The organism is Niallia sp. 01092, from assembly GCF_052318935.1.
Lineage (GTDB): Bacteria > Bacillota > Bacilli > Bacillales > Cytobacillaceae > Niallia.
In genome coordinates this window covers 57,672-160,669 of sequence record NZ_JBQRKO010000012.1, presented here as the reverse complement: position 1 = coordinate 160,669, position 102,998 = coordinate 57,672, and the positions used below count along the sequence as shown (strand labels likewise).

The window sequence follows — 102,998 nt, the reverse complement described above, 5'->3', positions numbered from 1 at the left end:
TGGAAAGCGAGCGGTAAGCCTCGGAGAACAGAACGGAAACCCTTACTTCCTATTTAGTTGCTTATTTTCCTTTTTTTTGAATCCTAGCTTGATGACATTGGGTTAGACCCCTCAAAAGGACATTAAAAAGCAATAATGAAATGGAATAAGGAGAAGCAAATGAGTGCTCTCCTTATTATTTTCCCTTTATTCCAGTCTTCTTAAACGGATTTAACTTTACATTAAAGATAATACCCATAATCATTAAAACGCCTAATATTACTAAAGAAAGTGGAATTAGATTATTACTTAAACCTTGATTATCAGGGTTTAAGTAAACAATTAAGGAAAAACTTAAATTAATCAGGATAAGTAAAATAAAAAATATTCGTAAGTATTTCATTAAAACTCCTTTCTATTCTTCATCTATTATTTGAAAGCGGATTCCTCATCTATTTTATCTTAGTAAACTACTTCACTAATAATCGCTGCAGAGGTACTAGCAATAAAGATTCTCTGTAAAAAATGTATTTTTTAACCATATTTATTATATCATATCTAATTTTAGTTCGTGTGATGACAGTCAACAATACTAAAATGAAAACTTTTTTTCAAAAAATAAATAAGAAAAATAATTTACATTACTAAAATATAACATTAACGTTTAATTAATGTTTGTCTTCTAAAATGAGTTTGTATTCGAAATTTAGGAGGTAGTTCAAGTAGTGAATCAGATCTTGAAAATTAGAAACTCATTTTTATTGATGTCAGTAGTTTTAGTCGTTTTATTAGCTGCTTGTGGCAAGTCAGATTCATCTGTAAAAAGTTCAAAAGAAGAGAGTGAGAATAAAGGGGATGAAGCGTGGCTTGAAAAAGCAGAATTGGATAAAACAGAAACTCCAGAAGAACTTTACGAAAAGGCAAAAAAAGAAGGAAAAGTGACTGTTTATTCGCAATCGAGCCGCATTAAAGATGTAAAAGCAAGCTTTGAAGCGAAGTATCCTGGAATTAAAGTAGAAGCTTACGATATGGATACAGCCGAAATGGTAGAGAAAATAGTTCGCGAGCAAGATTCAGGGTTGTTTAATGTCGATATTGCATTTATTAAGGATGCGGGCGGAGTCGTCTCTAATGAACTTGTAAAAGATGGACGATTACATAAATATTTGCCGAATGATATTAAAGAAAAGCTTGCAGATCCGTATAAAAATGAACCAGGTTTAGGTTTTTATTTTTCAACAAGAGCGATTTTCTATAATACGGAGAAATACGATAAGTCTCCAATAAACAACTGGTGGGATTTAACAGACCCAAAATGGAAGAGCAAAGTGGTGATGGACGATCCGATGATTTCTTCCGATACGCTTGATTTATTAGTAACGATTGTACAAAACGCTGATGATATGGAAAAGGCATACGAAGAAAAATATGGGAAGCCATTAAAATTAGATGGAACAGAAAATGCAGGGTATGAATTTTTGAAACGATTGCTTGCGAATGATCCGATTTTTGTAAAGTCAAGCGACGAAGTTGTCACAGCTGTAGGAAGCGCAGGACAACAAAATCCACCAGTTGGAATTGCAGCTTCAAGTAAAGCTCGAAATATTAAAGATGAAGGCTTAAAAATGGATTTCGTCTACGATGTTAGTCCGAAGATGTCTGTTCCTGGGACTTCGTATATGTACATTCCTGAAAAAGCGAAGAATGTTAATGCAGCAAAGCTGTTAATTCGCTGGATGGCAGGCGAGGCGGATGGAAAAGCAGAAGGTTTCCGACCGTATAATGTACTTGGTTCTTGGTCAACGAGAACGGATATTGTTTTACCTGAACAGCGCCCAAGTAAAGAATTAAATCTATGGCCTTATGATGGTGAATTTTTATATAAAAATACGCCAGCAGTAAAAGACTTTATTCTAGTAAACCAGTAAAGGGAAATACATAAAGAATCAGGTGGATCTCTCAGCCACCTGATCTCTTTACGAGTTAAAAGAAAGAGAGGTTCCGATTATTGAATAAACCACCATATTCAGAAGTCCCTGTATCTTCTCCAATGAGAAGAATACGATTCTTTAATAAGAGCAAACAATTTTTTCATAATCCCATCCATGTAATTAGCATAATTTCCCTGTTGTTTTTATTTTATACCATTGTTGTTCCGCTTTGGGAAATTATTGTTGGAAGCTTTAAAACAAGTGCAAGAGATAGTGGGGCAGAGGCTGGAGCATTTACCCTTGATTATTGGCAGCGCATGTTTGGCAGTGAAATTAGCAAGTCTTTGTTTTATCAGCCAATGTTAAATTCTTTAAGCGTTGCTGTTGGAGTTTCGATTCTGTCGCTATTAATTGGCGGATCGTTGGCATGGCTTGTAACCCGCTCAGATTTTAAATATAAAAAAGCAGTCACCTTTCTTGCTTTGCTGCCGTATATGCTTCCTTCATGGGTAATGGCATTTGCTTGGATCTCGGTTTTTAAAAACGATCGTATAGGCGGAAGCCAAGGAATCATCCAGTCTTTTTTCCACATCCAGCCGCCGGATTGGATTGCCTATGGATACTTGCCTATTGTCATCACGTTAACGTTCAATTATTTTACTTTCTTCTTTTTGCTTATTTCCGTTGCTTTAAGTTCGATTAATAGCAGTTTAGAAGAAATGGCTGAAATCATTGGAGCAAGTAAGCTAATGACTTTGCGAAAAATTACGTTTCCGCTTGTTATGCCTGCCATTATCTCGGGGTTTATCCTCACATTTTCCAAGTCATTAGGTTCATTCAGTGTGCCTGCTTTCCTTGGATTGCCGACAAAGTATTATACGATCTCCACGATGCTGAATAGCAGCATGCAAAACAGGATGATATCGGAAGCTTATATTTTAAGCATTGTTTTGCTTATGTTATGTGCCTTTTTGATTTTTTTTAATCAAAAAGCAATTGGCAAAAGGAAAAGTTTTGAAACGATTGGCGGAAAAGATGCACGCAAGTCATTTTATTTGCTTGGAAAGTGGAAAAGGCCGTTGACGTGGATCGTGCTCGGCTTTATGGCTATCGTAGCGTTTGTTCCTGTCATCATTCTTGTATTGCAGTCGTTTATGATGATGGATGGTCGTTTCCTGCTCGACAACTTTACGACTCATTTCTGGATTGGGGATTCGAATCCTTCTATTGCTTCAGGAGAAGTAGGGATATTAAAAAATGATGCCATTTTGTCCTCAATTAAGAATTCACTATTGGTTGCCTTTCTTGCAGCGATTTGTGCATCGATTATTGGATTGTTGTTTGGATATGTCATTGCTAAAGGAAGAAAAAATACGACGGCAAAGCTAGTTGAGCAGTTGTCCTTTTTACCTTATTTAATTCCAGGGATCGCTTTCTCTTCTATTTATTTATCGATGTTTGCAAAACCATCGATGTTCCTGCCGGCGTTGTATGGTTCCATCTCGCTGATTATCTTAATTTCGATCGTCAATGAACTTCCGTTTGCGACACGAGTTGGAGCAAGTACGATGTATCAAATTAGCGGAGAGTTAGAGGAAGCGGGACGAATGCAAGGTGCTTCATGGCTGAAAAGATTTATGAGCATATTGCTGCCCCTTAGTCGCAGGAGTTTGTTCAGCAGCTTTTTGCTTCTGTTTATTAGTGTAATAAAGGAACTCGATTTAATTATATTACTTGTGACACCACAGACGGGAACGATTCCGACATTAATGTTTAGATATGCTCAGTCAGGCTTTCAGCAATATGCCAATGCTTTAATGTTAATCATTGTTGTTATCATATTTGTCACGTATTATATTGCAACTAAAATTGGGAAGGTTGACTTTACAAAAGGAATTGGAGGATAACATGAGCATCATTCAATTAAAAAATGTCAGTAAATTCTTTGATAATAAACAAGTTTTAAAAAATATAAACCTTACGATTGAAGAAGGAGATTTTATGACCTTCCTTGGTCCATCTGGCTGTGGGAAAACAACGACGCTTCGGGTCATTGCAGGATTGGAGAATATTGAAGAAGGCATCATTCATATCAATGGCTCTACAGCAGCGGATGCAGCGAAGCATTACTTTAAAGACCCTTCTAAGCGAGATTTAAATCTTGTGTTTCAAAGCTATGCACTGTGGCCCCATATGACTGTTTTTGACAATGTTGCTTTTGGTTTAACCGTGCAGAAAATGCCGAAAAATCAGATCAAAATAAAGGTAGAACAAGCACTGAAAAAGCTGCATATGGCAGAATATCAAGACAGATTTCCATCAGAATTATCAGGTGGACAGCAGCAGCGTGTAGCAATAGCAAGAGCAATCGTGACCGAACCGAAAATTCTGTTATTGGATGAACCTTTGTCAAATTTAGACGCAAAGCTGCGCATTGAAATGAGAACAGAATTAAAAAGGCTGCACCGTGAATTGAATACAACGATTATCTATGTGACGCATGATCAAATCGAAGCGTTAACGATGTCAACAAAAATAGCGGTTTTCTTTGAAGGAAAATTGATTCAAGTAGATAACCCATCTGATTTGTACCGTTATCCAAATCATCTTAAAGTGGCTGATTTTATTGGCAATCCGAAAAATAATTTTGTTTATGGAAGATATTTAATAGAACAAGGGCAGTCGTATGCAATATTACCGTTTGGAAAACTGAAACTCCCAGTTGTAGAAATGCCGGAAACGGAAGAAATTATCGTAGCGGTTAAACCGGAAGACATCCTAGTTTCCGCAGATCCAATAGCAGATGGGATCCAATGTCGTGTTACATCTGTGATGCCTGCGGGTTCAGAAACGCTTATTCAGCTTGAAAAAGATGGAATTACGTTGCTTGCAAAGGAAATGGGGGAGGCCGTTTATCCTTTAGATGGGATAGTTTGGGCTACAATCCCATCCGAAAAGATTAATGTCTATAATAAAAAGTCTGAACAACTGATTTCATCTAAACCTCATTCTAAAAATGAGGAAAAACAGGTTGCACAAACCGTCTTGTAACGTAAAGTGTGTGTTCAAAAAGGGAACAAATTAGAAGCAAGTCAACACAGAGATTCGTCGCTTTCATTTGGTTATTTTTTGAGAAGATAAGAAAGTTTTTTGAACTTTGACGGGTGTCTAGCTCCGACGTACAGGATGTACTAGTGCCGGCGTCGCCACAGGACGTGGCGCATTAGCCGGCCAGCGCCTAGCTCTTGTGAAAAATAACCCCATGCCTCTAAAAGTAAAAAGCACTTTTTGAGTCATGTGAACATTTTTCTTCAGAGCTGAACAAGGCGCCTACGCTTTTCTTAAAAGGAACTGTATTGCTTTCTCAACTTATTTAAATGTTCAAGCTTTGCTAAAGACGTTTGTTCGTTTTCCATACCGACACCAACAATCAAGCTTTCAATTAAGATGGTAGGAGCGACCATCGAATGATATTCCCATTTTTGACCACGGTATGTGTGCAGAACGATGTCAGCATCTTCTATTAATTCCGAAACGAGAAGATCGGTAATTAAAATCGTTTGATACCCTGCTTTTTTCGCATAGTCGAAAATAATCTTCGTTTCACTTGCAATATTGGAAAAAGCAAACACGATGACAAGATCCATGTTCGTCAAATGCATAAGTGTTTCGAAAATTTCATTGTTTTTCGTTTCCATTAAATGAATGGATAAGCCGTTGCGGCGTAAACGATATCGTAGCATTTCTCCTAATGAATTGGAATATCCAGGAGCAAAAATATGCGTATTGCTTGCATGCAAGATTGCCTGAATCGATTCAGAAAAAGCTTCTCTTGAAAGCCATTCGGATGTTTCGGTTAAGTATTGTATGCCAAGCTTCATCATATTAGTCGGCAAGTCATCGCCGTCGCTGACTTTTTTTATAAAGTTGCTCATTTTATGAAAGGGAGTAATTCCTAACTTTTCACTTAACTGCTGCTTAAAATCTTTCAAATTTTTGTAGCCGCATGTTTTCCAAAAACGGGAGACAGAAGCGATGCTGATATCTAGTTCATCTGCTATTTCCTGAACCGTTAAATACGGAATGCGGTTTATATTTTTTTCGATATAGTCAGCTATTTTTTTTTGATTGGTAGACATTTCTTCTACCTTCCAAGTAAACATTTGACGAACCAATAGAAAAACCTCACTTTTTCTTCAATATATTTATTATACGTGAACAGAGGGAGAGGTAAACGTCAATTTTATTTCAAGGATGTAAAGATTAGATTAATAGATTTTATAAAGAGGAGATAATAGATATGAAAATCGATTTTCACTTACACGTAAAGCTTAATAAGAAGGTAGACTTCTCGGAAGAATATTTTACTAGCATGATTAATGAGGCGAAGCAAGAAGGCCTGACAGCTATCACTTTAACAGAGCATTTTAATACAAAACGGTTTTTGGATATTTATGATTTTTTAAACGAGCGCTATGAGTACAAGCAAGATTATTATGATATTGATGGATTCCGTCTTTTCCCTGGTATGGAGGTGGATGTAAAGGAGGGGGGACATATTCTCATAATCGGAGATAGAGAAGATATTAGAGCCATTCGTTTACAATTAATCGGTTATGAAACAGAAGATACGTTTGTGTCGATGAAAACACTATTAAGCATATGTCAACCTTTTGATATTCTTTGCATCGGGGCTCATCCTTTACGTTCATCCAATCCGCTTCTCCGTATTCCAGAGGAAGACTTAATGCAAGTGGATTGCTTTGATTTAAATGGGAAGGACTTGAACTACGGTGGTGTGGAAGAAATGCGCGAGCAAGTGTATCAGTTTGCTAAGCGCTATGATAAACCGGTTGTAGGAGGAAGCGATACACACTACCCGATGCAAGTAGGCAGTATTGTGAACGTTTTTGATGAGGAATGTACGACGGTTAAGCAACTGAAACAAAGCATTGCTAATGGAGCGTATAAAATAGAGATTTCCCCTTGCTTACCGACGAAAGTACGAGCTGCGGATATGATTAAAAAGATGCTCGTTGCAGAGCAAGTAAAGCAGCATTCATAATGAAGGCAGTAGAGAGTGTCAAGACTTGTCAGGATACGCTGCTTGTGTCAGATCTTGATGGAACATTGTTAAATCAACGGAAAAAAATTAGCGCAGCGAATAAAGCGGCAATTTTATCTTTTATAAAAAACGGTGGCTTATTTACATTTGCAACCGGTCGAATAGAGCAGTCGGTCGCTCCGTTTGTGGAGCAATTAGGAATTAATATCCCACTGATTTTGTATAATGGGGCAAAAATTTACTGTCCAGTCACCAAAAATGTATTATATGAAAAACAATTAAAAATAGATAAGTTTGCTTTTGAAGCTATTTGCTCTCTGCACAAAGAAGAAACATCTGTATTCATTTATTATCGCTCTAACATATATACACCATTGCGAAATAGAACGGTGGAAATCTATGAAGAAAAAGATGGAGTAGAATGCAAGGACTTAGGCGGATCGTATCATCCGGACTTTGTCGAATTAGATGCAAGTGCTATTACAAAAATAGTAATCATTGGTTCTGATGAGGAAAAGGTGAAAGAGGTAGAACAATTTATTGTTGGTCTGGAAATAAAGTGTGATCTAGTTTATTCAGAAGCAAATTATCTGGAAATCTTGCCAAAAGGTGTGTCGAAAGGCGAGGCGTTGATGCATCTAAAGAAAATGTTGCAGGTGGAAGCATATAAGACAATCGCACTTGGAGATCATCTAAATGATGTAACCTTGCTTAAGAAAGCTGACATTGGGATTGCAGTTGATAATGCACATCCTGGATTGAAACATGTAGCTGATACAGTGACTGTTCATCATGAACAACATGCAGTGGCTGCTGTTATCAGTAAAGTATTAAAAGAAGTTAGACCCCTATTCTGAAATTTTATTTATAATTAACTCAAACTTCGCACCTTCAAATTCATTTGCAAATCTTGATATGACTCGGTTTAGAGCAATAAAAAGGGAGGCTTGTTTTTTATTGTTGAGGTTGCTTTCCACTACGGGTTGCTTCGCTTTCCGCGGGGTGGGAGCTGAGCCTCCTCGGCGCTGCCTTGCGGGGTCTCAGCTTTCTCACATTTCCCGCAGGAGTCTTCGCACCCTCCGTTACAAGCAACCTGTTTTAGAATAAGTTCTTTTTTTCGAATTTCATTACAAGGTATTATTGCTAAACAATAGTAGCGTTGATTTTTTTATGGTATTTCGTCTATTCGCTATTGATGCGTCTATCCTTGAAATGAACAATTCGAAAAGGTTAAAGGATGCCTTCGGGGTTGCGAAAGGCTCGTCTGTAGAACTTGCACGTGCAATGGCATCCTATTGTCTTTTTTTAGATCCTATTTATTGGATATCCTTTATGTAAAAGAAATACCTCATTTGTTTGGAGAGGCGTTCGCTCGACTCCTACGGGATTAGCGAGACAGACGAGACCCCACAGGAGCAAAGCGACGAGGAGGCTCGGCGCTCGCCCCGTGGAAAGCGAGCGGTAAGCCTCGGAGAACAGAACGGAAACCCTTACTTCCTAATTAGCTACTTATTTTCCTGTTTTTTGAAATTCAGCTTGATGACATTGGGCTCGGCACTCGTCCGCGGGAAGCGAAGTGTAATCAGGCTGCGGGTTAAATAAAAACAATCTATACGAAAAGAAAATTAATTAAATAATTATTTTGAAAAATGCAACAAAACCAAGTTGACAACGTGGAAAACTTTGTATTACAATGCTATTCAAGAAATCTTAATAGCTGATCGGAAAACCGAAGGCATATTTTCTCCATTTAGATGGCGGAAAATATGTCTTTTTTTATAAGCTATAAAGGGGAAGGGGAAAAATGGCTTTAAAACCGATTAAATTTATCGAATTAATTTGTTTTTGTTGAAATACATACAGTTTACTTTTATTGGAGAAGTAGAGAGGGGCGATAAAATGGCAATTTCAGTGGTGGTAAAAAATAAATCATTTACTCAAGGAAGTAAACAAGTAAAGGCGCTGGAAACTATTAATCTAGCAATTGAGAAGCAGGATTTCCTTACGATAATTGGTCCAAGCGGATGTGGGAAAAGCACCTTGCTAAAAATCATAGCCGGTCTTGATACAAATTATGAAGGGACAATTACGATTAATGACCGAATTGTAAAAGGAGCCGGCATTCAACAAGGATTTATTTTTCAAGAACATCGGCTATTTCCATGGCTAACGGTGGAAGAAAATATTGCAGCTGACCTGTCTTTAAAAAATAAAGAAGTGCGAAGAAAAGTGGATGAGCTGATTGAGATTGTAAGATTAAAAGGTTCAGAGAAATTGTATCCGAAAGAATTGTCTGGCGGCATGTCACAGCGGGTGGCAATTGCAAGAGCGCTATTGCGCGAGCCGGAAGTTTTATTGCTGGATGAACCATTTGGAGCACTGGATGCTTTTACTAGGAAGCACCTGCAGGATGTTCTGTTGGATATTTGGCAAAAGAAAAAAATGGCCATGATTCTAGTAACACATGATATCGAGGAATCCATATATTTAGGAAACAGATTGGCGATTATGAAGGCAAAGCCAGGAAAGGTTTACAAAGAGCTGAAAATTCCATTATCTTATCCAAGAAATCGAACTTCGCCGGATTTTCAGACATTCAGGCAAAGTGTTTTAAAAGAATTTGAACATACGGAGAACGAATCTTATATAGAGGGACTAAGCATCTAACTAATTGGGGGGAATCAACGATGAAAAAGACAACTATTATTTTTACAGTATTTCTACTTTTGCTTTTAACAGGATGCGGTGCTAAACAAAGTGCCGGCAGCAAGGAAAAGCTAAAAGTGATTAATATCGCTATCCAACAAAGCTTAACGCCGCTTTTGTTGGCGAAGGAGAAAGGTTGGTTTGAAGAAGAATTTAAAAAGGATGGCATACAAGTAAAGTGGACGGAGTTTCAAAGTGGTCCTCCGCAATTTGAGGGAGTTTCAGCTGGGAAAATTGATTTTGCAGGTGTTGGAAATTCACCAGTTATTGCTGCACAGGCAGCAGGAATTGGATTTAAAGAACTGTCAGTTTATCAAGATGGTTTAAAAGGAAATGCCATTTTAGTAAATAAAGATAGTGATATTAAGAGTATTCAAGATTTAAAAGGCAAAAAGGTAGCAGTTGCAAAAGGAAGCAGTGGATTTGATTTTCTTTATAAGGCGATCGATAAAGCAGGGTTGAAGCCAGATGATGTACAAGTAATTCAATTACAGCCAGATGAAGCGAAGCCAGCTTTTGATAGTGGTTCAGTAGATGCGTGGTCAATATGGGAACCATTTATCTCTATTGAAACCATTAATAATGGGGCAAAGGTGCTTGCGAATGGAGAAGCACTAGATAACCTATACTCTCCGGCTTTCTTGCTTGTTCGAAGTGACTTTTCCGATCAGCATCCTAAGGAAACGGTGAGATTTTTACAGGTGATACAAAAAGCAGTAACTTACCAAAAAGAACATAGAGAAGAAGTCGTCGATATTTATGCAAAAGCAAAAAAACTAGATAAAAAGATAGTAGAGAGTGTTTAAAATAATACAGAGGCAACGAATAATCCTGTGACGGATGAAATAATCCAAGCACAACAGGAAACGGCGGATTTTCAATATCGCATTGGTGCGATTCGCAAAAAAATTGATGTAAAAGAAGTAGTTGATAATTCGTTTATTGAGGAAGCACTAAAGTCTTCGAAAGAGGAAGGTGGAAAATGATGAGTGACGTAAAGGCAATCGCTGGTCAAGTGCAACCAGTAAAGGTTACAGCAAGAAAACGAGAGAAAGGGAAAAAAGGGATTGCGCAAACGATTCTAAAGGGACTGGTTCTTCCTGTTATTATCCTTGCTGTTTGGCAATTAGTTGGAACTTTGCAATTAGTTTCTCCCATTGTACTGCCCACGCCACAAGAAATCGTTCTATCGTTTAAAGACCTAATTGTTTCAGGAGAATTATGGGCTAATTTGAAAATAAGCATTTGGCGTGCTGTTGTTGGTTTCTTATTAGGGGGAGGCATAGGAATTATTTTAGGAGCAATCGTCGGGTTTTCCAGAAAATCAGAGGATTATTTAGATCCTTCTTTGCAAATGCTGCGGACTGTTCCGCATTTAGCAGTAACGCCTTTATTCATTTTATGGTTTGGATTTGGCGAGATTTCTAAGGTTTTATTAATTAGCATGGGTGCTTTCTTTCCTATATATATAAACACTTTTCAAGGAATAAGAGGGGTCGACAAAAAATTATTTGAAGTGGCAAAAGTATTGGAATTTAGTCCCTTAAAACAGATGACGAAGTTGATTTTGCCAGCGGCACTTCCAAATATCTTATTAGGAGTTCGCTTATCACTTGGCGTTGCATGGCTAGGGCTAGTCGTTGCGGAACTGATGGGCTCAACTGCTGGCATTGGCTATATGATTATGGATGCAAGGCAATTTTCACAAACAAGTGTTGTTTTTGTAGGAATTATTATTTTTGCAGTAGTAGGGAAGTTAACAGACTCCTTTGTCAGAGTATTGGAAAAAAGATTATTAAAATGGCGAGATAGTTACCAAGGGAAAAACTAATTTTTAAAAGGATGGGAGAGATGAAAATGGAAATACTTTGGTTTATACCTACTCACGGGGACGGTCATTATTTAGGTACACCTACAGGAGGAAGATCTTTTAAATATCCTTATTTAAAACAAATCGCGCAGGCAGCAGATCAATTAGGCTATACAGGGGTGTTATTGCCGACAGGACGATCCTGCCAAGATCCATGGATTACTGCTTCTGCATTAGCAGCTGAAACAAGATATCTTAAATTTTTAGTAGCGGTGCGGCCAGGATTAATGCAGCCACCAGTTGCGGCAAGAATGGCTTCTGCTTTAGATCATATTTCAGAAGGAAGATTACTGATTAATGTTGTAGCTGGTGGGGATCCTGTTGAACTAGCTGGTGATGGTGTTTTCTTATCGCATGATGAACGCTATCAACAAACAGATGAGTTTATGAAAGTATGGAAATCTCTTTTAGAAGGAGACGATGTAAATTTTGATGGAGAGCATATTAGAGTAAAAAATAGTAGCTTGTTATTTCCTGCGTATCAATCTCCACGGCCGCCAATTTATTTTGGAGGATCATCAGAAGCAGGACAGGAAGTGGCGGCTGAACATACAGATGTTTACTTGACTTGGGGGGAGCCGCTTGAACAAGTGAAAGAAAAAATTGCATCAGTAAAAGCGAAAGCGGAGAAAAAAGGCAGAACGGTCCGCTTTGGCATCCGTCTTCACGTGATTGTCAGAGAAACAGAAGCGGAAGCATGGGAAGCTGCAGAACGATTAATTAAGTATGTAGATGACGATGTGATAGCAAAAGCCCAAACAACACTTAGCCGTCAAGATTCAACAGGACAAAGAAGAATGTTTGAACTGCATAAAGGCGACCGCAGTAAATTAGAAATCAGCCCTAACTTGTGGGCTGGGGTAGGATTGACACGCGGTGGTGCGGGAACAGCATTGGTCGGCAGCCCTGAATCTGTGGCAGCGCGAATTAAAGAATACCAAGAAATAGGGATTGAGTCGTTTATCTTCTCCGGATATCCGCATTTGGAAGAAGCGTATCATTTTGCTGAATTGGTTTTTCCATTGCTAAATTTTAAAAGAAATAGGGGAAGTAATGATTCGTTGGCTTTCTTGCAGGGAGAAACAGTGGGTAATGATTATTTTCCACAACGAGAAAAAGTAAAATGAAAGAGGGGTGCTCAGAAATGGGCGCCCTTTTATGATGTAAAGAAGGGAGACTGGATAGCAGCCATTCGGGGCATCTACAGAAAGAAAGGTTGTCGTTTTGCAAAAAGAGGTGCGACGGCGGAAAAAAGCAGAGAAACGCGGAAAAACTGGAAGTATCGCGGAAAAAGAAGAATATAAACAAATGCACGAAAAAATATTTTTAAGGGACATAATAATAGGAAGGAATTGCTCGTAGTAAAAGCGAAATATAAATATTAAGAAAATAATGATAACTTTGCAAGTAGTTTGTAATAAAATTGAAAGGATGATTTTTATTGTTATTCAAGAGGCAAAACTAAACCATTTAATTAAAGCGTATTGGGACATGTATGAAACACACAAAGATTTTTCGTATGTAGTTAAACCTTCGATGCCAATTTTATATTTTGGCAACAGCAAAAAATATTTTGAATCCCCTATTCGTATCATAACAGTTGGTCTGAGTCCTTCAAAGAGGGATTTTCCTAAAACAGACCCTTTCCAAAGATTTCAATCGATGAAACAAGACCATTATTACCATTTTGATCAACAATACATTGACGCGTTAGAGCATTATTTTGAAGAAAATCCATATAAAGATTGGTACAATTCTTCCTTTGAATATTTATTGAATGGATTGGATGCTAGTTTTTATGCTGGTAAAGAAAATATGGCTCTCCATACAGATATTTGCTCACCGTTAGCAATTCATCCTACCTGGGATGATTTAGGCAAAAATGTACAAATAGAACTGCAAACAAAAGGTGTTCAACTTTGGCATCAATTAGTCGATTATCTACAGCCTGATATTATCTTCATTTCAGTTGCTGGAGAACATCTTGGCAAAATCCAATTCGAATCAGTAAGTGATTGGGAAACTATCTATACATTACAAAAGGATAGGCCGTACTTAATTAATAGTAAAAAAGTCAAGTTAAGCAACAATAAACGAACAACCATTTATTTTGGTAGAGCGGCTGAATTGCCTTTTGGACTCGTTTCAAATGAAAATAAAAAAAATATTGGAAGACAGATTAAGGCGCTAATGGGAAAGTCTAAGGATAAATCGACCATCGTACCATTTTTGCCAGAACAGAATGATGGTGAAATTTTCAATTGGAATGAAGAGGCGCAGTAAAAAGGATAAAGGAAGAGGCAGTTATCTAATTGCTGTCTCTTTCTTTTTGAAATTGTAAAGTGGGAGGTGAAAGAAATGCAAGAGGAAAGACTAGATAGAATTGAGAATGTGTTGACGCAATTAGTTAAAATGGTAGGAAACACGAATCAAAAACTACATGTGATAGAAATGAAAATTGATAATAAACTAGAGGAGATGGAAAATAAGAATGAAGAACGTCATGGCCAAATCTTAGAAAAACTAACATAATAAAGATAGATCAGGACTTTATATGGGAAAAAGCAGTGCGTAATGAGAGAGAAATTGCTATTTTTAAAAACAAGTAAAGGAAGGAAAGGATCTTTGTTTACACCACATTCTTCATAACAATTCATTTAAATTCCTCTTTATATCACAAACAAAAAAATCCCATTACTCCCCTTCCTATACAAGCACTATCGTAAAAGAAGGGGAAAATACAACCTAAAGTTATTTATCGATCAAACTAATCCCAGCTTCATGGTACCTCTCACCAGCGGCTGCGCCAATTGGGGCTATTTCATCTAATTTATTTTTGATGTCCTCTGGCAAAAGAACATCCACTGCACTAATGTTTTCCTGCAAATATTGTATTCTTTTTGTTCCTGGAATTGGTAAATGTTGTCGCCTTTTGCTAATAGCCAAGCAAGAGCTAATAGGGTAGAGGATATGTTTAGCTGTTCTGCTAACTCTTCAATCAGCCTTACTAACTGTAGTTGTACTTAAGTTATCCCCTTGAAACCTTGGCGATTTTCTTCTAAAGTCGTTTGAATCAAGTTCATCAACAGAAACGATTTTACCTGTTAGAAATCCTCTGCCTAGTGAACTATAAGGTACCCCATTGTAATGCCTAGTGTCTGGCAAGTAGGTAATATTTCTGTCTCTACATCTCTCGTCCAAATCGAAAACTCAGATTGTAATGCGGCGATCGGATGAACTTTATGCGCTCGTTTTATCGTTTGGGAAGAAACTTCTGACAGTCCAATATGACGCACTTTTCCTTCTTCGACTAATCGTTTCATTGCGACCACTGTTTCTTCAATTGGGACTCTTGGATCTAAACGATGCAAATAGTACAAATCAATGTAATCGGTCTGCAGTCTTTTCAAACTAGCTTCACAAGCGCTTCTGACATACTCAGGACTTCCGTTGATTTCTAACACAGGATAAGTATACATACACTGCGGTATTAAGAAAAAATTGGCAACTAGTTAGTTTGATCCGCCATACTATAGTAAAGCTGTTTATTTCTGCTTATTTGGAAAAAGTTTCGAAAACTGTAAACCAGAAAAAGAGGGCGATATACTCAGTGAAAATACATATATAGTAGAAGGTTCTAGTTCATTTATCATCTTATTTAAGTACCTTTAAATTTTCCTGACATTTCATGTATACTTGGAGAAAACCAATAAAGGTGGACTCTCCATGATTCGAACGCTCAAGTTTTCCAACCGCTTTGTATTTAAGATAATACTAGTTTTTTTATTTGTTATCTTATTTCCTACCTTTATTTTAAGTTTTGCTTTTAATATAGAATCTACTTCCGTTGTGAAAAAAAACGTACGGGAAAATACCATTCAAATTGCAAAACAAACAGCAGAGTCTCTTTCTTTTATTTTTAAATCGGGAAGTGATACATCGGATCTAATCTTTAGCAGTACAGACATTCAGGCCTCGGTTATGAATATAAACAGAAACGAGGTGGAAGAGCAGGGCGAGACTTTTCAATATATGAACAGCATGTTAAACCAAGTTGTTTATTCGAATTCCTTTGTTGAAAATGTTTATGTATGGAAAGAAGGGGAAAATAACTGGGCAGGAAGCGTTTTTTCCCCATATATGTATAATTCGTCCATGTACAAGCTAATACGGATGCGTGCTTCTGATCAGGAGTGGATTGAAGAAGCTAAACAGAAGGATGGCGGTCTGGTTTGGCAAGAGCTGCAGTATGACCGCTTAATTGGAGGGGGAGCTAATACTGAACTGATTCTTCCTATTGGGAGGGTGCTGAAAAATTTTAAAGATAGAAACCGCATCGGATTTATTCAAGTAAATTTGAATGGCCGTTCTATCTTAAATGTACTTGATCAGTTGCAGCTGGGAAAGACGGGGAAATTTTTCGTTGTCGATTCAGAAGGGAAAATTATGATCCACCCTGATCTTAAATTAATTAACAAAAGAGTAGAAATCCCTAATTTGCGCAAACATATTATGGACAAAGATTTTGCCGAATTTGAATATACCTTGAATAAAACTCCTTATTATGGAATCAAGCAGCCGCTGAGCAACGGATGGATGATTGTGGGTACAGTGCCTGTTCATGAAATCACGGGAGAATTGGATCGGCTTCAGATTTTTCTCTTTATTTCCTCTGGTTTTCTTGCGCTGTTTTCTATAGTAGTTGGACTGCTGATGGTTGACAGGATTACAGAGCCTATTAATCAGCTTGCCCTTGATATGCAGAAGGTCAAGAATGGTGATTTAACAGTAAGGACAAATGTGAGATCCAATGATGAAATAGGTCTCTTAAGCGAGCAGTTTAACAGTATGCTTGAAGAAATAGAACAGCTTATCTCTCAGGTGAAGGAAGAGCAGGGGGAGAAGCTTCAGGCAAAGCTGCGGGCTGCGATGCATCGTATTCATCCACATTTTCTGCTGAATACCCTGAATATGCTATGGTGGTTTATTAAATCGAATGAGAATGATAGGGCTTCATTATGCTTGAAGGCATTGATCCGCCTCTTGGATTCCCATATGGGCAAAAGCGGCATTATGATAACGTTAGAGGAGGAATTGGACTTTTTAAAAAAATATATTGCCATTTTGGAGATGCGGTACGAAAAATCTTTTGTTTTGGATATAGATGTAGATGCGAAAGCGAAGGAATTGGTTATTCCTCGAATGCTCCTTCAACCATTGGTCGAAAATGCCATTTTTCATGGTATTGTTCCTAAGGAAACGGACGGCCGCATCAGGATCCACGTACGGACAAGAAGGAGAGGATATACGGAATTTATCGTTTCGGACAATGGTCTCGGAATCTCTAAAGAAAAGATAAAGATATTATCCAATCAAGAGGAAGCTATAGCGAAAGGGGAAATGGGCATCGGTCTGCTTCATGTCTACGATACGCTGCGGTTTTATTATGCTCGCTGCTCTAAGTGGATAATTACAAGCAGTCTTGGAGAAGGAACAACTGTCCGCATCATACTTGGAAAACCATTGGCATCCGATAGCCAGGAAGGGAAGAGAAAGGCAGAATGATACTTAGACGGATAGTTATTATTATGCTGGTTGTTTTAGCCGCTGGATGCGAAAAATCCAAGATTATTACAAAGGAAAATGTCCAACCATACAATAAAAATAATGTGCAAATGATCGAGTTTTGGCATACATACAGTGATAAAGAAAGCCAAATTCTAGAACGTCAGATGATCCCTGCTTTTGAACGGAAATTTCCTGGCATTAAAGTAGTTTCTGTAAGAAAGCCTTATAACAATGGACTGAAAAATACATTGATTGCCCGTGCTTTCTCTAATCGCGGACCAGATGTCGCGCGAATGAAAGTGGCCTGGGTTCCGGATTTTTACAAAAATAAGCTGCTTATGCCTTTAAATGACTTTCCGGATTTTCAAAAAGTCCTACATACTCTTAACAACAAGACATTGTCAGCAGGCTTCCATGAGAATAAATATTATTCCCTTCCAATGGATTTTTACATACAGGCGGCTATTTTTAACCGGGAGCTTTTAGAGAAAGCCGGATATTCACAGCCTCCTCATACCATGGAGGAAATACTAGAACTTGCAGGAAAAGAGCGATACCGCATTGGACTAGGAGGGCTCAATATCTGGAGAACTCTTCCATATATATATGGTCTTGGAGGTTCACTGACTGATGCTGAATTTAGAACGGCAACCGGCTATTTAAATGGAGAAGCAACAGTACATGCCGTGGAAAAGCTATTGGTCCTTTATAAAGAAGGGCTGATTGATCGTATGGTAGGAGAAGAGGGAGGAGACAACTGGGAGGGGGTTAAAAGTGGAAATGTGCTAATAACCGGTGAAGGTCCTTGGTTTTACAATATTTGGACAGAGAAAGAATTATATAGATCGTTGAAAAGTACGATAGCCATCCCTTTCCCACATGACAATGGGCCGTCTTCCCTTCTAGATGGAGAAAATCTGGTTATTATGAAGGGCAGTGAGGAAAAAGAAGCTTCTTGGACATTTTTAAGATGGATGGCAAGCAAGGAAGCTCAGTTAATGATGTCAAGAGCAGGGATTTTTCCGACTAATTTAGAAGCAGTAGATTCAATGAATGTAAATCGGGATTCCTACACACTTTCCTACCAAGAAGCTCTAGAGTACTCTTTCCAAAGACCATCGGTGGAAAATTGGGAGGAAATAGATAAAGTCTACACGCTTTATATGAATAAAATTTTTCAAGGCGAACTCTCTCCAAAAAAGGGACTGACACAAGCAGCAGAAGAGATAGACTATCTATTATCTGCTTCTGATTGAAATAATGTTGGAGAGCTGCGCCTTTTAGCTGAACATAAATATAGAAAAAACGACACCCTCATTGTTTGTTTTGTGTACCAATTGGGGGTGTCGTTTTTTGTTAGTACTACATTCTTGTAGGAAAAAACATTTCATCTTCTGACAGGAAGATACAGCTACAACATAAATCCAGCTAACAGCTTGCTCTAAAAAGACTGTCGTTTCAGAGATTTCTGCACCCGTCCGGTCCTGCTTCAAGTTCCCTAGTTCCTACTTGTTTTTTCATCTTTTCTAGTACTTGATTTTGTTGTCTTAACGAATTTTTACTTCTTTCTTTTCATCAGATGGGATGCTTACATAGAGTATTTCTGTATTTGTATCATAGAAGAAGACATTCGTTTTGTCTTTTGTTTCTTCGAGTGTTCCAACTTCTTGATATTTATGCTTGCCAGCTTGAATTCTAGATGGCTTTTCTGTTTTATTTAATTTTAGCGTATACTGCTCTAATTTTGAATCTTTATAGTTGTTAACCTCTTGTTTTTGTTTGAATCTAATAGAGTTGGGTTTACGCTCTACAACAAAGGTTGTTTGATTATATTCCCCTCTTGTGTAATCCTCTGTATTTGCATCGTCCTCATAGAAGGTCTGTGCTGCCTCTTTGTCAAGGTGCGTATCGAGAATCAAGTTTGTTAATGGCTTTTCTCCTGTGTGCTGCTGAACGTCGCGTCTAGGAATGATGGAGTCTTGCTTTACATAGATTGGAAGAGTAGCGAGATCGGCTTTCTTGTGGATCGTTTGTCCGCCTTCAAACTCTTCGCCAGTCCAATAATCTATCCATTTTGCACCAGATGGCAAGTATACAGAACGGGATGTTTCACCTTGTTTTACTACAGGTGCAATCATCAATGAATCGCCGAACAAGTATTGGTCATCAATGTTATACGTATTCGGGTCATGCTGGAATTTGTACACAAGCGGCTGCTGTACAGGCTGTCCGTTTTGCTGGGTACGTTTAAATTGGTTATACAGGTAAGGAAGCAGTTCATAGCGCAGGGAAATGTACTTGCGGCTGATGTCTTCCACTTCTTTGCCAAATGCCCACGGTTCTTGCTCTTTATCCCAACTGTAATGGTCGCGGGAGAACGGTACAAAGGCGCCAACTTCTATCCATCGAGCAAAAAGTTCCGGTGACGGGATGTCCTGCGATGTTGGTTTTGCAAATCCGCCGATATCATTGCCGACAAACGCTGCACCGGATAATCCAAGATTCGAGTTCATCGGGATTGTCATGCGTAAATGATCCCAGTTGCTTGTATTGTCCCCTGTCCAGATTGCAGCATAGCGCTGGGTTCCTGCATATGCGGCGCGTGTGAGCACAAAAGGGCGTATATTCGGTTTGTTTATTTTAAAAGCATTATACGTCGCTTCGTTTTCTAAGTGGCCGTAAATATTATGAATTTCTAAGTTTTTCCTTTCGCTGCCGTCATCTGCTTCATAGAAGGTATCAAGCGGCATGGACCATCCTGGACCGCCAAATACAGCCGGCTCGTTCATATCGTTCCAAATTCCAGAAACACCTTTGTCAAACAGAGCTTTATGCTTTTTCGCCCACCAATCTCGAACATTGCTTTTAAGGAAATTGGGGAATACAGACTCGCCAGGCCAAACATAGCCAACATAGGGGCTGCCATTGGAATTTTTAACCCAGAAATTATTCTTGGTTCCTTCCTGATACGTATCAAAGCTTTCATCCACTTTAACACCTGGATCATTGATCGTTACATATTTAAAGCCTAGCTTATCCATATCTTCCTTCAGTTTATCGGGATTAGGATATTTTGGCCCCCAAGTAAAAACACGATAGTCATTCATATAATCGATGTCCGCGTACATGGCATCTGCAGGAATTTGCTTTTCTCGAAATGTTTTAGCAACCCTTGTCATGTCATCCTGCCAGTAGCCCCATTTACTTTGATGAAACCCGAGAGACCATTCTGGCGGCAGATTTATTTTACCTGTTAAATCAGTATATCTGTCTACAACATCTTTAATTTCCGGACCTTTAATAAAGTAATAGGTAAGTTTGCCGCCGTCGGCATAAAAGTAATAATAATCATCGCTTTCTTTTGCCATGTTGAAGTGGGATCGGTGCGTATTATCGAAAAAAATGCCGTATGCCTTCTCGTCCTTTAAACCGATAAAAAATGGTATGGTCGCATACACATATTTCGTGTCTTTCGTATACGAATATGCATCGGTGTTCCACATGCCGATATCATAGCCGCGCTTATTCAACCCGCCGGTTTGTTCGCCGAAACCATAGAAATTTTCAGCTTTGTCCGTTTTTTTGAACACATAGGGATTCCCGTTTTCATAACCAGATCCTTTTACATCGTCTTCGTTGATTACGTTTCCTTTTTTATCTAAATATTTGATTGCGAAAGGGTTTTTCTTGATGTCGACTGTTAAGCTATCAGTGGTTAGGAGAATTCGATTATCCTCCTCCTTTATTTTGAGAGCAGGGGCAGGCCATTCTTTTTTGGCAATGCCAGGAGACGCAAATTCTTCGTCTCCTTTGTTTAAAAGAGATACCTTGGCCATATCCGAGGTAAGCAGTCGTATATAAGCTTCTTGATTGCCTAAGTCAAGCTTTACGCCATTTTCCAGCTTATCGACATTTTTTACCGTCATCGGCTGCTGCAGTTTATTTTTATCTAGAGGCGTATCAGGGGCGGGCTGCTGAACTTCTGCTGAGACTGGTTTTGCTAAATAGAGCTGTGAAGCAGCACTTCCTGAAAACAGTACAGAAGCTGCCAAAAGTAATGGCGGCCATTTTTTTATTCGTTTCATCAAGTTTTCCCCTCCTATGTCATATTATCTTTTTAAAGTACATTTAAAAAATGGGTTGAAGACAAAAGTCTCCAACCTCTGATTCTACTGTTTTGGCAGAACTATCATACCGTTAGAATGTCTGCGATATTCATTTAGGTCAGGAACATCTGCATCTTTACTTTTGAATCTTCACCTTGTGCCTTTCATTGACAGGGATTTTAACATATAGTATGTTTTCTTTCGAATCAAAATAATAAGCTCTTTCCTGCTTGTTCAGTTCATCAACGCTGTCAGCTTTTTTATATTTTCTGCTGGCAGCTTTCACTTTCTTTGGTGCTGTGCTGTTATGAAGCTTCAATGTATACGATTGTATATCGGATCCGTAATTTTGAACTTTTTGATTTTGTTCGAATTCGATGTGGTTCCGTTTATTTTCAATATGGAAATCGGTTATATTGAATTCACCTCGAGTATAGTCCTCTGTCGTTGCATCGTCCTGATAGTAGCTGTAAGAAGCATCGCCCTTCAGATAGGTGTCGAGAATCAAGTTCGTCAGTTTTTTCTCGCCTGCATATTGCTGAACCTCGCGGCGCGGAATAATAGAGTTTTGCTTTATATACATTGGCAGTGTTCCAAGGTCGGCGTCTTTATGAATGGTTTGTCCACCTTCAAGCTCTTCACCAGTCCAGTAGTCCACCCATTTAGTGCCTGCTGGAAGGTACACGTCGCGGGATGTTTCTCCTTTATGGACAATTGGTGCAATCATCAGAGAATCGCCAAACATAAACTGGTCTTCATTGTTATAGGTGTTCGGGTCATTCTGAAATTGGAAAACAAGCGGCTGCTGAATTAGATTTCCTGTTTCATGAGCCTGTTTGAACGCATTTTGCAAGTAAGGCATCAGTTCATAGCGCAAGGAAATATATTTTCGGCTGATGTCTTCCACGTCTTTTCCAAATTGCCATGGTTCTTGTCTGTTTATATTTTGCTTAACAGAAGGGCTGTCACCATCATTATTGTAGTGGTCGCGAGAGAATGGCAGGAAGGCTCCAAGCTCCACCCAACGTGCAAATAATTCTGGTGTAACAATTTCACCTAACTCTTTATTTTTCGTAAAGCCGCCAATGTCGTTCCCAACAAACGGATGACCTGACAATCCTAGATTCGAATTCATTGGAATAGACATTCTCAAGTGTTCCCAAGTACTGTGGTTATCCCCAGTCCATGTTGCTGCATAGCGCTGTGTTCCTGTGTACCCAGCACGCGTTAATACAAAAGGACGGACATTTGGTTTAAGGTATTTGAATGAGTTGTATGATCCTTCCACTTCTAAATGAGCGTAAATATTGTGAATCTCTTCATGAGTATATTTAACGCCATTGTCGTCTTCATGGACAGCATCCAAAGGCAGTGTCCAATGATCTTTCGCAATGAAACTAACCGGTTCGTTTACATCGTTCCAGATGCCGTCTATGCCTGTATCAAAAAATGGCTTAAACTGCATTGACCACCAGTCACGTGTTTCTTTTTTCAGGAAATTCGGGTAGACGGAATCTGGTGGAGAAGATGGATTCCATGGCCAAAGTTTTCCGAGAAAATAACTGCCGTCTGGATTTTTTACCCAAAGATCTTTTTTTGTTCCTTCATCATAAACACTATATCCTGGCAAAGCTCTAATAGCCGGGTCGAAGATATTTACTTGATGAAAGCCCATCTCTTCCATTTGCTTGCCTAGGCCGGCAGGGTCTGGAACTTTTTTGCCCCATGTAAATGCTTTATAGTCGTCCATATATTCAATGTCAAAGAACAAGCCATCTGCTGGAATTTTCTTTTCGCGGTACTCTTTCGCTACTTCTTCCATATCATTTTGAGAATATGCCCAGCTTGATTGATGGAAGCCCAAAGACCATTCAGGAGGGAGAGAAATTTTCCCGGTCAAATCGGTATAGCGGTCCAAGACATCTTTTATTTGCGGTCCATTGAAGAAGTAATACGTTAATTTTCCGCCATCTGCGTAGAAGTAATAATAATCATCGCTTTCTTTTGCAAAATTGTAATAAGTACGATATGTATTATCAAACAAAATACCGTACGCCTTTTTGTCTTTTAAGCCGATAAAGAACGGAACGGATTGGTAAATGTATTTTGATTCATAAGGGTATGGATCCTGATGCCAGATTCCTTCTTCCTTGCCACGTTTGTTTAAGCCGTCAGTTTTCTCTCCTAAACCATAAAAGTTTTCATTTTTATTTGTTTTCTTAAACACATAAGGCTTCCCGTTTTCATATCCTACACCTTGATCTCCATCTTCATTGATGACGTTTCCGTCTTTATCCAAATACTTGATTCCAAAAGCGCTTTTTTTAATGTCTACTGTTAAGCTGTCAGTGGTAATGACGATTTTCTTGTCATCTTCTTTTATGTTGAATTTTGGGGCAGGCCAATCTGTTTTCGCAATCCCAACGGAGGTATATTCTTTGTCTCCTTTATTAAGGATGGATACCTTTGCCATGTCCGATGTAAGCAGCCGGATATATGCTTCTTGGTCGCCCAAATTAAGCTTTACTCCATTTTCTAATTTCTCTACACTTTGTACAGTCATCGGTTTTTGAAGATTGTTCTTGTCTAAAGGTCTATCAGGGGTCGGCTTAAATGCCTCTACAGGAAACTGCTCCGCAGATGCCGGTTTGGCAGATAAAAGTGTGCTAGAAGCAATGCCAGAGAATAAAACAGTGGCTGTAATTGCTAGTGATAAGCTTTTCTTCATAAAGACTTCACTCCTGTTTCAAATAAGAATATGATGCAAACCATGGTAATTCGAATGTTTATTGATCCTCATACATTCATGCGCTTATACATTTTCTCCTTTCTTTTTCATTCGCCTTAAAACTAAGGCTACTTATAACACTAAATAGTAAACTCCTTTGAAACAATGGAGAGTAAGCACCAAAAAAAGATTTTAGAGCAGCGATTAATAAAGAAAGAGTTTTCTTTTCATTCGTTTTGGATAGAAAGAAGATGGCAGAAATAGTGGGTTTTATGGAGTTTATGAGTCTTGTGAAAATATTGAATAATTGCTTGAAAAAATTTATTTTTCTATCTTTTTCATGGGATAATATGTAATTTTTTAGTGCTTTTGTATATGGGAAAACACGGTGTTTCAGCTAAACACTTTCAGTAAATATCACTATATTAAGATCAATTCAGTAATATTGGGTGTTGCAACATAACATGAAGCTATTATAGTTATCTAATGAGTGAATGAGACAATGAATCTACAAATATATAAATGGATGATAATGTTTTGGTATAACTCAAAATAATTATGTAAACTTAATAAAGATATTGCTGGATAGAGTTTAGATTTTGAATCTTACAGATTTGGGGGAAATGTCATCATGTATCGAGTTGTTATTGTAGATGACGAGCCAATCAGCAGAAATGGAATTGAAGCCTTTATCGATTGGAAGAGGGAAGGTATGTTAGTAGAATCACTATGTGCAAACGGAGAGGAAGCTTTAAAAGTATTAAAGGCCAGTTCTGCCGATATTCTTATTACAGATATTAAAATGCCCATCATGAATGGGATTGAGCTGATGAAGCAAGCTTTGGAGCATTATCCGAATCTTAAAGTAGTTATGTTAAGCAGCTATAGTGATTTTGAATACGTAAAAGAGGGCCTCAAGCTTGGGGCTGTCGATTACTTGCTGAAGTCGGCTTTAGATCCTGTTGAACTTCTTGATGTTCTTCGCCGATGCATCTCTATTCTAGAGGAAGAACGTAGAAAGGAAATTGAATTTCATTATTATCAACAAGGTGCTGCCTACAAGGAACGGAAATATATGGAGCAAGCAATCAAAAGAATAATGGTTCAAGAACAATGCTCGTCCTCGTCAATGGATTGGGAGCCAAAATGGCTGAAACAAGACTATGTTTGCATGTATATTACGCTGGACAGAGCCGAGGTGCTAATGGAAAAGCATGGCTATCTGCACGTTCAATTATTATTGGAAGAGTTTCAGGAAATGTTTTATCAAAAAATGGATGATGGAGCTGCAGTGCTGTCAGGAGAAAGAAGCTTGTTTCTTTTATTTCCAAAAAGGTTACAAAATTGGAGGAGAAAGCTTTATCGGTTAAAGCGATCCGTTGAAACGGAACTAGGTATTACGATCTCGGCAGGTTATGCGATGGAGCAGGGGAGATATGGAATTTTAAAAGGGCTAGCCAACAGCCGCATGGCTTGTCAAAGAAGATTCTTTGAAGGAGTTGGAGGAATTTACGGATGGACAGAAAATCAGGCAGTAGCCTTTTCTTCAAAGATGGAAACAGAACATGCTGATTGGCAGTCTTTTTTTGAAATTATCCGCAATGGCGATCCTGTTTCCTCCGCAGTGGAATATGCAATTAATCATTGGAAAAACTTATGCAACAACCCAGAACAGATAAAAAAAGAGGCTTGTGATCTTCTAATCCAAATTAGTGAACTGCAGGCAGATGCAAAACCATTACCTCCAGACCAGTTTGATTTGTTAGAGAACGCCGAGACATTGGATGAAATAGCATCACTTTTTAAACGTATATTGGAGGAGATGGAGACATCCTTTATCCTAAGGAGTCCTGATAATGGAAACGGAGGACAGTTAATTACAAAGGCGCTGGCATATATGGACTCCCATTATACGGAGAACTTAACCTTGCAGAATGTAGCAGATAAAGTGCATGTCAGCAAAAACTATTTTAGTATTCTTTTTAAACAGCAGACAGGCTATAATTTTATCGATTATTTGATTGAGCTGCGGATACGGGAAGCAAAACGGTTGTTGACTGAGGAGGACGGCCGAATATATGATGTCGCTGAAAGCCTAGGATTCAATGGTGTGAACTATTTTAGCAGGCTTTTTAAAAAAATGACTGGTCTAACTCCCTTGGAATATAGAAAAAAATACAAAGAAACATGTTCTACTATTACGTAAAATTCTATTACTGAATGTTGGTAACTTTTCTTTAGAAGCTTAGAAGAAGTATAAGAAAAGTGTTTAGCAGTTGATTGAATTTAATTTTATAGAGTAACCACAAACTGACTTTATTACCGTGTACATCCAATTTGTAGTGTGCCAGGCATCTTCATCGACTAGGATGGATAAGATGTCTGATACTTCCTGAAGCATATAGACAAAAATGAAAAAGGAACCTGCTCTTTAGGGAAGAGAGCTAGTTCCTTTCTCAGTTTTTCTTTTATTGCGTATACGGTGCAAAAGGATGTTTGCAGGAAGCTCACTTTATGCTTCTTTTACAAGATGGTATTTTTCCTTAAATTCATAATATTTATTTTCGACTTTTCGATGAATAGGATGAGATTTTGGAATTCCTAAATATTTGCTGATAACTTGATTAATTCCGTTTTTTCGGATTGCTTGCTTTAATTTGACGGCTTCTGGGTCTTTGGAATAATCAAATAGAAGCGCAGCAGCCATTGCCTTCGTAAGATTAGATACGTCTTTACCTTGATCATATGTTTGCAAGGCTGGGCGAACTAGCCTGTCGCCAATTGAAAGCTTGCGAATCGGGGAGCGTCCAACACGAACGATTTTATCAGTCAAATTAGGGTTCGTGAAGCGTTTAAGGATTTTCTGTATATAATTCTCATGCTTTGTCTCATCAAGGTCATACTTCTCAATTAACATATCTCCCGTTTCCTGCATGACTTTTTTTATTTCGGTTTTTAAATTAGGATCAGCCATCACTTCTTGTATTGTAGAGTATCCTTTTAGATAACCATAATATGCAGCGCAGCAATGACCGGTATTGACAGTGAATAGTTTGCGTTCAATAAACGCTTCAAGGGAATCTACCAATTGGACATCTTTTATTTCTGGTAGTCCTCCAAGCATCGCAGAACGGTCAATTACCCATTCGAAATAAGGCTCTACTGTTACTTCAAGTGGATCTTCGTGGTGCTGTGCGGGAACGATTCGATCGACAGCCGCATCCGGAAATGCTACATAGCGATCTATTTTTTCATGCAATTCTTCTTCTATATGCTCATACACCCATTTTTTTAGCTTAGAGCTGCCACCGATTGCATTTTCACAGGCAATAATATGAAGGGGCTCCGTATTGTTATTTTGTAATCGTAGTTTAATTCCTAATGCGATTTTTTCTGCGATATTTGGTAAATTTGATACACCTACTGCAGTAGTAATCAGGTCGGTATCTGCAATGCGTTTTGCTACGGATTCTTTATTTTGCGAAGAGATGGCAGTGACATTTTGAACAATCATTTCATCGTTCGTTTGATTGGCGATATAGACGGAGTATTGTTTTCTTTGCTTGAGCAAGGAGATTTTCTTTTTGTTGCGTGTAACAAAGCAGACATCATAACCTGATTGTGTTAGAAGCAATCCGATAAAACCTCTCCCAATATTACCTGCTCCAAAATGGACGGCATGAGGTTTACGTGTGCGTGTGACCTCACTTATATTTGAATCACTACTTTTATTAAGTGACCTATTCATAAGTTCTCTCTCCTTTATATGATTATTTGAAAAATTCTGATATATAAATAGATGCGTAGTCACCATGTTAAATAGAATGAACAGGCGACTAGAATCTATTTGGAATAATACGAATCTTTAGTTTGCTTTTTGAAGCAAGTTTTCAACCAAGTCATTTAATTTATGGTTTTCTAAAGAATCAATAGTGTGGTGACCGGTACCGAATGGTAATTGCTCTGTAATCGTGTTTTTAATGACAATAGTATGAATGCCGGCTGCCACTGCTGCACGTGAACCGTTTGGAGAATCTTCGATAGCGATGGCTTCGCTGGCATCAACTCCTAAACGTTCTAATGCTTGTAAATATAACTCAGGATCTGGCTTTACATTTTTAACACTGTCGGCTGTACAATAGCAGTCAAAATATTCTCTAATGCCAAGAAGATCCACAAATTTGTCAATCCATGCTTTTTCAGAACTTGTTGCTAGACCAATCTTTAATCCTGCATCCTTCGCTGCTTTTAAATAATCTAGAACACCGGGTCTAATGGATTCTTTCTCCATCATTTCAGTGTGAGCGTTTTGGATGGTTTTTCTGAATTCATCCAGATCAATCGGAATATTATGATGAGTACTTAAATAAGTGTAAGGATTAAAAGAATGGAGACTGGTACCGAGGCATTCCGAATATTTTTCTAATGTTAAATCAACACCGTGTTCTTTATAAGCATCTCTAAAAGCGATATACCATGCCGTTTCCGTATCAATGATAGTTCCATCAAAATCAAATATAATTGCCTTTATCATAACCGTATTTTATCTCCCTTCAGATTTAATATAGTTATGTCATGTAACATAACAAAAAAGAATGAAAAAAATATAAAATTATGCTTGAAATTCTTTTGTAAATGTGAATCTCTAATATAACCGTAACATTAATTAACAAACTGTTCAAGGAATTCGAGGGAAATTGGGTGAAATGGTAACGAAAACTAACATCCGTAATCACTTATCTACCAATGGTGAAATCGCTGTCAAAAAAAGTTTGAAAAAATTTTTTGAATAGGGTGTAATGTTGTGATGCTTGCACCATGTCCATCAAGTTAACGAAAAAATGGATAATTCCGCGAAACGGAGAGGTAATCGTGCGATAATTATGATAATTCCGCAAACTGGAGAGGTAATCCTGCGATAATTATCATAATTTCTTTAAGATTAGTTTGGAGCATAGAATCTACATGTTCAAATTACTTTTCAGAAGGAGGAAGGTTTCCTATGATTCATATTGTAAATGGGGATGTTGTTGGACAAAAGATTAAAAATCTTGAAGGGAATGTACTCGTTTGGCGGGAAATGTATGATATAGGACCTCTAAGCAGAGATGTGCCCAAGGAAGAATGGATAAAACGCCGGGTTAGATTTTTTGAAGAAAAAATGGGTGTACCTTACTCTTTATTTTTAGATAATTGTGTAAAACAAAATCAATTATTAGATGATATCCCTAGAACAACTGAAGTTATTTTATGGTTTGAACATGATCGCTATGACCAAACCATGCTTATTTATTTATTGCAGGAATTATCATTGAAAGGGTTTGAAAAAATTTCCATGGTGACTATTAATCAGTATCCGGGCATAGAGCCTTTTTATGGTTTAGGGCAGCTTTCCTCCTTGCAGCTGAAAGAGCTTTATGAAAGAGTCAAACAACCTATTTCATTAGAACAAATCGAGGAAGCAATAGCAGCATGGGAGGCATATACTTCCTCTAATCCAGATAAAATAAAACAGTGGATTGCTTCATCAAAGAACAAGCTGCCTTTTTTAAAGCAAGCATTACTCACTCATTTGAGCTACTTTCCAGCGGCCAATAATGGATTAAATGAGGTCGAAACATTGGTTTTAACTTATTTAAAAAATAAGAGATGCAGTTTTACCGAGTTATTTCAATATATAAGTGGACAACGTATAAATGATGGATTAAGCGATTTGCACTTTACTTGTATATTAAATGAACTAATGAAGCGTTTTCCCACCTTACTACAATGTGATGTTCCCTTGCCAACCTATAAAGATCCAATTCCTAAGTCCAATCTTTGGATTCAATGATGCCAGTGGGGAATCGGTAGTTTCAAAAATTTATGTGAATATAATCATCAAAAAGACAGGCTGCTTTAAGCAGCCTGTCTTTTTGATGATTGTGGCCTATTGCCTTATAAATTTGGCAGGTGTAAGAATTCTTCTAGCCGAACTTTTTAGATCGGCAGTATTTAAATATATGGCTTTGTTAAAGCTCATTGTTGATTTTGGCACGATGTTGATTAGAGTGGAAGGAGTGAGACTCCTGCGGGAAAGCGAGTCAGAGGGAGACCCCACAGGCGCACAGCGCCGAGGAGGCTCCCGGACTGCCCGCGGAAAGCGAACGCCTGAAGCGGAAATCAACAGGCAAGTCTAACAGAGCCAAATATATATATAAACTCCTTCTAATAACCTGCTATAAGAAATCATATATAAAGACTTTAAGACTATAATATGGTAGTTTTAATACAATTATATAAATTAAATTATCTATAAATGTGCTAGGAAATGGATAAGTAATAATAATGGTCTAAAAGTATTGGCTGATTTACTGTATTTTTATAAACATTAAGGGAGAAATAGTCATTTTTTTAGATGAATTATGGCTGGTATAGTACTATTTACCTTGATATATTAAGTGTGTCAGCCAGTTATGAAATCTGTTATAAAACTTCCGTCCTTGTCACAAAATACTATCTAAGAGGCGGTTTTTTTATGTTTAAAAATTTAATGTTAATTGGATTGATTGGATTGATTGCCATCGTACTAATTTTTAACCTTTTTCTTCCTGCTGAAAGTGCTTCTTCTAAAATAAGTCAAGGTGCTTGGCTTGGTGAATGGCCGGATTCTAATAAAAATAATATTCAAGCATTCAATGAAATGACTCAATCACATGCTAAAATCATTCATACCTTTGTAAATACCGATCATCAATTTAAAGATTATTCAAATGTAATGAACTATGTGGATTCTCAAAATGCCGTTAATCTTTTAACACTCGAGCCGAATGGTTTAAGTACAAAAGATATTAATAATGGTCAGCTCGATTCTTATTTTCAATCACTTGCAATAGACATGAAAAACTGGAAGAATGGGAAAGAAATTTGGCTTCGATTTATGCATGAAATGAACGGAAATTGGTATACTTGGTCAATAGGGGACAGCAAAGTAAATACGAACGAAAGCTACATAAAGGCATATCAACGAGTTGTAAATATCTTCAAAACGAATAATGCGCAAAATGTAAAATGGATTTACTGTGTAAATGCAGATAATGTTGGCAAGGGCTCATCCTTTTTAGGTGCTTATCCAGGTGGAAATTATGTCGATTTTGTAGCTATAGATGGCTATAATTGGGGAACTTCTCAATCTTGGTCCCAATGGAGAAGCTTTAAAGAAATTTTCAATCCTTCATATACAGAAGTGAAAAAATTAAATCATCCTATTCTTATCACAGAGTGGGCTAGTTCTGAATTAGGTGGGGATAAAGGCAGTTGGATAAAAGATGCTTTTTATCAAATGGAACAGGGCGGTTTTGATATAGAAGCAGCTATTTGGTTTAATGAAAATAAAGAAACGGATTGGCGGATTGAATCATCCGAAAATTCATTACGTGGTTATTTGAGATGAAATTTGTAAGTGAAAAAAAGTATAAAAATAGGGATTAATTTATGATTGATACATAAATTAATCCCATTTTTGTCTAGTCATCGTGTAACATTACTTTCGAGTCATCAATGAATTTTAATCCAACTGCATAACGATTTCGTTTCATTTTACGAATCCATTTTACAGATGCTGTCCGCTCGATAAAATCAATGTCTGGAAACGATAAATTAACTATTTGATCTAATACTATTGGTTGTTTTACTTCAATTTTGCAACCGTTTGAACTAATATCAAGGAGACTGATGTCTTGAGTATCTAGATATTTTTCACTAGAGACAGGAAATTCAGTGTTTAACCTGGAAGGTATTAGTTGGCCAGTGCTGTTCACTTCTTCTCGCAAATATTGTCGTTTATAAGAATGAGGCTGCTTCTTTGTCCTTCTTAAAAATCGTATAATAGTAAAAAAGATGTTTGATCCTCTTTCTTTAACGGTATGTTTAATGATAGATTCATTATATAAAAATTTAATCAGTCGAGAATACTGATCGACAGGTATATCATTAAACTTAAGACCTATTTCCACACGATTATGTTCTTGTGAAATCCATGTAACCTGACAATTTAACGGACCAATAATATCAATTTCCAGTGTGTGTATATTTTCATCTAGTTGCTTATAGCTGTTTAATGACAGTTCTACACGAGCACCGGTGTCACTTAAATCTTTTAATAATCCTTCCTTTTTTTGAGATTGGTTGAGTAAGGAAATTTTGAATTTTTCCTGCATTTCAAATCGTTCTGCATTTCTAAATCTAGGACGTTCAAAAGCCATAAAAATAGCCATAATTAAACCTATTAGATTAAATAACACCCAAAATAGATTAATACTAGTTAAGTTTATATCAAAAGAATCATATACAAAATAATCCAATAATACTTTAATCAATGCGATACAAGTTAAAACAATGAATATCGCATGCGGTAAGATTGACAAGTATGCAAAATGCCTTGATGCTGATTGCTTTCCTTTTGGTGTAACTTTAAACTCCAGACGCTTTTTAAACAGGAGCTCTGACAACGATGAAAAAGCCATATGTGGAGCCATTGTTATGTCATATATATGAGACCATGTCATAGTGCGTTTTTGATTGGAAATGTGTTTGAAAGCAAGATACGAACTTAAAAACGATGGCATCCAAAAGACAAATAAACTATATAATGATGCATCTAAACTATGAATCCCAAATAATAAAAACAGTAATGGTGCCAACATATAAATCATTTTATACACACCAAAAAACCAGTAAAGAATTCCATCAAAATATAAAATTCTTTGCATCAAAGATAATCCTGATAAGGTTAATGGATTCCATTTTCTTGCGCATTGAATATTTCCTCGGCACCAGCGATCTCTCTGTTTCAACAAGTCTAACCAGCTTTCTGGAGCCAATCCGACTGCACATACATCACCGACAAAAACAGAACGAAACTTACGTTGAATCAACATGCCTGTAGCCATATCCTCTGTTATAACGCCAGTGGCAAAGCCTCCGATATCTTCTAAAGCTTTACGGCGAAAGATGGCATTGCTGCCTACATACATAACAGAATTAAAGCGATCTTTACCAGCTTGCAATGTTCTCATAAAAAAGTCTTGTTCATTCGGAATATTTTTATTCGAGAACATATTAAACTGATAAGGATCATCATTATAAAATGCTTGTGGAGTTTGCACAAAAGCAACAGATTTTTTTTTGAAATAACCGACCGTTTTTTGTAAAAATGATGGGAATGGTACCATATCAGCATCCATCGTTACAATGAGTTCACCATTTGAATGGGCCATTGCATTGTTTAAGTTCCCCGCTTTAGCATGCTTATTATCTTCACGGGTTATGTAATGTACAGCGAAATCTTGAGCGAGTGACTGGATAGATTTCCTTTTTCCATCATCGCATATATAGATGTTTACTAATTCTTTTGGATAATCTAAATTAATGCATCCAGCTATCGTTCGCTTAAGAATAGAAAGAGGCTCATTATATGTTGCGATATAAATATCAACTGATGGAAGTCTCTTTAAGTTATGTAAAGATGCTGTCTTTTGTTTTGCTGGTTTCCAAAGAAGAATGTAAAAGATAATTAGTTGTAAAAATCCAATGATTTCAGTAATAATAAGTAAAAGGCCCATGACGATGCTTAGCGGATCTGATACAGGTATGGTAAAACAAATTCTCCATGTAATATACATCCCATTTGTAAGCAAACAGATGATAATCAATGGGTTTTTTAATACTGGAGCCATCTTGCATCCTATGAATAATATTAAAATAATACTAATAATAAGAAGCGGATAACTATTATGTAAAAAGTCAAACATTAGTATTTTTTCACCTATTTTCTTATAGAGTGTATTTTCTACAAGAGTATACATGATTACTAAAGCTATAACATTACAAAAATAGTGGAAAAAATGGGTGTTTGTCACCATCGCTAAGCAACAAATAAGTTAGCTGAAACTAATGAACAATTAAAAGGGGGCGGAGCTTCGCCGATTTTAATGGAACACTACTAGTGATAGTGCGCTGTCATTTGTTGTTTATCCATATAAAAGTTGGAGTCGCTCGCACACGCCTTTCTTTAATAGTTAGACTTTGCTTTTCTTCGTTAGATGGTAAAGACAAGGCACGAGTAGATAAAAAAGAATCTACCGTGTTTTGTTTGTAGACAGTTCTAGCAATCTATTTGTTAATTTTCCATATGGATAATAATAAATCCATATGGAGCGAGTTCAATTGTGGACGTTTCTTTTAAAGATTTGTTATCCCATAAATCAACTGGTTTTTTATCTGTAAAATCATATGGAATCGTGATGGCTACATCATTTGCTGAGTTATTCATTGCAATAATAACCGTTTCACCTGTTGTTTGTTTAGAATAAACGACATGATTGGATAGTTTATTTGTTTCGATAAATCTAAATTCCCCGTCATTTCTTAAAATGGAATGATTTGTACGGAGAGAAATTAATTTTTTTACATAGTTAAGCAGTTCTTGGTTTTGTTCATCTTTGTCCCATATCATGCATTCTCGGCAGCCTGGATCATTTTCGCCGGTCATCCCGATTTCATCTCCATAATAAATACATGGTGTCCCCATGAAGGTGAGTTGGAATAAATACAGCAATTTCAGCTTCTCTAGATTTTCCCCACATATGGTTAAAATTCTCGGTGTATCATGGCTGCCTAATAAATTAAAAGCGACTTCATTTACGTTGATTGGATAAGATGTCAATACTTTGGTGATTTGATGTGCAAATTCTTCTGCGTTCATTTTACCTTTTGCTAAAAAGTCTAAAACAGCGTTGGTAAAGGGATAGTTCATCACTGCATCAAATTGATCACCATGCAGCCATGGCATGGAGTCATGCCAAACTTCTCCAAGAATATAGACATCCTTTTTAACTGCTTTGACTGTATTTCGAAAGGACCTCCAAAATGCATGATCTACTTCATTGGCTACATCAAGGCGCCAGCCATCTATATCAAATTCTTCTATCCAGTATTTAGCAATATTTAAAAGATATTTCTGCACTTCCTCGTTTTCTGTATTTAATTTAGGCATCATATGTGTGAAAGCAAATGTGTCATAGTTTGGTTTTGGGAAGGCTTGCACTGGGAATTCTTTTAAATGGAACCAATCTTTATAGACAGAATTTTCTTGGTTTTTTAAGACGTCTTGAAATGGAGGGAAATGAAAGCCGCTATGATTAAAAACAGCATCCAGCATAACCCGAATTCCTTTTTTATGGCATGTTTGAACTAGTTTTTTCAAAGTATTTTTGTCACCAAATTGCGGGTCAATTTCCATATAATCGATCGTGTCATACTTATGATTCGTTGGAGCTTTGAAAATAGGGGTGAAATAAATTCCGGTAATACCCAACTCGGCTAAATAATCAATATTGTTGATAACGCCTTCCAAATCACCACCAAAAAAAGAATCAGGCTTTGGTTTTTCGCTGCCCCAAGGAAGTGTGTTTTTCGGATTTAAATCAGGATTTCCATTGCAAAAACGCTCGGGAAAAATTTGATACCAAACCGTATCTTTTACCCATTCAGGTGCTTTGAAGATGTCTGCTGTATTTAAAAATGGAAAACAAAAATAAAAGCTTGCATCTTGGGGGTCTTTTTCTTTAAAGCCTTTTTCCCCATATACAGCAGATTCAGAATCAGAGTGAACTTCAAACCCATACCGTAAACGGCGAAATTCAGGTTTCACCTCCGCAAACCAATAATCAAATAATTCATCTGATCCTTCTAGCTTCATTGGTTTACTAGTGTTATTCCAACTATTTTCTGTCCAATCATAAGGATCCCCATAAATTAAAAACACTTTTTTTACATCCTCTTTTTTAGAGCGCATACGGATATGCAATAATTCATCATTAAAAGCATAAGCAAAATTATCTTTAGGTCTGTGGTAAATCGCTTCTTTTAACATCAAATTCTCCTCACATCTTTTAGTTTTTAAGCAAACGTTTTCGTTAAATGAATCTAGTACTAATATAAATACAAACGAAAGGTAATTGCAATGCATAATTAGAATACAGTACGTTCTATTTTGTAAACGGGAGGTGAACATCATCAACGGGAATTTTCCGGAAATTCGGATTTGCAGATTCAATAGTTTTTTAGAGAAAAGAACAAGGAACCTGCTCGTTAAGGGAAAGAGCGGGTTCCTTGTTTATTTTGCTCTGCATTTGTGAATGATAAAAATCAAATAGAAATTCAAAGCTTGAGGTCTTACAGCCTTAAGCTTTTTTGTATTAGAAAATGGCTGTTTTCTCAAAGTTTGTTGTTTTTTACATAAAAAAAGGAGAAGAAGTATCCAGCAGCCTGAATATACGTAGACTCCTGTGGGAATGCGAGAAAGGCGAGACCCCACAGGAGCGTATGCGACGAGGAGGCTCGACGCTCGCCCATGGAAAGCGAAGTATATTCAGGCTGCGAGTTTAAAAGCAATAATCTATACGAAAACAGCCTAGAAAATAATAAAATTCTTTAAAATAGAAAAAATGATATTGACGTTGTTTATATTAACATTGATAATATAAACAACGATAATAAAAAGAGGTGAACAAATGAATATTCAATACGTTATTTTAGGTTTTTTATTTGAAGAAGAATTAAGTGGCTATGACATCAAAAGGAAAATGGAGATTTCCGTTTCTCATTTCTTTGATGCCTCATTTGGAGCTATTTATCCGGCGTTAAGAAAAATGGAAAAAGAAGAATCAGTAGTGAAGAAAATTGTTTCACAGGATGGCAAGCCGAATAAGAATGTGTTTGAAATTACGGACAAAGGCAGAAGAGAATTTGAGGAATATATGATGAGCCCTATTAATCCAACGACAATAAGATCGGACTTTATGATCAGATTGTTTTTTGGAAAATTAACATCAAAAGAAAGAATTTTACAGTGGATGAAAGAAGAGAGGGAAAAGTCTCAAGTCGAAATAGATGAATTAAATACGTTGAAACAGCAATTTAATATGAACCGATATAAAAGAATTACGTTGGAGTATGGACTTGAAACAGCAAAATTAAATATAGCTTTTTTTGAGAAAGAAATAGCTATTATTGAAAAGGAGATTAGTGGTGGAGAAGAATAAAGGCATGAGAATACTTGTTGTGATGTGTTTAGGTATTTTTGTTTGTATGCTAGATTCTACTATCATGAATATTACATTACCAGCAATTCAGGAGGATTTAGGGACTTCGCTTGAAACTAGTTCATGGATGTTAAATGTCTACACGATGACAATCGCCATCCTAGTCATCCCAATGGCCCGGTTTGCAGATTTGTTTGGCAAGAATAAGTTTTATATAATTGGATTAATTCTGTTTGGTGTAGGTTCTGCCCTTTGTGGATTGTCGGACAGCGGGTCTATGCTGATATTCTCTAGATTTATTCAAAGTCTTGGTGCATCTATTCTTATCCCGTGCAGCATGATCATTGGTGTTGCGGCAATGCCGTTGGAAAAGCGGACCTTAGCATTGACGCTTTTTGGGGCTACGCAAGTTCTGTCAACTGCGATAGGACCATCTGTTGGCGGTATTATTACGAATACATTAAGTTGGCATTGGGTTTTTTATGTCAATATTCCTATATGCATCCTTGCTGTTATCCTCACTATCCTATTTCTAACGATCAAAAATGAACAGCGGGTAAAAGCTGCTATTGATTGGTTTGGTCTTTTATTTTCCAGCGTAACTATTTTTTCTTTGAACTTAGATTAATCAAAGGAAATGATTGGGGATGGATAAGCGAAAAATCGATAGCTTGTTATATCATTTGTGTAGTATCTCTTATTTTGTTTATTGTGACTGAATTAAAAGTTCAAAATCCGATGGTGGACCTTACTCTATTTAAACATCGCTTTTTTATCGGATCCACTTTAAGCGTGTCATTAGGATTTATCTTTTTAGTAGGTGTAATGGTTCTTCTTCCCCAATTTTTAACGCAAATTCAAGGAAAGACAGAATTACAAGCTGCATTATTAATAACACCTAGTTCAGCTACGATTTTCTTCTTTTCCACATTTGCTGGATGGGTCGTTAAGAAAATTGGTTTTGCCATTCCGACAATACTTGGATTTTTTATCATGGGCTGTTCCTTCTATTTACTAAAAAGTTTAAGTATAGATAGCCCTACTAGTAAAATTATTTTAGTATGCTTTTTGTTAGGACTAGGTTTTAGTTTTATTATTTCCACTGCGACTATGGCTAGTGCTGCTTCATTTGAAGGCGAATTGTTAACTTCATCGCAAAGTGTCTTTACGATGGTGAGACAGATAGGTGTTGTGCTGGCTGTTGCCATATTCGTTTCCAGCTTAACAAACTCAATAGATGATAAAAAACATGAGGTATTGGTTCATGCCTATAAACAAGTAGAACGACTAGATGTTCCTAGTGATGTGAAAAAAGAACTGTACAAGAAAACGGAACTTCAACTAAATAAGCATTCTATTGACGATTCTTCTTCCGGTCAATCTGAAGTAAACGAAAATCTAAAACGAGAAGGGTTAATAAAGAGAAATGTTGAAACAACGTTAGCGAAACTTCCTGCACAAGAAAGAGAAGCACAGCAGGCAGTAATAACCAAAGAAGTAACGAAGCAAGTGGACATACAGCTGCAGGATGTTGCAACAAAGGTTACAAACTATACAAAGGATATTTCAGCATTTGCCAAAACATCCATAGCTTCCAGTTTCCCTGACATTTATCAAAATAGCTTTCCGTTTGTTCTAATATCTAGCATCGTTGGTTTATGTTATGTTCAGAGAAGAAGAAACAGCATTTAGAGGGTGCTGCTAGTACTACTCGAAGTTTATTGAAATACTTTTAATGAAATATCGAAAGGGAAGATGAGACGAAATAAAACTAGGTAAGTAAAAAAAGCAAGTCTCCAAACTAACGAAAGTTCTTCGTTTACTTGGGGGCTTGCTTTTATTTAGGCTGTTTTCGTATAGATTGTTGCTTTTAAACTCGCAGCCTGAATACACTTCGCTTTCCGCGGACGAGTGCCGAGCCTCCTTGTTGCTATGCTGACGACACTGAAAAAGTGTTTTATAAGATAAATTATAGGTGAAACACTTAAATATATTAGGGTAAAAATGGTATAGAGAGTTTGAAAACGACCATCATGTTGGTTAGGAGAGGCGTCCGCACGACTCCTGCGGGATTAGCGAGACAGGCGAGACCCTGCAGGAGCGTAGCGACGAAGCGGCTCGGCGCTCGCCCCGCGGAAAGCGTGTGGTAAGCCTCGGAAAACCGAACGAAAACCTCTTCGTTGCTTGGATTGTCACTACCTATATTTTATAGCATTCACTTTTTCAGTGGCCTCGCTATGCTCCTATGGGGTCTCGTCTTTCTCGCTTTTCTAAGCAGGAGTCTACGTGTATTCAGGCTGCTCAGTGCTTCAGCCATGTTTATTATTTTATTCAAAAACAACAAACTTTTAGAAAACAGCCTATAACAAAAACCTCCTTTTATTTTCTACTATATATAGACTGTAACAAATAATTTAAATTCCATTTTTTTATGACATTTGTCATTTTAAAGTGGTGACATCTGCGACTAATCAAGTGTTTTTTTTCATCTTACAATAGAATTACAAATGTCGGAGGTGTTGAACATGGAGAATGTCATACAGGTAAGCAATGTATCTAAAGTATTTTATGATCAAAAAGCGGTGGATAATATTTCTTTTTCCATTAATAAAGGAGAGGCTGTTGCCATCTTAGGTGCAAATGGTGCGGGAAAAACAACGACTATCATAATGATGATTGGATTAATGGAGGTAAGTAATGGAAAGATTTCTTTATTTCAGTCTGATCCAAAAAGGAAAGAAGTAAGACAAAGGATTGGCTGTATGCTGCAGGACGTTAGTGTAATGGATGGCTTAAAAGTAAAAGAAGTGATTCGGCTAGTTCAAAGCTATTATCCTAACCCATTAGCGATTTCCGATTTACTTGCATTAACCGGACTCGAGGAAAAGGATTGGAATAAACGAACGGAGAAGCTGTCAGGCGGGCAAAAGCGCAGATTGAATTTTGCATTAGCACTTGTAGGCAATCCAGATTTACTTTTTTTTGATGAACCAACAGTTGGCATGGATATTACCTCAAGAAAGCTCTTTTGGGAAAAGGTATTACAGTTAAAAGAATCTGGAAAAACGATTATCTTTACAACTCATTATTTGCAAGAAGCAGATGAAATAGCAGAAAGAATAATTATGCTCCACAATGGTACGGTCGCAAGTGATGGCACCCCTGCACAATTAAAAGAAAGATTTACAAAACAAACGATTTCCTTTTTGGATGAAGCGAAGCATTCTTTAGAAATGTACCGAGCATTGCCGTATATTTTGGAGGTAAAACAAGAGCGAGATCGCATAGTTCTTATAACAGATAATGCGGATGAAGTGCTTACATGTTTATTTGAAAAAAAGATAAAGATGCGTCAAATTGAAATCCGTCATGGGAAGCTAGAAGAAGCATTTTCAAATCTAGTGGAAAATAGGGAGGTTATCTAAATGAGCGCATTTATGATGCAAACAAAAGCAGAGATTTTAAGAATGTTCCGTAATCGCTATTATATTTTTTGGTCTTTATGTATGCCGATTATGTTTTATTTTCTTTTCACCAAGCTCATTAGTTCGCCGCAAAATGATCAAGCACTGTGGAAAGCACATTATTTAATGTCGATGACAACTTTTAGCGTGATGGGATCATCGATTATGACTTTAGGGATTAAGCTAGTGCAAGAACAAACACAAGGATGGACACGATTTATCAAGATCTCCCCTCTGTCTACCGGAGTGTATTTTGCTGCAAAAATGGTGGCGCAAACATTGATCCATGTATTTTCTATTGTAGTTATTTTTCTAGCTGGTGTATTAATAAATGGAGTTGAGTTGTCCCTGTTTCAATGGATGATGTGTGGAGTATGGATTATTTTTGGATCTTTTCCTTTCTTAGGAATTGGCACATTAGTCGGAACAATGAAAAAGGTGGAAACTGCATCAGGTATTAGCAATCTTATTTATATGGTATTAGCGATTATGGGGGGAATGTGGATGCCTATCGATATTTTTCCTAAATTGATGCAAGCAATTGCTAAGTGGCTTCCTTCCTATCAATTTGCTGACGGGGCTTGGGAAATCATTAGAGGAAACAATCCGAATGTAATGAATTCCCTTTTGCTAATAGGATACCTTTTCCTTTTTATGCTATTATCTATGTATATAAGAAGAAAACAAGAAGCTGTTTAAGGAGCGTCTATGGGATTTAACAAGCAGTTATTCATATTTCCAGAAAGATTTGGATTTTTCCCCTATGTATTTTTAATATATCTCGTTTTGCCAACTGTCGATATTTCAAAAGAAAAAGGAGTAAAACTAGTTATTGGATATTTGCTTCTGATTGTATTCCTTGTTTCGTATCGACAATTATATTTTTGTATGGGAATGAAAAAGTATTCTTATTGGCTCGGCATTCAGATGGGGATTATTTTATTGTTAAGTTTATTTTACAATCCGAATAATTTATTTATGGGTTTTTTCCCGGCTAATTTTATTGGATATTATGTAAGAAAAAGGAATTTTTATCTAGCTCTTATTGTATTTGCTGTGATGCAATCCATTCCTCTGCTTATTAATATAGAGAATACTTCATTAAAAAGTATAATCTCCTATATTCCTTTTTTTGTGATTATGTTGATGTCGCCATTTGGCATCCGATCGATGATTAAACGAATGGAATTAGAAAAACAATTGGATTTTGCCAATGAACAGATTAATGAGTTAGTTAAAAGAGAGGAACGAATGCGGATTGCACGAGACTTGCATGATACATTAGGCCACACTTTATCGTTAATTACATTAAAAAGCCAGCTTGTTGGGAAGTTGGCTGTTCATAAACCAGAGCAGGCACAAACAGAAGCGAAAGAAATCGAAAAAATTTCCCGTTCGGCATTAAAACAAGTACGGGAATTGGTTTCAGATATGCGGGCAATCACTATTGCGGAGGAATTAGTGGAGATACAAACGATATTAAAAGCAGCGGGCATTGCTCATCACATAGAAGCTGATTTAGAAAAAGCAGACGTGCCTCCTCTTACGCAAAATATTATTAGTCTATGTTTACGAGAAGCTGTAACAAATGTGGTAAAGCACAGCTCTGCATTAAATTGTACGATTAAAATTAACCATAAACTTGGCAAAGTGGATGTTTTTGTTATAGATGATGGGGTTGGGCTAACGGATAATAGGAAAGCAGGAAATGGATTAAAAGGAATGAAAGAACGCCTTGAACTTTTAGAGGGGAAATTACACCTTTCCTCTCAAGAAGGAACAAACCTGCACATAACGGTTCCTATTATTGTGAAAGAAAGGAAAGAGGGGATGGCTTTTTGATTAGAATCATTATTTCAGAGGATCAAAGAATGCTCAGAGGAGCCTTAGGAACCCTTTTGGATTTCGAAGAGGATATAGAGGTGATTGGGCAGGCGGAGAATGGGGAAGAAGCTCTTTCTTTAATAAAGAAGCTGAAGCCAGATGTATGCTTGCTTGATATTGAAATGCCGATGAAAAGTGGATTGGATGTTGCAGAAGAGCTACAGCGAAGCCATTCAGCGTGCAAGGTAGTCATTTTAACCACCTTTGCAAGTCCAGGGTATTTCGAAAGAGCACTGAAAGCAAACGTTCATGGCTATCTACTAAAGGACGGTCCAAGTGAAGAATTAGCAGAAGCAATTCGGAATGTTATAAAAGGAAAAAGAGAATTTGCATCCGAATTGATTTTTGGCAGCATGGGCAAAGAAAATCCTTTGTCGGAAAGAGAAAGAGAAGTATTATCACTCGTCGCTGATGGTAAAACAGCTAAAGAAATATCCGCTGCACTCTACTTATCCTCTGGAACAATCCGCAATTATATTTCAGAAGCAATCAGTAAATTAGAAGTGAAAAATCGAATAGAAGCTATTTCTAAAGCTAAAGGGAATGGGTGGATATAAAGGGTATCAGCCCTAAGGGTGTTCGGGATTTAATTTTTCGACCGAGTTCAGCACGACAAACTGATGAGTCTCCTAGCTAAAACGATTACAGATAAACCAACCTTTAAACTGATTAGAAGAAACCTTCAGTCAGGAATTATGGAAGACGGTTTAGTAAAAAACAAATCTGGAATAAACAGCGCCATTCTAATCAAAGAATATGGCGCTGAATTCTTATATTACATCTTGATTCCCAACATTTCACAACTTTAATCTTGTTCCTATATAGGTAATACTGTAGTACTTTTAATTTCTCTTAGGGATAAGCTAGTTTGAATTTTTGTAATACCAAGTTCATATAATTTTCTTCCAAACATCTCTAATTCCTTCCGATCTTTGTTAACCACTTTTATAAGAAAATCATATTCACCTGTTAAAGCATGACACTCTAATATTTCAGGCATAGATTCTAATGCCTTTTCCAAAGCCTCCAACTTCTCAGCTTGGTGCATATTCACACTGATAAAAACGAAGCATGATAAATCAAATCCTAGCTTTTCATGATCTAAAATAGCTACTTTTCTTTTAATAAAACCTTCTTTTTCTAGACGTTTTATCCTTGAATGGATAGCTGGTGGAGATAAGTTCACACGTTTTGCCAGCTCAATATTACTCAACTCTGCTTGTTTTTGTAGTAAATCTAAAAGTTGAATATCAACATTATCTAAAACTTTACTTACGATAGATTCCATTAAAATTACTCCTTTACAAATATTCTAAAAACATTAATGTTTGAATACTTAAAGTGAATTTAATTTTGCAAAAACGATAAATACTTTAAATTATTTTAAGTTTATTAGATTATACCGAATAATAAAGTTATAAATCAACTTTAATGTTAAAATAATTAATAATCAGATAGTGAGGTTAACATGTCATAGTGGCACAATCACATTAATCTTTTCACTTACACTTATTTGTTATCACGCTTAAACCAAAGTTACTTTAGAAAAATCGGACAAATTCGAAAAGTATAGCTGAAGTGAAAAAATATATTAATAATCTCAAAAAATCTCTAAAACAACCGGGTAGTTACTCATCATTTATTTTTTATTTAGGCTGTTTTCTCAAAGTTTGTTGTTTTTTACATAATACATTTAGAAATGCACTTCTTAGCAGCCTGCATACACGTACTCCTGTGGGAATGCGAGAAAGACGAGACCCCGCAGGAGCGTATGCGACGAGGAGGCTCGACGCTCGCCCACGGAAAGCGAAGGGTATGCAGGCTGCGCGTTTAAAAGCAACAATCTATACGAAAACAGCCTTTATTTAAGAAGATTAATCTTAACAATGTTTATGTTGAAGAAATGGAGGAAGTTTAATGGTTTATAAAGCTTGGATCTCTCTCTTGTTATGTAATTTTTTCTGGGCTACGAATATTTTATTCAGTCCACATTTATTAACTAAATATAGTCCGATATGGATCACTGTGGTACGTTGGATTGTTGCTGTTGCTGTTCTTATTCCGCTTGCTCAAATTTATGAAAAACCTGATTGGAAAGAAGTAATAAGGAAATCGTGGTTTAAACTATTACTTATGGGGTTACTTGGAGGTTATCTTTTTACTTACTTTACTTACTTTTCATTAAAGCATACTACACCTACCAATGTATCTCTAATTACTGTATTAATTCCTGTAAGTGTTGTTGTATTTAGTTATTTCTTTTTAAAAGAGAAGATTACTTTTATTCAAGGTATTGGAATTGCTACTTCATTATTAGGTGTAATTATCATCATTAGTTCTGGATCACATTCTAATTTTTCCCATAATAAATTAAATATCGGGGACTTAACAATGTTTATAGTCGTGTTAAGCTGGACTTTTTACACCATTATTGGGAAAAGTTTATTACGTGTTAATCCAATTACCACAACGGCTATTTCATCTTTATTTGGTCTATTTATAATGATGCCTTTTCTTTTATTTTCAAAACCAATAAGTATTCATCAAGTAAACATTGCTGATATTGGAAGTATCCTATATCTTGGTATCTTTTCAACAGTTTTTGCCTTTATTTTATGGAACCGATCAGTTCCTGTAGTGAGCACAGTTAAGGCAAGTATTAGTATGAATTTAGTGCCGGTATTTACGGTAGTAATTACCTTACTATCAGGTGAAACTATTACTTCCATGCAGATATTGGCAGGTGCAATAGTCATAGTCGGTGTATGTTTAACAAGTTTAAAGCTAAAAACAAAAAAATTATGGAGAAGTAGTTTACGAAAAACAAATATATATGAATATAGACCTAAATACAAAAATGGATAGTAAAGATATGGTGTATGCCATTAAGGGGAAATATTTCCTAGTATTGAGGGTATCTCCGTTAAATCCACATGGATTAAAGGTAAAATAAACAGATGGAAAAGCTGGAAGAGTGCAGATGATAAAATAGGGTGTCTCATAAGCCGAGATTTTCCGGTTTTGGACACCCTTTTTGTATAGGACAAAACGGCTGTGATTTCCAAGCAAACTGTTCTACAGAAGATTTATGTAGGATACCCTTATCTTTTTGTGCTATTTGCTAATGAATGTATGGATTTAAATCCAGGTAGTTTTTCTGAAAAAGTTTGAGCAATATACAAGACAGCAAAAGGAAGATTTTTATATAATGATGCTATTTAGTATTAAATAAAAATCGAAGGGGTGATCGTATTGACGAAGAAATACCCGATTGCACTATGGACATTGGTTGTAGGTGCGTTTGCAATTGGGATGACAGAGTTTGTTATTATGGGGTTGTTACCAGAGGTAGCTCATGATGTTCATTCTACTATTCCCGCTGCGGGGCAGTTAATTACTGGCTATGCATTAGGTGTAGCAGTTGGCGGTCCGATTCTTGTTCTTATCACGTATAAAATGTCGCAAAAAAACTTATTAATGCTGCTGATGCTCATCTTCTGCATCGGTAATTTAATGGCGACTGTTGTGGAGAGTTATAGTTTGTTAATGGCGTCTCGTTTAATCACGTCACTTGCTCATGGCTCTTTTTTTGGTATCGGTGCTATTATGGCAGCGAACTTAGTAGAGTATTCTCGCCGTGCAAGTGCAATGGCGCTCATGTTTACAGGCTTGACGGTTGCCAACATATTAGGTGTTCCTTTTGGGACATTTATCGGACAGCAATTAGGATGGAGAAGCAGCTTTTTAATCATTGCAATCATTGGTTTTATTACATTAATAGGCATTTTCCTGCTTGTTCCGAAAAATGATGAACAAAAGAAAATCAATATAAAACAAGAGTTACTCGTATTAAAAAGCGGCAACCTATGGCTGGCGTTGCTTATCGCCATGTTTAGTTTTGGCAGTGTATTTACGTTGGTAACGTATATTACGCCCGTTTTGACCGATGTAACCGGATATCAATCCTCTACCGTTTCCTGGCTGTTAGTTGTATTTGGTTTAGGGGTAACTGCTGGAAATATTGTAGGCGGAAAGATGGCAGATTGGAATATTAATAAATCACTTTTTATTATTTTAAGTGCCTTTGTTGGCTATTTATTCTTGTTTTACTTCCTCCAATTCTCCAACATTCTGATGGTACCAGGAATATTTATCTTTGGAGTCTTAGCTTTTGCAATGATTCCGATGCTGCAGTTTCGGATATTGGGAGTATCCGCAGACGCTCCGACGCTTGCAAGTACCTTAAATCAATCCGCACTGAATTTAGGAAATGCAGGAGGTGCCTTTGTCGGCGGCTTATCTGTTAAGTATTTGCCGTTACAAGACTTAGTGTTAGTCGCACCATTTATTACAGTCATCGGACTCGCATTGTTTTATGTGCAAGTGAAAACAACAAAGATAAGTACTGCGTTAGAGGAATAGCATGGATGGTGCCTGCGCATCACTTGAAGTTTCTCGAAAAAAATAGGGTGGTGCACTAGTCACTACCCTGATTTTATAATTATCTCCTCTGCCTAACTAGTCATTTTTCCTAATACCATTCATAATTAAGTCAACACTTGATAGCAAGGCTTGCTTTAATGTAAGGTCGTTATCAATGAGAAAAGAAGGATTATAAATCATAGAGCTTATTTTTTCCAACATATAACTAACAATAGTAAAATCAACAGTTGCTCTGATTAGTCCATCATCTTTAGCATTTTCTAAAATTTCTCGAGTTAAAGCAACTTTGAAAAGTCTGTACTTTTCAACTTTTTCCCATTCTTTCGGATAGGACCGTTCAGCCTCTTCAATAACAATTAAAGGAAGTTTAAAATCATGTGAAGAAAAGATAATGGCCTGTAATTTTTCATCTAATAGTTCTGCTTTGTCTAATTGTTTCAGCGTATGTTGTTTATCACTTTCTAATACTGCATCAAAATAAGCAGAAATAATGTCATTTTTACTATGGAAATAAACATAGATTGTTTTCTTGCTTATAGACAGCATTCGACTAATTTCGTCTAGTGTGAATCTTCTAAGCCCATACTTCTCAATAAGGTGTGATGCAGTTTCTAATATACGTTCTTTCAATTAATATTATCTCCCTTGCAATAATTTAGCTGTTTATATCAAACAATTATGAGGCAGATTGGCGTTGATGAATAGAAAAAGTTAAGACAATGCCAAAAAGCGCAATAATACTCGTTAGAATAAGTGCAAATTCAGTTTGAATGCCCCAGATTAAACCGGTCAATACCGAACCAATAAAAGAACCTAAATATTGAAAACTATTAAATATGCCATTTGCAGTACCACGACGATTCTCATCAATATCGTGATTTGCTTCATTCTGAGAAAGTGTTGCAATGCATAAATAACTTATCATAAATAGCGAACATCCAATTAGCAGCATGTAGAATGTATTATAAAAGCAACAGAATATACCTATTAAACAAATAATAGAAGAGATTCTTAGCAGGTGTAGACTATATCCCTTTTGTGCTAATGGCACAATCCATTTCATTACAATTAATGCAACAATAACAGCAGGCATAAATATTTTCCACATTCCATTTAGTCCTGTTATATGAACAAGATTCATAGGAATAACGTAGAAAACTGCTGTCATCATGTAATTATTAATAAACGATATAAAATTTAGAGAGAGAAACATTTTGCTTTTAAGCAATGATTTTATATAAGTAAAAGGTGCATCCAATAAATTGGTTTTTTTTACATTTTTTTCTTTTAAAAATAAAAAAATCATCATCCAGCTTAATGTAATAATAATGGCACAAATTAAAAACATATCATTCACTGATATAAAGACATGGATAATTGGACCAATAATAAAAGACAATGCAGCTGCAACAGCAATACTAGTGCTTAAAAAACTCATTGCTTTTATACGGTTATCACTGTTTATATCATTTGAAACCCACGAGAATACAACAGCAATAATGGCGCCGCTACCTTGAAGTGCTCTAGCTAAGATAAATAGATACATATTATGAACAACATAAGCCATTAATAATCCCAAAATAACTAAAAACAAACCTACTAGAATGACTTTTTTATTTCCAACATGATCGCTCCAGATTCCAAAAGGTATTTGGAAAATTGCTTGACCGAGCCCAAATATCCCTAGTGCTATACCAGCCAATAAAGGGGAGTAGTGTGTGAGTGTTTGACTATAAACAGAAAGAAATGGCATTACCATTGTCATAGCAACTTGTCGAATACTAACACCTAATCCAAGAATCATAATAAACATCCACTGGGTTTTTGAAAGTGATTCTTCTACACGATTGTTAGAAAGTGCAGACTTCATAAAATTCTTTCCTCTTCGTCTACCATTTTTGATTTAAATTTAGAACGTATTTCATATGGTAAATCCTCAAATAGTATATGGTCTGATTTTATAAGTTTACATGCTGTTTCTAAATCAATAATGGTTTTTACCTTTGAATGTCCAACAAACCCAGACTCTGCAGCCTTATTTTTTTCTATTTGTTCAAACGTTCCTGGTTTTAGTATGATGATATTTGCCGGTTTAATAATAGATTGTAATCCTTTGTAATAGGAGTAGCGATTTTTAGATAAAACCTCAACAAAATGGTTAATAAAATCTTTGACTGGTTCCTTTCTTATATTGAATAGTTCAATAGCCAAGCAGTGATGAGCCAACAATTGATCATCATTCCAACCAAAAAAGACAAATCTTTCTCCTGTTAATCCATATTTTTCTAAAGTTTTGTTCACGGCATAGGCGATTTCAAGTTCATTTAATTTTTCACCGGCTATATTAATCATTGTCGTAGTTCTACCTAGAACTTTAATTTGTGGAGGACACAAACTAACTAACTCAACAATATCCTCATTTGTAAATCGATAAAGTCCATTCGGTGCTGTAATGATTACTTCATAAGGTTTATAAAGCTGAGCATCTTTTAAACTATATATTTCACCATTTTCTAAATCTCTGAATTCAAAGAAATAAAGGTCTATATTTAAAGTCATTCCATTATCTTGTTTATTATTAGTAAAAGCATATGCTCCTTCTGTTCCAGCATAAAAATCAGCAACCCATACATTATCTATTAGGTAGTTTATCTTAGACTGAAATTCACTTTTCATAACACCGGTAGAAAGCATAAATCCAAAATCAGGCCATAAGTTATTTAAATTAATATCTCCATTTTCATCTAAACAAAAGCTAACTTCCTTATTATATTTAACCCAATCTTTACTATGAAATTTTATAAAATGTAAAAGGTGAAGTGAAAAACTGGTAATCCCTACAATTCCATTAATTTTATTATTAATAGCATATTTAGTAATTTGTAGTAATTTATCATCAAAATTATTTATATTATTTAGATGTTCTGGTACTACATTTTGAGAGGATAGGAATTTATTTTCTTTTGCAGCAATGCCGGAAATATAACCAACAGGAATGTTATGAATATATTTAGTAAAGGATGGTCCTACAAATGCAATAAAATTATTAGTTAGTATTCTTTTTTTAGTATTCGCAAGATAAGATATATAGTTTCTAATGGCACCTTCATTCCAATTTTTAATACTTGTTTTTGTATGTGGAATTAATTTTGGAGTTCCAGAGGAACCACTTGTTCTTGCCCAATAGATAATTGGTTCTTTTGTTAAAATGTTCATTTTATTTTGAGATTCTTCCAAGTAACTATGATAGTTTGAATAACAGTGAACTGGAACAGACTCCCTGTATTGATCAACAAACTTTAATTTATCAAAATGATATTTTTCACCAATATAAGTATCTTTATTTTTTAATAAGATGTTCTTCAAAATTCTTTCCTGAAGTTCTGTACCGTAAAAAACACGAGTATTAAAACGACTAAGTTTAAATTTAGAATAACTTTTAAATAAGTAATTTTTTAACATATTGACCCTCCTAAAAGAAACTTAGGAAACTTAATTATTATAATTAGTTTCCATCTGATGATACAATTATTGTTATAAAATGTCAATTGTTAATTGGTTAGTTGTTAAAATTGGTTAGCTATTTTTTAAACAAGGGTAAGTGCTATATTGGAGGAATTGCATGGATGGTAACTGCGCATCACTTGAAGTTTCTCGAATAAAATATAGGGTGATGCACTTAGACACCACCCCGATTTTATACTTAACTTTTTCTCTTAATTTTCCTCTTCCAACACAGGTAGTATAATGCGAACTGTAGTACCCTCATTAAGCTGGCTTTTTACATTAATGGATCCTCCATGAAGCTCGACTAATTTTTTTGTAATTGCCATTCCTAATCCCGTTCCATTATCTGAACTAGTTGTATCCGTACCACGGTAGTAGCGGTTGAACAACTTGGCAAGCGTTTCATTATCCATTCCTTTTCCATTATCTTTAATCGTAATCACGACTAGATGCTGTTCGATAAGAGTAACCGATACCGTAATCGTTGTCTGAGCTGGATTATATTTCATTGCATTAGCAATCAAATTATCAATTATCCGTTGAAACCATTTAGGATCAATGGAAGCTTCGACTGTTTGATGATAAGGATGAAAGATAAATTCTTTATCATCGCTTGTTGGATCATTGATATAGTGAATGACGATTCGTCGAATAAACTCGTTCATGTCTACTTTTTCTTTTGCGATAGGCAAAGCTTCATTTTTAAGTTGATACGTTATCGTTAAATCTTCAAGCAATTCTTTCATGTACGTTGATTTTTCTGCTATCGTACTAGAAAATGCTTTCACTTCCTCTTCTCTCCAACTATATTGTTTCGATTTGAGCATTTCTGCATATCCGCTTATGGTAGCTAGCGGTGTTTTTAAGTCATGAGATAAACCGCTTATCCATTCTTCCCGAGTCTGCGTTATTTTTAAGCTCTGTTGTTTGTTTTTTTGTAGTGTTTCCGTTAATTGGGAAAGTGTCACAATTAAATCTTTATATAACCGGTATTTTCTTTTCAGTTTGCCATTCTTTTTTAGCATGACAGGACGCTGATGTTGATCAAGGGGTTCTTGATAATTCCCATCGCCAAGGTTTTTAATCCAATTCATCATGGTAAGAAGAGGAATGCCAAATTTAGATGCATACCAGATTGTTCCCGAAATAAGCAGGATGAGCCCTAGAACAAATATAATAAATGTTGTACTTTTAACAGTTTTAAACAAATCTTCTTCAAAGTTAGAATAACTGTTAGAAGGATTTATACCTAATAGAATGGTTTGATCTGTTTGTTTATCATAGTATGAAAAAAACGTTTTATCCTCTTTATTGGACAATTTTTGTAATTGTTTAATAGAGTATTTTTTTGGTTGTTTTTCTGTCCCAGACTCATCTTTTACTTCTCCATCCGCATTAATCAATTGCACCCAGCTATTGTTTTCATTCATTTGTTGAATAGTTGAATGGGAGAGATTTAGTTGATGATGGTTCCAGTCAACTTCTGACTTGACTATTGGTAGGAGAATTGCACCGCTGTTTTCCTGCCCCAAAAAAAGAAGGAGAGGCTTCTCTGTATACTCGTGAATTTCCCAATAAGTATAGGTTACATCTGAATGCTCATCTTGCAGCATTAAAGAAGCTAGTACACTTTTACTCAAGTGATTAGGAAGTTGCATTGGAGCATTATAAGTACCGATAACATCTCTATTTAATGTTAAAACAACAAGCCAGCTATTTTGTTTCTTTGCCATTTTTTTTAATTCGCTGCTAAAAACCACTTTATTATTTTTAACATCAATTTTCCCATCGAAAAATAAACTATCCGCTTTTGATAAATCATTTTTGGCTTCTAAATTCATAGTAGAGAACCCGATGACTACCGAAAAAGTAATAAATACAATCAGGACAAGAGTAAACATAAAAATCAATTGTAAAAAAAACTGTACAATAAATCGTTTATGAACGTTCATGGTGATGATTCCCGCCATTTGCAACAAATTTATACCCAAGTCCCCGTATTGTCACGATATATTGGGGATTGCTAGGATCTTCTTCAATTTTTTCACGGAGCTTTCTAATGTGAACCATGATCGTGTTATCCTCTCCTAGAAAATCCTCTCCCCATACCTGTTCATAAAGCTGACTTTTACTAAAAAGCTGGTTAGGATGTTTACAGAAGAACAGCAGCAATTGATAAACTTGTGCTGGCAATGTAATGCTCTGACCATTAACGGAAACCTCACCTGAAACGGTATTTACCTTAATTTGGCCATAGTGGTACATTGTATTTGCAGCTTTTGGCATCTTTTCTGCATGTCTGCGCAAATGTGCTTTTACCCGTGCGACCACCTCAAGCGGGTTGAAGGGCTTCGTAATATAATCATCTGCTCCTAAAGCAAATCCTGAAAGTTTGTCTAGATCAGTGGAACGTGCTGTTAAAAAGAAGATCGTTGCATTGGTTATTTCCCTGATAAGGGGACAAATGTCGAAGCCGCTTCGATCTGGCAGCATCACATCTAAAAAGATTAAATCATATTGATTCATTTTGCATAAGGAGAGAGCACGCTCAGCTTCTGTTGCTGTGTCTATTTGTTTAAATCCTTCTTTTTGCAAAATAATCGTTAGCATTTGTAAGATAGCTTGTTCGTCATCAACAATTAATAGTTTGGCATTTTCCATAAGAAATTCTCCTAAATAATTAATATAAAAGTATCATAACATTCCTTTACTCAAAAAATAGAAATTAAGGAAAAATTAAGCTTTGCTTTCTATAGGAGTAAGGTAGAAACGTTATTCTAACTGTAGTACAAAAAAGAGGTGGGAGAATGAAAAAGTTTTTTAGGATAATCTCTACGATTGCAGCAATTATCATGCTGAGTAGACATGCAGGAATGCCGTTTGTATCTGAGTATTATTGGTGGATAGTGGCTATATTTCTGATTGGTCTAATTGGTCAAATTACATGGAGTATAGTAGATAAACAGAAGAAGCGAAGTTTAGATGAAGGAAGGAGAACGTAAGGATGTACGTTATTGGAAAAAGAGAATTTTTTAGCTTATTTAAGGGAATAAAGTCTATCATTATATTGATTATTTTATTGGCTACTTCCTATTATTCAGCAAAGTTTGCTAATTTAATTAAAAGTGGGATCGAGTTGCCAGCAAGTGAAGCAGAAGACATTCATACAGTCAGCCTCATGTTTCTTATCTTAATATTTGGCCAATTGTTTGTCATGAGTCTTTCACACGATAGCATGAACAGAGAGATTCATGAGCGAACAGTCCGATTTTTAGTAACGAGAACGTCGCGAACTTCCATTGTGATGGGAAAGTTTTTGGGGATTTGGATATTTTGGTTTGTATGTGTTTTAACTTCTTTTTTAATTATCAGCATTTTTGCGAAGAAGTTCGATGTTTTTCTTTTTTTACAAACAATGAGTTTATTAGCTTATCAAATAGCTTTTGCTATTTTGCTTTCTGTGCTTATTTCAAAGCCTGGAATTACGATGTTTCTTGGGATTGTGGTTGGACTTGTTTTCCCTATTTTAGGTTTTTGGATTACTTTAACATCGAATGTTTATGTAAGCTGGATAAAATATATTACTCCCTTTTACTATTTGGATCTAAATAATTATACTTTTCTAGTTGTACTAATATTTTCAGGAATACTTCTTATCATTGCCAATCAAATTTTTAAAAGGAGAGAGTGCTGATGAGTGTTGTAGTAGAAGTAAAACAATTAAGCAAATCTTATGGAGCTCATCCTGTTGTAAAAGGGATCGACCTTACGATAAATAAAGGAGAAATCTTTGGTTTCTTAGGACGAAATGGTGCGGGGAAATCTACTTTTATCAATATGTTGACAGGAATCATTCAACCAAGTTCCGGATCTTATATATTATTAGGTGAAAAAGGCCAAAATGATCGAGTAAAGCAGAAGATTGGTGTGATGCCCGATTATTCTACTTTTTATGCTTCTTCTACCGCTATGGAACATTTACGTTTCCTTTCTGCTCTTTCAGGTAATGCGGCATCAAAAGGAAGATGTTTGGAAGTATTAGAGGCAGTTGGTTTATCAGCACATGCAAATAAAAAAACGGGGAAATTTTCCTTTGGAATGAAAAAGAAACTGGGGATTGCACAGGCTCTTATTCATGATCCAGAATTGATATTTCTAGATGAACCTACCTCTGGAATGGATGTCGAATCTGCTATTCAAATTTATCGGCTGATTTTTGACCTTCAAAAAAGGGGAAAGACAATTTTTATGACTTCCCATAATCTTGATGAAGTAGAGAAGCTTTGTTCTAGAATCGCCATTATGAAAGAAGGAAAAATTGTTAAAATGGGAACAATGGATCAGCTTCGAGCCTTCTATCGATCTAATATTATCGCAAAGCTGAAATTTTCTCCTATACCAAAATCAGAACAGACTAATTTATTTCAATGGCTTGAAAACACAGGGACAGATTTAGAAATAAGAGATACCAATTTAACTATTACTGTAAACGACGAGAAAAAAATTGCAGAAATTATTCGAGCGTTCACACAGTGCAAAGTAGACATCTATCGAGTAGAAGTAGAGGAACCATCTTTAGAAGAAATATTTTTGGATTAGTTTTAGCGTAGTGCTGCTCGAGTTTGGTCGATAAAAGAAGGGATGAACTTTACTAGTTTAGTAGAGGTCATCCCTTTTTATTTAATATGTATTATTTCAAACTACTATATAACTCTTTTAAAGACTCTTTTGTTATTGTTACTGGGTTGTTCAACATATTAGGAGCAAAGCTGCCTTCAACAAGTTTGTCTAAATCTTCTTCTGTTTTGACGCCTGCATTTTCTAACGTCATTTTTAATCCCATTTCTTTTTTCATTTCGTCAATACGGTCTGCTAATGCTTCCGCATTTTTAAATCCAAGACGTTGACTAAAAGCATTTAAACGCTCTGATTCACTTTCCAATTGGCTGTTCAATTTCCAAAAAGAAGGAAGGGTCATCGCACATGCCTCGCCATGTGGAACGCCAAAATCTTGGGTTAGTGGATAGGAACAAGCGTGTGCAGCAGCTGTTTGTTTTATATATGTATTATTTCAAACTACTATATAATTCTTTTAAAGACTCTTTCGTTATTGTTACGGGGTTGTTCAACAATTAGCCTGCACTACTTTATGCTGAGTACGTATTTTGTTTTTGAATCACAATCCAGCGATTATAAAGGTCAATTAAAAATCCAATTCCAAACATAAATAACATCGTGCCTATACCAAGACCAGTTACATGGTGTTGAAAGAGAATAATAATAATGCTGATGGATATCGGAATTGACGTACAAAAGATTGTTCCTAATGTATAATTGTCCATTAGCTTCCCAAACGCCTTCAACAAATAGTCAGACGGCAAATAAACTGAGCTTGATTGAAAGTAAATGCATACAGCGACTGCAATAAGGTTAAACCCTATTAATAAATATAAACAAAGAATCCATATATTCTCCGGTACATACACAATGTGATGTAAGTACACAAACAAATCAATAAATATTCCAAAAACGAAGGTGAGAGCCATACTTTTGATAATTGTCACCACGGTAAATTTTATTTTCATTAAATAACTAAGTAAAAACGAACAGAAATTCAAAATAATAATGCAGACACCAATGGAAAACGGTAATATGGATACAAGGTTTTGCCCAGCAGCTGCCCAGGGGGCATTTCCTAGGTTAGCCATTATCATAAAGCTATTTCCTAAAGCATTTAACGTAATAGAACAAATAAACCATATTAAGTTCACAGGTAGACTTCTCATTATGACCTCCGATATTTCAAGGTATTTTATATCTATCATAGATTGGTATACTGCCTATCTAATTTTTCGTGACCATCTCATAAATACTCCTCCTCATTTTGAAATTTAACCACCGATATAGTTCTTTACTAATTGGATACTTTGTGTTTATTCCATTGTTGAGCCTATTATTTTTCAAAGTTTAACAAACCTATTAGCTAATTATATTTGAACATAAACAACGCTAGTATTAGACAGAGTGTATAATATTTTGGAATTTTTTTCTGCATGTTGAGTGACAGACTTCCTTCATTATTTATTTACTTTAGGGTTCGAAGGAGCTGCTTAAATTGATTGAAATGTCCTGAACGTTGTAAATCCACATTTTCCTGACGCTATACCAATTAATTAACTGAATAAAGTGATAATTTAAACAAAAGGTTTTGTGCATTTATGTAGAAGCTTTAATCGAAATTTGTCGAATATTATTATTGAACATTCTACTTGCCAAAACTAATGGTATTAGTTATATTAAAACTAATACCATTAGTTTTTATTTAGGAGGGAAAATAAATGAGATTAATAAAGCGAAATTTTTTGTATCAACTATCTTTTTTACCTCATGTATTTCCAGTTAATTGTTATCTTGTTGAGGAGGAAAAAGAGCTTACATTAATTGATGCAGCATTGCCTTTTAGCTATAAGAAAATATTAAAGACAGCAGAGAATCTAAAAAAGCCGATTACGAAAATTGTTTTAACACATGCACATGATGACCACGTTGGTTCTTTGGATGCTTTAAAGGAGCACCTTCCTAATGCAAAGGTGTATATCTCGGAAAGAGATGCCCGTATTTTGAATGGAGATTATTCTATTGATAAGGAGGAAGAACCGTATCCATTAAAAGGAGGGCTGCCGAAAAATGTTAAAACGAAACCTGATGTTTTACTAAAAGACGGCGATCGAATTGGTTCGCTGACTTGCATTAAAATGCCAGGCCATACTCCTGGCAGCATGGCTTTTTTGGACAGCAGGGACAATAGTTTAATTGCTGGAGATGCTTTTCAAACAAAAGGAGGCTTTGCCATCTCTGGACAAAGAAAACTATTATTTCCTTTCCCTGCAATGGCAACCTGGAATAAGGAAGAAGCAGTAAATAGCGCCAAAAAAATTATGCCATTAAACATTACGCTATTAGCAGTGGGGCATGGAGAGTTGCTAGAAAATCCACAGCATCAACTGGAAAAAATAATCAATAGTTAGGAGAAGGTTTTATGTCACCGAGAGCAGGAATCGTACTAGACGATATTATAAAAGTAGCTGTAGAAATAGCAGATGTTGAGGGATTACAGGAAGTAACGATGGCGAATTTAGCAAAACGGCTCAAAATAAAGTCACCATCTCTTTATAATCATATCAACGGATTGCCGGAATTGCTTAAGCGTTTAACACTTCTTGGGGCAGAAATGATTTATTCGGACTTAAAGCAAGCTGCAAATGGATTAGAAAAGGAAGAAGCAATTCATTCTTTAAGTAAGGCATATATTGCTTTTTCAAGAAGGCATCCTGGATTATATGAATTAACGATACAGGCTCCTGGCCCAGAGCAAGTAGAAATTGTAGAGGTATCTGATAAAATAATTGCCCTTCTAGTCGATGTTTTACGTCCTTATGAATTAGATGAAGAGGCATCGATTCATGCCATTCGTGGATTTAGGAGCATTCTGCATGGATTTGCATCCATCGAACTTAAACAAGGGTTTGGCATGCCACTGGATATTGATAAAAGCTTTAAACTTTTAATTGATACTTTTTTGGCAGGAATTGAAAAAATGAAAGAATAAAATTTGTGGCGCCTGTTGCCACTCAAAAATTTTTAAAATAATAGGAGGAATAATTAAATGAATTTTATTATTTTTACGCTGCTTTTTACAATCGTTTGTGGGGCTTTAGATAGCAAAGTTAGAAGAAAGGGGATGAATTAAGTTATGTTTGCTGGACATTTTGGACTCGCTGCAGCTGTTAAAGCAAAAAATCCTGATATACCGCTATGGACGCTAATGGCAAGTACGCAGCTGCTTGATATTGCTTTTGTACCTTTATTGTTGACAGGGGCAGAAAAGATAGAAACGGTAGGAGATGGAGGTTACGGAGCAGGTATTTTTACTATTGATTATTCCCATTCTCTTGTTAGTGCCATCATCCTTGCCATTATTGCGGGATTTATTGCTTTAAAGTTTTTAGGAAAAAAACAAGCATTTATTATCGGATCCGTTGTTTTCAGCCATTGGATACTAGATTTATTCGTACATCGTCCAGATTTAAGCATCCTTCCAGGCAATATCGGAAATATTCCACAAGTAGGATTTGGACTATGGCAATGGCCGGTTTTAACGATGTTATTGGAGTTGGCATTAGTGGTGATTGGTGGAATGATGTATTCTCGCTCTTTGTTAAAGGGAAAGAATAAACAAAATAAAAAATTGGTTATCTTCACAAGTAGTTTAGTGAGTGTATTATTGGTTTTATCCTTAGTCTTAGATTTTATGGATTAAGGAAAATTAAATAGTTGCAGATTTATTTAGGGGGGTAGATCAATTGGCTGCGCTTCTTTTTTTGGGGGAGTGATTACGGAAAAAACAAAAAACAGTGTTTTTGCACAGTCATTTATTTATTTTAGTTGTTTTGATTTTTAATTAGTAAATGGAAGATGAACTGTTCTATTTTCCATGAACCTGTTATGATGTAAATTACTGATGCAAACCGCAGACAAACGATGTTGTTTTCGGAATATTATTTGTCTACATTTTAATTTGAATACACAATGGTCATATTATTTATAGTACGAACAGATACTGGAGGGATTTAACTTGAACGAATCTAATGAAAAAGAAAAAAAGAAAATAAGTCTTCAAGAAGCAATGAAGCAACAGCTGGCAAATAAAAAACAAAATGCACAAAATGGCAAAGCGAATGTGAATGGCAATCAAAAAATGCAAAAGTTGAATAGCCAACAAACAAAAAAGCCAAATAATCAACGAAAACGAATGGGTGTGTAATGAACGGTCAAAATAGAAAAGATATTAAACCAGGCATAACAGTTGAAATTGTGCTGAAAGCGGATCAAAAAACTGGAAAACGAACAACAGGAGTAGTGAAGGATATCTTGACAAATTCTCCTTTCCACCCCCATGGGATAAAAGTTAGACTAACAGATGGAAAAGTTGGGAGAGTGCAGTTGGTTTGTGAGGGATAGAATGGGTAGTGGACTGGCATCGCTCAAATTTTGTCGGAAAAATAAACTACATTTAAGAGAAGGGATGAACTTTACTAAATTACATAGAATTCATCCCTTTTGTTGTAATAAATGATGGGAATTCTGTGCTGTTCCCCATTCCAAAGAAGGAGAGCATCTTTTTTTCAACCTGACACTTTCCTCCATAATCTAAAATTCAGCCAATTCACGCATTGCTTTTTCAATCTTCTCTGGGTTAATCATAAAGAATTGTTCCGTTGTTGGAGCAAAAGGCATTGCAGGGACATCAGGACCTGCTAATCGTTGAATTGGTGCATCAAGATCAAATAAACAATGTTCGGCAATCACAGCTGCTACCTCACTCATAATACTTCCTTCCTTGTTCGCTTCTGTTACAAGAAGTACCTTTCCTGTCCGATTTGCAGCCTTAATAACCGCTTTTTTATCAAGTGGATACACTGTACGGAGGTCTAAAATATGGGCAGAAATCCCCTCTTTCTCCAAGCGCTCCGCAACCTGCTGAGCATAATGAACACAAAGACCATACGTAATAACTGTGATATCATCTCCCTCTTTTTTCACTTCAGCTTTACCGATTGGTAAAGTGTAGTCGGTTTCAGGAACCTCACCTTTTAGGAGACGATAAGCACGCTTGTGCTCAAAAAATAAAACAGGATCATTATCACGGATAGCTGCCTTCAACAATCCTTTCGCATCATATGGTGTAGAAGGGATAACAATTTTTAATCCAGGTACGTTCGCAAACATCGCTTCCACCGATTGAGAATGATACAATCCACCACGCATACCTCCACCAAACGGCGCACGAATTGTAAGTGGACACTGCCAATCATTGTTCGAACGATAGCGAATTTTGGCAGCCTCGGAAATAATCTGATTCACTGCCGGCATAATAAAATCTGCAAATTGCATCTCAGCTACCGGACGCATTCCATAAATCGCAGCACCGATTCCAACACCAGCTATTGCAGATTCAGCAAGCGGTGTATCAATTACACGTTGCTCACCAAATTGCTCATATAATCCATTCGTCGCTCGATACACACCACCTCTAATTCCTACATCTTCACCTAAAATAAATACTTTTTCATCTCGCTCCATTTCTTCTTTAAGTGCTTGAGTTACCGCTTCTATATAAGATATAACTGCCATAGTATTTCATCCCTCTCTACTCTTCGTAAACATATTTTAGTGCACTTTCTGGATCTGCAAATGGAACATTTGCTGCGTACTCTGTTGCCTCGTTTATTTTTACCGTAATACGTTCTTCCATATCCTTTATTTTCTCATCCGTTAACAGACCGACTTCTTGTAAATAATTAGCAAATGAATGAATTGGGTCAAGCTTTTTCGCATTTTCCACTTCTTCACGAGATCGATAAGCAAGGTCATCATCATTACTAGAATGTGGTGTTAATCTATAACAAATCGTTTCAACTAAGGTAGGGCCTTCACCACGACGGCCACGGTCAGAAGCTTCTTTTACTGCTGCATACACAGCAAGCGGATCATTACCATCTACGGTTACTCCGGTCATTCCGTAAGCAATCGCTCGATCTGATACATTTTCACACACCAGTTGCTTATGTATTGGTACAGAGATCGCATATTTATTGTTTTCACACATAAATATGCAAGGTAATTTATGGACTGCTGCAAAGTTTAAGCCTTCATGAAAATCTCCTTGGTTTGAGGAACCTTCACCAAATGTTGTAAAAGTCACAAAATCTCTTCCTTCTAGTCTTCCCCCAAGAGCAATTCCAACTGCATGAGGAATTTGAGTCGTAACTGGAGAAGAACCTGTTACTATCCGATTTTTTTTCTGTCCAAAGTGATTAGGCATTTGACGTCCACCCGAACTTGGATCCTCTTCCTTTCCAAAACTAGCGAGCATTATATCGCGTGCAGTCATACCAAACGCCAAAACGACTCCCAAATCTCGATAATATGGTAAAATATAATCAATTTCTCGATTAAGAGCAAAAGCAGCACCAACTTGAGCTGCTTCTTGTCCTTGACATGAAACGACAAATGGAATTTTCCCTATACGAAATAACTGCCACAATCGCTCATCAATTTTTCTAGCAATTAGCATTACTTCAAACATATTTAACACAGCTCCATCTGATAAACCAAGAGTAAGGTGCCTTTTTTTCGTCATAAGTATTCCTCCTTTAATACCGAACGTTGGTATGTAAAATGATAAAAATAAACTACCTTTTAGGCAGGATATTTTTAGAAAATGATAAATCTAAGAAAATATTGCACTACGAAAATCATTAAGTACCAACATAATTTCGTCATCGATAACTGGTAAACCTATACTGTCAAGAAGTGTTTTGAAAAAATGGATCTTTTGTGTAAAGTGATCATTGGTAACAGAAAATACAGCGGGATTTAACCAAACATTTACTAAAAGCATAACAACCTCGGACAATTCTTTTGAATTGTCAACAGTGATAGAACCATCTGAAATTCCTTCTTCAATGATTGTCTGCAATAAAGGTGCATAAAAGGATACACATCGATCAATATGTCTTGATAAAAATTTTGGATTTTTCATTAAGGTTGGGGATGAACGAAGAAGTTGCTGCTGTTCTTCACTAGTTATCGATTCTACAAAAACTTTTTTCATTTTTTGTAATCCATTTAATAAATGCTCATTTTTTAATTTATTAAATAAATTATGTTCTTCGTACATCCTCATTATAACAGCGTCAATAATATCTTCTTTTGAACTAAAATGATGATAAATAGCACCTTTACTTAGGTAACCCAAATGATCAACAATATCTTGAATCGTTGTTTTTTCATACCCTTTTTCTAAAAAAAGTTTAAGTGAAATATCCAAAATACGACTTACAGTTTGTTCGGGATATTTATTTCTAGCCATTATAAGCCTCCCTTTTTTTAAATACATACGGTTGGTATGTATTAATCGTATCATTCTCTTTTCTTACTTGTCAATTTAATTTACTTATTTTTCCTCAATAATCCATATTCACCATTAAGTCATTTAACTCGATAAATTGTTTTTCTATAGGTGTTAACTGATGATTTATACGCGTAATGAAGTATAAGTCTATATATCGATAAGCAGAAGGAACGTCTAAATAACGATCGATATGATTGCGATTTACTAATCTTTTAGAAGCTAAAGAAATGCCCATCCCCATGGAAGCAAATTGTATAATCGTTTCTAGATCTCCAACTTCAATGATCTCACCATGATCAATATTTAATTTCGCAAAAATTTGACGCAGTATGGAGAGATATAAACAATTATCTGATAGTACAAGTAGATTTTTTCCACTTATATAATCTTCCAATCTTGTATTTTCACTTATTCCATCTCCTACTAATACGAGTTCTTCAACCCCTGTTTTTGTATATTTAATTTGTGGATTGTCCAGTGCTCCAATCGTATAAGCAATATCAATATTACCAAGAAGAATTTGTTCTTCTATCTCATCTGTTGATCCTGTTTTTAAAGTGACGGATAAATCAGGGTATGACTTTTTAAGTTTATTAAGAGCATTCAAAAATTGTGTTCCACCGATAGATACCATCGTGCCAATACGAAGTTTTTCATCCTGTTTTTTCATCTTATTTTCTGTTTCTTCCCAAAGAAACAATATTCTTTTTAATTGTTGATATAATTTTTCTCCTTCTCTTGTTAACTCTACTCCTTTTGTATGTCTAATAAATAATTCTTGATTATAATAAGCTTCTATCTTTTTAATTTTTGCGGTCATATTGGATTGAAGATGGTTAAGTTTCATCGCAGCAGCTGATATACTTTTACATTCTGCAACTGTAACAAAAGCCTTCATGTTTTCTATATCCATTTTCTTCTATCTCCCATCAAAAAAAGTGATGTCAGTATCATTTAATAACATTATTCATGATATTTATTCTTCATTATACTTGGTTTAAGTCGATAGGAGGGAACAAGATGGAACATAAAATCATCAATGTAGGAATTATTGGAGGTTCATTAAATAATCAGTGGGCTAGTCATACACATATTCCCGTACTTAAAGAACATCCATGTTATCGGATTATGGCGATAGGAACATCAAATATAACATCTGCGACAGAAAGTGCAGCAACACTTAGCGCTCCTTTAGCATGTACAGACCATCAGGTATTAGCAAAATCCAAAGAGGTTGATTTGGTTGTCGTTAGTGTAAAAGTACCTTTTCATTATGAAGCCTCAATCGCAGCCATCGAGCAAAAGAAGCATTTTTATTGTGAATGGCCACTTGCTATAAATACAAGACAAGCAAAAGAATTGGCAGCTTTAGCAGATCAAGCGAATATTCATCATGCTATTGGATTGCAGGCGCGGCAATCTCCTGAAGTGATTTATTTAAAACAAGCGATCAAACAGGGGGGAATTGGCAAGGTATTATCTTGTACGATGCAAGTAGCTACCCAAGGAAAAGGGGGGATAACGGATCAAAAAAGCGCCTATCTTTTAAAAAAAGAAAATGGAGCAAGTCTGCTTACCATTAATGGCGGACATTCACTTGACGTTCTCTGCTATATATTAAGTGACTTTAAAGAAGTAACTGCAACAATGAATAACAATTATCCAGAAGCAATCATAAAGGAAACAGGTAAAAAGATCACTAAAGATACAGCAGATCAAATATTAATAAATGGCACACTTGTTGACGGTACGTCTACATCCGTTCATATTCAAGCTGGTGTTTATCCTGCATTTAGTTTAGAAATTCGAGGAGAAAAAGGGGTTTTTCGTTTAGTACAAAATCATTCTTACGGACATGTGCAATTTGGTAATCTTAAAATTGAAAAAATCATGCACCCGAACTATTCTTCTTTAAGTACAGGAACGAATGATATTTATATTGAAGAAGTAAAGCAATCTTCAGAAGAAGATAAAACCCCAAAAGGATATATTGAAAAAGCGTATAATCAATTTGCCCAAGACATCTTAGAGAATAAACGTCAAATTCCAAATTTTCATGACGCTGTGAAATTGCATCAATTGTTAGATGCTATTCAAGAATCAGCAGAGACAGGTAAAAAAGTAGTTCTAAAAGAGTAGTAACTTTATTAAAATGGAAAATGGTCAAAAGGCTCCCTCATCTAAGTTATTTTGAGGTGGAGTCTTTTTATTCTAAAGCTTACCTTGAAAATTACTAACTAAAAGCAGCTATTATACTGTGTTCACTAATGGAAAAAATAAAAATCACTTGCAAATAGTAATGATTACGTTTTAAAATATAAAAGTGTGATTTAAATCGTAATTATTTCGATTTAATATAAAAAGTTTCAAGCTTAGTAATTGCCAAGTAAATATAACAATCTTAGAAAAGTATCAGAACATATAAAAGAAGGAGGATTATAATGAATAAAAAAATACCAGTAACTGTATTAAGTGGCTATTTAGGTTCGGGAAAAACAACCTTATTAAATCACATTCTAGGTAATAAGGAAGGAAAAAAAGTAGCTGTCATTGTCAACGATATGAGTGAAGTAAATGTTGATGCCGCTCTTATTAAACAAGGTGGATTTTCAAGAACGGAAGAGAAGTTGGTGGAAATGCAAAATGGCTGCATTTGCTGTACATTGCGGGATGATTTGATGAAAGAAGTGGAAAAGCTTGTTGCATTAGGCAATATTGATTACATCCTCATTGAATCCTCAGGGATAAGTGAGCCGATTCCAGTTGCGCAAACTTTTACATATATAGATGAAACGCTGAATATTGATTTATCCAGCATTTGCAGATTAGATACGATGGTAACTGTTGTTGATGCCAACCGTTTTTGGAAGGATTTTGCGTCAGGAGAAACGCTTCTTGACAGAAAGCAGGCTGCAGATGAAACAGATACTAGAGAAATAGTAGATCTGTTAATCGATCAAATCGAATTTGCCAATGTTATTTTACTAAATAAAGTCGATTTAGTTGGAGAAGAAGCTACAAAAGAATTAAAGGGATTGATACAAAAATTAAATCCAGATGCACAAATAATCGAAACAGATCATGCTCGTGTGTCTTTAGACCAAGTGATGGATACGAACCTTTTTGATTTTGAAAAAGCGAGTGAAGGAGCGGGATGGATAAAGGAATTAAATGAAGAACATACACCTGAAACAGAGGAGTATGGCATTTCTTCTTTTGTTTACCGCAATAATCGCCCATTTCATCCAGAACGGTTAATGAAGTGGTTAGAGAATTGGCCGGAGGATATTGTAAGAGCGAAAGGATTCTTTTGGCTTGCTTCTCGAAATGATATGGTTGGCTTATTATCGCAAGCTGGTCCCTCGATTATGATACAAGCTGCTGGAAATTGGATTGCAGCTTATCCGCAGCTAGAAATTGATCAAATTTTAGCAGAAGAGCCAGAACTAGCTGCAAAATGGGATCCAACATACGGTGATAGAATGACAGAATTAGTTTTGATCGGGATTGGAATGAATCAGGAAGAATTAATACAATCCTTAGATGCATGTATTTTAAAAGAAGAAGAAATGGAGTCTGATTGGACATTGTTGAACGATCCGATTCCACCTTTTACAGTGGCACAGTAAAAAATTAGGAGCGATAAAAATGAGAGTATCGATAACACTAGCATGTACAGAAACAGGAGATCGTAATTATATCACTACAAAAAATAAACGAACAAATCCAGATAGAATTGAATTAAAAAAATATTGTCCCCGTTTAAAACGTCACACCCTTCATCGTGAAACAAAATAAGCAGAAGTTTAAATTGAAATGAAGGGGAAATGTTGCAATGAAATTTTTTCGATTAAGAACAGTTTTAATTGCTTTAGTGGCAGTTGTTTTTATGGCCGGGTGTGGGAAAACTAGTGAAACTACAAATGGAAAAACAGCGGATTCTGAAAAAATAAAAGTTATAACCACTTTTTATCCGATGTATGAATTTACAAAAAATGTTGCAGGAGACCAAGCGGATGTTGAATTATTAATTCCATCAAGCACTGAACCACATGAATGGGAGCCTTCTCCAAAAGATGTGGCCAATATTCAAAATGCAGATCTATTTATTTACAATAGTGAATATATGGAAACATGGGTTCCTCAGGTGAAAGATAGCTTAAGCGGCAAGAAAGTGAATTTTGTAGAAGCAAGTAAAGGAATTACATTGGCAGAAGGGATAGAAGAGGAAGAAGAACATCATGAGGATGGAACGGAAGAAGAGGAGCATCATGAAGGAGAGCATGAACATCATCACGAAATGGATCCCCATGTTTGGCTCAGCCCTGCTTTAGCACAAAAAGAGGTGCAAACGATTACTGATGCATTAATAAGTGCTGATCCAGACAATAAAACTTCCTATGAAAAAAATAGTAAGGCGTACATTGCAAAGTTAACTCAATTAGATAATGATTACCGCACAGAATTAAAAGGTGTTAAGAAGAAAGAATTAATCACTCAGCATGCTGCATTTGGATATTTAGCAAAAGAGTATGGTTTAACTCAAGTACCAATAGCTGGATTATCACCGGAGCAAGAGCCAAATGCACAAAAACTTGCAGAGCTAAAAGATTTTGCGAAGGAGCATGATGTTAAGGTTATTTACTTTGAAGAAATTGCTTCGCCAAAATTAGCGAAAACCCTTGCCGATGAAATTGGTGCAAAAACAGAAGTTCTTAGTACACTAGAAGGTTTAAGCGAAAAAGATCAAGCGAAAGGGCTTGATTATATACAAGTAATGGAAGCTAATTTAGAGAAATTAGTTCAGTCCCAATCAGAATAAGAAAGAGCCAAATAATATTAACAAAGCAATGCACAAAAGATTTCACTTACGAAATCTCTTGTGCATTTTTTGTTTTAAGATAAGAAAGCATAATATTTTTGAAGTTAGATGGGTGTCTAGTTACAGCGCCTAGCCCCTGTGAAAAATAACCCCATGCCTCTAAAAGTAAAAAGCACTTTTTGAGTCATGTGAACATTTTTCTTCGGGGCTGAGCAAGGCGCTTGCATTTTTCTTATAATAAGCCTTTAGCTGCCAAGAGTGTAGTTTAATGTAAAATGAGCAGCTATTAATTACTGACACTTTGACTAATGTAAGTAAACGAAATATACATTATAATAAATCAGATAATTATTTTATGTTATCACGAGGCTCATATTTTCGTGAATAGCAAAACGGAACTAGCAAAAAAAATCATTGAAGCTGCTCCAAGCAATATGACAAAGGTATTGTATGTGAAAAAATCGCAAACTACTTTGATGAAAATGTTCTTATGACAGGATTAACTTACAACGGACATACTGTCTCTACACAAATTGGGAATGCAACTCTTGATGTATATAAAGAAGAGAAAATCATTGAAAATGCTGAAGAGATTGGACAAATCCTTGCAAAACGACTTGATCAACTTTGCAAGTATGATTCAGTAGGTGAAGTACGTCATATTGGACTCTTTGCTGCAGTGGAACTTGTAAAAGACAAGACGACTGGAGAACTGGTTATTTCTTACGGAATGGATTATGGCAAAGCTAAAGTCGGACTAATGAAGAATTTTGTTGGCTTGTTAGGAGAACACGGATTCTATACGTATTCACATGAATCCAGCGTCATTATTGCTCCTCCATTGATTATTTCGGAACAAGAAATAAATGAAGCAATGGATATTTTTGAGAAAGAGTACTTATTTACAGACAAAGCGTTAATTTCGAATTAAGATAAGATAAATTACAGCCTCATTTCTACATATCTAGAAAAATATATTTTTTTCAAAGAAGAGATGGGGCTGAATGAATAAAATATAGAAAGAGAGGGAGTAAAAGAATGGAAAATTTCTTTTATAAGCAGCCTGTACCTATTGACTTTGGAGTTGGGAAAATAAAAAAAATATCAGAGATTCTAAAACAAATGAATGTTGAAAGAGGAATACTAATTAGTGCTCCTTCTATGGTGCGAAGCGGAATTGCACAAGAGATTATGGATAGTTCAGAAGGGAAAATTGTTGCTGTTTTTTCTGATATCCAACCAAATCCAACCGTTAAAAATACGGATGACTGTGCAGAGGCCATTCGTGAAAAACAATGTGATTTTGCCATTGCACTTGGGGGCGGAAGCGTTATGGACTGTGCAAAGGTGGCATGCTTTGTAGCAAAAACGCCATATGGAACCGCAGATTACTTTTCAAAGAAACGACCAGTTGACGAGCCTGGCATTCCATTTATCGCAATTCCAACAACCTCAGGAACGGCAAGCGAAGTTACAACTGTTTCTGTATTGACAGATACAGAAAATGATGTAAAAGCACCGATTGCCAGCGATTACTTCTATCCAGTATATGCACTTATAGATCCTGAATTAACGGTTACTTGTCCTCCTTCTGTTACTGCAATAAGTGGAATTGATGTTTTGGCACATTCATTAGAAGCATACTATGGTAAAAAGCATTAGCCCTTTACAGATATGGCAGCAGAAAGAGCTGCATCCCTTGTCTTTCAGTACTTATTAAAAGCCTATCATGAACCAGAAAATATGGAGGCTAGAGCAAAAATGAGTGAGGCATCTGTTACAGCTGGCATGGCTTTTAATTTAACACAAACAGCCGCTGCACATGATTGTTCTTATCCACTAACTCAAGATTTTGGAGTACCACATGGTGAGGCATGTGCTATGACATTGCCTTCCTTCTGGAGAATTAACAGCAATGGACCAGAAGCTGAACGACTTAACGCTTTCAGCCAACGACTTGGTTTTAAAAATGCGGAAGAATTGGCAGATAAAATAGATGAAATGAAAAAAGAAATGGGCTTAAAAATGACATTGGAAGACGCTGGGGTCCTTACAGAAGAACAATTAAACAGTCTTGTGGAAAACAGCTTTGCACCTAATATGCAAAACAACCCTGTCACGATGACAAAGGAATCTTTAAAAGAAGTGTATTTGCAGTTAAGAAGTGTAAGTACAATATAAATAGCAGTCCTATTTATTAAAATAAATAAGAGACGGGGCTGTCCAATTAGTCGATTTTTCGGCTATTGGCTGCCACTTTTTATGTTCAAGAATACTGATATATCAACATTCTTGATTTTCAATTTTCAATGGATTTTCCCCTTTGGGACAGCCCCGTCTCTTTTATTAATGTAGGTAAACATTACTTAGTAATAATTTTATATAATTTTTGTCGGTATTTGAAAAAACTTATAAATAAACAAGTTCAAATTATTTCTTTTTTGCATTCTGCAAATAAACACGTCACTACACGAAAAAACAAAATCAGTCTTTGTCAAAAGAAAGCCTTGCATAAGCATCATGTAGATGAATCGATTCTTCGTTTCGGCATTCGATGTCAAAAGATTTTACCCAATCTAATTCATATAAGTCGGCAGCAATAAGACGAATGAAGTCTTCAACAAAACGAGGGTTTTCATAGGCTTGCTCTGTTACCTTCTTTTCATCAGGTCTTTTAAGGACAGGGTGAAGCATAGAACTTGCATTTGATTCTGCCACGTTAAGCAATTCTTTTTTTATATCCGATGGCCATGGAGTAGAAGGATGTAATTCTACCTTAATTTTTACGATGCCTCTTTGGTTATGGGCACTATATTCGCTAATTTCCTTTGAGCAAGGACATAAAGTAGTGACAGCAGCTTCAAGTCCAATAAATGATTTCCAGCCTTTTTCTTGATCATAGCTAGTTTCCAAAGAAACGGAAGAATGCATAAATCCCTTTTTACTTGTCACAGGAGCTTTTCTTTCATAATACCAAGGAAAGGAAACGGAAAGAGAAGATTTATGTTGGCTCATTCTTTCCGCGATTTCCTTCGTAAATGCTTGAAGGAAATCCATGTCAAGGATCCAGCCGTGTTCATAGTATTCTTGCAATAATTCTGTAAGTCTGCTCATGTTAATTCCCTTGCGATCACGAACAAGATTAGTAGTAATAGTAAAGGTTCCTATTGTTGTTTGCAGATTAGGTTCCATAGAAGAAGTAATGTTGATAGGATGAGAAACATTAGATATCCCAACATGATCAATTTCGAAAAAATAGTCTTTTGGCGTGTTCTGCAGATCTGTCATATTTTCTTTTTCTTCTGGTTTTGTTCTATTTTTTATTGGATCCACCGAACCGAAATGGCGGTGGCGTTCCAACTTATTAGGTAACTGAATAGTCGTTTTCATCATTATTGCTCCTTTGTAAATCGTAATCATTACAGTTTATTATAAGGGCGATAGGATAAAAATCAATGTTTAAGTAACTTAAATGTTGCAAATAATTATATATTTAATTATAATTAAAAATTGATAATATTAATTAATGGGTTCTGTTAAAGTAGTTAATATTTTTTGATGAATAAATCGTAATAATTACGATTTAAGAAAGGTATTAGTAATTTTAACAGAATTGTTATAGTCTGAAAAAATCTAAGGAGGAAAAAACATGAGAGTTACCATTACATTAGCATGTACAGAAACAGGAGATAGAAATTACATTACAACGAAAAATAAAAGAAACAACCCAGATCGTATTGAACTGATGAAGTATTGCCCGCGTTTGAAAAAACGTACTTTGCACCGTGAGACGAAATAAGATTAGGGAAAGGTTTCTTTTAGTATGAATTATAAATCGTAATCATTTCGCTTTGGTTAAATAACAGAATTTATAAGTTCAAGTTAGATGAGTGTCTAGCTCCGACGTACAGGATGTACTAGTGCCGGCGTCGCCACAGAACGTGGCGCATTTAGCCGGCCAGCACCTAGCCCCTGGAAAGATAACCTCTTGTCTCTAAAAGTAAAAAGCACTTTTTGAGCCAAGAGAACATTTTTCTTCGGGACTGGTCAAGGCGCTTCCGCTTTTCTTAATATTAAAGGAGGTAAAGGATAGTGGCAAAAAAATCAAAAGTAGTAAAAGAAAAGAAACGTCAAGAAATGGTAGAGAAATATGCGGCACTTCGAATGGAGCTTAAAGAAAAAGGGGACTACGAAGCACTTAGAAAACTACCAAGAGATTCGTCGCCGACGCGCCTAAAGAACAGATGTGAAGTGACGGGTAGACCAAGAGGATTTTTAAGAAAGTTCAAAATGTCTCGGATTGCCTTTAGAGAATATGCTCATAAGGGGCAAATTCCAGGAGTAAAAAAGTCGAGCTGGTAAAACGTATTCTAGGGTCAGCTGCTAAATGAAGGAATTTGGCGGCTGAAGTTTATGTCAGAAAATCTGGAGGTTTGGAGCATGAATTCAATAAATCCAATTTTAATTGAATTTTTACTTCGAAGTGCTGTTAAGAACTTGCCGGCTAAAAAGAGAGAAATTTATCAATATATTGAAAGTAGAGAAAATGAATTAGAGGAAGTCGCGTTAAATGAGACGCATTTTATTCAGCTCATGAATGAAAAATCGCCTTTTAAAGAAGCAGCAGTCCATTTTTCAGTTGATATTTTAGCCATTATAGATGCGATGAATGAGGCACAAGCTGAAATTGATCGAGTGATAAAGGAAAGGTGCAATCGAATGAAATGGATTGATTGTACGGAATTGCAGAGAAGTAAGCATAAATTAAAGGATAATAAATTGTCATTTATATTTGTTTCGTAGCCAGATTATCAATCGGTATGGATAGTTTGGATGTAGTATTTTTATGCTTTTAGATTCTTTTAATAGAAAAGGGTGGATCAAATGAAAAAGATTCCAGTGACAGTTTTAAGCGGTTATTTAGGAGCTGGTAAAACAACTTTAATGAATTATATTTTACATAATCGTGAAGGTCTTAAGGTTGCCGTTATTGTGAATGATATGAGCGAAGTAAATATTGACAGCGAATTAGTTCAAAAGCAAGGCGGTTTTTCTCGAACAGAAGAAAAGCTGGTCGAAATGTCGAATGGCTGCATTTGCTGTACTTTACGGGAAGATTTGCTGGTAGAAGTGGAAAGGCTGGCAAAACTGGGGGATATTGATTACATCTTAATTGAATCATCCGGCATTAGTGAGCCAGTTCCTGTAGCTCAAACATTCTCTTATATTGATGAAGAACTGGGGATTGACTTAACAAAATTTTGCAAATTGGATACGATGGTGACAGTAGTCGATGCGAACCGTTTTTGGCATGATTTTGAGTCAGGCGATTCTTTGCTGGATCGCAAGGAAGCAGTTGGAGAAGACGATATTCGCAATATTGCTGATTTATTAATTGATCAAATTGAATTTTGCGATGTGTTAGTTTTAAATAAATGCGATTTAGTCGCAGCGGAGGATCTAACAAAGCTGGAAAAAGTGATAAGAACCTTGCAGCCTTCAGCAAAGATCATTCGTACAGTTAATAGTGTTGTTGATCCTAAAGAAATATTAAATACAAACTTATTTGATTTTGATAAAGCAAGTGAATCAGCAGGCTGGCTGAAAGAGCTGAATATTGGACCGGCTGACCATACGCCAGAAACGGAGGAATACGGCATCTCTTCGTTTGTTTATTATAATAAAAGACCTTTTCATTCAGAGCGCTTCAATAATTGGTGCAACTCTATGCCTTTGCAAATTGTTCGAGCGAAAGGGATTGTCTGGTGTGCAAGCCGCAACAATTTAGCATTGCTGTTATCTCAGGCGGGGCCTTCTGTTAACATTGAGCCGATTTCTTATTGGGTTGCTTCACTTCCAGAAGCTCAACAAAAAGAACTAATCCGAAATAATCCTCAACTTCAAGAAACTTGGGATGAAGAATACGGGGACCGCCATACAAAACTTGTGTTTATTGGAATCGACTTGGATGTGGATTTTATTAAAAAGGAATTAGATGATTGTTTGCTTACAGCTGATGAGTTTAATGAGGAATGGAGCAAATTAAAAGATCCTTTTGATTGGCAGATATCTGCCCAATAAGAAGTGAAATGTATTTTTGAGAGGGAGCATCGGAAGTATACAAATCGAAATAATTCCTAATATTGAAGTGGATAGATGTTGCTTTGCAATAAAGCTTGATAAAAAATATCGTTTGAACACACATTTTTACGGTAGTTAAAAAGAATCCATTTTGAAAAAAACTTGATCAAAATGGATTCTTACCTAGAAGTTTTAAGTTTCTATTCTAAAAAAGTTTGCTCATTTCCTACCTGTATAACTCCATAATAGTGCCCGTTTGCTGAATATATAATATCTTGGAGACCTAGCTCATTGAGAATAGAGTATATTATGTTATAATTGTTATAACAGTTATAACAAAGGGGCGTGAAATTTGTGGAGCAAATTGAAAGAAAAGTTACAAAGATAGGAAATAGTATTGGAATCACACTACCTCCTGAGTTATTAAAGCAAGTAGGGTTAGCTCAAGGAGATGACGTACAAGTCGAAGTACAAGATGGAAAGATCATTTTACAAAAGAAAGAAAAACTACATCTTCCAGACGGAGTAGATGCTGAATTTATGGAGCTTCTTAACGATGTAATAAAAGAGCATGACAAAGCATTTAAAGGGTTAGTTGATAGATGATGGACAAAATCGTTTATTTAACGACCAATCAAGTAATCGCGATCAATACGGTGCAAATTCGTCTATTCTCACCAAAAGAACAAATAGGTGTAAAAGATCCAGGCCTACTTGACTCTGCGATTAACCGACCAAAGCAATCAGTATTTGGTCGGGATGCTTATCCATCTATATATGAAAAAGCAGCAGCATTATTTGAATCAATCGCTAAAAATCATGCTTTCCACAATGCGAACAAAAGAACATCTCTTGCCGCACTCATTGTGTTTTTGAAAATAAATCATTACAGATGGACAATGGGAATAGATGAGGAACAAGACTTTACAGTCGATGTTGTAAATCATAAATATACATTTGAAAAAATTGTCTCAACGATTAAAGAACATACAGAAAAGCTATAAGATCAAAAAAGAACCATTTCTTCTTATAAAAATTAGCTCAGTTGCTCAGAATTATTATGAGCAATTAAGCCATTATTCATTTATTGCGCCCGTTTCTTGAATAATCTAAAGTGGTTTAACAATCTTTTTTATAAAATATAAGGGTTGTATTTTCGTTCAATTTCTTATTAACACCTGTTCTGATGTAGCCCATTTTTTCATACAGATAAAAATTACGTTCTTCTTCTAAAATTGTAGCTAATTCCCAACTAGTAGATATGTTTAAAGAATTCACGGAATTTCTTATTTGCTGCATCTTCTTGTAGATGATAGAGTGTAGTTTTTATTCCTTCTTTTAGTGTGCGACAGTTCTCCAGCGAAGTTTATCGCGAATTCGACATAAAAAAGCCTGTGGACAAAGTCTATAAAATAGATTTTGTCTACAGGCAGGTGCTTCCGCTTTTCTAATTATGTTCCTGTTCTAATTTATCACTAGTTTTTTCAATTTCCGTTTTCACTTTTTCTGATAATTCTTTGCCTAAAATTGCTTCATACCGTGTTAGTAAATTTTTAGATGCTTGACGAACGATTGGTTCTAATTCTTTTCCTTTTTCGGTTGGAAATATTTCTACTGTTTTCCCTTTCCCTTTTCTTTCCACTAATTGTTTTCCTTCTAATTTGTCAATAAAACGAGTAGTAGTAGAAGCAGTAATAGATAACTTTTCCGCTAATTCCTTTTGAGAAATACCTGGATTTCCGTTAACGAGTCGAATAATATATCCATACATTGGGGTTAATCCGGTCGAAGCAAATTCTTCTTCCGCCATTTTTGTGATAGCTCGGCTTAATCGGTTAGCAGTAAAAAATAGGCAATTGTGAAGAAAGTGTTCATCCATTATACATGCGCCTCCATGGGAGTTTTTATGAAAAGGGGCCGGAGCTTCGCCAACTTTATTGGAAAAAAACGAGTGATGGTGCTCTGTAGTTGGTTTTTATCCTTATTAAGATTGGAGTGGCTTCGCTCACGCCGCCTTTATTAGGTTAGAATCTGCCCTCATTTCCTGTTAGATGGTAAATACGAGGGGCGATTTTCCATAAAAGTTTTGTTTGTACAACAAAAAATGTAAAGTAATTTCTTCGTTTTGTCAATTAATACAAGAAAAGAGTTACACATTCAATGATTGCTGTTCTCGTACTTTTGAAATTTTTAAAGCCATTAATGCTGCTATTAAACAAACGAGTCCAGCAGCAACAAATGGTACGGTATAACTGCCAAGTACTTCTCTTAATAATCCAGCGCTGTATGCAGCAGTTGAAGCACCAATTTGATGGGCGACAACAATCCAGCCAAAGATCATGCCTGCTTTTTCTTTACCGAACTCTTGTGATGCAAGTTTAACGGTTGGAGGAACAGTCGCAATCCAATCAAGACCGTAAAAGACGGAGAAAATAATCAGCATCATGTGATTGCTATTAAGAGCAAATGGTAAAAACAGCAGAGAGATTCCACGTAATCCGTAATACCAGAATAACAGTTTGCGACTATCGTACCTGTCTGACAGCCAACCGGAAAATGTTGTTCCAATCAAGTCGAAAATGCCCATAAAAGCAAGCAGCCCTGCAGCGGTTACTTGTGCTATCCCGTGATCATGGCCTGCAGCAATAAGATGGGTGCCAATCAAGCCGTTTGTCGAGAAGCCACAGAAAAAGAATGTAGCTGATAAAATCCAAAAAGTAGTGTTTTTAACTGCAAAACGCAAGGCGTTTATTGGTGCAAGAAAAGAGTTTCCTTTTAATACAGTTGGTTTTGCCAGTTCATTAGCTCCATAAGCTGGGACACCTATATCATACGGATGGTTGCGCATCCAGATGGCAACAAGCAAAAGGACTAATAAAATAACTGCTACTGCTGTAAAAACAGAATACTTCCATCCGGCAACCTCAATAATTTTTGCAAGCAATGGCAGAAATAATAATTGTCCGGTAGCAGCACTTGCTGTCAATAATCCTATGACAAAGCCTTGCCGTTTAACAAACCAGTTATTGCTAATCGTTACGCCAAGTACATTTGCCATCATTCCTGTCGCAAGACCTGAAACAAATCCCCATAATAGTTGAAATTGCCATAAAGATGTCATCAACGGTGTAAGAGAAAGACTGATTGCTAAAATGGCTAAAGAAATCACGATCACTCTTCTTATCCCAAATCGTTGCAATAATGATGCTGAAAATGGTCCTACCAACCCGTATAAAAAGATTCCAAATGATATAACGCTGGAAATTCCGCCGCGGCTCCATCCGAACTCTTCTTCAAAAGGAAGAATAAGAATACTTGGCATCGAACGAATACCTGCCGATATTAATAAGGTAATAAACGTAATAGCCACAACAACCCATCCGTAATAAAACTTCGTTGATTTTATGCTTGTATCCATTTGGTTGGCACTCCAATTTCTTAGATAAATTTTGGTTGTGTATAAAAAATATAAGAAGTAAATATTTCTATTTTGTATGTACAACTAAATATATTTTAAGATGCAAAGAATGTCAAGATTTAAATAGTGATTGTGTGACTCGAAATTTGTTGGATTTTTTATTGGAACTTTCGACTTTCGTAAAATATTTGTTTTCAATCTAGCTTACTTCCTTTATAATCCATAATGTCTAAAAAAATAATTTTCTCGTATAATAACAGGAATAGTGCCTGTAAGTTTCTAACGGATAACCGTAAATTATCTGGCTACGAGTAAGCGAGCATATGGCATTTACTAACTTAGTTTTAGATCAAGAAGAACAGTTGCTTACTTTTGTAGGAAAGGATTGTTCTCTTTTTTATGGCTGTTTTCTCAAAGTTTGTTGTTTTTTACGTAAAAAAATGGGAGAGGAAATACTCAGCAGACTGAATACACGTGACTCCTGTGGGAATGCGAGAAAGACGAGACCCCAAAGGAGCGTATGCGACGAGGAGGCTCGACGCTCGCCCACGGAAAGCGAAGTGTATTCAGGCTGCGCGTTTAAAAGCAACAATCTATACGAAAACAGCCTTTTTTATTTATGGAAAAGGGGACAGAGCTGCGAAGGGAAACAGATTATTTTTTATTATTTTTAAAGGAGTGGGTGAAAACACGATGGAATTATTGAAGCAAAAAATTGAAAAAGAAGGCATTGTGCTGAGTGATAATGTACTAAAGGTGGATTCTTTTATCAATCATCAAATGGATCCACATTTAATGAAAGAAATCGGAATAGAATTTGCAAAAAGATTCAAAGAAGAGTCTATTACAAAGATTTTAACGATTGAATCATCTGGAATTGCTCCTGCAATTATGGCAGGTCTTGAATTAAATGTTCCAGTTATTTTTGCAAGAAAAAGAAAGTCATTAACTTTAACAAGCGATTTGCTTACTTCTACTGTTTACAGCTTTACAAAGCAAGAGTCCAATAAAATTACGGTATCAAAGCAATATATTACAGAAGGAGATTCTGTTCTTATTATTGATGACTTCCTGGCTAATGGACAGGCAGCAATCGGATTGGCAGACATTATCGAGCAAGCAAAAGCAAAAGTCAGCGGCATTGGTATTTTGATTGAAAAGTCGTTCCAGCCGGGTGCAGAGGAACTAATGGCAAAAGGCTATCGATTGGAATCATTAGCGCGAATTGCTTCCTTGCAAGATGGAAAAGTACAGTTTGCAGAAGAACGTACAGCAGAGAATTTATCTACTGGAGGCAATTAACATGAACAGTAATTCGCTAAAAATATGGTCTATGAACCAACTTAAGACGACTCTTATTCAGTTTTTTGAATAAGAATCGTCTTTTTTTTTACAGTATAAGAAAATACAAACGAAACGGATCCGGGGATAACTTAACGGTTGGATTCGTATCCAGCATAGAGCGCCTAGCCCTGTACTTTTGTTCTAATAGAAAATGGTTAGATACGAACATCTTCTAAAATATATATTTGAATATTCGGAATATATCGTTTTTTTTGGTTAACTTAACTAACGTTTTTTCATTTTTTTAGTAATAGTCAACAATGAATGTTACTATATTTTACGTTATCATGTTAACAGAGATAACATCTAGAATATTCATTGCTGAAAAAATTTGGAAAAGGGGAGAATGGTAATGAAAAACGAAGGTGTATTAAAAGCAAAGAAACCATTTTACAAAGGTATGTTGTTTCAAATTATGGTAGCGATTGTAGCTGGGGTTTTAATTGGCTATTTATGGCCTGCTTTTGGGACTGCCGTAAAACCGATTGGAGATGGCTTTATTAAGCTGATCAAAATGATCATCGCACCGCTTATTTTTGGTGTTGTTGTTGTTGGGATTGCAAATGTAGGCAATATAAAAACGGTTGGGAAAATTGGCGGGAAAACGATTTTATACTTTGAGATTGTTACTACTTTTGCTTTAATTATTGGAATGGTAGTCGCGAACTTAATGAATCCTGGTGCAGGATTAAACATTGATCCTTCCACATTAAGCACAAGTGATGTAGAAGCAAAAACAGGTGGTTCACAATTGCCGAGCGAAGGTGATTTTTTCCTTAATATGATCCCTGATAGTGCAGTTGGCGCGTTTGCGAATAATTCCATGCTTCAAGTTTTGTTAATCTCTTGTTTATTTGGAATTGCAGTAGTACATATTGGTGGCCGAACTTCTGAATTGCTCATTGATGTGTTGGAAAATGTCAATAATGTTCTTTTCAAAATAATGGGCTATATTATGCAGCTGACGGTTCTTGCTACTTTCAGTGCGATGGCTTTTGCAGTAAGTCAGTATGGATTGAACACGTTAGCATCTTTTGGAAAACTTTTTGTAGCAATGACGGTAGCATGTTTAGCATTTGTTGTCGTATTGGCCATTATTTTCCGAGTATTCATAGGTTTAAGTTTGTGGAAATTAATTAAATATATTAGTGAAGAGATTATGCTTTCTTTTGCAACTGGTTCCACAGAAGCTGTTATGCCGCAGTTGATGAAAAAATTTGAACAAGCAGGCTGCAACAAAGCGGTTGTTGGACTAGTGGTTCCAACTGGATATTCTTTTAACCTTGACGGTGCGTCGATTTATTTATCAATCGCTCTTGTGTTTTTAGCGCAGGCAACTGGAGTTGACTTAACTTACGGAGATCAGTTATTAATACTTGGTGTGTTGTTGTTAACTTCTAAAGGAATGGCTGGTATCCCAGGATCTGCTTTTGTTGCGTTATCTGCAACAGCTGCAGCAACAGGCAGCATTCCAATTGCTGCGGTGGCATTAATGTTAGCACCAGACCGTTTTATGGGGAATTATCGTACAACAGTAAATATAATTGGATATGCGGTAGCAGCATTTTTTATCGCAAAATGGGAAAAACTGCTTGATAAAGAACGTGCACAAGGCGTATTGGATGGAACAATCAAAATCGAACTTGATGAAAATTCAAGCAATTATCAACCATCTGCAAAAGCACAATAAATGGACTATTGAAAAAATCCTAATTAACGGGCGGCAAGCGTTAATTAGGATTTTTTTGTATAGAAACTAACATAAGATCTCTCTCCAAACCCCTAATGATTCAGTAAAATCTTATTTATTAAGGCAGTTTTCTCAAAGTTTGTTGAATACATTTGATACATTTGGAAAAGCGTTTCTTAGCAGGCTGTCGTTTAAAAGTAATAATCTATACGAAAACAGCCTTTATTAAAAAACTTTTCAAAATGTATCGTTAGAATCTTTTGTAAATTTTTAGGTTTTTACAAAATAAATGATTGTTCAAATAAAAAGAGCGTGTTAAAATATAAAAATCAGAAAATTTAGACTTTTTATAAGGAGGCGAAAAGTTTCAACATTAAGCTGCAAATGAAAGTCTCATCATTTATTACTTTGGTCAAAATCTGCCATTAAACAAGGGGGATATAAGATGAATACTAATTTAGTTGACGAAACGAATGTTTTGAAAGTAAAGGATCCATCTTTATACAATGAAGACCTTGCACCCGTTCCAAAGGAGAAAAGAAATTGGACTTGGCTGAATTACACAACAGTATGGATGGGAATGGTTCATAATATTGTAGCTTATGAGACAGCAGGAAGTTTGCTTGGCCTAGGAATGAATGTTTGGCAAGCATTAGGAACGGTGATTTTTGCCAATATTATTTTGATTATTGCGATGTGGTTGAATAGTTCATCGGGAGCAAAATTTGGTGTGCCTTTCCCTGTATTAGTTCGTGCCTCTTTTGGTTATAATGGCGCACAATTCCCTATCATTATCCGAGGATTTGTTGCAATTTTTTGGTTTGCCGTACAAGCGTATGCAGGAAGCAAGGCGGTTGGAGCTGTCTTAGGTGTTTTAATACCTGGGTGGAACAGTTTATCGGATATTCATATTATTGGAATGGGTTTAAATGACGCTATCGCAGTAGCATTATTTTGGATATTGCATGCAGTTATCATCTCTCATGGGATGGAACGTGTGAAATTCTTTGAACTATGGGCAGGTCCTCTTGTAATTATACTGGGGTTGGGACTTGTCATTTGGGCAATTGTCGTTTCAAAGGGGGTTGGGCCTTTATTTTCTGAACCTTCTACACTATCAGGAGGAGAATTTTGGAATGTATTTTGGATTTCCGTTACAGGACTTGTTGGAACCTGGGCCACCTTAATTTTGAATATTCCTGATTTTACCCGTTTTTCTCGTAGTCAAAAGGATCAGGTTATTGGTCAAGGCATAGGGTTGCCAGGAACAGCTATTATTTTTTCGATTATGAGTATTATTACTACCTCAGGCACGATTATTGCTTTTGGCAGACCTATTTGGAATCCGGTCGAACTTCTGCAAGCATTTGGAAATCCAATTGTCCTTATTTTAGGCGCATTTGCATTGCTGATTGCGACATTGTCGGTGAATGTTGCAGCAAACGTTGTATCTCCAGCATATGATTTAGTCAATTTATTTCCTAAGAAACTAACTTTTGTTAGAGCTGGCATTATCTCTATCGTATTAGCCGTGTTTTTTATGCCATGGCTTTGGTTCAACAATGCAGGTACGATCTTTAACGTTCTTGGTGCAATTGGAGGGGCGCTTGGTCCGGTAGCAGGGATTATGATTGCAGATTATTATATTGTGAAACGCAAGAAGTACGATTTGGCAAGCTTTTATAAAAAGGATGGAGATTATGCTTATAAAAAAGGCTATAATCCAAAAGCGTTCATCGCATTAGTGATTGGATTAATCGCATCCTTTATAGGGTTGATGGTTCCAGCGCTTAAAGATCTCTACACCTATTCGTGGTTTTTAGGAATTGGCTTCGGCTTCATTTCTTATATTGTTTTGATGCAGCCGTCGAGCAAGGAAAAAAGAGTAGACATTGAAAATGCTTCCTCTCCTACTAATTAAGGTTTTGTTGAAAGGGAATAATCTTAGACGGAGTGTTTCATGTTCATGAATAAATCATATGTTTGAGAGATTAAAAGTTATTCAGTAGCATTCCTTAACTTATAGGTTGATATGAAAGGGTTTTACGACTCTTTCATATCAACCTTTTTTATCGTCAGGAAATTATAAACGAAATGGGATTGTGGATAACTCGGTGGTTGTGTCCGCATCTAGCTCCAGCGCCTAGCTCTTGTGAAAAATAACCCCATGCCTCTAAAAGTAAAAAGCACTTTTTGAGTCATGTGAACATTTTTCTTCAGAGCTGTTCAAGGCGCTTGCGCTTTTGTTCAAAGATAAGAAAGTATAAAATTTCGAACCTAGTTTAGTGTCTAGCTCCAGCGCCCTATCGACTTCAACGCTTCCCTCACCTCGTCTACGATAAGTTAACATCGAATCGCTCACGCTCTTCGTGTTTCCTTTATCTCACTCGATTCAGTCCAGCTTTTTCCGTCGATGAGCAAGGGCGCTTGCGCTTTTCTTAGTATGGTGTTTGTCAAAAACTTAGATATTTTACTTTATGTTCACTTCTCCCAATCGAGTAAAATCGGTCATCAATTGAATGCTATTACAAAAAAAGAAATATTAGAAAATTTAGCGTATTGCTTTATTTATTTTCTAATCTATTGTATTATGTAAACTACACGGCAAATAAAACTGAATTATCCGAATTTTCCCACTGGAACTGACCCTTCAAATTATCCACTTAAACTATGTTTGCAAAGTAAATTATTCTCAATCTCTCGACAAAAATTTAAAGGAGGTATGTGTTATCACCAATATAATAACACTAAACGATTCAATTGCTTTTGGAGGAAACTACCCTTTTGTATTAATAGCGGGCCCATGTGTCATTGAAGATGAGGCATTAATTATGGAAACGGCTGGGCAATTAAAAGAAATTACTTCTAGGCTAGGAATTCCTTTCATTTTTAAAGCTTCTTATGACAAAGCAAATCGATCCTCTATCCATTCATTTAGAGGACCAGGACTTGACGAAGGGTTGGAAATATTGGCAAAGGTAAAAGAAAAATTTGAAGTGTCAGTTACGTCAGATATTCATGAACCGAATCAGGCTGCAAAAGCAGCAGAAGTACTGGATATTCTGCAAATTCCAGCATTTTTATGCAGACAAACGGATTTATTAGTTGCAGCAGCAGCAACAGGGAAAATTGTGAATGTAAAAAAGGGACAGTTTTTAGCACCGTGGGATATGAAAAATGTCGTGACGAAGCTGAAGGAATCGGGAAATGAGCAAATTTTATTAACAGAGCGTGGTTCCACTTTTGGGTACAATAATTTAGTTGTGGACATGAGATCGCTTATCTCAATGAATGAGTTAGGTACACCGATTGTCTTTGATGCGACACATAGTGTGCAAATACCTGGAGGAAATGGCACAACAACAGGCGGGAAGCGTGAATTCGTTCCATATTTGTCTCGTGCAGCTGCTGCTGTTGGTATTTCAGCGATATTTATGGAAGTGCATCCAAATCCAGATGAAGCGTTGTCAGATGGACCGAATATGGTAAAGCTAGAGAAGCTAGAAGAAGTATTAAAGCCAATTCAAGAGATTGACCGGTTAATAAAAAATCTGTAACAATAGGAGTGAATCGAATGCAAGATGCCAATTTGACTAGACTCGATTATACAGATACATTTGCCACGGTTTTAGAAAAAGAAGCGCAAGCCATTTTAGATTTACGTCATGTTCTTGATTCTTCCATAGAAGAAGCGATTGAGTTAATATTATCGTGTAAAGGAAAAGTAGTAGTTACTGGTATTGGAAAATCAGGTATTATTGCAAGGAAAATTAAATCCACTTTATCTAGTACAGGTACACCTTCTTGTTTTTTGCATCCATCTGAAGGACTCCATGGGGATCTTGGAATGATAACGGCTGATGATGTTGTTCTTGCTATTTCTAATAGTGGAGAAAGTGAAGAAGTATTAAGTTTGCTTCCGTCCATTCAAACAATTGGCGCAAAATTAATTGCGATTTCCAAAAACAACTTTTCTACATTAGCCATAAAAGCCGATATTGTATTATGTCTTGGGGAATTTGAGGAAGCATGTCCTTTAGGATTAGCGCCGACAACAAGTACTACTGTAACGTTAGCATTAGGTGATGCTCTGGCCATTGCACTCTTAGAAGCGAGAAAGTTTCGCCCAGAAGATTTTGCTTTATTCCATCCAAGTGGATCATTAGGAAGAAAACTTCTGTTAAAAGTGGATGATGTTGTAGCGGATACACGGAAAAATCCAAGTGTGCGGCAAGGAGACAAAGTGAAGGATGCCTTATTTGTAATGACGGATCAAGGATTAGGAGCTGCCAGCATTGTTGATGAGGCAGATCACTTAGTCGGTGTCTTATCGGATGGAGATATCCGACGTGCCTTCTCACTTTCGATGGATGCTTTAAATGAAACGGTGGAAAGTCTTGCCCCAGATGTTCCTATCGCAGTAGAGGAAGGAACATTAGCGGTAGAGGCGTTGCAGTTAATGGAAAGTAAAAAAATAACCGTACTGCCGATTGTCAATGAAAATAATTCACCAGTAGGCATGCTGCATTTGCATGATTTAATGAATTTAGGATTGTAGAGGTTACTTATGTTTAAGATTAAACTGATTGTATTTGATGTAGACGGTGTATTAACAGATGGCCGGTTGTTTATCGGTTCAGATGGCACCGAATATAAAGCATTTCACACACAAGACGGCATGGGCATTAGTTTAGCCCACCAAGCAGGAATAAAAACGGCGATTATTACTGGAAGAAAATCAAAAGCTGTCTTGAAAAGAGCAGAGGAGCTAAAGATTGATTTTGTATATGAAGGGATTATGGATAAATTAACCATATTATATGAAATAATCGATCAAATAGGAATAGATTTAGAGGAAGTTTGTTATATTGGAGATGATCTCAACGATATTCCTATTTTAAAAACGGTAGGATTTCCGTGTGCCCCACAAAATGCCATTGATTTTGTCAAAAAACAGGCAAAGCTAGTAACAAAAGCGAGTGGCGGAAATGGAGCAGTTCGGGAAATGATCGATTTCCTTCTAAAACAGCAGTATAGTGAGGAAGATTTACTGCAGTTGTTTTTACAAAGAAAATCAGAAGTTACTCAATAACGTAGAAAAGCTAGGAGATATTGTTCCCTAGCTTTTTTCATTGTACACCAGGAAATTATAAACGAAACGGAGTTGTGGCTAACTTAGCAGTTGAGTCCGCATCCAGCTTCGACGTACATGACGTACTAGTGCCGATGTTACCACAGGACGTGGAGCCTTTAATCGGCCAGCGCCTAGCTCTTGTGAAAAATAACCCCATACCTCTAAAAGAAAGGCTGTTTTCTCAAAGTTTGTTGTTATTTACGTAAAAAAATGGGAGAAAAAGTACTCAGCAGACTGAATACACGTAGACTCCTGTGGGAATGCGAGAAAGACGAGACCCCACAGGAGCGTATGCGACGAGGAGGCTCGACGCTCGCCTACGGAAAGCGAAGTGTATTCAGGCTGCGCGTTTAAAAGCAACAATCTTTACGTAAACAGCCAAAAGTAAAAAATACTTTTTGAGTCATGAAAATATTTTCTTCAGAGCTGTTCAAGGCGCTTGAGCATTTGTTTTTTACCTATCACTGAAGGAAGTTTACTTAATTTTCTCATCAATAGCAGCAGTATCTGTATGGCTGCCAAACCAATCACTTAATTTAGCTTTTGCTTTGTTTTTTATGTCGTCATCTATATACATGGCAACTTGCAGTAAAGCGAAGCCTAATGCACCTAAATCATCTGTATAGCCAATCCCAACAGCGAAGTCTGGGATTAAATCAAATGGGAGGATAAAATATCCTAAAGCTCCGATAATGGTTGCTTTTGTTTTAGCAGGAACTTCCGGCTTTTTTAAGGTGTAGTATAAAAGTAAAACGGCATAAACAACGGAAGAACCAGCTTTTTTTCCGAATTTTTTTAATTTCTCCCAAAATTTATCTTCTGAATAATGTTTGCCTGCAACTTCTATGTCTTCTTCTAATTGTTTTGGAGACTTTTCCATTGTTGAAAACTCCCTTCTATATTTGTTACGTTATATTTTAACAAAATTAGAGAAAAGATAAAAAGGAACACCTTTCTTTATGATATCTTTTGAGAGGATCATGGTTCCATTTTGTGTCACTATAAATATTAGCGTTGCATCCAACTGAAGGGTATACATGTTATAATAAGGAAAGTAAATAAGCAATAAAAAGCAGTATGGCACCAATGGAGAATGTAGCGGAAAGAAGAAGCTGTGATTGGGGGGAAAGTGATGGTCGGAAAAGTACAAGATGGTTTATGCAGTTGTGGCAGTGAAAAAAAATGGATAAACTGCTGTGGAAAAAAACATATTCTTTCATTAAATCATAAGATTGAAAATGAACTGAATAATATTCAGATCGATATTTTTGAATATGCAATTAACCAATATGCATCTGAGATAGACGATTACTTAGAGAAATGTTACAAGCATCTGACCGTAACACCAGAAATTAAGGATTTACTTCACTTTTTTACCACCACATGGCTTATTTCTTGTGTGGAATTACAAGGCAAAACAATTATGGTCGAATATATTGAAAGCTTTAGTGATTCGATTAAAGGCAAACGAATAAAGTCTTTGCTGCAAGGATGGAAGCAAGCACAATCTGCCATTTGTATTATTCAAAGCTATCAAGATGACTATGTAACCGTACAGGATATTTTTACAAAGCAAATCTATCAAATAAAATTGTTTGATGAGGAAGCAACTATTCAGCTTGGAGGAATTGTCTTAGGAACTATTCTCCCAGCAGGAGAAACAGCATTGTTTTTTACGACATATGTTGAAATGCCGGCAAATATCAGTGATGGAATAGTAGAAGCTGTTCTAGACTTATATGAAAATAGCGAAGAGACAGAGAAGACTACTTTTGTAAGTAAGAATTATCCAGAAGTACTTGCACTTTTTTTCTTTGGTTCATCCGATGTATCGTTTGAGCGGTTGGATTGGAAGAACGCTAAGCAAAGAAAAGTGGCATTACTTTTTGTTGATTTTATGATGGAATTGGATGCGGATGAAGGAATGATCGATATAGTGGTACATTTATGGTATCAATATTGTCAGCGGAAAAATCCAAACATAAAAAAGCCAATGATTTACGTGGCTGCCCTGGTTTATTTGAGTAGTCAAAATCTCCCGTATGCTGATATCCTTACTCAAAAAGAGTTGGCGTTAAAATTTGGTGTTTCCAAAAGCAGTATTTCCTCAAAGGTAACAGCAATAGAACATGTACTTGTTGAAGAATTGGAAAATATGCATACAACCTTTGCAACCAGCAAAGAAGCGTATCCAGAAAATCTCTATCCTTTTTATACAGAAGGTGTATGGGAAGACGAGGATGCGTTAGAAACAGAGAAACTCGATGTAGATGATCTTTTTTACGATAACAGCAACAAGATTATTTCATTCCAATCCTTTACATCAAAACGTCATGATAAATTATAGAAAAGCAGGGGCTGTCCAATAAGTCGATTTTTCGGCTATGGGATGCCCCTATTTATGTTTAAAAATACTGATATATCAACATTCTTGATTTTCAATTTTCAAGGTATTTACTTTGGGACAGCTCCTGCTTTGTTAAAGTCATTTTTTTCAATAGAGACACACCTATATTACTAAGGCTAGGTCAATAGCTCTTCTGAAGCGCTTTTTTGCATAACCATGTTCGGTACATTTGTTTTTCTAATAAATAAACAGATTCTTTAATATGTAGTTTTTGTTTATTTTTAAATAAAATAATAGAATGGCGTTCTGAGGAGGCAGATTCAATTGGTTTAATACTGTCAACATGGTGAAAGAATATCCAATAACAATTTAATTGTTTCGGAGATTGAGTAGGAAAGGCAAAGATGTTTTTAGATTCACTAATTGGAATCGGATTTTTTTGTTTTATACCAGTTAAATAAATCATCGAAGTTCGTCGGCCTCTATAGTCGGATCCTCCGTTTAAAGCGGCTTTTTTAATAAGCTCGAATGGTGTTTTTTTAACATATAAATTTTGGTTGCTTGTTAATACAATGGTATGATAATGAATATGTTTTACAGGAATAAGCGCCAATGTCTTTTCATCGATATCATAATCTCGTATAATTAATGTCAATTCTTTACTCCTCCTATATTAAGTAGTCTAGTTAAAACTTAGTAGAGGATGTTTAAAAAGTAACTAAATGAAACCTTTTAATCTTTTCGTTGTCTTCTAGTTTGGGTCCTTTTTAAACACATATTAGTAGTTGAATTAATTGCTTTTTGTGCTTGAATATTATGTAATTCTGCCTGAAGCTCTGAAAATGATTCAATGTTAAGTGCTTCACATAATATTAATAAAGTATATCCATTTGGATACTTAACCCCCCTTTCGATTTTACCTAAATGGTTGAAATCAAGATCAGTTATTTCTCCTAATTGTGTAATGGTCAAATTCATTTCCATTCGTTTTCCGCGAAGATACCTACCAAGACAGTTTAAATAAGCATCCTTTTTTAGCACTTTTTTCCTCCTTTTTTTATCCATTATCTAGTAAAAATGGTAGAGGGGAAAGGTACGAAAGGACTGAATTTGTTAACAAATAGTCAATTTTTGCAATTTTTTTGCATTGGAAATCTAATAAATAGTAATATAGATTCAAGAAACGCTGAACAGTAGTAAGATTAAAAAGGGAATCCAGCACTTTGACAAAATCAACGCGATGGATTCCCTTTTTTTCAAAAGATAGAAAGATAAAATTTTGAACTAGTTTAGTGTCTAGCTCCGGCGCCTAGCCCCTGTGAAAGATAACCTCTTGCCTCTAAAAGTAAAAAACACTTTTTGAGTCAAGAGAACATTTTTCTTCGGGGCTGAACAAGGCGCCTGCACTTTTCTTAGCTCGTATTCATTCCTATATTTATTGCCTAATGCATCTGCCACATTTGCTGCGTCATAATGGCGGCATACTGACTTTCGTTGGAGGCTTTAATGTTAGGGAGTTGCACCTACTGTTAAAGTTGCTGTTTTTAATATACTTTGTTGATAGGCGTCTGTTAACGTCATCCTTATTTCATAATTTCCATCTTCTAAAGTGTTGCCGTTATTATCTTTTCCATCCCATGTTATAATTTGATTTCCTACAGTTGTTTCTATCTCAAGCGTTTTGATAGATATGTTTTCTTTGAAAATTTCGACTCGTAGACCTCCGTGTTTTGAAGCGGTATATGGAATCGAAACATCCGCAGTTGTTTTATCATAAACTACATTATTCACTTCTAAGGACGGTTTTTGCCAATCTTGTACAAAGAAAGCAGCACTGTTCTTCTTTATGATATTGCCTGCTTTATCTTTTATTTCATAAAAATAGTTATAGTTTCCTTCTTGTACAAAAGCCTGTTGATCATTTTTTCCATTCCAGTTGAATGTTGTTTTCGTTGTTTTTACCGCTATATTATTTACGAGTTTTTTTATTTTCTGACCTTTATCTGTTTGAATAAAAGCAGTAACCTTTGCATCTTCTGATAATTCGAGAGTAGAGTTTATATTTGTTTGGCCGTTCATTTGTAAAGTAGAAGAAGATAATTGTTCTTTTACAGCAGGTGCTTTTGTATCAACGACCATTTTAGTGGAAGTTGGTTTCTTTTTACTTTCTGCAATAGTGAGTACTAATTGATAGTTTCCATCTTTTACTCTCTTTTTCTTTGAACTTGTGCCGTCCCATGAAAAAGAATAGTTTCCAGCTGTTAATGGTTTTTTAGATAAAATTGTTTTGACGTACTTTCCTTTATTGTCTATTATTTTCGCATTTACTTTTGCGTTTTTCGTTAATTGGAAAGAGAACGTTCCTTTTTTCTTTTGTACTGGTGAAAAGTGGACAGGAGCGCTGCTTTTCATTTTAATATTTGGTGTGCTTTCATTGATAAAGTTTATTATTTTTGATTTTGCTATTACTTCTTTTCCATTTTTAGCTTTTACAACAAATTTATATTTTCCATTAGAGACCAAATGGTTTTGATTATCCGTACCGTCCCATGTGGCAGAAAGTGTGCCACCATTCCATTTTTTAATAGAAGTGATGGTTTTAATCGTTTTCCGTTGTTCATTTTCGACAGTGAGCGAAACGTTGCATCCTTTATATATAGAGATGGAGACATTGTTTTTCTTTTTTCCACTAACGATTAATTCACTAAGGGGAGCAGGGGTGTTAGTAAGTGCTTTTTCTGCATCAATACGACCATATCCGAACTGTTCATCCCTTCCAGCTGCTCCGAGGTCTTTTGTAGAAGTAATTAATATGTTTGTCACATCTTCTAGTGATAACAAAGGATTTTTTGATAGTACAAGTGCAGCTACACCGGATACAACAGGTGCTGCCATAGACGTACCGCTCATTGTTTTATAACTATTCGTTGGTGAAGTGGAATAGATCGTATTTCCTGGTGCAGAAATATCTACAGATGCCCCGTAATTCGAAAAGTTTGTCAGTTGGTCTTTGTCATCAGTAGCGGTTACGGCAATAACTGAGTCATATGCAGCTGGATAATTTTGTGCATTATTTCCGTCATTGCCTGCTGCCGCAACTAAGACAACCCCTTTTGATGCTGCATATTTGATTGCATGTTCTTCTGCATATGAATACTGCAGACTGTTGTAACTCATATTAATGATGTTTGCCCCATGATCGACTGCATACATAATACCTACCGATTCATCATAAGCGTCCGCTCCATCTCCTGTAAAAATATTTATGGGCATAATATGAACATTTGGGGCAATTCCAATCGTTCCTTTTTTATCATTGGCGGCAGCAATAATTCCTGCTACATGTGTCCCATGGATATCAGGATTTATGGAATGATTGTTTGTTACAGCATTATATGGAGAGACGATGCGACCTTTAAATTCGGGATGGTCTGTTTGCATTCCTCCGTCAATGACAGCAACCGTAATTTTTGAGGAGCCCTTTGTTTCATCCCATGCTTTTTCGCTGTTCACTGTGTTTAAATACCATTGTTTATGATAGGAAGAATCTTTTGGTAAATAAGATGCTTTGATTTCATAGTTTGGCTCGGCAAATTCTATCCTTGCATCTGTTAATAACTTGTCCACTACTTTTTTTAACGGTTCTTGTGAATATACTTTTACTAAAGAAAGGCCATTATAAAAAGACTGTTCTGTAAGATTGCTTGCTGTTAAAAGATGAACTCGTTCTTTTTCTGTTATTCCTGCTTTAAACTTGATGATCAATTCTTGTGATTGATACTCCTTGCTAGGATCAAATAGTTCTTTTGTAGAAATAGTTGAGTTTAGCTTTATTTCCTCTGCCAAAACATTCGACGTGAAAGGAAATAAAAATATAAAAAGTAATAGAGTAATAAATTTTTTCATTTTCATTCTTCCTCTGTAAATGGTAATTGTTAATATTTTGATAATTAAATAGTTAATATGATTTTAGCATATTACAGGGAAGACTTAAAAAAATAAAGATGTACACATGAGTGTGGGGATGGAAGTATTTCGGAAAACCGCTTTTAACAGGGCTTATTTTTAGGGTAGACACCCATGCTAATAAAATTCGCAACATGGCGCATGGAAAGAAGAAGTCTCTCACATTTATAGTGCAGAGCAGCGTGAATACACGAAGACTCCTGCGGGAAAGCGAGACAGACGAGACCCTGCAGGAGCGTAGCGACGAAGCGGCTCGGCGCTCGCCCGCGGAAAGCGTAGTGTATTCACGCTGCGGAACTTCTTTTCAGGGTAGCCATTAAAATAAAACCAGGGTGTATAACAAACTTTCGTTTTTCTTCGTAATTGATTTATTAGTATCGCTGAGCAATTTTAGATTATTATTTCCTTTTCTACAAATACTATTGGTATAAAAAATAGTAAAGGAGATAAACAGATGAAACTATTTGGTGTTTTTTTTGTTACTTTGTTTTGTTCATTAATGATTATTGTAGCATTAGATTTATTGATTGGAGAAAGCCTCACTCAATCGCTTAATCACTTCATTGATCCGTTTAAGGTTATGCACGCAGGAGAGTATGTTGTGTTAGCAGGCTTTATTATTATCGTTATCGTGCAGCAAATCGTGATGATTAGAAAAGAGAAAAAAGGTTCTAGTTAGCTTTCCAGGCTGTTGAAAAACATTCGCTCTCTTCGTCACTCCCCGTTTTTTTCGGTGCTCATTACCAGGTAAAGTGGATGAACGACTAAATACGTATTAAAGGAAAATCGACTAAATGCGCAACGTCCTGTGGCAACGTCGATTGACTCGCATCCTGCGAGCCTGTGGCAACGTCGTTCTGACCAACATCCTGTTGGCCGCCGCTCCTCAAAAAGGGTCGTTCCTCGATAGACAAACGTTTTCAAGCAGCCTGAATGTTTGTAGTCTTACTTTTTCGAAACTCTGAAGGGTTCTAGTTAGCTTTGTTTGAACCTGCTTCGTATAAAAGAAACAAGTAATAGAAGCAAGGGAATAATGATTATCATCGGAAAATGCATATAATACAGCATTTTATCGCCTTCAGCTATATGTTCCTGAAAACTGGCTGCCATAATCAATGATATATAGACGACAATGCTCCCGATTGGAAACAAAATGCGCTGATAATTGTTCAGTTTAAATAAATCTGCTATCCCCATAACAGAAGCGTAGATAAATATAGATACTTTAAAAAATACAGTAATCAACATAGTAAATACGACAATGGCATCAAGCCTTTGTATAAAGTCTAATAAATTAATCTTTCCTACTGTTGTAAGAGTAGGAAAAGTAGCATCTGCTGTTGCACTCACCCCAAGAACGGCAATATTTAAACCAACGGTCCAGCTTAGAATGACACCACTTGAGATCATAGCCCACAGCCATACTTTTTTTACCTTTTTAGCTTGATTTAAAAAGGGGAGAAGCATTGTAAAAACAACCATTTCTCCGAAAGGCAAAGGGACTATTTTAGGTAAGGTTTTTAAAACGGGTTTCCATCCATTTTCTAAAAAAGGGAGAAGATTATGGAATTCTATATTGCCTGAAACCAAAACAAAAAAGTTTCCTGCCGCACCAAATAAGAACAACATTACAATTAATACTTCGGAAGTTCTAGCTAATACTTCTACTCCTAAAAAAAGGACATAACAGATGGCGATAATCAATGGAATGGCAATGGCTACTGATGGTGTTTCCCTTAAGGTAGATGCACCCAGCAAGTCGCTAATATCACGAATGTTTCTAGAGGCAATATACAAAAAATATAGGACATATAAAAAGCCAACAATCCAGCCTAAGTATTTCCCTAAGATTTTTCTTGCATAGCTTGTAAGTGGGAGCTTTGGATATTGGCGAAATAATAAGTAATAAAGGAAAAATAAGATAATTCCTGCGCATGTACCTAAAAGGACGACGAACCAAGCATCTTTTCTTGCCAATAGACCATAGTTAATTACCAAAGCCGTTCCTAAATTAAATATAAACATCAACGAAAATAATTGAATAGCATTAATTTTAGCTTTTTCCATTGTATAAAAATTTCACCTATCTTTCATGCATGCTAATTCAGTATATATAATGGTTATAAATATAAATCTTTTGCATCTTTTTTCCCTTCTTTATGATGATTGTTAATGGTCGAAGTTAGCTTTCTTCTTGAACCTATTTCGAATAAAGGAAACCGTTAACATGCCTAACGGAATAATTAGTAGCATAGGCAAATGCATATAATAGCTTATAAGTTTCCCTTCTTTCGTTAGCTCTTGGAAATTTGATGCCATAATCATCGATACATAGGTGACAATGATTCCGATCGGCAGCAGAATTCGATGATGGCTGTTCAGTTTAAATAAATCTGCTATTCCCATGACTGAAACATATATATAGATGGATGCTTTGAAAAACACAGTGATTAATAAAGTAAATACCACTATAGCATCAAGTCTTTGCACGAAATCTAGCAGATTGATTTTTCCAACCGTTGTGAGAGTAGGAAAAGAAGCCCGTTCTGTCGCTTCCATGCCAAGAACGGCAATATTTAAACTAACGGTCCAGCTTAAAATAACACCACTAGCGATTAAGGCGGACAACCATACTTTTTTCACATATTTTGCTTGATTTAAATAGGGAAGAAGCATCGTAAACACAATCATTTCTCCGAAGGGAAAAGCGATCGTATGAGGGAAAACTGTTTTAAAAATAGGCTGCCATCCATTCTCGAGAAAAGGGAGAAGATGATGAAACTCCACATTCCCTGAAGCCAAAACCAAAAAGTTTCCTGCCAACCCAAACAAACATAAAATGACAAAAAATATTTCAGAAGTTCTAGCTAAAACTTCTACACCCAAGTAAAGTACGTAACAGATGACAAGAACCAATGGGATGGTGATGGCTATTAATGGTGTTTCCCTATAGGTAGATGAGATAAGCAAGTCGCCCAGCTAACGAATATTTCTCGAGGCAATATCCAAGTAATAAATAACATATAAAAAACCAGCAGCCCATCCTAAGTATTTGCCAAAAATCTTCCTTGTATAGCTTGTGAGGGGAAGCTTTGGATATTGGCGGAATAATAAATAGTAAATAAAAAATAAGATAATCCCTCCAACCATCGATAAAAGGATGGCAAGCCAAGCATCTTTTTTTGCCGTTATTCCATAGCTGATTACCAAAGCAGTTCCCAGTTCAAATATAAACATTATCGAAAATAATTGAATAACACTTATTTTAGCTTTTTCCACATTTATGAAATCTCCAATCTTTAGAGCTATACGTACCATTCATTTACTAGAAGGGTTGCTAAGCATGCCTGTTCGACGTATAAATGCATTTACATTTATGTTCACTTCCGTTTTGGGAAATACTTCAGCATCCCATTTCTTTTCGATTTTTTTCCATGTTTTTTTGTCTTTCATGTTAATATGTTCACCGAAACCTAAAAAATCACTTTTTTCTTTTTGAGCCATATTAATCGTATTTTTAATTTCTTCCTTTATCTCTTTTTCCATCTCTTTTTCCAGTTTCTTTATTTCCTTTTGTTGTGAAAGATCGATAGAACAAAGCGTTTCTGAAATAGTTCCTTCTGCATTAACATGTATTTGGATAACGGGTTGATTGTTTTTTATCGTGACATTTATTTTTGTTTTGGAACGAGATAACTCTATGGAGATTGCTTCTTTCATGTCTTTGCAGTCTAAATTTAGTACTGTTTTTTTCATTTCATTCATGATCCAAGTAGTGCCTCTAGCCGTTTTTCCGTCTAGCCATGTATTTAATTTTCCATTCGTAAATAGACCAAGTCCACCTACTTCTGTTTTTGCACCAGGAGAGATTTGCTGCAAATTTTCCGTTTTATTTCCTTGCTCTTTATTGCCAGTTATTTGAATGCCTGACACTACAAGACTTCCTTCCTTCAACCCTTCTATAACCTGATCTACTTGTGTACGAATAAACTCTCCCCATTCATCTTCTGATGATAGTAAATTTTCATCTATTTCATCAGAAGGAATTGGATATACTTGGGTGGTTATTTGCAGTATATCTTTCGCTGAAGTGTTTCGTGCAATTACAACTGGGAAAAGGAGACGAAACTTGGAATCTCTTTCAATCACATCAAATAAATGCTGAATGCCATCTTTTGCAACATCTTCACTAATTACCATAACTTGGATATGAGGGAAAAATAACTGTCCTGGCAGCATTGGCGAGATTTTTCTAAGTGATTCCGATAACGTACTGCCAGAATTAGTTAATGTTATAACAGGGGCTGCCTGTACTTTTCCTCCTTGTTGACCTCCTGCGACTTGAGGAGGATTAATAACTTGAACAGTCGTGCGATATCTATTTTCATCCTCATCATCCTTGTCAATGGCAATAGCAGAAACAATATTCAATTTTGGCAATTCTCTACTGTCCCAACATCCGGATAAAATGGTGGTGGTTAAACATAATAACCACATAAAAATAACATTATGTTTCATTTGAATCACTCTTTGGTTGATTATTTTTTTTCTTCTCTTTATCGGAAGGTGGTCCTAGATTTTCCGTATTCCCCGTTCTCTTTACCTTGTTTTGACTAATTAAGCGAGGTCGTTTGGACATAAATGGAAATGGCACTCGGATAATGGCATCTTTTTGATCCTCTAAAATAATAGGAGAAAACGGAGCCAAATATGGAATTCCAAAAGATCGGAGACTGCAAGTATGTGCAATTAATACAATTACACCTAATCCAATTCCAAAAAGTCCATACGTAGCAGCTAAAATCATAAAGCTAAAACGAAGTAAACGTAACGCATCTGTCATCGTATAATGCGGGATGGTAAAACTAGAGATTGCTGTTGCTGCAACAACAATAACCATGGCACTTGAAACAATTCCAGCAGAAACTGCAGCTTCTCCCAATACAAGGGCGCCGACGATGGAAACAGCCTGCCCAACAGGTCGAGGCATCCTTACACCTGCTTCCCTTAAAACCTCAAAGGTAAATTCCATCAACAAAGCCTCTATAATAATAGGAAATGGAACATTCTGCCGCTGTGCTGCAAGATTAATAAGAAGAGGTGTAGGAATTAATTCTTGATGAAAAGACAAAAAGGCAATAAATAGAGATGGACCAAGAAGGGTAATAAAAAAGGAAATTATTCTGATGATCCTTAAAAATCCCACAATGTTCCATCGTAAATAATAGTCTTCAGCTGTCTGAAAAAATTGAATCCATGTTGCTGGCAATATTAAAGGGTTTGGAGTTCCATTGACGAAAATAACCACACGACCTTCAAGTAAATTTCCAGCTACAACATCTGGTCTTTCTGTTACAAACATGGTCGGCCAAGGGGTAGCTGTTTTATCGCTTATCCATTCTTCAATGGTGCTCGAACCGGTTACTTCATCTACTTCGATTTTATCCAGTCTTTCCCTTACTTCTTTTAAAAGTTTGTTATTGACGATGCCATTTATATACATAATTCCAATTTGTGTTTGAGTAATGCTGCCTATTTCTCTTGTTTCCAGCCATAAATCAGGTGTTTTAATTCTGCTGCGAATCAAAGCAGTATTGGTTATTAGCGACTCTGTAAAACTATCTCTTGGTCCTCTTACAGATGGCTCAGCTAATGGTTCTGAGATTCCTCTTAATTCTCCTCCTTGTGCTGCACATCCAAGCGCCTGATCCCATCCATCCACCAGAACAATTGTTTGACCTGATAAAAGAGAGAGAAAGAGTTTCTTCCAATCTTTTACTTCCTCCACATGTGTGATCGTTAATATATGTTCTTTGATAAAAGTGCCTATTTGAGTAGAAATAGATTGATCCGCATGTTCCGCGATAGTTATATCATTCATTAGTTTATTAATAATAAAATTTCCCATGATCTGTTTATCTGTTAACCCATTAATATAAACGGTAGCAACTTTCTTATTGAATGGGCTTCCCATCTTAAACTCGCGAATACTGACATCACTGCTGTTCCCTAATGCCTGTTTAATGTTATTAATATTAATATTTAGATTCAAATCCAGTTCTTCTGCAGTAAAGTTTTTTAATTCCCTATCTACATACTGGACCGCTTGTTTGTTTCTTTTCTTTTTTGGAGTTAGTCGATTCCATGAGCTGTTCATCTTTTATACGCTCCATGTTTAAGTTTTTATTGATTCTTTCATTACTAAAATTTCCTATAATGTCTATTTTCATACACAGATTTATTTGCTGATCAAAATTATATTTTTTTTAAATAGAAATAATAAAAGGCTGTTTTCTAAAAGTTTGTTATTACTTACGTAACAAAATGGGAGAAGAAGTACTCAGTAGACTGAATACACGTAGACTCCTGTGGGAATGTGAGAAAGACGAGACCCTGCAGGAGTATAGCGACGGCACTGAAAAAGTGCTTTATTAGATAAATTATAGGTGAAACACTTAAATTTATTAGGGGGAAATTGGTATAGAGAGTTTGAAAACGACCATCATGTTGGTTAGGAGAGGCGTCCGCACGACTCCTGCGGGATTAGCGAGACAGGCGAGAAGAAAGCAGGAGCGTAGCGACGAAGCGGCTCGGCGCTCGCCCCGTGGAAAGCGAAGTGTATTCAGGTTGCGGGTTAAATAACAACAATCTATACGAAAAGAGCGTTACATTTAAACTATATGTAGCTCCGCCTCTTTTTTACAAAAAAAATCTCCAAGGCATCCGGTGAGTGAGTGTGGGGATGCCATGGAGTTGGAATATCCATCCGCTTTTATTTTACCTCTTCTATCTTAAGTAGTGCTTCATTTTCTCCAAATAATTGGATTGTTTCAAAAAACAATGCAAAATACCTAGTAAACGAATAGGTCTATTATTCTGGTTTTTCTAATAGGAAATCTATCCGCTTTTATTTTTACATATTGTTTACCGATATTTACAAAAACAATAAAACAACTTAATAAGTGTTTGGTACAATGAATAGAAATCTATCCGAAAGTACAGAAAAAGGAGATTTTCTATGATGAAGATTACAGTAGCCGGAACTGGTTATGTTGGTTTAGTAACAGGTGTTTGCTTGGCTGAAATGGGCCATACTGTTACATGTGTAGATCCTATTGAAGAAAAAATAGAGCTATTAAATAAACATATTTCTCCTATTTATGAACCACAGCTTGATGAATTAATAAGTAAAAATGCGCATGCACATAAACTTTTTTTTACGACAGATTATAAAAAAGCGTATAAAAGTGCAGATGTCATTATTATTGGGGTAGGTACACCTGAAAATGAAGATGGTTCTGCCAATTTGACTTTTCTTTATACGGTGGCAAAGCAAATTGCCGAATCGCTTGACAAAGATTGCCTCGTTGTGATTAAATCAACGGTGCCAATTGGAACAAATGATAAAATCGAAGCTTATATGCAAAAATATGCAGCAAAAAGTGTAAATATAGAAGTTGCTTCTAATCCGGAATTTCTTGCGCAAGGAACAGCTGTACAAGATACATTGCATGCTTCTCGTATTGTAATCGGCGTAGAAAGTGAGCAGGCAAAGCAGTTATTAACTGAAATGTATCAGCCGTTCCAACAGCCGGTATTAACGATGAGCCGTCGCAGTGCAGAGATGGTAAAATACGCAGCTAATGACTTTTTAGCTTTAAAAATTTCGTTTGTGAATGATATTGCTAATTTATGTGAAGTCGTTGGCGCTAATATTGAAGATGTTACAAATGGAATGAGCTATGACAGCCGCATCGGCAATAAATTTTTGCAGGCCGGCATTGGCTATGGCGGTTCTTGTTTTCCGAAAGATACGAAAGCATTGCATTGGCTGTCAGAAGAAGAAGGGTATGTATTGCGTACCGTAAAAGCGGCAATTGAAGTAAATGAGAAGCAGAAATTTAAATTAGTGAAAAAAGCAAGGAAGGAATTCGCATCCTTTACCGGGTTAAAAGTGGCTGTATTAGGTGTAACATTTAAACCAGGCACAGATGATCTTCGTGAAGCTCCGTCTATTCCGAATGTACGATTATTATTAAATGAAGGAGCAAATGTGCATGTATATGATCCTGTCGGTGAAAACAATTTCAAGAAAATTTTTCCGACAGAAGTTAAGTACGAATCAACGATTGAGCAGGCGATTGAAAATGCGGACATCTGCTTCATTTTTACTGAATGGGATGCAATTAAAGAAGCTCCTCTTAAGCAATTTAAAGAAAAAATGAAGACACCTTATATATATGATGGAAGAAACTGTTACAGCTTAGCTGCTGCTGAAAAAGCAGGAATTTACTATCGTTCGATTGGAAGACCTGCTGTTCATGATGTTGCAGCTAAACAAATGGTGAAAATCTAATGGAAAGGTATGATCGGAAAAGTTCTGGTCATACCTTGTTTTTAACATTTTAATGACGAAAGAGGTGTAAAGAATATTTGACACCTCTTTCGTCTTATTTTATAATCAAGGTGTAAAAAATGTTTTACATTCATTCTATAGTAAAGGTGGTATTCAGGTGCAAAATCGTATTAAAGAATACCGAGAAAAGAAAAACATTTCTCAAGGAAAGTTGGCAGATTTATGTAATGTAAGTAGACAAACTATTAATGCCATTGAAAACAATAAATATGATCCAAGCTTACAATTAGCTTTTAATATTGCAAAAAATTTAGGCGTTAAGGTGGATAATTTATTTTTAAATGAAGGAGAGGATAATAAGTGAGTACTCGGAAAATTGGTGCAATAATTTTTGGAATTGCTATTCTAATTTCTGTAAAACAATATTGTCGTTTCTGTCTATAGTTGAAGCACAGAGCAGCAGGAATACACGAAGACTCCTACGGGAAAAGCGAAATAGGCAAGACCCCGCAGGAGCGAAGCGACGAGGAGGCTTGGCATTCGCCCGTGGAAAGCGAAGTGTATTCCTGCTGTGGACCTTCTTTTAAAATCAACATTAAAATTAACAAAGCCTTTAAAAAATGAAAAATATGTACCAAGAGAGAACTCAAAAATAATGAATTCGCTTTCCTTTTTTTGGGATAAAAAAACTGCTTACAAATGCTTGACTCAAACCCAATTTAGCATTTAACTTGTTTGCTGCTAAATTTTCCTGTATACTTACCAAATTATGAGAAAAGTGTGATTGTTGTTTGTATCTATGGAATAATTTATGGAGTGATTTCCTACATACATTTTATTATAAATAAAATAGGAAGAGTTGGTGGTGTTGCTTATTCATCGTAATCTATTAAATTTATTATTTTTTCTATCTATTATTTATATATTGTATTTAACGATGCTTCCACATCCTTCATTAGGAATTGGTGTTGGCGTAGGCGGAGTAAACTTGATTCCCTTTGAAATGATGAATGGATTTTTAACAGAGCAGTCATTGCGTACGTTTTTTATTAATGTAGGAGGCAATATTTTTTTATTTGTTCCATTTGGTTTTATCCTCCCTTGGAGATTTGCCCGCATTGATTCTGTTTTCCGTGCAGCACTTGTTGGCGCACTTTTTTCCACTTGTATTGAAATCACCCAATTATTGATTACGAACAGATTTACAGATATAGATGATATTATTTTAAATACGATCGGAACAGTGATTGGTTATTTTGTATATAGGCTTGCTGCAAAAGAAGCAGTATAAAATTTATATAAATGGTAGTATATTTTATTTTTTCCTCACCAAATTAGGCAAAATGCATAAGTTAAAACAGAATAATCCGAAGGGAGATTAACTTATGTATTATCCACCATATTATCCATATGATATAAATGCATATCGTCAGCAGCCTGGGGGACCACCGCCATTTCCACCGCAAGGCCAGTTTCCTACTATTCCTGGTTTAGGTGATTTTTTTCCGCCATTTGGAGGAGGGCAGCCATCGCAGCCAGGGTTTCCAGGAGGCGGCGGGGGTTCAGAAGCACCAACTACACCTCCACCTTCTTATACCCCGCAGCTTCAACAATCTGCCGGTTTATTCGCTGTGGACCCTGGTTCGATGAGAAGGTGTTTGTATCGATTTACTTATGTTTGGTTAAATAATGGACGCAGTTTTTGGTTCTATCCGACTTTTGTTGGAAGAACATCTGTTGCAGGCTACCGCTGGCGTAATTTCAGATGGGTTTACTACGGCACAGACACAAATCGCATCCGATCTTTTCAATGTACGTAACGTATGTATGGAAGAAAGACACTTCAATCTGAACTGAACCCAAAAGTTAGAAACGGGTTTTAGGAAGCTATTTGGGCATGAGTTTGGTATTGAACTCATGCCCTTTCATATTGCCTTAATTCTTTCTTAATATCCACATCTCGTCTAGTTTAGAAGTATGAAAGTCACGCTCTAAAATGTTATGGCAATCTTTCCTTCTAATAAAATTTAAATGTATAAAAATTATTTTGCAGTTTTATGGACAATAACTGCTAGAATTTGCGTTGCTATTCCAAAACTACAAACTCCATACCATCCAAAGTGTGCGTAACTATAAGATCCTAGAAAAGAACCTAATGCTCCTCCTAGAAAAAAGCTTACCATATATATAGTATTAATTCTGTTGCGCATTTCTTCATTTAAAGAATGTACTCTGGTTTGGTTGGAAATATTGCTGGATTGAACTCCTAAGTCAAGCAAGGTAATTCCTACAATCAATCCCAATACTGTAAATCCAAACAGAAGGAAGAATAGATAAGAAATGATTACAACAATTACACTTATTCCTATAACAAATCTAGAGCCTTTCTTGTCGGCCATTCTTCCAACCAATGGGGCAGCCAAAGCACCGCTGATTCCAATTAATCCAAATAAGCCTGCTGCCTGAGAACCCATGTTGTAATGAGAGCTTTCAAGTAAAAATATAAGTGATGTCCAAAATGCACTGAAAGCTGCAAACATCAGGGCTCCATTAATAGAAGCTTCTCTTAAAACTGATTCGGTTTTTATTAATTGTATCATTGATTTTAATAACTCCATATATTGAAGGTTAGAAACAGGTTTACTTACTGGTATTAATTTTCTTAAAGCTATCATAAGAATGATCATCATCATTGCGGCAATAATATATACTATTCTCCATCCTAAGTATTCACCCAAAATACCGCTAAATGAACGTGATACTAATATACCAATTAATAAACCACTCATAACTGTGCCAATTATTCGACCTCTCTCCTTTGGATCTGATAACTGAGCAGCCAAAGGGATAAGAAGCTGAGGAATAATGGAAGTAAATCCAACTGCAAAAGAAGAAATCATCAGCATCCATATATTTTGAGAAAAAAACATACTTGTAAGCGAGAGTATTGAAAATAAAAACACTACAGTTATTAAATTTCTTCTTTCTCTTATGTCTCCAAGGGGCAATATAAATATCATTCCAACGGCATAACCTATTTGTGTAAGCATTGCTGCAGAACCTACACTAATTTCACTGACATTGAATGTCTTAGCAATATCTGACAGCAAGGGCTGTATATAATATAAATTTGCAACAGTAAGTCCACAAGCTATAGCCATAGCCAAAATCAATACATTATTTAGTACAGGTTTATTTTCCACAAACTCATTATTTAAGCTTTCCATTATACTTCACTCCTTTTAAAGAATAAAATTAGTCAATGTTTTCCTCTTCTCTTTCAGGCTTCTTTACAAATAGATAAATACTGAACGTTCAGTTTATAAATATATAATAAACTGAACGTTCAGTATTGTAAAGTGTGTTTTTTTATTTTTTAATATATACTATACGTATAGTTTTAAAATTGATTTATCATTATATAAGAGAGGTTATTAATAATGGATAAAAAATTAGGGCGTCCTCGCAGTGAAAAAACAAAAACAGATATTCTTACTGCTTCATATGATCTATTAATTGAAAATGGC

General features: G+C 36.1%; 90 protein-coding genes, 3 pseudogenes and 1 riboswitch (1 of these 94 only partly in view). Of the genes and pseudogenes, 59 read left to right on the top strand and 34 right to left on the bottom strand.

What is annotated here, in order from left to right; translation table 11 throughout:
* Nucleotides 1-704: 704 nt before the first annotated feature.
* From ACTXGU_RS13320 to ACTXGU_RS13310, 3 genes are all read left to right on the top strand, one after another.
* Complete coding sequence (locus tag ACTXGU_RS13320; RefSeq protein WP_443482006.1) at nt 705-1,907, top strand: ABC transporter substrate-binding protein; 1,203 nt, start codon at nt 705-707, stop codon at nt 1,905-1,907.
* A gap of 80 nt (nt 1,908-1,987) precedes the next feature.
* Nucleotides 1,988-3,817, top strand: coding sequence for an ABC transporter permease (locus tag ACTXGU_RS13315; protein WP_443482005.1), 1,830 nt, complete (start codon nt 1,988-1,990; stop codon nt 3,815-3,817).
* Nucleotide 3,818: 1 nt separating this feature from the next.
* Nucleotides 3,819-4,961 (top strand): ABC transporter ATP-binding protein, encoded by a 1,143-nt coding sequence (locus ACTXGU_RS13310; RefSeq protein ID WP_443482004.1) that lies wholly within the window; start codon nt 3,819-3,821, stop codon nt 4,959-4,961.
* A 290-nt stretch (nt 4,962-5,251) separates the two neighbouring features.
* Here the strand turns inward: ACTXGU_RS13310 and ACTXGU_RS13305 are convergent, their stop codons facing one another.
* Nucleotides 5,252-6,085 carry a MurR/RpiR family transcriptional regulator gene (locus ACTXGU_RS13305; RefSeq protein ID WP_443482003.1) on the bottom strand — a complete coding sequence of 278 codons (834 nt, stop codon included), beginning with the start codon at nt 6,083-6,085 and terminating at the stop codon, nt 5,252-5,254.
* A gap of 125 nt (nt 6,086-6,210) precedes the next feature.
* Between ACTXGU_RS13305 and ACTXGU_RS13300 the strand changes: the two genes are divergently transcribed.
* The 8 genes and pseudogenes from ACTXGU_RS13300 to ACTXGU_RS13265 all read left to right on the top strand — a co-directional run bounded on the left by ACTXGU_RS13300 (nt 6,211) and on the right by ACTXGU_RS13265 (nt 14,083).
* Nucleotides 6,211-6,975: a PHP-associated domain-containing protein gene (locus tag ACTXGU_RS13300; RefSeq protein ID WP_443482002.1), complete on the top strand. Its 765-nt coding sequence runs from the start codon at nt 6,211-6,213 to the stop codon at nt 6,973-6,975.
* On the top strand, nt 6,975-7,832 hold the full coding sequence (locus ACTXGU_RS13295; RefSeq protein ID WP_443482001.1) for a Cof-type HAD-IIB family hydrolase: 858 nt from the start codon (nt 6,975-6,977) through the stop codon (nt 7,830-7,832). The genes ACTXGU_RS13300 and ACTXGU_RS13295 overlap by 1 nt, the downstream gene beginning before the upstream one ends.
* A 1,042-nt stretch (nt 7,833-8,874) precedes the next feature.
* Nucleotides 8,875-9,642 carry an ABC transporter ATP-binding protein gene (locus ACTXGU_RS13290; protein WP_443482000.1) on the top strand — a complete coding sequence of 256 codons (768 nt, stop codon included), beginning with the start codon at nt 8,875-8,877 and terminating at the stop codon, nt 9,640-9,642.
* A gap of 20 nt (nt 9,643-9,662) precedes the next feature.
* Nucleotides 9,663-10,667 (top strand): annotated as a pseudogene (locus ACTXGU_RS13285) (aliphatic sulfonate ABC transporter substrate-binding protein).
* Nucleotides 10,667-11,512, top strand: coding sequence for an ABC transporter permease (locus ACTXGU_RS13280; RefSeq protein ID WP_443481999.1), 846 nt, complete (start codon nt 10,667-10,669; stop codon nt 11,510-11,512). The pseudogene ACTXGU_RS13285 and the gene ACTXGU_RS13280 overlap by 1 nt, the downstream one beginning before the upstream one ends.
* 26 nt (nt 11,513-11,538) lie before the next feature.
* On the top strand, nt 11,539-12,678 hold the full coding sequence (ssuD, locus tag ACTXGU_RS13275; RefSeq protein ID WP_443481998.1) for an FMNH2-dependent alkanesulfonate monooxygenase: 1,140 nt from the start codon (nt 11,539-11,541) through the stop codon (nt 12,676-12,678).
* 265 nt (nt 12,679-12,943) lie between these two features.
* Entirely contained in the window at nt 12,944-13,834 is an 891-nt protein-coding gene (locus tag ACTXGU_RS13270; protein ID WP_443481997.1) for a hypothetical protein, read from the top strand.
* 75 nt (nt 13,835-13,909) lie between these two features.
* Nucleotides 13,910-14,083, top strand: coding sequence for a hypothetical protein (locus ACTXGU_RS13265; RefSeq protein WP_443481996.1), 174 nt, complete (start codon nt 13,910-13,912; stop codon nt 14,081-14,083).
* Nucleotides 14,084-14,302: 219 nt separating this feature from the next.
* Here ACTXGU_RS13265 and ACTXGU_RS13260 read toward each other — a convergent pair whose 3' ends face one another.
* Both ACTXGU_RS13260 and ACTXGU_RS13255 read right to left on the bottom strand, forming a co-directional pair.
* Nucleotides 14,303-14,437, bottom strand: a complete 135-nt coding sequence (locus tag ACTXGU_RS13260; protein WP_443481995.1) for a hypothetical protein — start codon at nt 14,435-14,437, stop codon at nt 14,303-14,305.
* A gap of 233 nt (nt 14,438-14,670) precedes the next feature.
* A complete protein-coding gene (locus ACTXGU_RS13255; RefSeq protein ID WP_443481994.1) occupies nt 14,671-15,030 on the bottom strand; it encodes an aldo/keto reductase in 360 nt (119 codons plus the stop codon).
* Nucleotides 15,031-15,277: 247 nt separating this feature from the next.
* Here ACTXGU_RS13255 and ACTXGU_RS13250 point away from each other — a divergent pair, with 247 nt between their 5' ends.
* Nucleotides 15,278-17,116, top strand: a complete 1,839-nt coding sequence (locus ACTXGU_RS13250) for a sensor histidine kinase (protein ID WP_443481993.1) — start codon at nt 15,278-15,280, stop codon at nt 17,114-17,116.
* Nucleotides 17,113-18,375, top strand: a complete 1,263-nt coding sequence (locus ACTXGU_RS13245) for an extracellular solute-binding protein (RefSeq protein ID WP_443481992.1) — start codon at nt 17,113-17,115, stop codon at nt 18,373-18,375. The genes ACTXGU_RS13250 and ACTXGU_RS13245 overlap by 4 nt, the downstream gene beginning before the upstream one ends.
* 291 nt (nt 18,376-18,666) lie before the next feature.
* Here the strand turns inward: ACTXGU_RS13245 and ACTXGU_RS13240 are convergent, their stop codons facing one another.
* Complete coding sequence (locus ACTXGU_RS13240; protein WP_443482016.1) at nt 18,667-21,204, bottom strand: glycoside hydrolase family 31 protein; 2,538 nt, start codon at nt 21,202-21,204, stop codon at nt 18,667-18,669.
* 157 nt (nt 21,205-21,361) lie between these two features.
* Complete coding sequence (locus ACTXGU_RS13235; RefSeq protein ID WP_443481991.1) at nt 21,362-23,953, bottom strand: glycoside hydrolase family 31 protein; 2,592 nt, start codon at nt 23,951-23,953, stop codon at nt 21,362-21,364.
* 631 nt (nt 23,954-24,584) lie between these two features.
* Here ACTXGU_RS13235 and ACTXGU_RS13230 point away from each other — a divergent pair.
* Complete coding sequence (locus tag ACTXGU_RS13230; protein ID WP_443481990.1) at nt 24,585-26,159, top strand: response regulator transcription factor; 1,575 nt, start codon at nt 24,585-24,587, stop codon at nt 26,157-26,159.
* 306 nt (nt 26,160-26,465) lie between these two features.
* Here ACTXGU_RS13230 and ACTXGU_RS13225 read toward each other — a convergent pair whose 3' ends face one another.
* Nucleotides 26,466-27,701 (bottom strand): mannitol-1-phosphate 5-dehydrogenase, encoded by a 1,236-nt coding sequence (locus ACTXGU_RS13225; protein WP_443481989.1) that lies wholly within the window; start codon nt 27,699-27,701, stop codon nt 26,466-26,468.
* 117 nt (nt 27,702-27,818) lie between these two features.
* Nucleotides 27,819-28,487 carry an HAD family hydrolase gene (locus ACTXGU_RS13220; RefSeq protein ID WP_443481988.1) on the bottom strand — a complete coding sequence of 223 codons (669 nt, stop codon included), beginning with the start codon at nt 28,485-28,487 and terminating at the stop codon, nt 27,819-27,821.
* Nucleotides 28,488-28,955: 468 nt separating this feature from the next.
* Here ACTXGU_RS13220 and ACTXGU_RS13215 point away from each other — a divergent pair, with 468 nt between their 5' ends.
* Together ACTXGU_RS13215 and ACTXGU_RS13210 are read left to right on the top strand one after the other, a co-directional pair.
* Nucleotides 28,956-29,786, top strand: coding sequence for a DUF1835 domain-containing protein (locus ACTXGU_RS13215; RefSeq protein ID WP_443481987.1), 831 nt, complete (start codon nt 28,956-28,958; stop codon nt 29,784-29,786).
* A 684-nt stretch (nt 29,787-30,470) separates the two neighbouring features.
* Nucleotides 30,471-31,385, top strand: coding sequence for a glycoside hydrolase family 26 protein (locus tag ACTXGU_RS13210; protein WP_443481986.1), 915 nt, complete (start codon nt 30,471-30,473; stop codon nt 31,383-31,385).
* Nucleotides 31,386-31,458: 73 nt separating this feature from the next.
* On the opposite strand, the gene ACTXGU_RS13205 is transcribed toward ACTXGU_RS13210, so the two are convergent.
* On the bottom strand, nt 31,459-33,744 hold the full coding sequence (locus ACTXGU_RS13205) for a glycosyltransferase (RefSeq protein ID WP_443481985.1): 2,286 nt from the start codon (nt 33,742-33,744) through the stop codon (nt 31,459-31,461).
* A 368-nt stretch (nt 33,745-34,112) separates the two neighbouring features.
* Nucleotides 34,113-35,867 carry an alpha-glycosidase gene (locus tag ACTXGU_RS13200; RefSeq protein WP_443481984.1) on the bottom strand — a complete coding sequence of 585 codons (1,755 nt, stop codon included), beginning with the start codon at nt 35,865-35,867 and terminating at the stop codon, nt 34,113-34,115.
* A gap of 640 nt (nt 35,868-36,507) precedes the next feature.
* On the opposite strand from ACTXGU_RS13200, the gene ACTXGU_RS13195 reads away from it, so the two are divergent.
* The 7 genes from ACTXGU_RS13195 to ACTXGU_RS13165 all read left to right on the top strand — a co-directional run bounded on the left by ACTXGU_RS13195 (nt 36,508) and on the right by ACTXGU_RS13165 (nt 42,943).
* A complete protein-coding gene (locus tag ACTXGU_RS13195) occupies nt 36,508-37,038 on the top strand; it encodes a PadR family transcriptional regulator (RefSeq protein WP_443481983.1) in 531 nt (176 codons plus the stop codon).
* Nucleotides 37,025-37,666 (top strand): MFS transporter, encoded by a 642-nt coding sequence (locus ACTXGU_RS13190; RefSeq protein WP_443481982.1) that lies wholly within the window; start codon nt 37,025-37,027, stop codon nt 37,664-37,666. Before ACTXGU_RS13195 ends, ACTXGU_RS13190 begins: the two co-directional genes overlap by 14 nt.
* The gene (locus ACTXGU_RS13185; protein ID WP_443481981.1) at nt 37,612-38,730 is read left to right on the top strand and encodes an MFS transporter; all 1,119 of its coding nucleotides are present in this window, start codon (nt 37,612-37,614) and stop codon (nt 38,728-38,730) included. The genes ACTXGU_RS13190 and ACTXGU_RS13185 overlap by 55 nt, the downstream gene beginning before the upstream one ends.
* 833 nt (nt 38,731-39,563) lie before the next feature.
* Nucleotides 39,564-40,463, top strand: coding sequence for an ABC transporter ATP-binding protein (locus ACTXGU_RS13180; protein ID WP_443481980.1), 900 nt, complete (start codon nt 39,564-39,566; stop codon nt 40,461-40,463).
* Nucleotides 40,464-41,201 (top strand): ABC transporter permease, encoded by a 738-nt coding sequence (locus ACTXGU_RS13175; protein WP_443481979.1) that lies wholly within the window; start codon nt 40,464-40,466, stop codon nt 41,199-41,201.
* A gap of 9 nt (nt 41,202-41,210) precedes the next feature.
* Nucleotides 41,211-42,344, top strand: a complete 1,134-nt coding sequence (locus ACTXGU_RS13170) for a sensor histidine kinase (protein ID WP_443481978.1) — start codon at nt 41,211-41,213, stop codon at nt 42,342-42,344.
* Nucleotides 42,341-42,943 carry a response regulator transcription factor gene (locus ACTXGU_RS13165; protein WP_443481977.1) on the top strand — a complete coding sequence of 201 codons (603 nt, stop codon included), beginning with the start codon at nt 42,341-42,343 and terminating at the stop codon, nt 42,941-42,943. Before ACTXGU_RS13170 ends, ACTXGU_RS13165 begins: the two co-directional genes overlap by 4 nt.
* A gap of 260 nt (nt 42,944-43,203) precedes the next feature.
* Here the strand turns inward: ACTXGU_RS13165 and ACTXGU_RS13160 are convergent, their stop codons facing one another.
* Nucleotides 43,204-43,674: an Lrp/AsnC family transcriptional regulator gene (locus ACTXGU_RS13160; RefSeq protein ID WP_443481976.1), complete on the bottom strand. Its 471-nt coding sequence runs from the start codon at nt 43,672-43,674 to the stop codon at nt 43,204-43,206.
* A 629-nt stretch (nt 43,675-44,303) separates the two neighbouring features.
* Between ACTXGU_RS13160 and ACTXGU_RS13155 the strand changes: the two genes are divergently transcribed.
* Both ACTXGU_RS13155 and ACTXGU_RS13150 read left to right on the top strand, forming a co-directional pair.
* A complete protein-coding gene (locus tag ACTXGU_RS13155) occupies nt 44,304-45,251 on the top strand; it encodes a DMT family transporter (protein ID WP_443481975.1) in 948 nt (315 codons plus the stop codon).
* Nucleotides 45,252-45,638: 387 nt separating this feature from the next.
* Nucleotides 45,639-46,808 carry an MFS transporter gene (locus ACTXGU_RS13150; RefSeq protein ID WP_443481974.1) on the top strand — a complete coding sequence of 390 codons (1,170 nt, stop codon included), beginning with the start codon at nt 45,639-45,641 and terminating at the stop codon, nt 46,806-46,808.
* Nucleotides 46,809-46,904: 96 nt separating this feature from the next.
* On the opposite strand, the gene ACTXGU_RS13145 is transcribed toward ACTXGU_RS13150, so the two are convergent.
* From ACTXGU_RS13145 to ACTXGU_RS13125, 5 genes are all read right to left on the bottom strand, one after another.
* Nucleotides 46,905-47,459 (bottom strand): TetR/AcrR family transcriptional regulator, encoded by a 555-nt coding sequence (locus ACTXGU_RS13145; protein ID WP_443481973.1) that lies wholly within the window; start codon nt 47,457-47,459, stop codon nt 46,905-46,907.
* 46 nt (nt 47,460-47,505) lie between these two features.
* On the bottom strand, nt 47,506-48,699 hold the full coding sequence (locus tag ACTXGU_RS13140; RefSeq protein WP_443481972.1) for an MFS transporter: 1,194 nt from the start codon (nt 48,697-48,699) through the stop codon (nt 47,506-47,508).
* Nucleotides 48,696-50,291: a GH3 family domain-containing protein gene (locus tag ACTXGU_RS13135; protein WP_443481971.1), complete on the bottom strand. Its 1,596-nt coding sequence runs from the start codon at nt 50,289-50,291 to the stop codon at nt 48,696-48,698. The genes ACTXGU_RS13140 and ACTXGU_RS13135 overlap by 4 nt, the downstream gene beginning before the upstream one ends.
* A 254-nt stretch (nt 50,292-50,545) precedes the next feature.
* A complete protein-coding gene (locus ACTXGU_RS13130; RefSeq protein WP_443481970.1) occupies nt 50,546-52,288 on the bottom strand; it encodes a sensor histidine kinase in 1,743 nt (580 codons plus the stop codon).
* Entirely contained in the window at nt 52,275-52,997 is a 723-nt protein-coding gene (locus tag ACTXGU_RS13125) for a response regulator transcription factor (RefSeq protein ID WP_443481969.1), read from the bottom strand. The genes ACTXGU_RS13130 and ACTXGU_RS13125 overlap by 14 nt, the downstream gene beginning before the upstream one ends.
* 146 nt (nt 52,998-53,143) lie before the next feature.
* Here ACTXGU_RS13125 and ACTXGU_RS13120 point away from each other — a divergent pair, with 146 nt between their 5' ends.
* From ACTXGU_RS13120 to ACTXGU_RS13110, 3 genes are read left to right on the top strand one after another with little or no spacing between them, the layout of a single operon-like run.
* Nucleotides 53,144-53,338 (top strand): hypothetical protein, encoded by a 195-nt coding sequence (locus ACTXGU_RS13120; protein ID WP_443481968.1) that lies wholly within the window; start codon nt 53,144-53,146, stop codon nt 53,336-53,338.
* A 2-nt stretch (nt 53,339-53,340) separates the two neighbouring features.
* Nucleotides 53,341-54,030 (top strand): ABC transporter permease, encoded by a 690-nt coding sequence (locus ACTXGU_RS13115; protein ID WP_443481967.1) that lies wholly within the window; start codon nt 53,341-53,343, stop codon nt 54,028-54,030.
* Nucleotides 54,030-54,935, top strand: a complete 906-nt coding sequence (locus ACTXGU_RS13110) for an ABC transporter ATP-binding protein (RefSeq protein WP_443481966.1) — start codon at nt 54,030-54,032, stop codon at nt 54,933-54,935. Before ACTXGU_RS13115 ends, ACTXGU_RS13110 begins: the two co-directional genes overlap by 1 nt.
* Nucleotides 54,936-55,026: 91 nt before the next feature.
* Here the strand turns inward: ACTXGU_RS13110 and ACTXGU_RS13105 are convergent, their stop codons facing one another.
* Nucleotides 55,027-55,395 carry a hypothetical protein gene (locus ACTXGU_RS13105; protein ID WP_443482015.1) on the bottom strand — a complete coding sequence of 123 codons (369 nt, stop codon included), beginning with the start codon at nt 55,393-55,395 and terminating at the stop codon, nt 55,027-55,029.
* Between the two features lie 88 nt (nt 55,396-55,483).
* On the bottom strand, nt 55,484-56,122 hold the full coding sequence (locus ACTXGU_RS13100; protein WP_443481965.1) for a hypothetical protein: 639 nt from the start codon (nt 56,120-56,122) through the stop codon (nt 55,484-55,486).
* 552 nt (nt 56,123-56,674) lie between these two features.
* Between ACTXGU_RS13100 and ACTXGU_RS13095 the strand changes: the two genes are divergently transcribed.
* The 5 genes from ACTXGU_RS13095 (at nt 56,675) to ACTXGU_RS13075 (ending at nt 59,357) form a co-directional block, all read left to right on the top strand.
* Nucleotides 56,675-57,364 (top strand): MBL fold metallo-hydrolase, encoded by a 690-nt coding sequence (locus ACTXGU_RS13095; protein WP_443481964.1) that lies wholly within the window; start codon nt 56,675-56,677, stop codon nt 57,362-57,364.
* Between the two features lie 11 nt (nt 57,365-57,375).
* On the top strand, nt 57,376-57,945 hold the full coding sequence (locus ACTXGU_RS13090) for a TetR/AcrR family transcriptional regulator (protein WP_443481963.1): 570 nt from the start codon (nt 57,376-57,378) through the stop codon (nt 57,943-57,945).
* Between the two features lie 144 nt (nt 57,946-58,089).
* Nucleotides 58,090-58,656, top strand: a complete 567-nt coding sequence (locus ACTXGU_RS13085; RefSeq protein ID WP_443481962.1) for a permease — start codon at nt 58,090-58,092, stop codon at nt 58,654-58,656.
* Nucleotides 58,657-58,971: 315 nt separating this feature from the next.
* Entirely contained in the window at nt 58,972-59,160 is a 189-nt protein-coding gene (locus ACTXGU_RS13080; RefSeq protein ID WP_443481961.1) for a hypothetical protein, read from the top strand.
* Entirely contained in the window at nt 59,160-59,357 is a 198-nt protein-coding gene (locus ACTXGU_RS13075) for a YwbE family protein (protein ID WP_443481960.1), read from the top strand. The genes ACTXGU_RS13080 and ACTXGU_RS13075 overlap by 1 nt, the downstream gene beginning before the upstream one ends.
* A gap of 189 nt (nt 59,358-59,546) precedes the next feature.
* Here the strand turns inward: ACTXGU_RS13075 and ACTXGU_RS13070 are convergent, their stop codons facing one another.
* The 4 genes from ACTXGU_RS13070 to ACTXGU_RS13055 form a co-directional block, all read right to left on the bottom strand.
* Nucleotides 59,547-60,530, bottom strand: a complete 984-nt coding sequence (locus ACTXGU_RS13070; protein WP_443481959.1) for an alpha-ketoacid dehydrogenase subunit beta — start codon at nt 60,528-60,530, stop codon at nt 59,547-59,549.
* Nucleotides 60,531-60,546: 16 nt separating this feature from the next.
* Nucleotides 60,547-61,539, bottom strand: coding sequence for a thiamine pyrophosphate-dependent dehydrogenase E1 component subunit alpha (locus ACTXGU_RS13065; RefSeq protein ID WP_443481958.1), 993 nt, complete (start codon nt 61,537-61,539; stop codon nt 60,547-60,549).
* Between the two features lie 90 nt (nt 61,540-61,629).
* Nucleotides 61,630-62,271, bottom strand: a complete 642-nt coding sequence (locus ACTXGU_RS13060) for a TetR/AcrR family transcriptional regulator (RefSeq protein ID WP_443481957.1) — start codon at nt 62,269-62,271, stop codon at nt 61,630-61,632.
* A 94-nt stretch (nt 62,272-62,365) separates the two neighbouring features.
* Nucleotides 62,366-63,226 carry a LysR family transcriptional regulator gene (locus ACTXGU_RS13055; protein ID WP_443481956.1) on the bottom strand — a complete coding sequence of 287 codons (861 nt, stop codon included), beginning with the start codon at nt 63,224-63,226 and terminating at the stop codon, nt 62,366-62,368.
* A 107-nt stretch (nt 63,227-63,333) separates the two neighbouring features.
* Here ACTXGU_RS13055 and ACTXGU_RS13050 point away from each other — a divergent pair, with 107 nt between their 5' ends.
* The 7 genes from ACTXGU_RS13050 to ACTXGU_RS13020 all read left to right on the top strand — a co-directional run bounded on the left by ACTXGU_RS13050 (nt 63,334) and on the right by ACTXGU_RS13020 (nt 69,316).
* Nucleotides 63,334-64,452, top strand: a complete 1,119-nt coding sequence (locus tag ACTXGU_RS13050; protein ID WP_443481955.1) for a Gfo/Idh/MocA family protein — start codon at nt 63,334-63,336, stop codon at nt 64,450-64,452.
* 302 nt (nt 64,453-64,754) lie between these two features.
* On the top strand, nt 64,755-65,942 hold the full coding sequence (locus ACTXGU_RS13045) for a GTP-binding protein (protein ID WP_443481954.1): 1,188 nt from the start codon (nt 64,755-64,757) through the stop codon (nt 65,940-65,942).
* Between the two features lie 19 nt (nt 65,943-65,961).
* On the top strand, nt 65,962-66,111 hold the full coding sequence (gene rpmG / locus ACTXGU_RS13040; protein WP_443481953.1) for a 50S ribosomal protein L33: 150 nt from the start codon (nt 65,962-65,964) through the stop codon (nt 66,109-66,111).
* A gap of 37 nt (nt 66,112-66,148) precedes the next feature.
* Nucleotides 66,149-67,135, top strand: coding sequence for a metal ABC transporter substrate-binding protein (locus ACTXGU_RS13035; RefSeq protein ID WP_443481952.1), 987 nt, complete (start codon nt 66,149-66,151; stop codon nt 67,133-67,135).
* Between the two features lie 445 nt (nt 67,136-67,580).
* Nucleotides 67,581-68,066, top strand: coding sequence for an aminotransferase class III-fold pyridoxal phosphate-dependent enzyme (locus ACTXGU_RS13030; protein WP_443482014.1), 486 nt, complete (start codon nt 67,581-67,583; stop codon nt 68,064-68,066).
* Between the two features lie 107 nt (nt 68,067-68,173).
* Entirely contained in the window at nt 68,174-68,797 is a 624-nt protein-coding gene (locus ACTXGU_RS13025) for an iron-containing alcohol dehydrogenase (RefSeq protein WP_443481951.1), read from the top strand.
* A 12-nt stretch (nt 68,798-68,809) separates the two neighbouring features.
* A complete protein-coding gene (locus tag ACTXGU_RS13020; protein ID WP_443481950.1) occupies nt 68,810-69,316 on the top strand; it encodes a hypothetical protein in 507 nt (168 codons plus the stop codon).
* Nucleotides 69,317-69,619: 303 nt separating this feature from the next.
* Here ACTXGU_RS13020 and folE2 read toward each other — a convergent pair whose 3' ends face one another.
* Nucleotides 69,620-70,525, bottom strand: a complete 906-nt coding sequence (folE2, locus tag ACTXGU_RS13015; RefSeq protein ID WP_443482013.1) for a GTP cyclohydrolase FolE2 — start codon at nt 70,523-70,525, stop codon at nt 69,620-69,622.
* Between the two features lie 259 nt (nt 70,526-70,784).
* Here folE2 and rpmG (ACTXGU_RS13010) point away from each other — a divergent pair, with 259 nt between their 5' ends.
* The 6 genes from rpmG (ACTXGU_RS13010) (at nt 70,785) to ACTXGU_RS12985 (ending at nt 74,220) form a co-directional block, all read left to right on the top strand.
* The gene (rpmG, locus tag ACTXGU_RS13010; RefSeq protein ID WP_101178087.1) at nt 70,785-70,934 is read left to right on the top strand and encodes a 50S ribosomal protein L33; all 150 of its coding nucleotides are present in this window, start codon (nt 70,785-70,787) and stop codon (nt 70,932-70,934) included.
* Nucleotides 70,935-71,227: 293 nt separating this feature from the next.
* Nucleotides 71,228-71,497, top strand: a complete 270-nt coding sequence (gene rpsN / locus ACTXGU_RS13005; protein ID WP_443481949.1) for a 30S ribosomal protein S14 — start codon at nt 71,228-71,230, stop codon at nt 71,495-71,497.
* A gap of 78 nt (nt 71,498-71,575) precedes the next feature.
* The gene (locus ACTXGU_RS13000) at nt 71,576-71,938 is read left to right on the top strand and encodes a hypothetical protein (RefSeq protein ID WP_443481948.1); all 363 of its coding nucleotides are present in this window, start codon (nt 71,576-71,578) and stop codon (nt 71,936-71,938) included.
* 81 nt (nt 71,939-72,019) lie between these two features.
* Complete coding sequence (locus ACTXGU_RS12995; RefSeq protein WP_443481947.1) at nt 72,020-73,216, top strand: GTP-binding protein; 1,197 nt, start codon at nt 72,020-72,022, stop codon at nt 73,214-73,216.
* Nucleotides 73,217-73,570: 354 nt separating this feature from the next.
* A complete protein-coding gene (locus ACTXGU_RS12990) occupies nt 73,571-73,822 on the top strand; it encodes an AbrB/MazE/SpoVT family DNA-binding domain-containing protein (protein ID WP_443481946.1) in 252 nt (83 codons plus the stop codon).
* Nucleotides 73,819-74,220, top strand: coding sequence for a type II toxin-antitoxin system death-on-curing family toxin (locus tag ACTXGU_RS12985; protein WP_443481945.1), 402 nt, complete (start codon nt 73,819-73,821; stop codon nt 74,218-74,220). The genes ACTXGU_RS12990 and ACTXGU_RS12985 overlap by 4 nt, the downstream gene beginning before the upstream one ends.
* A 115-nt stretch (nt 74,221-74,335) precedes the next feature.
* On the opposite strand, the pseudogene ACTXGU_RS12980 reads toward ACTXGU_RS12985, so the two are convergent.
* The 3 genes and pseudogenes from ACTXGU_RS12980 to ACTXGU_RS12970 all read right to left on the bottom strand — a co-directional run.
* Nucleotides 74,336-74,473 (bottom strand): annotated as a pseudogene (locus ACTXGU_RS12980) (GNAT family N-acetyltransferase); the annotation flags it as partial.
* Nucleotides 74,474-74,663: 190 nt separating this feature from the next.
* Nucleotides 74,664-75,095 (bottom strand): MarR family winged helix-turn-helix transcriptional regulator, encoded by a 432-nt coding sequence (locus tag ACTXGU_RS12975; RefSeq protein ID WP_443481944.1) that lies wholly within the window; start codon nt 75,093-75,095, stop codon nt 74,664-74,666.
* Between the two features lie 270 nt (nt 75,096-75,365).
* Nucleotides 75,366-76,634 carry an MFS transporter gene (locus ACTXGU_RS12970; RefSeq protein ID WP_443481943.1) on the bottom strand — a complete coding sequence of 423 codons (1,269 nt, stop codon included), beginning with the start codon at nt 76,632-76,634 and terminating at the stop codon, nt 75,366-75,368.
* 226 nt (nt 76,635-76,860) lie between these two features.
* Nucleotides 76,861-76,962: riboswitch (purine riboswitch) on the top strand.
* A gap of 365 nt (nt 76,963-77,327) precedes the next feature.
* On the opposite strand from ACTXGU_RS12970, the gene ACTXGU_RS12965 reads away from it, so the two are divergent.
* The 6 genes from ACTXGU_RS12965 to ACTXGU_RS12940 all read left to right on the top strand — a co-directional run bounded on the left by ACTXGU_RS12965 (nt 77,328) and on the right by ACTXGU_RS12940 (nt 84,760).
* Entirely contained in the window at nt 77,328-77,936 is a 609-nt protein-coding gene (locus tag ACTXGU_RS12965) for a xanthine phosphoribosyltransferase (RefSeq protein WP_443481942.1), read from the top strand.
* Nucleotides 77,937-78,330: 394 nt separating this feature from the next.
* Nucleotides 78,331-79,668 (top strand): cation:dicarboxylate symporter family transporter, encoded by a 1,338-nt coding sequence (locus ACTXGU_RS12960; protein WP_443481941.1) that lies wholly within the window; start codon nt 78,331-78,333, stop codon nt 79,666-79,668.
* A 445-nt stretch (nt 79,669-80,113) separates the two neighbouring features.
* Nucleotides 80,114-81,589: an NCS1 family nucleobase:cation symporter-1 gene (locus ACTXGU_RS12955; protein WP_443481940.1), complete on the top strand. Its 1,476-nt coding sequence runs from the start codon at nt 80,114-80,116 to the stop codon at nt 81,587-81,589.
* 808 nt (nt 81,590-82,397) lie between these two features.
* Nucleotides 82,398-83,225 (top strand): 3-deoxy-8-phosphooctulonate synthase, encoded by an 828-nt coding sequence (gene kdsA, locus ACTXGU_RS12950; protein ID WP_443482012.1) that lies wholly within the window; start codon nt 82,398-82,400, stop codon nt 83,223-83,225.
* Between the two features lie 17 nt (nt 83,226-83,242).
* Complete coding sequence (locus tag ACTXGU_RS12945; protein WP_443481939.1) at nt 83,243-84,226, top strand: KpsF/GutQ family sugar-phosphate isomerase; 984 nt, start codon at nt 83,243-83,245, stop codon at nt 84,224-84,226.
* Nucleotides 84,227-84,235: 9 nt separating this feature from the next.
* On the top strand, nt 84,236-84,760 hold the full coding sequence (locus ACTXGU_RS12940; protein ID WP_443481938.1) for a KdsC family phosphatase: 525 nt from the start codon (nt 84,236-84,238) through the stop codon (nt 84,758-84,760).
* 517 nt (nt 84,761-85,277) lie between these two features.
* On the opposite strand, the gene ACTXGU_RS12935 is transcribed toward ACTXGU_RS12940, so the two are convergent.
* Nucleotides 85,278-85,682: a YkvA family protein gene (locus ACTXGU_RS12935; protein ID WP_443481937.1), complete on the bottom strand. Its 405-nt coding sequence runs from the start codon at nt 85,680-85,682 to the stop codon at nt 85,278-85,280.
* Between the two features lie 252 nt (nt 85,683-85,934).
* Between ACTXGU_RS12935 and ACTXGU_RS12930 the strand changes: the two genes are divergently transcribed.
* Entirely contained in the window at nt 85,935-87,149 is a 1,215-nt protein-coding gene (locus ACTXGU_RS12930) for a hypothetical protein (RefSeq protein ID WP_443481936.1), read from the top strand.
* 181 nt (nt 87,150-87,330) lie between these two features.
* On the opposite strand, the gene ACTXGU_RS12925 is transcribed toward ACTXGU_RS12930, so the two are convergent.
* The 3 genes from ACTXGU_RS12925 to ACTXGU_RS12915 form a co-directional block, all read right to left on the bottom strand.
* Nucleotides 87,331-87,804 (bottom strand): competence protein ComK, encoded by a 474-nt coding sequence (locus tag ACTXGU_RS12925; RefSeq protein WP_443481935.1) that lies wholly within the window; start codon nt 87,802-87,804, stop codon nt 87,331-87,333.
* 77 nt (nt 87,805-87,881) lie between these two features.
* A complete protein-coding gene (locus ACTXGU_RS12920; RefSeq protein ID WP_443481934.1) occupies nt 87,882-88,190 on the bottom strand; it encodes a helix-turn-helix domain-containing protein in 309 nt (102 codons plus the stop codon).
* A 468-nt stretch (nt 88,191-88,658) separates the two neighbouring features.
* Nucleotides 88,659-91,055, bottom strand: a complete 2,397-nt coding sequence (locus ACTXGU_RS12915) for a S8 family serine peptidase (RefSeq protein WP_443481933.1) — start codon at nt 91,053-91,055, stop codon at nt 88,659-88,661.
* Nucleotides 91,056-91,569: 514 nt separating this feature from the next.
* Here ACTXGU_RS12915 and ACTXGU_RS12910 point away from each other — a divergent pair.
* Nucleotides 91,570-91,794, top strand: coding sequence for a hypothetical protein (locus tag ACTXGU_RS12910; protein WP_443481932.1), 225 nt, complete (start codon nt 91,570-91,572; stop codon nt 91,792-91,794).
* A gap of 296 nt (nt 91,795-92,090) precedes the next feature.
* On the opposite strand, the gene ACTXGU_RS12905 is transcribed toward ACTXGU_RS12910, so the two are convergent.
* From ACTXGU_RS12905 to ACTXGU_RS12890, 4 genes and pseudogenes are all read right to left on the bottom strand, one after another.
* On the bottom strand, nt 92,091-93,182 hold the full coding sequence (locus ACTXGU_RS12905) for a GerAB/ArcD/ProY family transporter (RefSeq protein ID WP_443481931.1): 1,092 nt from the start codon (nt 93,180-93,182) through the stop codon (nt 92,091-92,093).
* Nucleotides 93,183-93,284: 102 nt separating this feature from the next.
* Nucleotides 93,285-94,433, bottom strand: a pseudogene (locus ACTXGU_RS12900) (GerAB/ArcD/ProY family transporter).
* Nucleotides 94,434-95,633, bottom strand: coding sequence for a Ger(x)C family spore germination protein (locus ACTXGU_RS12895; RefSeq protein ID WP_443481930.1), 1,200 nt, complete (start codon nt 95,631-95,633; stop codon nt 94,434-94,436).
* The gene (locus tag ACTXGU_RS12890) at nt 95,623-97,272 is read right to left on the bottom strand and encodes a spore germination protein (protein ID WP_443481929.1); all 1,650 of its coding nucleotides are present in this window, start codon (nt 97,270-97,272) and stop codon (nt 95,623-95,625) included. The genes ACTXGU_RS12895 and ACTXGU_RS12890 overlap by 11 nt, the downstream gene beginning before the upstream one ends.
* Before the next feature lie 861 nt (nt 97,273-98,133).
* Between ACTXGU_RS12890 and ACTXGU_RS12885 the strand changes: the two genes are divergently transcribed.
* From ACTXGU_RS12885 to ACTXGU_RS12870, 4 genes are all read left to right on the top strand, one after another.
* Nucleotides 98,134-99,471, top strand: coding sequence for a UDP-glucose dehydrogenase family protein (locus ACTXGU_RS12885; protein WP_443481928.1), 1,338 nt, complete (start codon nt 98,134-98,136; stop codon nt 99,469-99,471).
* A 73-nt stretch (nt 99,472-99,544) separates the two neighbouring features.
* A complete protein-coding gene (locus ACTXGU_RS12880) occupies nt 99,545-99,835 on the top strand; it encodes a helix-turn-helix transcriptional regulator (protein WP_443482011.1) in 291 nt (96 codons plus the stop codon).
* A gap of 501 nt (nt 99,836-100,336) precedes the next feature.
* Nucleotides 100,337-100,762: a VanZ family protein gene (locus ACTXGU_RS12875; protein WP_443481927.1), complete on the top strand. Its 426-nt coding sequence runs from the start codon at nt 100,337-100,339 to the stop codon at nt 100,760-100,762.
* 94 nt (nt 100,763-100,856) lie between these two features.
* Nucleotides 100,857-101,291 (top strand): hypothetical protein, encoded by a 435-nt coding sequence (locus ACTXGU_RS12870; RefSeq protein WP_443481926.1) that lies wholly within the window; start codon nt 100,857-100,859, stop codon nt 101,289-101,291.
* A gap of 222 nt (nt 101,292-101,513) precedes the next feature.
* On the opposite strand, the gene ACTXGU_RS12865 is transcribed toward ACTXGU_RS12870, so the two are convergent.
* Nucleotides 101,514-102,698 (bottom strand): MFS transporter, encoded by a 1,185-nt coding sequence (locus ACTXGU_RS12865; protein ID WP_443481925.1) that lies wholly within the window; start codon nt 102,696-102,698, stop codon nt 101,514-101,516.
* A 213-nt stretch (nt 102,699-102,911) separates the two neighbouring features.
* Here ACTXGU_RS12865 and ACTXGU_RS12860 point away from each other — a divergent pair, with 213 nt between their 5' ends.
* Nucleotides 102,912-102,998 carry the beginning of a TetR/AcrR family transcriptional regulator gene (locus ACTXGU_RS12860; protein WP_443481924.1) on the top strand. The gene runs 504 nt beyond the window's last position, so 87 of the gene's 591 nt are visible here — the first part of the coding sequence; it begins with the start codon at nt 102,912-102,914; its stop codon lies beyond the right edge, outside the window.

What these genes read in the sequence shown, in the direction of transcription:
- ACTXGU_RS13140 (WP_443481972.1), bottom strand. Translation starts at nt 48,699, where the DNA reads ATGAAGTCTGCACTTTCTAACAATCGTGTAGAAGAATCACTTTCAAAA.
- ACTXGU_RS13295 (WP_443482001.1), top strand. Translation starts at nt 6,975, where the DNA reads ATGAAGGCAGTAGAGAGTGTCAAGACTTGTCAGGATACGCTGCTTGTG.
- ACTXGU_RS13135 (WP_443481971.1), bottom strand. Translation starts at nt 50,291, where the DNA reads ATGTTAAAAAATTACTTATTTAAAAGTTATTCTAAATTTAAACTTAGT.
- ACTXGU_RS13280 (WP_443481999.1), top strand. Translation starts at nt 10,667, where the DNA reads ATGAGTGACGTAAAGGCAATCGCTGGTCAAGTGCAACCAGTAAAGGTT.
- ACTXGU_RS12890 (WP_443481929.1), bottom strand. Translation starts at nt 97,272, where the DNA reads ATGAACAGCTCATGGAATCGACTAACTCCAAAAAAGAAAAGAAACAAA.
- ACTXGU_RS13300 (WP_443482002.1), top strand. Translation starts at nt 6,211, where the DNA reads ATGAAAATCGATTTTCACTTACACGTAAAGCTTAATAAGAAGGTAGAC.
- ACTXGU_RS13210 (WP_443481986.1), top strand. Translation starts at nt 30,471, where the DNA reads ATGTTTAAAAATTTAATGTTAATTGGATTGATTGGATTGATTGCCATC.
- ACTXGU_RS13155 (WP_443481975.1), top strand. Translation starts at nt 44,304, where the DNA reads ATGGTTTATAAAGCTTGGATCTCTCTCTTGTTATGTAATTTTTTCTGG.
- ACTXGU_RS12955 (WP_443481940.1), top strand. Translation starts at nt 80,114, where the DNA reads ATGAATACTAATTTAGTTGACGAAACGAATGTTTTGAAAGTAAAGGAT.
- ACTXGU_RS12965 (WP_443481942.1), top strand. Translation starts at nt 77,328, where the DNA reads ATGGAATTATTGAAGCAAAAAATTGAAAAAGAAGGCATTGTGCTGAGT.
- ACTXGU_RS13170 (WP_443481978.1), top strand. Translation starts at nt 41,211, where the DNA reads ATGGGATTTAACAAGCAGTTATTCATATTTCCAGAAAGATTTGGATTT.
- ACTXGU_RS13025 (WP_443481951.1), top strand. Translation starts at nt 68,174, where the DNA reads ATGGAAAATTTCTTTTATAAGCAGCCTGTACCTATTGACTTTGGAGTT.
- ACTXGU_RS13090 (WP_443481963.1), top strand. Translation starts at nt 57,376, where the DNA reads ATGTCACCGAGAGCAGGAATCGTACTAGACGATATTATAAAAGTAGCT.
- folE2 (WP_443482013.1), bottom strand. Translation starts at nt 70,525, where the DNA reads ATGAAAACGACTATTCAGTTACCTAATAAGTTGGAACGCCACCGCCAT.
- ACTXGU_RS13100 (WP_443481965.1), bottom strand. Translation starts at nt 56,122, where the DNA reads ATGAGAAGTCTACCTGTGAACTTAATATGGTTTATTTGTTCTATTACG.
- ACTXGU_RS13085 (WP_443481962.1), top strand. Translation starts at nt 58,090, where the DNA reads ATGTTTGCTGGACATTTTGGACTCGCTGCAGCTGTTAAAGCAAAAAAT.
- ACTXGU_RS13050 (WP_443481955.1), top strand. Translation starts at nt 63,334, where the DNA reads ATGGAACATAAAATCATCAATGTAGGAATTATTGGAGGTTCATTAAAT.
- ACTXGU_RS13060 (WP_443481957.1), bottom strand. Translation starts at nt 62,271, where the DNA reads ATGGCTAGAAATAAATATCCCGAACAAACTGTAAGTCGTATTTTGGAT.
- ACTXGU_RS12865 (WP_443481925.1), bottom strand. Translation starts at nt 102,698, where the DNA reads ATGGAAAGCTTAAATAATGAGTTTGTGGAAAATAAACCTGTACTAAAT.
- ACTXGU_RS13245 (WP_443481992.1), top strand. Translation starts at nt 17,113, where the DNA reads ATGATACTTAGACGGATAGTTATTATTATGCTGGTTGTTTTAGCCGCT.
- ACTXGU_RS12885 (WP_443481928.1), top strand. Translation starts at nt 98,134, where the DNA reads ATGATGAAGATTACAGTAGCCGGAACTGGTTATGTTGGTTTAGTAACA.
- ACTXGU_RS13065 (WP_443481958.1), bottom strand. Translation starts at nt 61,539, where the DNA reads ATGACGAAAAAAAGGCACCTTACTCTTGGTTTATCAGATGGAGCTGTG.
- ACTXGU_RS13125 (WP_443481969.1), bottom strand. Translation starts at nt 52,997, where the DNA reads ATGGAAAATGCCAAACTATTAATTGTTGATGACGAACAAGCTATCTTA.
- ACTXGU_RS13035 (WP_443481952.1), top strand. Translation starts at nt 66,149, where the DNA reads ATGAAATTTTTTCGATTAAGAACAGTTTTAATTGCTTTAGTGGCAGTT.
- ACTXGU_RS13095 (WP_443481964.1), top strand. Translation starts at nt 56,675, where the DNA reads ATGAGATTAATAAAGCGAAATTTTTTGTATCAACTATCTTTTTTACCT.
- ACTXGU_RS13055 (WP_443481956.1), bottom strand. Translation starts at nt 63,226, where the DNA reads ATGGATATAGAAAACATGAAGGCTTTTGTTACAGTTGCAGAATGTAAA.
- ACTXGU_RS12905 (WP_443481931.1), bottom strand. Translation starts at nt 93,182, where the DNA reads ATGGAAAAAGCTAAAATTAATGCTATTCAATTATTTTCGTTGATGTTT.
- ACTXGU_RS12910 (WP_443481932.1), top strand. Translation starts at nt 91,570, where the DNA reads ATGAAACTATTTGGTGTTTTTTTTGTTACTTTGTTTTGTTCATTAATG.
- ACTXGU_RS13240 (WP_443482016.1), bottom strand. Translation starts at nt 21,204, where the DNA reads ATGAAACGAATAAAAAAATGGCCGCCATTACTTTTGGCAGCTTCTGTA.
- ACTXGU_RS13250 (WP_443481993.1), top strand. Translation starts at nt 15,278, where the DNA reads ATGATTCGAACGCTCAAGTTTTCCAACCGCTTTGTATTTAAGATAATA.
- rpmG (WP_443481953.1), top strand. Translation starts at nt 65,962, where the DNA reads ATGAGAGTATCGATAACACTAGCATGTACAGAAACAGGAGATCGTAAT.
- ACTXGU_RS13110 (WP_443481966.1), top strand. Translation starts at nt 54,030, where the DNA reads ATGAGTGTTGTAGTAGAAGTAAAACAATTAAGCAAATCTTATGGAGCT.
- ACTXGU_RS13070 (WP_443481959.1), bottom strand. Translation starts at nt 60,530, where the DNA reads ATGGCAGTTATATCTTATATAGAAGCGGTAACTCAAGCACTTAAAGAA.
- ACTXGU_RS12985 (WP_443481945.1), top strand. Translation starts at nt 73,819, where the DNA reads ATGATGGACAAAATCGTTTATTTAACGACCAATCAAGTAATCGCGATC.
- ACTXGU_RS13180 (WP_443481980.1), top strand. Translation starts at nt 39,564, where the DNA reads ATGGAGAATGTCATACAGGTAAGCAATGTATCTAAAGTATTTTATGAT.
- ACTXGU_RS13220 (WP_443481988.1), bottom strand. Translation starts at nt 28,487, where the DNA reads ATGATAAAGGCAATTATATTTGATTTTGATGGAACTATCATTGATACG.
- ACTXGU_RS13020 (WP_443481950.1), top strand. Translation starts at nt 68,810, where the DNA reads ATGGCAGCAGAAAGAGCTGCATCCCTTGTCTTTCAGTACTTATTAAAA.
- ACTXGU_RS13255 (WP_443481994.1), bottom strand. Translation starts at nt 15,030, where the DNA reads ATGTATACTTATCCTGTGTTAGAAATCAACGGAAGTCCTGAGTATGTC.
- ACTXGU_RS12915 (WP_443481933.1), bottom strand. Translation starts at nt 91,055, where the DNA reads ATGAAAAAATTTATTACTCTATTACTTTTTATATTTTTATTTCCTTTC.
- ACTXGU_RS13175 (WP_443481979.1), top strand. Translation starts at nt 40,464, where the DNA reads ATGAGCGCATTTATGATGCAAACAAAAGCAGAGATTTTAAGAATGTTC.
- ACTXGU_RS12930 (WP_443481936.1), top strand. Translation starts at nt 85,935, where the DNA reads ATGGTCGGAAAAGTACAAGATGGTTTATGCAGTTGTGGCAGTGAAAAA.
- ACTXGU_RS13000 (WP_443481948.1), top strand. Translation starts at nt 71,576, where the DNA reads ATGAATTCAATAAATCCAATTTTAATTGAATTTTTACTTCGAAGTGCT.
- ACTXGU_RS13160 (WP_443481976.1), bottom strand. Translation starts at nt 43,674, where the DNA reads ATGGAATCTATCGTAAGTAAAGTTTTAGATAATGTTGATATTCAACTT.
- ACTXGU_RS12960 (WP_443481941.1), top strand. Translation starts at nt 78,331, where the DNA reads ATGAAAAACGAAGGTGTATTAAAAGCAAAGAAACCATTTTACAAAGGT.
- ACTXGU_RS13310 (WP_443482004.1), top strand. Translation starts at nt 3,819, where the DNA reads ATGAGCATCATTCAATTAAAAAATGTCAGTAAATTCTTTGATAATAAA.
- ACTXGU_RS13205 (WP_443481985.1), bottom strand. Translation starts at nt 33,744, where the DNA reads ATGTTTGACTTTTTACATAATAGTTATCCGCTTCTTATTATTAGTATT.
- ACTXGU_RS13130 (WP_443481970.1), bottom strand. Translation starts at nt 52,288, where the DNA reads ATGAACGTTCATAAACGATTTATTGTACAGTTTTTTTTACAATTGATT.
- ACTXGU_RS12870 (WP_443481926.1), top strand. Translation starts at nt 100,857, where the DNA reads ATGTATTATCCACCATATTATCCATATGATATAAATGCATATCGTCAG.
- ACTXGU_RS13230 (WP_443481990.1), top strand. Translation starts at nt 24,585, where the DNA reads ATGTATCGAGTTGTTATTGTAGATGACGAGCCAATCAGCAGAAATGGA.
- ACTXGU_RS13200 (WP_443481984.1), bottom strand. Translation starts at nt 35,867, where the DNA reads ATGTTAAAAGAAGCGATTTACCACAGACCTAAAGATAATTTTGCTTAT.
- ACTXGU_RS12970 (WP_443481943.1), bottom strand. Translation starts at nt 76,634, where the DNA reads ATGGATACAAGCATAAAATCAACGAAGTTTTATTACGGATGGGTTGTT.
- ssuD (WP_443481998.1), top strand. Translation starts at nt 11,539, where the DNA reads ATGGAAATACTTTGGTTTATACCTACTCACGGGGACGGTCATTATTTA.
- ACTXGU_RS13290 (WP_443482000.1), top strand. Translation starts at nt 8,875, where the DNA reads ATGGCAATTTCAGTGGTGGTAAAAAATAAATCATTTACTCAAGGAAGT.
- ACTXGU_RS13115 (WP_443481967.1), top strand. Translation starts at nt 53,341, where the DNA reads ATGTACGTTATTGGAAAAAGAGAATTTTTTAGCTTATTTAAGGGAATA.
- rpmG (WP_101178087.1), top strand. Translation starts at nt 70,785, where the DNA reads ATGAGAGTTACCATTACATTAGCATGTACAGAAACAGGAGATAGAAAT.
- ACTXGU_RS13075 (WP_443481960.1), top strand. Translation starts at nt 59,160, where the DNA reads ATGAACGGTCAAAATAGAAAAGATATTAAACCAGGCATAACAGTTGAA.
- ACTXGU_RS12995 (WP_443481947.1), top strand. Translation starts at nt 72,020, where the DNA reads ATGAAAAAGATTCCAGTGACAGTTTTAAGCGGTTATTTAGGAGCTGGT.
- ACTXGU_RS13265 (WP_443481996.1), top strand. Translation starts at nt 13,910, where the DNA reads ATGCAAGAGGAAAGACTAGATAGAATTGAGAATGTGTTGACGCAATTA.
- ACTXGU_RS13235 (WP_443481991.1), bottom strand. Translation starts at nt 23,953, where the DNA reads ATGAAGAAAAGCTTATCACTAGCAATTACAGCCACTGTTTTATTCTCT.
- ACTXGU_RS12945 (WP_443481939.1), top strand. Translation starts at nt 83,243, where the DNA reads ATGCAAGATGCCAATTTGACTAGACTCGATTATACAGATACATTTGCC.
- ACTXGU_RS13225 (WP_443481989.1), bottom strand. Translation starts at nt 27,701, where the DNA reads ATGAATAGGTCACTTAATAAAAGTAGTGATTCAAATATAAGTGAGGTC.
- ACTXGU_RS12975 (WP_443481944.1), bottom strand. Translation starts at nt 75,095, where the DNA reads ATGGATGAACACTTTCTTCACAATTGCCTATTTTTTACTGCTAACCGA.
- ACTXGU_RS12895 (WP_443481930.1), bottom strand. Translation starts at nt 95,633, where the DNA reads ATGAAACATAATGTTATTTTTATGTGGTTATTATGTTTAACCACCACC.
- ACTXGU_RS13270 (WP_443481997.1), top strand. Translation starts at nt 12,944, where the DNA reads ATGATAACTTTGCAAGTAGTTTGTAATAAAATTGAAAGGATGATTTTT.
- ACTXGU_RS13120 (WP_443481968.1), top strand. Translation starts at nt 53,144, where the DNA reads ATGAAAAAGTTTTTTAGGATAATCTCTACGATTGCAGCAATTATCATG.
- ACTXGU_RS13215 (WP_443481987.1), top strand. Translation starts at nt 28,956, where the DNA reads ATGATTCATATTGTAAATGGGGATGTTGTTGGACAAAAGATTAAAAAT.
- ACTXGU_RS13195 (WP_443481983.1), top strand. Translation starts at nt 36,508, where the DNA reads ATGAATATTCAATACGTTATTTTAGGTTTTTTATTTGAAGAAGAATTA.
- ACTXGU_RS12935 (WP_443481937.1), bottom strand. Translation starts at nt 85,682, where the DNA reads ATGGAAAAGTCTCCAAAACAATTAGAAGAAGACATAGAAGTTGCAGGC.
- ACTXGU_RS12940 (WP_443481938.1), top strand. Translation starts at nt 84,236, where the DNA reads ATGTTTAAGATTAAACTGATTGTATTTGATGTAGACGGTGTATTAACA.
- ACTXGU_RS13045 (WP_443481954.1), top strand. Translation starts at nt 64,755, where the DNA reads ATGAATAAAAAAATACCAGTAACTGTATTAAGTGGCTATTTAGGTTCG.